The sequence below is a fragment of the Actinoplanes sp. M2I2 genome, from assembly GCF_023544445.1.
Taxonomy (GTDB): domain Bacteria; phylum Actinomycetota; class Actinomycetes; order Mycobacteriales; family Micromonosporaceae; genus Actinoplanes.
Window position 1 is genome coordinate 1 of sequence record NZ_JALPVJ010000001.1, and the last position, 112,518, is coordinate 112,518.

109 protein-coding genes, 2 tRNA genes and 1 pseudogene (1 of these 112 only partly in view) are annotated in these 112,518 nt (G+C 70.6%); 58 read left to right on the forward strand and 54 right to left on the reverse strand.

Annotated elements, in window-relative coordinates:
- Positions 1–303: 303 nt before the first annotated feature.
- Positions 304–756, reverse strand: coding sequence for a hypothetical protein (locus HJC40_RS00005; protein WP_249997410.1), 453 nt, complete (start codon positions 754–756; stop codon positions 304–306).
- Positions 757–759: 3 nt separating this feature from the next.
- On the opposite strand from HJC40_RS00005, the gene dusB reads away from it, so the two are divergent.
- A complete protein-coding gene (gene dusB, locus HJC40_RS00010) occupies positions 760–1,929 on the forward strand; it encodes a tRNA dihydrouridine synthase DusB (RefSeq protein WP_249997411.1) in 1,170 nt (389 codons plus the stop codon).
- A 28-nt stretch (positions 1,930–1,957) separates the two neighbouring features.
- Here dusB and HJC40_RS00015 read toward each other — a convergent pair whose 3' ends face one another.
- The 6 genes from HJC40_RS00015 to HJC40_RS00040 all read right to left on the reverse strand — a co-directional run bounded on the left by HJC40_RS00015 (position 1,958) and on the right by HJC40_RS00040 (position 6,253).
- Complete coding sequence (locus tag HJC40_RS00015) at positions 1,958–3,043, reverse strand: DUF2786 domain-containing protein (RefSeq protein WP_249997413.1); 1,086 nt, start codon at positions 3,041–3,043, stop codon at positions 1,958–1,960.
- A gap of 70 nt (positions 3,044–3,113) precedes the next feature.
- A complete protein-coding gene (locus HJC40_RS00020; protein ID WP_202992741.1) occupies positions 3,114–3,485 on the reverse strand; it encodes a hypothetical protein in 372 nt (123 codons plus the stop codon).
- A 90-nt stretch (positions 3,486–3,575) separates the two neighbouring features.
- Entirely contained in the window at positions 3,576–4,061 is a 486-nt protein-coding gene (locus HJC40_RS00025) for a roadblock/LC7 domain-containing protein (protein ID WP_249997415.1), read from the reverse strand.
- Positions 4,062–4,096: 35 nt separating this feature from the next.
- A complete protein-coding gene (locus tag HJC40_RS00030; protein ID WP_249997417.1) occupies positions 4,097–5,161 on the reverse strand; it encodes a DUF4388 domain-containing protein in 1,065 nt (354 codons plus the stop codon).
- A gap of 36 nt (positions 5,162–5,197) precedes the next feature.
- A complete protein-coding gene (locus HJC40_RS00035; RefSeq protein WP_249997418.1) occupies positions 5,198–5,545 on the reverse strand; it encodes a hypothetical protein in 348 nt (115 codons plus the stop codon).
- 177 nt (positions 5,546–5,722) lie between these two features.
- Positions 5,723–6,253: a DUF4388 domain-containing protein gene (locus HJC40_RS00040; protein ID WP_249997420.1), complete on the reverse strand. Its 531-nt coding sequence runs from the start codon at positions 6,251–6,253 to the stop codon at positions 5,723–5,725.
- A gap of 120 nt (positions 6,254–6,373) precedes the next feature.
- Between HJC40_RS00040 and HJC40_RS00045 the strand changes: the two genes are divergently transcribed.
- From HJC40_RS00045 to HJC40_RS00075, 7 genes are all read left to right on the forward strand, one after another.
- The gene (locus tag HJC40_RS00045) at positions 6,374–6,727 is read left to right on the forward strand and encodes a VOC family protein (RefSeq protein ID WP_249997423.1); all 354 of its coding nucleotides are present in this window, start codon (positions 6,374–6,376) and stop codon (positions 6,725–6,727) included.
- 39 nt (positions 6,728–6,766) lie between these two features.
- Positions 6,767–7,981: a deoxyguanosinetriphosphate triphosphohydrolase gene (locus tag HJC40_RS00050; RefSeq protein ID WP_249997424.1), complete on the forward strand. Its 1,215-nt coding sequence runs from the start codon at positions 6,767–6,769 to the stop codon at positions 7,979–7,981.
- 11 nt (positions 7,982–7,992) lie between these two features.
- Positions 7,993–9,858: a DNA primase gene (gene dnaG / locus HJC40_RS00055; RefSeq protein WP_249997426.1), complete on the forward strand. Its 1,866-nt coding sequence runs from the start codon at positions 7,993–7,995 to the stop codon at positions 9,856–9,858.
- Positions 9,855–10,385 (forward strand): hypothetical protein, encoded by a 531-nt coding sequence (locus HJC40_RS00060; protein ID WP_249997428.1) that lies wholly within the window; start codon positions 9,855–9,857, stop codon positions 10,383–10,385. Before dnaG ends, HJC40_RS00060 begins: the two co-directional genes overlap by 4 nt.
- A gap of 112 nt (positions 10,386–10,497) precedes the next feature.
- Positions 10,498–11,409, forward strand: a complete 912-nt coding sequence (locus HJC40_RS00065; RefSeq protein ID WP_249998188.1) for an ABC transporter ATP-binding protein — start codon at positions 10,498–10,500, stop codon at positions 11,407–11,409.
- A 1-nt stretch (position 11,410) separates the two neighbouring features.
- The gene (locus HJC40_RS00070) at positions 11,411–12,169 is read left to right on the forward strand and encodes an ABC transporter permease (protein ID WP_249997430.1); all 759 of its coding nucleotides are present in this window, start codon (positions 11,411–11,413) and stop codon (positions 12,167–12,169) included.
- A 2-nt stretch (positions 12,170–12,171) separates the two neighbouring features.
- Positions 12,172–12,981 carry an ABC transporter permease gene (locus tag HJC40_RS00075; RefSeq protein ID WP_249997432.1) on the forward strand — a complete coding sequence of 270 codons (810 nt, stop codon included), beginning with the start codon at positions 12,172–12,174 and terminating at the stop codon, positions 12,979–12,981.
- A 64-nt stretch (positions 12,982–13,045) separates the two neighbouring features.
- On the opposite strand, the gene HJC40_RS00080 is transcribed toward HJC40_RS00075, so the two are convergent.
- Positions 13,046–14,323, reverse strand: a complete 1,278-nt coding sequence (locus tag HJC40_RS00080; protein ID WP_249997434.1) for an alkaline phosphatase — start codon at positions 14,321–14,323, stop codon at positions 13,046–13,048.
- Positions 14,324–14,625: 302 nt separating this feature from the next.
- Here HJC40_RS00080 and HJC40_RS00085 point away from each other — a divergent pair, with 302 nt between their 5' ends.
- The 6 genes from HJC40_RS00085 (at position 14,626) to HJC40_RS00110 (ending at position 22,185) form a co-directional block, all read left to right on the forward strand.
- Positions 14,626–15,738, forward strand: a complete 1,113-nt coding sequence (locus HJC40_RS00085; RefSeq protein WP_249997436.1) for a YihY/virulence factor BrkB family protein — start codon at positions 14,626–14,628, stop codon at positions 15,736–15,738.
- A gap of 244 nt (positions 15,739–15,982) precedes the next feature.
- Entirely contained in the window at positions 15,983–17,233 is a 1,251-nt protein-coding gene (locus tag HJC40_RS00090; RefSeq protein ID WP_249997438.1) for an ROK family transcriptional regulator, read from the forward strand.
- Positions 17,233–18,864 (forward strand): sugar ABC transporter ATP-binding protein, encoded by a 1,632-nt coding sequence (locus HJC40_RS00095; protein WP_284042504.1) that lies wholly within the window; start codon positions 17,233–17,235, stop codon positions 18,862–18,864. The genes HJC40_RS00090 and HJC40_RS00095 overlap by 1 nt, the downstream gene beginning before the upstream one ends.
- A complete protein-coding gene (locus tag HJC40_RS00100) occupies positions 18,861–19,877 on the forward strand; it encodes an ABC transporter permease (RefSeq protein WP_249997440.1) in 1,017 nt (338 codons plus the stop codon). Before HJC40_RS00095 ends, HJC40_RS00100 begins: the two co-directional genes overlap by 4 nt.
- A gap of 48 nt (positions 19,878–19,925) precedes the next feature.
- A complete protein-coding gene (locus HJC40_RS00105) occupies positions 19,926–20,972 on the forward strand; it encodes a substrate-binding domain-containing protein (protein WP_249997442.1) in 1,047 nt (348 codons plus the stop codon).
- A gap of 28 nt (positions 20,973–21,000) precedes the next feature.
- Positions 21,001–22,185, forward strand: coding sequence for a Gfo/Idh/MocA family protein (locus HJC40_RS00110; protein ID WP_249997444.1), 1,185 nt, complete (start codon positions 21,001–21,003; stop codon positions 22,183–22,185).
- A gap of 131 nt (positions 22,186–22,316) precedes the next feature.
- Here HJC40_RS00110 and HJC40_RS00115 read toward each other — a convergent pair whose 3' ends face one another.
- From HJC40_RS00115 to HJC40_RS00140, 6 genes are all read right to left on the reverse strand, one after another.
- Entirely contained in the window at positions 22,317–22,628 is a 312-nt protein-coding gene (locus HJC40_RS00115) for a hypothetical protein (RefSeq protein ID WP_249997446.1), read from the reverse strand.
- 64 nt (positions 22,629–22,692) lie between these two features.
- Complete coding sequence (locus HJC40_RS00120) at positions 22,693–23,385, reverse strand: WXG100 family type VII secretion target (protein ID WP_249997448.1); 693 nt, start codon at positions 23,383–23,385, stop codon at positions 22,693–22,695.
- Entirely contained in the window at positions 23,382–23,696 is a 315-nt protein-coding gene (locus HJC40_RS00125; RefSeq protein ID WP_249997450.1) for a type VII secretion target, read from the reverse strand. The genes HJC40_RS00120 and HJC40_RS00125 overlap by 4 nt, the downstream gene beginning before the upstream one ends.
- Positions 23,689–24,075, reverse strand: coding sequence for a YbaB/EbfC family nucleoid-associated protein (locus HJC40_RS00130; RefSeq protein WP_249997452.1), 387 nt, complete (start codon positions 24,073–24,075; stop codon positions 23,689–23,691). Before HJC40_RS00130 ends, HJC40_RS00125 begins: the two co-directional genes overlap by 8 nt.
- A gap of 26 nt (positions 24,076–24,101) precedes the next feature.
- Positions 24,102–24,476 carry a hypothetical protein gene (locus HJC40_RS00135; protein ID WP_249997455.1) on the reverse strand — a complete coding sequence of 125 codons (375 nt, stop codon included), beginning with the start codon at positions 24,474–24,476 and terminating at the stop codon, positions 24,102–24,104.
- 5 nt (positions 24,477–24,481) lie between these two features.
- Positions 24,482–24,979: a hypothetical protein gene (locus tag HJC40_RS00140; protein ID WP_249997456.1), complete on the reverse strand. Its 498-nt coding sequence runs from the start codon at positions 24,977–24,979 to the stop codon at positions 24,482–24,484.
- Positions 24,980–25,567: 588 nt separating this feature from the next.
- On the opposite strand from HJC40_RS00140, the gene HJC40_RS00145 reads away from it, so the two are divergent.
- From HJC40_RS00145 to HJC40_RS00180, 8 genes are all read left to right on the forward strand, one after another.
- Complete coding sequence (locus HJC40_RS00145; RefSeq protein WP_249997458.1) at positions 25,568–26,674, forward strand: endonuclease domain-containing protein; 1,107 nt, start codon at positions 25,568–25,570, stop codon at positions 26,672–26,674.
- Positions 26,661–27,299 carry a hypothetical protein gene (locus HJC40_RS00150; RefSeq protein ID WP_249997460.1) on the forward strand — a complete coding sequence of 213 codons (639 nt, stop codon included), beginning with the start codon at positions 26,661–26,663 and terminating at the stop codon, positions 27,297–27,299. Before HJC40_RS00145 ends, HJC40_RS00150 begins: the two co-directional genes overlap by 14 nt.
- A complete protein-coding gene (locus HJC40_RS00155; protein WP_249997462.1) occupies positions 27,299–30,559 on the forward strand; it encodes a helicase HerA domain-containing protein in 3,261 nt (1,086 codons plus the stop codon). Before HJC40_RS00150 ends, HJC40_RS00155 begins: the two co-directional genes overlap by 1 nt.
- The gene (locus tag HJC40_RS00160; protein ID WP_249997465.1) at positions 30,556–31,146 is read left to right on the forward strand and encodes a bifunctional 2-polyprenyl-6-hydroxyphenol methylase/3-demethylubiquinol 3-O-methyltransferase UbiG; all 591 of its coding nucleotides are present in this window, start codon (positions 30,556–30,558) and stop codon (positions 31,144–31,146) included. The genes HJC40_RS00155 and HJC40_RS00160 overlap by 4 nt, the downstream gene beginning before the upstream one ends.
- A 103-nt stretch (positions 31,147–31,249) precedes the next feature.
- Positions 31,250–32,470, forward strand: coding sequence for a DUF1996 domain-containing protein (locus HJC40_RS45975; RefSeq protein WP_249997467.1), 1,221 nt, complete (start codon positions 31,250–31,252; stop codon positions 32,468–32,470).
- Positions 32,471–32,945: 475 nt separating this feature from the next.
- Positions 32,946–33,284, forward strand: coding sequence for a hypothetical protein (locus tag HJC40_RS00170; protein ID WP_249997469.1), 339 nt, complete (start codon positions 32,946–32,948; stop codon positions 33,282–33,284).
- Positions 33,285–33,764: 480 nt separating this feature from the next.
- Complete coding sequence (locus HJC40_RS00175) at positions 33,765–34,679, forward strand: sugar phosphate isomerase/epimerase (protein WP_249997472.1); 915 nt, start codon at positions 33,765–33,767, stop codon at positions 34,677–34,679.
- A gap of 156 nt (positions 34,680–34,835) precedes the next feature.
- Positions 34,836–35,840 (forward strand): sugar phosphate isomerase/epimerase, encoded by a 1,005-nt coding sequence (locus tag HJC40_RS00180; protein WP_249997474.1) that lies wholly within the window; start codon positions 34,836–34,838, stop codon positions 35,838–35,840.
- 114 nt (positions 35,841–35,954) lie between these two features.
- Here the strand turns inward: HJC40_RS00180 and HJC40_RS00185 are convergent, their stop codons facing one another.
- Positions 35,955–36,266, reverse strand: coding sequence for a hypothetical protein (locus HJC40_RS00185; protein ID WP_249997476.1), 312 nt, complete (start codon positions 36,264–36,266; stop codon positions 35,955–35,957).
- Between the two features lie 186 nt (positions 36,267–36,452).
- On the opposite strand from HJC40_RS00185, the gene HJC40_RS00190 reads away from it, so the two are divergent.
- Positions 36,453–36,525: transfer RNA gene (locus HJC40_RS00190), tRNA-Asn, on the forward strand.
- Between the two features lie 11 nt (positions 36,526–36,536).
- Here the strand turns inward: HJC40_RS00190 and HJC40_RS00195 are convergent.
- Both HJC40_RS00195 and HJC40_RS00200 read right to left on the reverse strand, forming a co-directional pair.
- Positions 36,537–37,010: a MerR family transcriptional regulator gene (locus HJC40_RS00195; RefSeq protein ID WP_249997478.1), complete on the reverse strand. Its 474-nt coding sequence runs from the start codon at positions 37,008–37,010 to the stop codon at positions 36,537–36,539.
- Positions 37,007–37,318: a hypothetical protein gene (locus HJC40_RS00200; RefSeq protein WP_249997480.1), complete on the reverse strand. Its 312-nt coding sequence runs from the start codon at positions 37,316–37,318 to the stop codon at positions 37,007–37,009. The genes HJC40_RS00195 and HJC40_RS00200 overlap by 4 nt, the downstream gene beginning before the upstream one ends.
- 108 nt (positions 37,319–37,426) lie before the next feature.
- Here HJC40_RS00200 and HJC40_RS00205 point away from each other — a divergent pair, with 108 nt between their 5' ends.
- Genes HJC40_RS00205 through HJC40_RS00215 form a run of 3 tightly spaced genes read left to right on the forward strand, consistent with a single transcriptional unit; the run spans position 37,427 to position 38,843 of the window.
- Positions 37,427–37,729, forward strand: coding sequence for a helix-turn-helix transcriptional regulator (locus tag HJC40_RS00205; RefSeq protein WP_249998190.1), 303 nt, complete (start codon positions 37,427–37,429; stop codon positions 37,727–37,729).
- Positions 37,729–38,439, forward strand: coding sequence for a cation transporter (locus tag HJC40_RS00210; protein ID WP_249997482.1), 711 nt, complete (start codon positions 37,729–37,731; stop codon positions 38,437–38,439). The genes HJC40_RS00205 and HJC40_RS00210 overlap by 1 nt, the downstream gene beginning before the upstream one ends.
- 2 nt (positions 38,440–38,441) lie before the next feature.
- Positions 38,442–38,843: a DUF1232 domain-containing protein gene (locus HJC40_RS00215; RefSeq protein ID WP_249997484.1), complete on the forward strand. Its 402-nt coding sequence runs from the start codon at positions 38,442–38,444 to the stop codon at positions 38,841–38,843.
- Positions 38,844–38,856: 13 nt separating this feature from the next.
- On the opposite strand, the gene chrA is transcribed toward HJC40_RS00215, so the two are convergent.
- The 3 genes from chrA to HJC40_RS00230 are packed head-to-tail and all read right to left on the reverse strand — an operon-like array spanning position 38,857 to position 41,201.
- Entirely contained in the window at positions 38,857–40,242 is a 1,386-nt protein-coding gene (gene chrA / locus HJC40_RS00220) for a chromate efflux transporter (RefSeq protein ID WP_249997485.1), read from the reverse strand.
- Positions 40,243–40,263: 21 nt separating this feature from the next.
- Positions 40,264–40,695 carry a chromate resistance protein ChrB domain-containing protein gene (locus HJC40_RS00225; RefSeq protein WP_249997488.1) on the reverse strand — a complete coding sequence of 144 codons (432 nt, stop codon included), beginning with the start codon at positions 40,693–40,695 and terminating at the stop codon, positions 40,264–40,266.
- Positions 40,692–41,201 (reverse strand): Chromate resistance protein ChrB, encoded by a 510-nt coding sequence (locus HJC40_RS00230; protein WP_249997490.1) that lies wholly within the window; start codon positions 41,199–41,201, stop codon positions 40,692–40,694. Before HJC40_RS00230 ends, HJC40_RS00225 begins: the two co-directional genes overlap by 4 nt.
- A gap of 394 nt (positions 41,202–41,595) precedes the next feature.
- On the opposite strand from HJC40_RS00230, the gene HJC40_RS00235 reads away from it, so the two are divergent.
- The 5 genes from HJC40_RS00235 (at position 41,596) to HJC40_RS00255 (ending at position 46,388) form a co-directional block, all read left to right on the forward strand.
- Complete coding sequence (locus HJC40_RS00235) at positions 41,596–42,783, forward strand: beta-1,3-glucanase family protein (protein WP_249997492.1); 1,188 nt, start codon at positions 41,596–41,598, stop codon at positions 42,781–42,783.
- Positions 42,784–42,914: 131 nt separating this feature from the next.
- Positions 42,915–43,625: a chitinase gene (locus tag HJC40_RS00240; protein ID WP_249997493.1), complete on the forward strand. Its 711-nt coding sequence runs from the start codon at positions 42,915–42,917 to the stop codon at positions 43,623–43,625.
- A gap of 120 nt (positions 43,626–43,745) precedes the next feature.
- On the forward strand, positions 43,746–44,906 hold the full coding sequence (locus tag HJC40_RS00245; RefSeq protein WP_249997496.1) for an acetylhydrolase: 1,161 nt from the start codon (positions 43,746–43,748) through the stop codon (positions 44,904–44,906).
- A 90-nt stretch (positions 44,907–44,996) separates the two neighbouring features.
- Positions 44,997–46,259, forward strand: a complete 1,263-nt coding sequence (locus tag HJC40_RS00250) for an NAD(P)/FAD-dependent oxidoreductase (protein ID WP_249997498.1) — start codon at positions 44,997–44,999, stop codon at positions 46,257–46,259.
- 55 nt (positions 46,260–46,314) lie between these two features.
- Positions 46,315–46,388, forward strand: a tRNA-Ile gene (locus HJC40_RS00255).
- A gap of 119 nt (positions 46,389–46,507) precedes the next feature.
- Here the strand turns inward: HJC40_RS00255 and HJC40_RS00260 are convergent.
- Positions 46,508–47,656, reverse strand: coding sequence for a Shedu anti-phage system protein SduA domain-containing protein (locus HJC40_RS00260; RefSeq protein WP_249997500.1), 1,149 nt, complete (start codon positions 47,654–47,656; stop codon positions 46,508–46,510).
- 438 nt (positions 47,657–48,094) lie between these two features.
- On the opposite strand from HJC40_RS00260, the gene HJC40_RS00265 reads away from it, so the two are divergent.
- Positions 48,095–48,610, forward strand: coding sequence for a hypothetical protein (locus HJC40_RS00265; RefSeq protein WP_249997502.1), 516 nt, complete (start codon positions 48,095–48,097; stop codon positions 48,608–48,610).
- A 140-nt stretch (positions 48,611–48,750) separates the two neighbouring features.
- On the forward strand, positions 48,751–49,182 hold the full coding sequence (locus tag HJC40_RS00270) for a Rho termination factor N-terminal domain-containing protein (RefSeq protein ID WP_249997504.1): 432 nt from the start codon (positions 48,751–48,753) through the stop codon (positions 49,180–49,182).
- Here the strand turns inward: HJC40_RS00270 and HJC40_RS00275 are convergent.
- The 3 genes and pseudogenes from HJC40_RS00275 to HJC40_RS00285 form a co-directional block, all read right to left on the reverse strand.
- A pseudogene (locus HJC40_RS00275) lies at positions 49,129–49,413 on the reverse strand (recombinase family protein); the annotation flags it as partial. The gene HJC40_RS00270 and the pseudogene HJC40_RS00275 overlap by 54 nt on opposite strands.
- Before the next feature lie 33 nt (positions 49,414–49,446).
- On the reverse strand, positions 49,447–49,731 hold the full coding sequence (locus HJC40_RS00280; RefSeq protein WP_249997506.1) for a hypothetical protein: 285 nt from the start codon (positions 49,729–49,731) through the stop codon (positions 49,447–49,449).
- A gap of 77 nt (positions 49,732–49,808) precedes the next feature.
- On the reverse strand, positions 49,809–49,985 hold the full coding sequence (locus HJC40_RS00285; protein ID WP_249997508.1) for a hypothetical protein: 177 nt from the start codon (positions 49,983–49,985) through the stop codon (positions 49,809–49,811).
- A gap of 702 nt (positions 49,986–50,687) precedes the next feature.
- Between HJC40_RS00285 and HJC40_RS00290 the strand changes: the two genes are divergently transcribed.
- Positions 50,688–51,254 carry an NUDIX hydrolase gene (locus HJC40_RS00290; protein ID WP_374271051.1) on the forward strand — a complete coding sequence of 189 codons (567 nt, stop codon included), beginning with the start codon at positions 50,688–50,690 and terminating at the stop codon, positions 51,252–51,254.
- On the opposite strand, the gene HJC40_RS00295 is transcribed toward HJC40_RS00290, so the two are convergent.
- The gene (locus HJC40_RS00295) at positions 51,251–52,609 is read right to left on the reverse strand and encodes a helix-turn-helix transcriptional regulator (RefSeq protein WP_249997511.1); all 1,359 of its coding nucleotides are present in this window, start codon (positions 52,607–52,609) and stop codon (positions 51,251–51,253) included. The genes HJC40_RS00290 and HJC40_RS00295 overlap by 4 nt on opposite strands.
- Before the next feature lie 952 nt (positions 52,610–53,561).
- Here HJC40_RS00295 and HJC40_RS00300 point away from each other — a divergent pair.
- Positions 53,562–57,434 (forward strand): ThuA domain-containing protein, encoded by a 3,873-nt coding sequence (locus tag HJC40_RS00300; protein ID WP_249997513.1) that lies wholly within the window; start codon positions 53,562–53,564, stop codon positions 57,432–57,434.
- A gap of 229 nt (positions 57,435–57,663) precedes the next feature.
- Positions 57,664–58,329: a response regulator transcription factor gene (locus HJC40_RS00305; RefSeq protein WP_249997515.1), complete on the forward strand. Its 666-nt coding sequence runs from the start codon at positions 57,664–57,666 to the stop codon at positions 58,327–58,329.
- A 6-nt stretch (positions 58,330–58,335) separates the two neighbouring features.
- Here the strand turns inward: HJC40_RS00305 and HJC40_RS00310 are convergent, their stop codons facing one another.
- On the reverse strand, positions 58,336–59,499 hold the full coding sequence (locus HJC40_RS00310) for a monooxygenase (RefSeq protein ID WP_249997517.1): 1,164 nt from the start codon (positions 59,497–59,499) through the stop codon (positions 58,336–58,338).
- A gap of 258 nt (positions 59,500–59,757) precedes the next feature.
- Here HJC40_RS00310 and HJC40_RS00315 point away from each other — a divergent pair, with 258 nt between their 5' ends.
- Positions 59,758–61,893 (forward strand): MMPL family transporter, encoded by a 2,136-nt coding sequence (locus HJC40_RS00315; RefSeq protein ID WP_249997519.1) that lies wholly within the window; start codon positions 59,758–59,760, stop codon positions 61,891–61,893.
- A 55-nt stretch (positions 61,894–61,948) separates the two neighbouring features.
- Here the strand turns inward: HJC40_RS00315 and HJC40_RS00320 are convergent, their stop codons facing one another.
- The 4 genes from HJC40_RS00320 to HJC40_RS45020 form a co-directional block, all read right to left on the reverse strand.
- Positions 61,949–63,412, reverse strand: coding sequence for an ATP-binding protein (locus HJC40_RS00320; RefSeq protein ID WP_249997521.1), 1,464 nt, complete (start codon positions 63,410–63,412; stop codon positions 61,949–61,951).
- Positions 63,409–64,092, reverse strand: coding sequence for a response regulator transcription factor (locus tag HJC40_RS00325; RefSeq protein WP_249997523.1), 684 nt, complete (start codon positions 64,090–64,092; stop codon positions 63,409–63,411). The genes HJC40_RS00320 and HJC40_RS00325 overlap by 4 nt, the downstream gene beginning before the upstream one ends.
- Before the next feature lie 115 nt (positions 64,093–64,207).
- On the reverse strand, positions 64,208–65,332 hold the full coding sequence (locus tag HJC40_RS00330) for a hypothetical protein (protein ID WP_249997525.1): 1,125 nt from the start codon (positions 65,330–65,332) through the stop codon (positions 64,208–64,210).
- The gene (locus HJC40_RS45020) at positions 65,313–65,447 is read right to left on the reverse strand and encodes a hypothetical protein (protein ID WP_284042506.1); all 135 of its coding nucleotides are present in this window, start codon (positions 65,445–65,447) and stop codon (positions 65,313–65,315) included. The genes HJC40_RS00330 and HJC40_RS45020 overlap by 20 nt, the downstream gene beginning before the upstream one ends.
- 145 nt (positions 65,448–65,592) lie before the next feature.
- Here HJC40_RS45020 and HJC40_RS00335 point away from each other — a divergent pair, with 145 nt between their 5' ends.
- The gene (locus HJC40_RS00335) at positions 65,593–67,371 is read left to right on the forward strand and encodes a hypothetical protein (protein WP_374271052.1); all 1,779 of its coding nucleotides are present in this window, start codon (positions 65,593–65,595) and stop codon (positions 67,369–67,371) included.
- On the opposite strand, the gene HJC40_RS45980 is transcribed toward HJC40_RS00335, so the two are convergent.
- Positions 67,356–70,028, reverse strand: coding sequence for a LuxR C-terminal-related transcriptional regulator (locus tag HJC40_RS45980; protein ID WP_308200811.1), 2,673 nt, complete (start codon positions 70,026–70,028; stop codon positions 67,356–67,358). The genes HJC40_RS00335 and HJC40_RS45980 overlap by 16 nt on opposite strands.
- A gap of 145 nt (positions 70,029–70,173) precedes the next feature.
- Here HJC40_RS45980 and HJC40_RS00345 point away from each other — a divergent pair, with 145 nt between their 5' ends.
- Together HJC40_RS00345 and HJC40_RS00350 are read left to right on the forward strand one after the other, a co-directional pair.
- Entirely contained in the window at positions 70,174–70,821 is a 648-nt protein-coding gene (locus HJC40_RS00345) for a hypothetical protein (RefSeq protein ID WP_249997527.1), read from the forward strand.
- Positions 70,822–70,837: 16 nt separating this feature from the next.
- Complete coding sequence (locus HJC40_RS00350) at positions 70,838–71,740, forward strand: hypothetical protein (protein WP_249997529.1); 903 nt, start codon at positions 70,838–70,840, stop codon at positions 71,738–71,740.
- Here HJC40_RS00350 and HJC40_RS00355 read toward each other — a convergent pair whose 3' ends face one another.
- Positions 71,741–73,669, reverse strand: coding sequence for a glycosyltransferase family 2 protein (locus tag HJC40_RS00355; protein ID WP_249997531.1), 1,929 nt, complete (start codon positions 73,667–73,669; stop codon positions 71,741–71,743).
- A 180-nt stretch (positions 73,670–73,849) separates the two neighbouring features.
- Here HJC40_RS00355 and HJC40_RS00360 point away from each other — a divergent pair, with 180 nt between their 5' ends.
- Positions 73,850–76,228 carry a bifunctional diguanylate cyclase/phosphodiesterase gene (locus tag HJC40_RS00360; protein WP_249997532.1) on the forward strand — a complete coding sequence of 793 codons (2,379 nt, stop codon included), beginning with the start codon at positions 73,850–73,852 and terminating at the stop codon, positions 76,226–76,228.
- 11 nt (positions 76,229–76,239) lie between these two features.
- Here the strand turns inward: HJC40_RS00360 and HJC40_RS00365 are convergent, their stop codons facing one another.
- Positions 76,240–77,301, reverse strand: coding sequence for a DUF2293 domain-containing protein (locus tag HJC40_RS00365; RefSeq protein ID WP_249997534.1), 1,062 nt, complete (start codon positions 77,299–77,301; stop codon positions 76,240–76,242).
- A gap of 89 nt (positions 77,302–77,390) precedes the next feature.
- Here HJC40_RS00365 and HJC40_RS00370 point away from each other — a divergent pair, with 89 nt between their 5' ends.
- Positions 77,391–79,382, forward strand: a complete 1,992-nt coding sequence (locus tag HJC40_RS00370) for a prolyl oligopeptidase family serine peptidase (protein ID WP_249997535.1) — start codon at positions 77,391–77,393, stop codon at positions 79,380–79,382.
- An 8-nt stretch (positions 79,383–79,390) separates the two neighbouring features.
- On the opposite strand, the gene HJC40_RS00375 is transcribed toward HJC40_RS00370, so the two are convergent.
- The gene (locus HJC40_RS00375; protein WP_249997537.1) at positions 79,391–79,984 is read right to left on the reverse strand and encodes a hypothetical protein; all 594 of its coding nucleotides are present in this window, start codon (positions 79,982–79,984) and stop codon (positions 79,391–79,393) included.
- Between the two features lie 226 nt (positions 79,985–80,210).
- Between HJC40_RS00375 and HJC40_RS00380 the strand changes: the two genes are divergently transcribed.
- The gene (locus HJC40_RS00380; protein ID WP_249997539.1) at positions 80,211–80,819 is read left to right on the forward strand and encodes a hypothetical protein; all 609 of its coding nucleotides are present in this window, start codon (positions 80,211–80,213) and stop codon (positions 80,817–80,819) included.
- A gap of 4 nt (positions 80,820–80,823) precedes the next feature.
- Positions 80,824–81,177: a hypothetical protein gene (locus HJC40_RS00385; RefSeq protein ID WP_249997541.1), complete on the forward strand. Its 354-nt coding sequence runs from the start codon at positions 80,824–80,826 to the stop codon at positions 81,175–81,177.
- 296 nt (positions 81,178–81,473) lie between these two features.
- On the opposite strand, the gene HJC40_RS00390 is transcribed toward HJC40_RS00385, so the two are convergent.
- Genes HJC40_RS00390 through urtA form a run of 6 tightly spaced genes read right to left on the reverse strand, consistent with a single transcriptional unit; the run spans position 81,474 to position 86,766 of the window.
- Positions 81,474–82,019: a DinB family protein gene (locus HJC40_RS00390; protein ID WP_249997543.1), complete on the reverse strand. Its 546-nt coding sequence runs from the start codon at positions 82,017–82,019 to the stop codon at positions 81,474–81,476.
- A gap of 40 nt (positions 82,020–82,059) precedes the next feature.
- The gene (gene urtE / locus HJC40_RS00395) at positions 82,060–82,752 is read right to left on the reverse strand and encodes an urea ABC transporter ATP-binding subunit UrtE (RefSeq protein WP_249997545.1); all 693 of its coding nucleotides are present in this window, start codon (positions 82,750–82,752) and stop codon (positions 82,060–82,062) included.
- Complete coding sequence (urtD, locus tag HJC40_RS00400) at positions 82,749–83,480, reverse strand: urea ABC transporter ATP-binding protein UrtD (RefSeq protein WP_249997547.1); 732 nt, start codon at positions 83,478–83,480, stop codon at positions 82,749–82,751. Before urtD ends, urtE begins: the two co-directional genes overlap by 4 nt.
- Entirely contained in the window at positions 83,477–84,565 is a 1,089-nt protein-coding gene (gene urtC / locus HJC40_RS00405) for an urea ABC transporter permease subunit UrtC (protein ID WP_249997549.1), read from the reverse strand. The genes urtD and urtC overlap by 4 nt, the downstream gene beginning before the upstream one ends.
- Positions 84,562–85,449, reverse strand: a complete 888-nt coding sequence (urtB, locus tag HJC40_RS00410) for an urea ABC transporter permease subunit UrtB (protein WP_249997551.1) — start codon at positions 85,447–85,449, stop codon at positions 84,562–84,564. Before urtB ends, urtC begins: the two co-directional genes overlap by 4 nt.
- A 57-nt stretch (positions 85,450–85,506) precedes the next feature.
- The gene (urtA, locus tag HJC40_RS00415) at positions 85,507–86,766 is read right to left on the reverse strand and encodes an urea ABC transporter substrate-binding protein (protein ID WP_249997554.1); all 1,260 of its coding nucleotides are present in this window, start codon (positions 86,764–86,766) and stop codon (positions 85,507–85,509) included.
- A gap of 310 nt (positions 86,767–87,076) precedes the next feature.
- Between urtA and HJC40_RS00420 the strand changes: the two genes are divergently transcribed.
- From HJC40_RS00420 to HJC40_RS00440, 5 genes are all read left to right on the forward strand, one after another.
- The gene (locus HJC40_RS00420) at positions 87,077–88,264 is read left to right on the forward strand and encodes an extracellular solute-binding protein (protein WP_249997556.1); all 1,188 of its coding nucleotides are present in this window, start codon (positions 87,077–87,079) and stop codon (positions 88,262–88,264) included.
- Positions 88,261–88,635, forward strand: coding sequence for a hypothetical protein (locus HJC40_RS00425; RefSeq protein WP_249997558.1), 375 nt, complete (start codon positions 88,261–88,263; stop codon positions 88,633–88,635). Before HJC40_RS00420 ends, HJC40_RS00425 begins: the two co-directional genes overlap by 4 nt.
- A complete protein-coding gene (locus tag HJC40_RS00430; protein WP_249997560.1) occupies positions 88,628–89,182 on the forward strand; it encodes a flavoprotein in 555 nt (184 codons plus the stop codon). Before HJC40_RS00425 ends, HJC40_RS00430 begins: the two co-directional genes overlap by 8 nt.
- A gap of 133 nt (positions 89,183–89,315) precedes the next feature.
- Positions 89,316–91,883 carry an AAA family ATPase gene (locus HJC40_RS00435; RefSeq protein WP_249997562.1) on the forward strand — a complete coding sequence of 856 codons (2,568 nt, stop codon included), beginning with the start codon at positions 89,316–89,318 and terminating at the stop codon, positions 91,881–91,883.
- A 37-nt stretch (positions 91,884–91,920) separates the two neighbouring features.
- Entirely contained in the window at positions 91,921–92,466 is a 546-nt protein-coding gene (locus HJC40_RS00440) for a hypothetical protein (RefSeq protein ID WP_249997563.1), read from the forward strand.
- On the opposite strand, the gene HJC40_RS00445 is transcribed toward HJC40_RS00440, so the two are convergent.
- Positions 92,450–93,064, reverse strand: a complete 615-nt coding sequence (locus tag HJC40_RS00445; RefSeq protein WP_249997565.1) for a TetR/AcrR family transcriptional regulator — start codon at positions 93,062–93,064, stop codon at positions 92,450–92,452. The two genes, HJC40_RS00440 and HJC40_RS00445, sit on opposite strands and share 17 nt — an antisense overlap.
- Positions 93,065–93,128: 64 nt before the next feature.
- On the opposite strand from HJC40_RS00445, the gene HJC40_RS00450 reads away from it, so the two are divergent.
- Both HJC40_RS00450 and HJC40_RS00455 read left to right on the forward strand, forming a co-directional pair.
- Positions 93,129–94,409, forward strand: coding sequence for an NAD(P)/FAD-dependent oxidoreductase (locus tag HJC40_RS00450; protein ID WP_249997567.1), 1,281 nt, complete (start codon positions 93,129–93,131; stop codon positions 94,407–94,409).
- A 217-nt stretch (positions 94,410–94,626) separates the two neighbouring features.
- The gene (locus HJC40_RS00455; RefSeq protein ID WP_249997569.1) at positions 94,627–95,436 is read left to right on the forward strand and encodes a class I SAM-dependent methyltransferase; all 810 of its coding nucleotides are present in this window, start codon (positions 94,627–94,629) and stop codon (positions 95,434–95,436) included.
- Positions 95,437–95,569: 133 nt separating this feature from the next.
- On the opposite strand, the gene HJC40_RS00460 is transcribed toward HJC40_RS00455, so the two are convergent.
- Together HJC40_RS00460 and HJC40_RS00465 are read right to left on the reverse strand one after the other, a co-directional pair.
- Complete coding sequence (locus HJC40_RS00460) at positions 95,570–96,085, reverse strand: SRPBCC family protein (protein WP_249997571.1); 516 nt, start codon at positions 96,083–96,085, stop codon at positions 95,570–95,572.
- 49 nt (positions 96,086–96,134) lie between these two features.
- Positions 96,135–96,572 (reverse strand): protein phosphatase, encoded by a 438-nt coding sequence (locus HJC40_RS00465; RefSeq protein WP_374271053.1) that lies wholly within the window; start codon positions 96,570–96,572, stop codon positions 96,135–96,137.
- A 173-nt stretch (positions 96,573–96,745) separates the two neighbouring features.
- Between HJC40_RS00465 and argS the strand changes: the two genes are divergently transcribed.
- Together argS and HJC40_RS00475 are read left to right on the forward strand one after the other, a co-directional pair.
- Positions 96,746–98,356 carry an arginine--tRNA ligase gene (gene argS, locus HJC40_RS00470; RefSeq protein ID WP_249997573.1) on the forward strand — a complete coding sequence of 537 codons (1,611 nt, stop codon included), beginning with the start codon at positions 96,746–96,748 and terminating at the stop codon, positions 98,354–98,356.
- Positions 98,357–98,509: 153 nt separating this feature from the next.
- Positions 98,510–98,863 (forward strand): hypothetical protein, encoded by a 354-nt coding sequence (locus HJC40_RS00475; RefSeq protein ID WP_249997575.1) that lies wholly within the window; start codon positions 98,510–98,512, stop codon positions 98,861–98,863.
- An 8-nt stretch (positions 98,864–98,871) separates the two neighbouring features.
- On the opposite strand, the gene HJC40_RS00480 is transcribed toward HJC40_RS00475, so the two are convergent.
- The 5 genes from HJC40_RS00480 to HJC40_RS00495 all read right to left on the reverse strand — a co-directional run bounded on the left by HJC40_RS00480 (position 98,872) and on the right by HJC40_RS00495 (position 102,660).
- On the reverse strand, positions 98,872–99,213 hold the full coding sequence (locus tag HJC40_RS00480; RefSeq protein ID WP_249997577.1) for a hypothetical protein: 342 nt from the start codon (positions 99,211–99,213) through the stop codon (positions 98,872–98,874).
- Positions 99,214–99,292: 79 nt separating this feature from the next.
- On the reverse strand, positions 99,293–100,144 hold the full coding sequence (locus tag HJC40_RS00485) for a MerR family transcriptional regulator (protein ID WP_249997579.1): 852 nt from the start codon (positions 100,142–100,144) through the stop codon (positions 99,293–99,295).
- A gap of 90 nt (positions 100,145–100,234) precedes the next feature.
- On the reverse strand, positions 100,235–101,668 hold the full coding sequence (locus HJC40_RS00490) for a serine/threonine-protein kinase (protein WP_249997580.1): 1,434 nt from the start codon (positions 101,666–101,668) through the stop codon (positions 100,235–100,237).
- A gap of 70 nt (positions 101,669–101,738) precedes the next feature.
- Positions 101,739–102,140 carry a YdeI/OmpD-associated family protein gene (locus tag HJC40_RS46515; RefSeq protein WP_374271054.1) on the reverse strand — a complete coding sequence of 134 codons (402 nt, stop codon included), beginning with the start codon at positions 102,138–102,140 and terminating at the stop codon, positions 101,739–101,741.
- Positions 102,141–102,243: 103 nt separating this feature from the next.
- Positions 102,244–102,660: a hypothetical protein gene (locus HJC40_RS00495; protein WP_249997582.1), complete on the reverse strand. Its 417-nt coding sequence runs from the start codon at positions 102,658–102,660 to the stop codon at positions 102,244–102,246.
- 311 nt (positions 102,661–102,971) lie between these two features.
- On the opposite strand from HJC40_RS00495, the gene HJC40_RS00500 reads away from it, so the two are divergent.
- Positions 102,972–103,334 carry an STAS domain-containing protein gene (locus HJC40_RS00500; protein WP_249997584.1) on the forward strand — a complete coding sequence of 121 codons (363 nt, stop codon included), beginning with the start codon at positions 102,972–102,974 and terminating at the stop codon, positions 103,332–103,334.
- A gap of 325 nt (positions 103,335–103,659) precedes the next feature.
- Here HJC40_RS00500 and surE read toward each other — a convergent pair whose 3' ends face one another.
- The 4 genes from surE to HJC40_RS00520 all read right to left on the reverse strand — a co-directional run bounded on the left by surE (position 103,660) and on the right by HJC40_RS00520 (position 106,847).
- The gene (gene surE, locus HJC40_RS00505) at positions 103,660–104,502 is read right to left on the reverse strand and encodes a 5'/3'-nucleotidase SurE (protein ID WP_249997586.1); all 843 of its coding nucleotides are present in this window, start codon (positions 104,500–104,502) and stop codon (positions 103,660–103,662) included.
- The gene (locus HJC40_RS00510) at positions 104,499–105,431 is read right to left on the reverse strand and encodes a 1-phosphofructokinase family hexose kinase (protein ID WP_249997588.1); all 933 of its coding nucleotides are present in this window, start codon (positions 105,429–105,431) and stop codon (positions 104,499–104,501) included. Before HJC40_RS00510 ends, surE begins: the two co-directional genes overlap by 4 nt.
- Before the next feature lie 54 nt (positions 105,432–105,485).
- On the reverse strand, positions 105,486–105,794 hold the full coding sequence (locus tag HJC40_RS00515; protein WP_249997591.1) for a hypothetical protein: 309 nt from the start codon (positions 105,792–105,794) through the stop codon (positions 105,486–105,488).
- Between the two features lie 138 nt (positions 105,795–105,932).
- Positions 105,933–106,847, reverse strand: coding sequence for a cation diffusion facilitator family transporter (locus HJC40_RS00520; protein WP_249997593.1), 915 nt, complete (start codon positions 106,845–106,847; stop codon positions 105,933–105,935).
- Between the two features lie 141 nt (positions 106,848–106,988).
- Between HJC40_RS00520 and HJC40_RS00525 the strand changes: the two genes are divergently transcribed.
- On the forward strand, positions 106,989–107,921 hold the full coding sequence (locus tag HJC40_RS00525; protein ID WP_249997594.1) for a superoxide dismutase: 933 nt from the start codon (positions 106,989–106,991) through the stop codon (positions 107,919–107,921).
- On the opposite strand, the gene HJC40_RS00530 is transcribed toward HJC40_RS00525, so the two are convergent.
- Positions 107,891–110,041, reverse strand: a complete 2,151-nt coding sequence (locus HJC40_RS00530; protein WP_249998194.1) for an AAA family ATPase — start codon at positions 110,039–110,041, stop codon at positions 107,891–107,893. The genes HJC40_RS00525 and HJC40_RS00530 overlap by 31 nt on opposite strands.
- 144 nt (positions 110,042–110,185) lie before the next feature.
- On the opposite strand from HJC40_RS00530, the gene HJC40_RS00535 reads away from it, so the two are divergent.
- Both HJC40_RS00535 and HJC40_RS00540 read left to right on the forward strand, forming a co-directional pair.
- Entirely contained in the window at positions 110,186–110,536 is a 351-nt protein-coding gene (locus tag HJC40_RS00535) for a metalloregulator ArsR/SmtB family transcription factor (protein ID WP_249997596.1), read from the forward strand.
- Positions 110,533–110,997, forward strand: coding sequence for an SRPBCC family protein (locus tag HJC40_RS00540; protein ID WP_249997598.1), 465 nt, complete (start codon positions 110,533–110,535; stop codon positions 110,995–110,997). The genes HJC40_RS00535 and HJC40_RS00540 overlap by 4 nt, the downstream gene beginning before the upstream one ends.
- A 9-nt stretch (positions 110,998–111,006) precedes the next feature.
- On the opposite strand, the gene HJC40_RS00545 is transcribed toward HJC40_RS00540, so the two are convergent.
- Positions 111,007–111,960: an alpha/beta fold hydrolase gene (locus tag HJC40_RS00545; RefSeq protein WP_249997600.1), complete on the reverse strand. Its 954-nt coding sequence runs from the start codon at positions 111,958–111,960 to the stop codon at positions 111,007–111,009.
- Positions 111,961–112,134: 174 nt separating this feature from the next.
- Here HJC40_RS00545 and HJC40_RS00550 point away from each other — a divergent pair, with 174 nt between their 5' ends.
- Positions 112,135–112,518 carry the 5' portion of a carbonic anhydrase gene (locus HJC40_RS00550; RefSeq protein WP_249997602.1) on the forward strand. The gene runs 237 nt beyond the window's last position, so the window shows 384 of its 621 coding nt (coding positions 1–384); its start codon is at positions 112,135–112,137; its stop codon lies off the right edge, out of view.

Below are 112,518 nucleotides of genomic sequence, written 5' to 3' on the forward strand. Positions count from 1 at the left end.
TGACCGGATCAAGAAGATCCAACTGCTGCGACGCTTTACCCAACGTCATCCCAGCAAACTACTAGATATCGGGGTTAACGATGCCTGCCACACCGGCAGCAGTCATCGTTTAACACCAGTCACCTAGGGCGTATCTGATGGATCACGCGGGGCTGCGGCGTGGCCCAGCCCGCGCCTGACGGCGTCCGCAGAACGGCCCAATACAACACCGGTATTGGACCGCCCTGCGGCCGACGCCAGCCACGACCTGGACCGCGCCTCACTCCCACGTGATCCATCAGATACGCCCTAGGGCCACGGCGCTCAGGACGCGGCGGCGGCGGCTTCGGCGTCCCACTTGCTGATGACTACGCCCAGGACGAAGAGCTGCAGGGCCGGGGTCAGGGTGGGCAGCTCGACCTCGATGGTGCCGCCCCAGAAGCTCGCCTTGCGGACCGAACCGACCCGGGTGTCGCCCAGGACCAGTTCCTCCTCGGAGCGCCAGAAGGACGCGCGGCGGAACTCGTAGGTCTGGCCGTCGGCCTCCACGGTCCAGCGTTTGCGGCCCACGCGACCGGCCGAGGCGATGACGGCGCCGGTCTCGTCGGTCATCGTGTACTTGTTGCCCCAGCCGTTGGCCCGGACCTGGAACCGGCGGCCGTCCAGCGTGAGCTCGCCGCCGCTCCTCCAGACCGAGCTGTCCCACGTGGCGACCTCGCGGCCACGGTCGGTGATCAGATACTTGCTCTTCCACGCGCTCTGCTTCCGGGCCTCCATCCGATGAGCGTACGGAAAAGGGGCAACTATCCTCGAGGGGTGACTGCACCGCTCCTGCTCGGCGATCACGCCGTGAAACCGCCCGTTGTGCTCGCTCCGATGGCCGGGATCACCAATGTGGCCTTCCGGCGGCTCTGCCGTGAGCAGGGCGGCGGCGTCTACGTGTGCGAGATGATCACCACGCGGGCGCTGGTCGAGCGGATCCCCAAGACGCTCAAGATGATCGCCTTCGCCGAGGACGAGGACTTCCGCAGCCTGCAGCTCTACGGCGTCGACCCGGACGTGACCGCCGCCGCCGTGCGGATGGTGGGGGAGGACGGGCTGGCCGATCACATCGACCTGAACTTCGGCTGCCCGGTGCCCAAGGTGACCCGGCGCGGCGGCGGGTCGGCCCTGCCGTGGCGGCGCAAGCTCTTCGGGCGGCTCGTGCGGCAGGCGGTCGAGGCGGCGCGGCCCTACGGCATCCCGCTCACGATCAAGATGCGCAAGGGCATCGACGACGACCACCTGACGTACGTCGAAGCGGGCCTGGCCGCGCAGGAGGCCGGCGTGGCTGCCGTGGCGCTGCACGCGCGCACGGCCGAGCAGCGCTACTCGGGCAACGCCGACTGGGACGCGATCGCCACCCTCAAGCAGGCGCTCGACGTGCCCGTGCTGGGCAACGGCGACATCTGGGAGGGCTCCGACGCGCTGCGGATGGTCGAGCACACCGGCGTCGACGGCGTGGTCGTCGGGCGCGGCTGCCTGGGCCGGCCGTGGCTGTTCGCCGACCTCGAGGCCGCGTTCACCGAGGGCGCCGACTACAAGCCGGTGCTGCCGGCGCTGGGTGAGGTCGCCAAGATCATGTCGCGGCACGCGGAGCTGCTGGTCGACGCGCTCGGCGACGAGAAGCACGGCTGCGCCGACTTCCGCAAGCACGTCGCCTGGTATCTGAAGGGCTTCCCGATCGGCGGGGAGCTGCGGCGCCGGCTCGCGATGATCTCGTCGCTGGCCGAGCTGGACGACCTGCTGGAGAAGCTCGACCCGGGCGAGCCCTTCCCGGTCGCCGAGCTGGGCAAGCCGCGCGGGCGGGTGAACGCGCCGGGCAAGGTGTCGCTGCCCTACGGCTGGCTCGACAGCCGCGACGACGACACCGTTCCCGAGGACGCCGAGATGGAGAACAGCGGCGGCTGACCCGTGCGGCGCGAGCCGGGCGCACCTGTCAGCGCAGTTCCGCCTCGTCGGCGGCGGCCCGGCCCGACTCCCAGCCTTCGAGGCTGTCGATGCGGCTGCCGCGCGTGCGTACCGTACGCGGGAAGGACTTCCGCATCGCCTCGCGCACCTGGAGGTCGCGGTCGCGCAGCACCGGGAGCAGATCGGCGGTCTGCTGCGCGATCTCGTGCCGCGTCGCCGAGGAGAGGCGCTGCCCGATGCGTACGGCATAGGCCACCAGGAAGCTGCGCCGGAACGCCTTGATCCGGGCCTTGCCCTTGACCGGCTCGTCGCGCGCCATCGCCCGGTTGGCCTGCACCAGCAGCGAGGTGTAGAGCAGCTCGACCCCGTCGATGTCGGCGTCGAAGCCGAAGACCGTCGAGAAGCCCAGCTCGGGTGACCACACCGTGTGGCAGTGGTTGGCCCGGGCCACCGCGTCGAGCAGGCTGGCCTTCTCGCTCTCGTAGGGGTGATCGACGCCGATCCGTCGCGCGAACGGCACCACCTCGGTGCGGTTCGCGCTGGTCAGCGCCTCGGAGATGCTGTGCCGGGCGATCAGTTCCTGCGCCTTGGCCGAGTACGCCTCCGCCTCGGCCGGGAAGTCGGTCGCCTCGGCCTTGGCCAGCAGGGCGCGGACCCGCTCGAGCATCCGGTCGTCCGTCCGGTCGGTCCGGGTCCAGGCGGGGGTGCCCGGCGGCGGGATCAGCACCTCGACCGCCGGCAGCTGCCGCAACTCCCGGAGCAGCCCGAGCGAGGAGTCCAGCAGGGTGATCCGGTCGGGCCGGCGGGACGGCCCGGGCGGGAGCGACGCGACCTGGTGCTGCCAGCGCGCATCCACGTCGGCGAACGTCGACGCGTACGCCGCCGCGCCGGAGGCGACCAGCCCGGCCTTCACCGGATCGCCGAGCCGGGCCACGACGCGATGCAGCTCGGCCGGCTGCCACCCGCCCCGGAAGAGCCGGTCGAAAGCCTCCCGCAGCGCGGCGCCGAGCGCCGCGTCGACTTCCGCGGCGGGCGCGACGGTCAGGGCGTCCAGCCCGGCCTCGTACCCGATCGCGCCGCTGACGACGTCGCGCACGACTCCAGGCACAGACACATCTCAAGACACTAGATAACGCGGTGGGGAGGGCCGACGTGGCCCTCCCCACCAAGCGACGCGTCGAAGGTCAGACGTCCATGTCGTTCTCGATGCGCTTGAGCTGGTGCCGGGCCATGGCCAGGTTCGACCGGTCGCGGCGCAGCGCCACGTAGAGGAACAGGCCCTTGCCGGCCCGGCTGGTCAGCGGCCGGATCAGGTGATACTGGGTGTCCAGGGTGATGAGGATGTCCTCGATCTTCTCCGTGATGTTGAGCATCTCCATCGCCCGCAGCTTGGCCCGCACCACGTCGGTGTTGCCGGCGGCGGCGACCGTCAGGTCGAGATCCTTGCCGCCGCCGACCGTGCCGAGGGCCATGCCGCTCGTGTGGTCGACCAGCGCGACGCCAACGGCGCCGTCGATCTCCATGATCTCTTTGAGTGCGGTGTCCATGTCGGCCATGGAATTGTCCTCCGTTGCGGTGGGATGGCGGTCCGCCGTCCTCCGGCGGATCCGTTCGAACGCGGCGGGTGCCGCATGGGGGGCGGGCTCTCAGCCCGCTGCCTGCCGCCGGCGGGCGTTGGTCGGCAGGGTGGCCATCGGGGTGCGGCGCGTCAGCGGGGCCGGTCCCGGCTGGTGCGGGATCTCCGGCCGGGCGAGCGGCTTGTTGTCCAATCTCAGGATCCGCACCAGCCGGCGTACGCATCGGCGCGCCTCGAGATGCACCATGGCGAGGTTCGCGTCGCCGGAGGTGACCAAGGTGAGCAGGGCGTTCGGGCCGGCCGTGTACGAGGTGATGTAGCCGCGGTCGCACTCCACCACCGATTCGCGCAGCTCGCCGTGGTTCACGGCGTGCGCGAAGCGGCGAGCGAGCGCCAGGTGCGCGGCGGCCAGCGCGGCGATGCTGTCCGGTTCGATGTCGTGCGCGTCGTGCGCGACCACCAGCCCGTCGGTGGTGGCGAGCACGCTGCCGGCGAGCTCGTGCAGCCGGCCGCGCAGGCGGTCGAGCTCCTCGAGCACTGCCGGATCCACGGTCATCCTCGGTCTCTCCTCTCCGTACGGGGGTGCGCGGGTCACCGCAAGGCCCGCAATGCGGTGCGGATGCGCTTGAGCAGCACTTCGTCGGTGCCCGGATGCTCCGGCGGGGGTTCGCCGGCGACCTCCTTGGGCAGCCTGGCCCCGGGTTTGCGGCGGGCCAGCCGGCCCGGCCGGTAGACCATCTGGTTGGCGCCGCTCTCCTCGGCGAGCGAGTGCCGGGGCGGGTCCGGCGCCGGGGGTGCGTCCGAGGCGGGCGGCGGTGGGGCGACGACGGCCGGCGCGGGGACCGAGGCGGCCGCCCGGGCGCCCGCGACCACCGGCACGGTCGGCGCGTCGTCCGGCCGCACCACGGGGCGCCGGACGTCGACCGCCGGGCCCCGCTCCCGGGGCAACCGCACGAACTCGGGGCCCTCGGTCCGTACCTCGGGCAGCTCGAGCAGGCCCATCGCCGCCATCCGGCGCAGCTCCTGGACCGTGGCGTAGCCGGCCCGGCCCAGCAACAGGGCCAGGTCGGCCGGGGTGCGCTGGCCGTCCGCGTTCACCAGCAGCTCCCACTGCGGCGACGTGAGCGTCACCCGTTCGCGCGGCGGGCGCGGCACGGGGGCCACCGCGGCCGTGTCCACCCGGCCGTCCGGGAAGATCTCGTCGAGCAGGCGCACCCGGCGGCTCACCTCCCGGTCGACCGCGGCCGGATCGACGTGCACGACCGGGCCGAGCCAGTGCGTGGCCCCGGCCAGGAACTCGACCGGCGCGGAGCCGGGGGAGAGCGCGAAGTAGGCCGCGTCGTAGATCGCGCCCAGCACGCACAGTTCCAGCTCGCCCTGGGTGAGATGGCCCTGCTCGACCAGCAGCCGTCCCACCCGGGCGGTCGAGGTGCCCAGGTCGAGCGCGTTCTGCCAGGTCCGCGCGGCCAGCCGGCCCGACGTGGTGAGCAACTCGCCGACGCCGGGCGCGGCCGGCGACTCGGCGTAGATGACCCGCCCCTCGAGGACGTAGACGGCGCCGCCCGGGTTGCCGCCGACCACCAGCACGCCGGTCTGCCGCTCGCCGGCCACCTGCTTGAGCAGGCGCCCCGGCGCGGCGGTCTTCGCGGCTGTCACGGTCAAGCTCCCATCCCCGGCTTTCAGCGAACGTTGTTACGAAGCGACGAGTTCGTCGGCGAGCTTCTGCATGCGGCGGCGGGCCACCGCGAGGTTCCCCAGCCCCCGGTCCAGCCAGACGTAGAGCACCAGCCGGCTGTCGAAGTCGGTTCGCACCATCCGCAGCAGGTGGTAGCCGCCGGAGGTGGTGATGATCAGGTCTTCGAGCAGGTCGTGCGGAACGGCCGAGACGAACAGCGCGCGGCTGTTCGCGGCCTGCACCACGTCGGCCGTGCCGGCCGCCGCGGCCTCGTGGTCGGAATTGGGTGCGGCTCCCGTCGTGGCGACCGGGAAGCCGGTGGTGTAGTCGACGATGCTGGCGCCGACAGCGCCAGGGATCGCCATGGCCTCCTGTAGACAGTGGTCGACGCCGGGCACATCTCTCCTCAGCGCTGCGCTGCTTCCGCCCGGGCCGTGCGTCGTTGCCGCGGCCACCGGCGTGCCTCCGGTCGGTTCGGGCGACGCGACGCTCACCGTCGTACCGCCGTCACCGTGGGCCATCCTCCGTCCGGGGGAAGTCGGTCAGTCGCACCCGCTGTGCGTCATGGTCGGCGGCCGGGGAGCGTGGCCGGGCCGGAAGGGCCCGCCGCCGCGGCCGATCCGCAGGCGGCGGGCGGTGACGTGCCCGAGCGAACCGAGATCGACGCCCCGCACCGGGCCCAGCCAATGCCGTTCGCCGGGCACGAACCGGACCGGCGCCTCGATCGACTGGAGCAGTTCGTGGGTCGCGTCGGCGATGGTCGCCACCACCCGCGAGGCCAGCTCGTTCTGCCCGATCAGGCCGTCGCGCATCAGCAGGCGGCCGACCCGGTGGGCTCCGCGGCCCTCGGCCAGCACCGTGCGCCAGGCCGCGGCGGCGACCCGGCCCGACGCGACCAGGCGTTCGCCCAGGCCGGGGCAGGCGGGCGTCTCGGCGTACGCGATGCGGCCGGCCACCAGATAGAGGACGCCGCCCGGACGTCCGCCGACGTGCAGCGCGCCGGTACGGGCCGACTCGCCCAGTTCGGTCAGCTGGCGCCGCAGGCTCGCGGTGGCCTTGGAACCTGGAATCACGATGACATCCTCGGCGGCATCGAGGAGCATCGCGGCGGACCGTCAGTGCGCCGTTTCGGGCAAGGCACAATCGGCATGGCGGCGTAACATGATCGCCACTTCTCGATGAAGGGACCGTGTATGCCGAGCCAATGGGAGCAGATCGTCGTCGACGCGGAGGACCCCGCGCGGCTGGCCCGCTGGTGGGCCGAGGCGCTCGGCTACGTCATCGTGCACGAGCAGCCCGACGAGGTGGAGATCCGCCGCAGCCGCGACGAGCTGCCCGGCCTGCTCTTCGGTGTGTGCCCGGACACCAAGACGGTGAAGAACCGGCTGCACATCGACCTGCGCCCGGACGACCAGGAGGCCGAGGTCGAGCGGCTGGTCGACATGGGCGCCCGGCACGTCGACGTCGGTCAGGGCGACGTGAGCTGGGTGGTGCTGGCCGACCCCGAGGGCAACGAGTTCTGCGTGCTGTCCTCGAAGCGCGGATAGCCGGTCCGCCCGTCACCGCGCCCGCATAGGGTTGATCCCATGACGGCGTTCGAGGCCCAGCGGTGGATCCCCGAGCCGGCCAAGGACAGCGGCTACGGACGGACGCCCTATCAGCGCGACCGGGCCCGGGTGCTGCACTCCGCCGGGTTCCGCCGGCTCGCCGCCAAGACCCAGGTGCACACCGCGGGCTCGGACGACTTCCTGCGCACCCGCCTGACCCACTCGCTCGAGGTGGCGCAGATCGCCCGCGAGATGGGCGAGCGCCTCGGCTGCGACCCCGACGTGGTCGACGTCGCCGGTCTCGCCCACGACCTGGGTCACCCGCCGTTCGGCCACAACGGCGAGCACGCGCTGCACCAGGTCGCCGAGTCGTGCGGCGGGTTCGAGGGCAACGCCCAGACCCTGCGCGTACTCACCCGGCTCGAGGCCAAGGTGCCCGGGGCCGGGCTCAACCTGACCCGGGCGTCGCTCGACGCGACCTGCAAGTACCCGTGGCCGCTCGAGCCCGGACGGCGCAAGTTCGGGGTGTACGCCGACGACCACCCGGTCTTCGACTGGGTGAGGCCGCCCGGGCTGGGCGAGCGGCGCTGCCTCGAGGCGCAGGTCATGGACTGGGCCGACGACGTGGCCTACTCCGTGCACGACGTCGAGGACGGGGTGCACGGCGGATACCTCAGGCTGCGACCGCTGCTCGACGACCAGGCCGAGCGGGACGCCCTCTGTGCCGACGTCGCCGCCACCTACTCCGACGAGCCGGCCGGCGAGCTGGCCGCCGCCCTCGATCACCTGCTGGCCGACCCGGTGGTGAGCGAGGTCGCCCGATACGACGGCAGCTACCGCACCCAGGTCGCGCTCAAACGGATGACCAGCGTGCTGACCGGCCGTTTCGTCGCCTCGGCGGTGGGCGCGACGCAGAGCCGGTACGGGACCGAGCCGGTGCGCCGCTACGACGCCGACCTGATCGTGCCGCGCACCGTCCGTAATCAATGTGCGCTGCTCAAGGGCATGGCGTTGCGCTACGTGATGCGTACCCGGGCGGCCGAAGGCTGGTACGAACAGCAGCGCGTGATCCTGATCGAGCTGGTGGAGGCGCTGTTGCGGACGCCCTCGGCCCTGGACCCGGTCTTCGGCCCGCTCTTCGAGGCGGCCGGCAGTGATGCCGAGGCGTTGCGCGTGGTGATCGACCAGGTGGCTTCGCTCACCGACACGGCCGCGGTGACCTGGCACGGCACCCTGGTGGCAGCCCGGGCCTGAGGCGAGGCAGGATGTATGCCGTGGCAGGCCGGGTCAAGGACGAAGACATCGCGCTCGTCCGCGACCGCACGTCGATCGCCGACATCATCAGCGAGTCGGTGACGCTGCGTCCCGCGGGCGGCGGCAACCTCAAGGGACTGTGTCCCTTCCACGACGAGAAGACTCCGTCGTTCACCGTCGCGCCGGCCCGCGGCGTCTATTACTGCCACGGGTGCGGGCAGGGCGGCGACGCCATCAAGTTCCTGATGGACGCCGAGCACCTGTCGTTCATCGAGTCGATCGAGCGGCTGGCGTCGCGGTCCGCCATCCAGCTCCGGTACGAGACCGACACCTCGCCCAGCGCCCCCCGGCCCCAGACCGGGCAGCGGCAGCGGCTGCTCGCGGCCAACCTCGCCGCGGCCGACTTCTACCGCGACCAGCTCGGCACCCCGGGCGCCCGCAAGGCCCGCGAGTTCCTGGCCCAGCGTGGCTTCGGGCGCGACGCGGCCGAGCGGTACGGCTGCGGTTTCGCCCCCGACTCGTGGGACGCGCTGGCCAAGCACCTGCGGCAGAAGGGCTTCACCGCCGAGGAGCTCAACAGCGCCGGACTGACCAAGCCGGCCCGCTCGGGCTCGCTGATCGACCGGTTCCGGCGCCGGCTGCTGTGGCCGATCCGCGACCTGTCCGGCGACGTGATCGGTTTCGGCGCGCGCAAGCTGTTCGACGACGACGACGGCCCGAAATACCTGAACACCCCCGAGACGCCGCTCTACAAGAAGTCGCACGTGCTCTACGGCATCGACCACGCCAAGCGCGAGATCGCCAAGCGCGGCCGGGCGGTGATCGTCGAGGGCTACACCGATGTGATGGCCTGCCACGAGGCCGGCGAGCCGACCGCCGTCGCCACCTGCGGCACGGCGTTCGGGGTCGACCACATCGGGGTGCTGCGGCGGCTGCTGATGGACAGCGACAGCTTCACCGGCGAGATCATCTACACCTTCGACGGCGACGCCGCCGGGCAGAAGGCGGCGCTGCGGGCCTTCGAGGAGGACCAGCGCTTCGTCGGGCGCACGTTCATCGCGGTCAGCCCGGGCAACATGGACCCGTGCGAGCTGCGCCTGGCCCGCGGCGACCTGGCCGTGCGCGACATGATCGCCGGGCGGGAGCCCCTGGTCGACTTCGCGCTGCGCCAGACGCTCAAGCGGTTCGACCTCGACACCGTCGAGGGCCGGGTCGAGGCGATGCGCCGCACCGCCCCGCTGGTCGCCAAGATCAAAGACCGGGAGAAGCGCCCCGAGTACGCCCGTAAGCTCGCGGGCGACCTCGGGATGGACCTCGAACCGGTGCAGCGCGCCGTGAACTCGGCCATGCGCGGCGACGCCGCCTCCTCGTCGTCCGGTGCGCCGGTGCGACCGGCCGTCGAGGCCCCGCAGCGGCTCGTCGAACGCGAGGCCCTCAAGCTGGCTCTGCAGGAACCGGTCCTGGCCGGCCCGATGTTCGACGTGGTCGGCGCCGACAACTACGCCGACCCGGTCTATCAGGCCATCCGGGTGGCGGTCGACGGCGCCGGCGGCGCGTCGTCGGTGTCGTCGGGCGGTGTCGTGTGGATCGAAAAGGTGCGCGACACCTGCACCGACCTGGCCGGGCAGGGTCTCATCTCCGAGCTGGCGGTCGAGCCGTTGCGCGTCGACGGCGCGGTCGACCCGATCTACGTCCGCAAGACGCTGGCCCGGCTGCAGTGGGGCGCGGTGACCACCCGGATCCGCGATCTCAAGTCCAAGGTGCAGCGGATGAACCCGGTGGCCAACAAGGACGCTTATCTGGCCCTGGCCGGTGAGCTCTTCTCGCTCGAACAGCAGGCGCGCGCTCTGCGCGAACAAGCGGCAGGTGGACTGTGAACTTCCTTCGGCGACGACCGTCCCTCCCGGCGGCGCTCAAGCCGCGGCTCTCTCCCGACGAGCGCGTGGTGGCGTGGGCGCTGGTCTCCGACGACCAGGCGGTCGTGGCGACCAACCACGGCCTCTGGCTGCCCGGCTCGCCGGCCTTCCTGGGCTGGCACGACATCCACAAGGCGGGTTGGTCGGGCCGCGAGCTGCGGATCACGCCGGCCGAGATCGCCGAGGAGCGCGAGGACTACACCGTCTTCGTCGACGGGCCGGTCCTGACGTTCCTGCTGCTCTCGCCGGGCGACCTGCCCGACCAGGTACGCACCCGGGTGACCAAGTCGGTGGCCTACACGACCCACCACCCGCTGCCGTCCGGCGCGGGCGGGGTGCGGGTCGTCGGGCGCCGGGTCGCCGGCCGCAACGGCCTCACCTGGGCGGTCCGCTACGACTCGGGTACCCCGGTGGAGCTGCCCGCCGTCACCGAGCTGACCGATCAGCTCGTGGCGACGGCGCGGAGCACGATGGCCGCGCCGGACTGAATTCCGGTCGTTTCTGTCGTACCCCGTCTCTAGGGTCGTCAGCGTGGACCCAACCAACCACCCCGCCACCGGATCGACGGGCACCACCCTTCACCCGGCCGAGGGCTCCCTCATCCACGCGCGTGGCCTGATCAAGCGGTTCGGCGACTTCACCGCGGTCGACGGCATCGACGTCGACGTGCGCCGCGGCGAGGCGTTCGGCTTCCTCGGGCCCAACGGCGCGGGTAAGAGCTCGACCATGCGCATGATCGGGTGCGTGTCCCCACCGACCGCCGGCGTCCTCGAGATCCTCGGTCTCGATCCGCGGCGCGACGGCCCGCGCATCCGGGCCAAGCTCGGGGTCTGCCCCCAGCTCGACAACCTCGACCTCGAGCTGACCGTGCGGGAAAACCTCACGACCTACGCGCGCTTCTTCGGCATCGCGCGCAAGGAGGCCCGCCGCCGCGCCGACGAGCTGATCGAGTTCGTCCAGCTGACCGAGCGGGCCGACAGCAAGGTCGAGCCGCTCTCCGGCGGCATGAGACGACGGCTGACCATCGCCCGGGCACTGGTCAACCAGCCCGAGATCGTGCTGCTCGACGAGCCCACCACGGGCCTCGACCCGCAGGCCCGCCACCTGGTGTGGGAGCGGTTGTTCCGGCTCAAGCAGCAGGGCGTCACGCTGGTGCTGACGACGCACTACATGGACGAGGCCGAGCAGCTCTGCGACCGGCTCGTGGTGATGGACGGCGGCCGCATCGTCGCCGAGGGCTCGCCGCGGACGCTGATCGAGCGGTACTCGACCCGCGAGGTGGTCGAGCTCCGCTTCGACACCGCGGGGCAGGAGGCGTACGCCGACAAGCTGGCCGGCATCGGCGAACGGCTCGAGGTGCTGCCCGACCGCATCCTGCTCTACGTGGCCGACGGCGACGCGGCGACGGCCGAGGTGCAGCGGCGCTCGCTGAGCCCGGCCGGGGTGCTCGTGCGGCGGTCCGGTCTCGAGGACGTCTTCCTGCACCTCACCGGCCGGACGCTGGTGGACTGACATGGCCGCCGCGCTCTCCGTCCTCGAGTATCACCTGGTCAACTACCGCCGCACCTGGCAGTCCAGCGCCCTGTCGACGCTGGTCATGCCGCTGCTGACCGTGCTCGGCTTCGGGGTCGGCGTGGGGGCTTACGTCTCGTCCGGGGTCGACGGCGTGCCCTACCTCGACTGGATCGTGCCCGGGCTCATCGCGTCCACGGCGTTGCAGGCGGCGGTCGGCGAGGCCACCTGGCCGGTGCTGAGCTACTTCGAGTGGATCAAGGTCTATTTCGCGCAGGCCGCGGCGCCGTTGCGGGTGGTCGACATCCTCGGCGGCCACCTCGCCTTCATGCTGTTCCGCGTCCTGGTCACGTCGACGGCGTTCCTGGCCGTGGCGGCCGCCTTCGGCACGCTGCACTCCTGGTGGGCCCCGCTCACGCTGGTCGTCTCGCTGGTCGTCGGGCTGGCCGTGGCCGCGCCCACCGTGGCCTACGCGGCCGGCATCACCAGCGACAGCTACCTGATCATCCTGATGCGGTTCGCGGTGCTGCCGATGTCGCTCTTCTCCGGCGTCTTCTTCCCGGTCGAGTCGCTGCCCGAGGTGCTGCGCTGGGTGGCGTACGCCTTTCCGCTGTGGCACGGCGTCGAGCTCAGCCGTGACGCGACCCTCGGCACCGCCCCCGGCTGGATGGGCCTGGTCCACGCGGCCTGTCTGGTGGCCTGGTGTGCCGCCGGCTTCCTCCTCGCCCACTCCCGCTTCCGTCGCAGGCTGGTGATCTGAGCATGGTGACGCTGGTGATGCCCCGGCTGATCTCGTTCGAGGGGACGGGCCGGCGGGCCGCCTCGGTGACCGAACGCAACATCGCGACGCTGCGGTCGGCCTACTGGGTGGTGATGATCTCGGGCTTCCTCGAGCCGGTCCTCTACCTGCTCTCGATCGGCGTCGGGGTGGGCGCGCTGATCGGCGACATCACGCTGCCCGGGGGCGAGGTGGTCGGCTACGCCGAGTTCGTGGCCCCGGCCATGCTCGCGGCCTCGGCGATGACCGGCGCGCTGTCCGAGACGACGTTCAACTTCTTCGGCAAGATGAAGTTCGTCCGGCTCTACGAGGGCATCCTGGCCACGCCGGTGCGGCCGATCGAGATCGCGCTGGGCGAGCTGGCCTGGGCGATGGTCCGCGGCGTGATCTATTCGGCGGCCTTCGTGGTCATCATGACCCTGATGGGCCTGACCACGTGGGCCCGGGCCGTCGTCATGCTGCCCGCGACGTTCCTGGTCGGCCTGGCCTTCGGCGCGCTCGGCATGGCGGTCTCCACGATCATCCGCAGCTGGCAGGACTTCGACCTCATCGCCGGCGGCCAGTTCGCGCTGTTCCTCTTCTCGGGCACGTTCGTCCCGCCGACGGCCTATCCCGACGTGCTGCGCTGGCTGATCGAGGTGACGCCGCTCTATCGCTCGGTCGACCTCGTCCGGGCGCTGAGCACCGGCACGCTCGGCTGGTTGCAGCTGGTCGACGTCCTGTACCTTCTGGCGCTGCTGGCCGCCGGCCTGACCATCGCCGGCCGCCGCATGGCCAAACAACTCTGCAAATGATCAACCGCTCGGGTGAGCCGCGCCGGGGGCCGGCCGTGACCGACGGGACCGGCCCCGGGCGGTGTCACCGACGGGTCAGCGCCGGCTCCAGCACGTCGTGCACATAGGTGTTGGGGAAGGTGCCCGCCAGCCGGTCAGCCCCCGGCCCACTGGCGGTCAGCGGCAGCGGCGTGCCCGTGTGGCTGGTCGTGGTCCAGTCCATGACGAAGGTCTTGTCGCTGCCCTTGACCGTGAAGGGCCCGTCCTCGGCCGATTCGCCGGTGCCCGACTCGTCCTCGTCGTCGACGTCCTCGATGGTCAGGCCGCCGCACTCGTGATCGCCGACCACGATGAGCAGCGTGTCCGGGTGCTTCGCGACGTAGGAGCGGACCAGCGCCACGGTGCGGTCCAGCGCGGCCATGGCCTGCAGCATGCGAGTGCCGTTGTTGTTGTGCGCGAACTCGTCGACGGCCTCCTCCTCGACCAGCAGGAAGAAGCCGTTGCGGCTGTCGTCGAGGTGATCGAGCGCGGTCCGGGTCATCGTGGGCAGGTCCACCACCGGCGCATAGACGTCGCCCTCGCCCTCCGGCCGCTGCTGGAACATCTCCTCGTTGCTGAACAGCCCGAGCAGCCGGTCCCGCTCGGGCGCGGCCGTGAGCTGCTGCCGGTCGGTCACGTAGGTGTAGCCGGCCCGCCGGGCCTGCTGGATCAGGTTCCCCTGGGTGCCCCGGCTGCCCTCGGACGGGTCGGCCGGCGGCTGGTCGGGATGGGCGCCGGGCGTGCCGGCCGGAAGCCACCAGTCCTCGCCGCCGCCGAGGATGACGTCCGGCTTGCTGACCTGCAGGTATTGCCGGGCGATGTCGTCCTGCCGGGCCCGGTCGGGGGTGTTGGCGTAGAAGGCGGCCGGAGTCGCGTCGGTGACCTGCGCCGTGGTCACCAACCCGGTCCGCTTGCCGGCCGCCTTGGCCCGCGCGCCCAGCGTCGGCAGCGGGTTGCCGGCGGGGTCGACGCTGATCGCGCCGTTGAAGGTGCGCCGGCCGGTCGCCCACGCGCTGGCCGCGGCGGCCGAGTCGGTCACGACGGCCTCCGGGTCGTCGGGGGTCGTGGTCATCAGACCGGTCTGGGGCAGGCTGTCCATGGCGAGTTTTCCGGTCAGACCGGTGAGGTGGAGGCGGGCTGCCTCCCGGTGAGCGGCGGCCATCCCGTCGCCGACCATGAAGATGACGTTGCGTGCCGTACCGCGATCCTGACCCGCGCCGCCCGCGACCGCGCTCGGCAAGGGGTTGATCGCCGCGACCACCGCGGTGGCGAGGGCGGCGGCGCTCAGCGGGGTGGCCCAGCGGCCGATTCTGCTTCGAGACATCGATCCTCCTGATCATGATGTCGGCCCCTACCTGGGGAACGACGATCCGGATACCGTCGGCCCCGGCCGGCAAACCCCGGTCATCCGACGGTCACCCGACGGTCATCCGGCGGCCGGCCGACGTTTCGGCGTTTCCCGCACTCGCGAGGCCTTTCCGGTCACGGCGGGTGATTGGGGCAGGGGAAGTTGGTTAAGCCGGCCCGGTGGCGGGCATCACCTCTACGGGTCGTTGATGCACGTGGCGGGGCTGTGGCGGCGGCAGGACGACCCACAACGAGCACGCTGGGCGCCGGAGGAAGACGATGAAGTTGGGTCACAAGCACGACGACGAGAAGGCGACCGCCTCGCCCGACGCTGAGCGAGCCCGGTCGAAGGGTCAGAAGGACTACGACGTGGCTGCCGCATCCAGCACGCGCACGGGCGAGGACAAGGCGAACGACCTGTCCGCGCCGTCGCCCGATGCCGGTCCGGACAGCCCGGCCGAGCTCAAGGGCAAGGGCTTGTTCGCCGCCGTGAAGCGGACGTTCAAGCAGTTCTCCGAGGACAACATCTCCGACTGGGCGGCCGCCCTGACCTACTACGGCGTGCTGTCGATCTTCCCCGGCGCGCTGGTTCTGGTGTCGATCCTCGGTCTGCTCAGCGACAACGGCCAGCAGACGGTGCAGGACACGGTCGGCGAGATCGCCAACAACCAGCAGATCGAAGAGCTGGTCAACACCGTCCTGAGCCAGGTCAAGGACACCGGCACGGCCGGCTTCGCCGCGATCATCGGTCTGGTGCTGGCGTTCTGGTCGGCCTCCGGTTACGTGGCCGCTTTCATGCGCGCCTCGAACGCCGTCTACGACGTGCCGGAGGGTCGCCCGATCTGGAAGACGCTGCCGATCCGGGTCGGCGTGACCGCGGTGATCGGCATCATGCTCATCCTCTCGGCCGTGATCGTCATCTTCACCGGGGACCTCGCCCGGGTCGTCGGTGAGCAGATCGGGCTCGGCGGCGTGGCCGTGACGGTGTGGAGCATCGCCAAGTGGCCCGTGCTGATCCTGCTGGTCAGCCTGATGTTCGCGATCCTCTACTGGGCCTCGCCGAACGCCAAGACCGGCGGCTTCCGCTGGGTCAGCCCGGGCGGCATCTTCGCCGTCCTGCTGTGGCTGGTCGCGTCGGGCGCGTTCGCGATCTACCTGGCCAACTTCGCCAACTACAGCAAGACGTACGGGACCCTGGGTGGCGTCATCGCCTTCCTGGTCTGGCTCTGGATCTCGAACATCGCGATCCTGCTCGGCGCCGAGCTCGACGCCGAGCTGGAGCGGGGGCGCGCCATCGCGGCCGGCCACGACCCGTCGGACGAGCCGTTCCTCGAGCTGCGGGACGACCGCAAGCTCAAAAAAGGCAGCGAACAGGGCCTGAGTACGAACTGACCCGCGACGAAAGACCCCCGGCCGGCACTCTCGGCCGGGGGTCTTCTCGTGTGCCCGCCGGTGGGTCGCGACGGACAAAGCAGAGTGAGGTCAACGACCGGTAACGAACCGAACTTTTGCTCCAATAGACAAAAGTTAGGATTGATCTTCGAGAAGGTATGGACTCCGGAGGCACAACGTGCCTACTGTGACGGGCACAACACCGAGGGGTTACCCCGGTGTTAAGCGTCTCCGGAGGTCTTTCGTGCACGTGGCCGATGCTCCCCACCTGCGGGTCCTGCGCCTGCTGCGCGACGAGGGACCAGTGTCCCGCGCCGAGCTGGGGGACCGTCTCGAGCTGACCCGGCCGCGTTTGCTGGCCGAGGTCGAGCGTCTCGTCGCGGCCGGTCTGATCGCCGAAGCGGGCATGGCGGCGTCGCGTGGCGGGCGCCGTTCGACGCTCGTCGAGCTGCACCCGCGCCTGCGGTTCGCCGCGGTCGATCTGGGCGCCAGCTCGATCGACATCGAGGTGACCAACGGCCGGCTCGAGCCGGTGGCGACCTACCGCGAGCCGGCCGACATCCGGTCCGGCCCGCGTCACATACTGCAACGGGTCAACGAACTTCTGCACAAGGCGCGCACCGACGGCGCCTTCGACCGGCTCGACGCGGTCGGCATCGGCGTTCCCGGTCCGGTCAGCTACCGCGACGGTGTCCCGGTGTCGCCGCCGATCATGCCGGGGTGGGACCGCTATCCCGTCCGCGAGCTTCTCGCCCGGGAACACGGGTGCCCGGCCGTGGTCGACAACGACGTCAACATCATGGCGATCGGCGAACGGCACGGCGGCGTCGCCCACTCGGTCGACGATTTCCTGTTCGTCAAGATCGGCACAGGCATCGGCTGCGGCATCCACCTGGGCGGCGCGGTCTATCGCGGGGTCGACGGCTGCGCGGGCGACATCGGCCACATCCAGGTCGACCCCAACGGGCCGGTCTGCTCGTGCGGCAACGCCGGCTGCCTCGAGGCTTTGTTCAGCGGGTCCGCCCTGGCCCGGGAGGCGCTCGCGGCGGCCCGCTCGGGCGAGTCCCCGGCGCTGGCCGAGCGCCTCGCGGCGTACCAGGCCGCCGCCAATCAGGCCGCCGCCGAGAACTCGGCCGGCGGCGAACCGGACGACGACCGCCCCGAGCCGGTCGTCGCCATCACCGCCCGTGATGTCGCCGACGGCGCCGCCGAGGGCGACGTCACCTGTATCCGCCTGATTCGTGAGGGCGGCCGCCGCGTCGGCGGCGTGCTGGCCACGCTGGTGTCCTTCTCCAACCCTTCGATGATCGTCATCGGCGGCGGTCTGGCGCTGCTGGGCCACGTGCTGCTCGCCGAGATCCGCAGTGTGGTCTACCGCCGGTCGCTGCCCCTGGCCACCGGCAACCTCCCCGTTGTCCTTTCGGAGCTGGGCAGCCGGGCCGGCGTCACAGGCGCCGCCGTGCTGGCCAGCGACACGGCTTTCGAGCAGGCATGATGACCATTCCTTCCCCTCGCGACGGCGCTTCGGCCGACGCGTCCACCGCCCTCAAGATCGATGAGCAGGTGCCGGCCCCGCCGGCCGACAACCAAGGCGACGGCCCCGGTGACGTGGTCCTGCGCCTGACCGATGTGGTCAAGACCTTCCCGGGCGTCCGCGCCCTCGACGGCGTACAGCTGGAAGTGCGTGCCGGTGAGGTGCACTGTCTGCTCGGCCAGAACGGCGCGGGCAAGTCCACGCTGATCAAGGTGCTGGCCGGCGTGCACCACGCCGACGGCGGCGAGATCACCTGGCTGGGCGAGCCCTTCGCACCGGCCACGCCGCAGGCCGCCATGCGGGCCGGCATCGCCACGATCTATCAGGAGCTCGACCTCGTCGACGACCTCTCGGTCGCCGAGAACGCGTTCCTGGGCCACGAGGACACCCGCCTCGGCTTCACCCGGCGGCGGTCCACGGCCCAGCGGACGCGGGAGATCCTGTCCCGTCTCGGCCACGCCGAGATCCCGCCGGGGCAGGCGGTGCGTTCGTTGCCCGCCGCCGGCAAGCAGGTCGTCAGCATGGCCCGTGCGCTTTCGCACGACGCCCGGCTGATCGTCATGGACGAGCCCAGCGCTGTGCTCGCTCATGACGAGGTGGAAAACCTGTTCCGCATCATCCGGGAGCTGACGGCCCAGGGCATCGCCGTCATCTACATCTCCCACCGCCTCGAGGAGATCCGCGAGATCGGCGACCGGGTCACCGTGCTCAAGGACGGCCGCACCACCGCGGCCAACCTGCCGGCCCGCACCACGCCCACCCGCGACCTGGTGAGCCGCATGACCGGGCGGACCATCGAGTACGTCTTCCCGCCGCGCCGTCCGGCCGAGCAGCGTGACCCGCTGCTGGTCGTCGAGGGGCTCAGCCGCACCGGCGAGTTCGCCGACGCCAACCTCACCGTCGCGCCCGGCGAGATCGTCGGCATCGCCGGCCTGGTCGGGTCGGGCCGCTCCGAGCTGCTCGAGACGATCTTCGGCGCCCGCCGCGCGGATGCCGGCACCGTCAAGCTCGACGGCAAGCGGATCACCAGCGTCGGCAGCGCCGTCCGCAAGGGCATGGGCATGGCTCCCGAGGAGCGCAAGAGCCAGGCGCTGCTGCTCGACGAGCCGGTCTACAAGAACATGACGCTCGCGTCGTTCTCCGGCTTCGCCAAGGCCGGTTTCACCGACGTCGGCGGCGAACGCCGGGCCGCCGAGAAGACGGCCGAAGCGCTCGAACTGCGGCCACGGGACGTCAACCGCCCGATCCGCACGCTTTCGGGCGGCAACCAGCAGAAGGTCGTGGTCGGCCGGTGGCTGCTCGAGGACACCCGGCTGCTGCTGCTCGACGAGCCCACCCGCGGCGTCGACGTGGGTGCCCGGGCCGAGCTCTACCAGGTCATCCACGACCTGGCCGCCCGCGGTGTCGGGGTGCTGCTGGTCTCCAGCGAGGTGCCCGAGGTGCTCGGTCTGGCCGACCGGGTGCTGGTGATGCGCGAGGGCCGGATCATCCGAGAGTCCCCGGCCGACGAGATCGACGAGGACACCGTTCTCGACCTCGTCATGGCGGGGTCGCTCACCACTGAGTCCATTCTGGAAGGGGAGCCAGCATGACTACCCAGACGGCGCCCCCTGTGGCGCCCGCCAAGCAGGAACGCCGGAAGATCGACGAGGGGGTCCTGCGTAATCTGGGCCTCGTCGGCGTGCTGGTCCTCCTGATCGTCGTCGGCATCATCACCAAGCCCGACCTCTACAGCGACCCGACCTGGGTCAAGAACAACTTCCTGACGATCCTGCAGCAGGCGTCGGCCATCGGCGTGGTCACGGTCGGCATGACCTTCGTGATCATCGGGGGCGGCATCGACCTGTCCGTCGGCGCGATCATCGCGCTCGCCGGTGTCTGGGCCACGACGCTCGCGACCCAGAGCTACGGCGCCGGCGGCATGATCTTCACGGCGCTGATCGTCGGCATCGCGGTCGGCCTCGTCAACGGAGTGCTGATCTCGTACGGGAAATTGGTGCCCTTCATCGCCACGCTGGCGATGCTGGTCGCCGCCCGGGGCCTGGCCGCCCAGATCTCCGGCAAGCAGACGCAGATCTCGGCCAACACCTTCATCAACGACCTGGCCAGCACGCGGCTGCTCGGCATCCCGCTGCTGGTCTGGATTCTCGGCCTGGTCGTGGCCGCCGGCTGGGTGCTGCTCAACCGCACCACCTTCGGCCGGCGCACGGTCGCGGTCGGCGGCAACCCCGAGGCGGCCCGGCTGGCCGGCATCAACGTCAAGCGGCACACGATGCTGCTCTACGCGCTCTCCGGCCTCTGCTGCGGCATCGGCGCGATCATGCTGACGTCGCAGGCGACCAGTGCCCAGGCCGCCATGGCGAACCTGTACGAACTGGACGCGATCGCCGCCGCGATCATCGGTGGCACGCTGCTCAGCGGTGGCCGCGGCACCATCGTCGGCGCCCTCTTCGGGGTGCTGGTCTTCTCCACCATCACCAACCTGTTCGCCATCAATAACCTCTCCACCGAGGTCCAGAACATGGTGAAGGGCGCGATCATCGTGGCCGCCGTCCTGATCCAGCAGTTCCGCTACAAATCCCTCACGCAACTGTTCAAGCGCTGATCTCTTTCGCCCGGATCCGCTCGACCGGGTACCCCCTTGGGAGGATTCATGTCCGCTTTGTCCCGTAGGCGCATTCTGTTCGGCGGCGCGGCCGTCGGTGCCGGCGCCCTCCTGACCGCCTGCACGAGCAACGAGCCCGACAACAACGCGCAGGTGAACACCAACACCGACGCGAGCGCCAACCCGAACGCGGCGGCCGGTGCGAAGGTCGTCATCGGCTTCTCGGCCCCCGCCGCCGACCACGGCTGGCTCGCCGCCATCACCAACAACGCCAAGGCCCAGGCCGCGGCGTACCAGGACGTGGAGTTCAAGGCCGTCGAGTCGGGCGCCGACGCGGCCGCCCAGCGCGCCGCGATCTCGACGCTCGTCGCGCAGAAGCCGAACGTGATCGTGATGCTGCCGGCCGACGGCAAGGAGCTCGACGCGGCCGGCCTCGAGGCGATGCGGGCCGGCATCCCGGTCATCAACCTCGACCGGGCGTTCCCTTCGCGGGCGGCCTACCGGCTGCAGATCAAGGGCGACAACTACGGCATGGGGCTGGCCGCCGGCCACTACATCGGCGAGCAGCTCAAGGCCAAGAACGCCGCCAACCCGATCATCGGCGAGATCCCCGGCATCGACTCGCTCGAGCTCACCCAGGAGCGCAGCGAGGGCTTCAAGGCCGCCCTGGCCCAGTACGGCTTCAAGGTCGCCAACCGGCGCCCGGCGGAGTTCACCGCCGACTCCGGCCAGGCCGCCGCGACCGCTCTGCTGCAGGCGCTGCCCAAGATGGACGCGCTCTGGAACCACGACGACGACCAGGGCATCGGCGTGCTGGCTGCGATCAAGCAGACCAACCGCAGCGAGTTCTTCATGGTCGGCGGCGCGGGCTCGAAGCAGGCCATCGACGCGATCACCAAGGACGACTCCGTTCTCAAGGCGACCGTGACGTACAGCCCGTCCATGGCCTCCTCGGCCATCTCGCTGGCCCGGCTGATCGGGCAGGGCAAGGGTATGAGTGACCTGGTCGAGCTGCAGGTGCCGACGGACATCACTCTCACCTCCGAGACGATCACCAAGGACAACGCCGCGCAGTACGCCAAGCTCGGCTTCTGAGCTGGGCTTTCCACACAGAGGAGATTCGATGTCGGAGCAGCTGCGGGTCGGCATGGTCGGCTACGCGTTCATGGGCGCCACACACTCGCTGGCGTGGCGCACCGTCAACCACGCTTTCGATCTGCCGCTGTCGGCACGGATGACCGCGGTGAGCGGCCGTTCCCCGGAAGGGGTGGCGGCCGCCGCCGCGAAACTCGGCTGGGCCGAGCACACCACCGACTGGCGCACGCTGATCGATCGGGACGACATCGACCTGATCGACATCTGCACCCCGGGTGACACCCACGCCGAGATCGCGCTGGCTGCCCTGGCCGCGGGCAAGCACGTGATGTGCGAGAAGCCCCTGGCCAACTCGGTGGCTGAGGCGCGGGAGATGGCGGCGGCCGCGGCCAAGGCGGCGGCTTCCGGGGTACGGGCGATGTGCGCCTTCAACTACCGCCGGGTGCCGGCGGTGGCGCTGATGCGCAAGTTCGTCGAGGACGGCCGCATCGGCACGATCCGCCACGTCCGGGCCAGCTACCTCCAGGACTGGATCATCGACCCGGAGTTCCCGCTGGTCTGGCGTCTGCGCAAGGAGCTGGCCGGCTCGGGCGCGCTGGGCGACATCGGCGCCCACATCATCGACCTGACCCAGTTCGTCACCGGGCAGTCGATCAGCTCGGTGTCGGCGCTGACCGAGACGTTCGTCAAGCAGCGGCCGCTGCCCGGCGCCTCGTCCGGCCTCTCGGCCTCGGCCGACGGGAACGGTCTGGGCGACGTGACGGTCGACGACGCGGCCCTGTTCCTGGCCCGCCTCGACGGGGGAGCGATCGGCACGTACGAGGCCACGCGGTTCGCCACCGGCCGCAAGAACGCACTGCGCGTCGAGCTGAACGGCTCACTCGGCTCGCTGGCGTTCGACTTCGAGCGGCTCAACGAACTCGAGTACTACGACGGCACGCGGCCCAGCAGCGAGCAGGGCTTCAGCCGGATCCTGGTCACCGAGGCCGACCACCCGTACATCGCGGCGTGGTGGCCGCCCGGCCACGGCATCGGCTACGAGCACACCTTCACCCACGAGGTCCGCGACCTGATCGAGGCGATCGCCACCGGTCAGCAGCCGACTCCGTCGTTCGCCGACGCGCTGCAGGTGCAGCTCGTCCTGGACGCGGTGAGCCGGTCGGCCGAGTCGGCCCAGTGGACCTCGGTGGAGCCGGCCCTGCAGCCGGTGTGAGAGACGTCCGTCGCGGGCCGGCGAGGGATCGGCGCGGTTGCGCCCCGCGCCGGGCCGGCCCGTGACGGAACTTTCTCACGGCCTTCTTGTGGCCGCTTGTTTCTCACGGTCTATTTGTGGCCGCTTGTTTCTCACGGTCTCTGGTAGCCGCAGACGTCGAACAGCCAGTGGTCGTAATAGAGGCGTACGGCCTCGCGATCGCCGTGGTCGAGGGCCAGCCACTCCCGGGCGGCGTCGGCCGCCCGCTCCGGCTCCCACGCACTCTCGCCCAGGCAGCCCCAGACCAGGTAGAGACTGGTCGCGAACTCCTCGGTCTCCAGATGGTCGTGCAACGCCGCCATGATCGAGGCGGCCGGGATCGAGGCGTCGGCGGCCGACACCACCTGCCCCATCAGCACGCGCATCTCGTCCAGGTAAGCCGGCCCCTGGTGATGATCCTTCACCAGCGAACCATGACACGGTCACCCGGCGAAGTGACGACCGGCCTCACACGGCGGAGTGACGGGATCACCCGTTCACGAGGCGGCTCAGGTTGGTGAGGCTCGTGACCAGCGCCATTGTGTAGCCGAGGATGCGACCGGCCCACTTGACCACCGCCGACGCGATCTGCGCGGCGACGATCGGGATGGTCACGACCAGCAACGCCTCGGCCGCCCACACGATCACCCGGGCCACGAGGTCGGCGATCAGATCCCGTACGAGATCCCGGGTGAACATGACCAGGTTGCCCGCCGCCTGCGTCGCTGACGACATCGTCGTGGCCAGCGACGACAACCCGCCGAGGGCGTCGACGTTGTTGGCCATCAGGCTCTGGTAGGTCAGCGCGGCCGGCCCGGTCCAGTCCGGCACGTCCGCGGCCAGGGCGCCCTGCAGATCACCGGCCATCGCGGCCAGTTCGCGGCCCATGTTCTCCCAGGTCGCGGCGTGCGCGGCCACGCGTGCGGGGATGCCGGCCAGCTTGTCGAGGACCTCACGCAACGGCTCGAAGTACTCCATCGCCCAGCCCAGCCCGTTCGCCAGCAACGTGCCGAACGGGTCGAGCACCGCCGCGCCGGCCTCCAGGGCGAACGCCCCACCGGCCAGCGCCTGATCGACCCAGCCGCCGCCCGCGATCGACTGCTGCAACCCCTGGAAGCTGTCGACCAACGAGGCGCCCGACGTGCCCGGCCCGGTCGAGGCGACGGCGATCAGGTTGGTCATGGCAGCCCACCGGCCTTCCGCAGCCGCTCGGCCGCGGCATCGTCGGCGACCTCGTAATCCTGGCTCGTCCGCAGAAGCGCGTCCGACGCGAGGCGCAAGTTCTCCTCGACGTACGCGTAGAGCTCGTCCTGCTTGGCGTGCCGGGCCTCGAGAATGCCGGCCATCCATCCGCAGAGCATCCCGTACGCGGCGTCGTCCTGAACGATGGCCGTGCTCGCCGCCTTCACCGCCGCGAACCGCTGCTGGATCGCGTCGACCTTGGCGGCGTGCGCCCGGATCTGCCCCGCGTCGACCTGGAACCCGTCACTCATCCGCCGTCCCCCGCAACTGCCGCAGGACCTGTTCCTCGATCACGCGTCCCGCCGTGGACCCCGGCCCCATCGTCTCGTCGATGATCCGCCGGCTGATCTCGGCCGCCTCCCGCCGGGCGATCCCCAGCGCGGTCATCACAGCCCGGGACACGGCCTCGGGCGCAACCCGCTGGATCCGCTCGGTGAACGCCACCGAGACAAGCACCCCACTCGAGTCGATGGTCACCTCGACCAGCCCGTTCCCGTCGGCGGCACTGATCCGCAGCCCCTCGAGGCGCTCGCTCAGGGCCTGAGCGGTGGCCGCGGCCCGATCGACACGCCCCTTCCAGTCCCGCAGGTACTCCCGCGAACTGTCCGGATCCAAGAGAGGCTCGGTCACCACTTCTTTCTACCGCGCCACGTCAATCATCGATCTGTACGTTCTTGTTCGGCCTGGTCGATCGCGGCATGAACCCACCCGGCCAACTCCCCGAGAAACACCGTCGCACCGTCATCAGTCGGATCGTGATCGAGCGGCCAGCCTCCGTCGACGGAGACCAGGAGGAACAGCGTTCCTTGCGGAAGATCGGCGGTGAGGATCTCTTCGAGCGCGGCCACCTCTTGGCGAAGGTAGTAGGTGTTGTAGCGCGCTGTTGCGAGGAGCTGCTCTCGGATCTCATCTGTGCCGTCTGTGTCAACGACGTAGCTTCGCAGGAGCGAGCGCGCCTTCTCCATGGCCGGGCGCGCCTCACGCTCAGCGATTCGCGCCCGCAGCGGCTCCGGAAGCCGGGAGGTGTCCATGGGCCTCACCGTAGTATCCCGGCTGGAAAAGCGCTCACGACAAAGGCCTTCGCCGGATCGGAGTTCGGAACGAGCTCGATCCTGATGAGCATCAGTTTCGTCACCATGTAGTGCGCTTGGCGTGGCCCGGTCCCGTACATGCCGCCGTTGAGAAATCCTTCGCCCACTCGATTGTCGGACGTGAAGTAGTCCTCGTGCCGCCCACCCAGAGCTAGATCACTGCGGATGGCTTCCCAGTTCTGCCGGACGTACCTGTTGATCTCTCGCGTCATGACAGCCGGGCTGTCCCATCGAAACGACTGGTTCTCCGGTCTTCTCCAGCCCGTGTCCTTATAGATGCGTCCCTCGATGGTCTGCACATCGGGATCTCGACGGAGCGGAACATCAGGACCGTGCCGGGCGATCGTGTGTGCCGTGCTGTTGTCGTGATCGTTCTGCGCGAGATTGATCCGCGGAGGTTCCGGGCCAAGCTGATCGTAGGTCCTCAAAGCGGCGCTGAGCATGCGTCTTCCGCAGTTTGGGAGCTAGGCGAATCAGTGGTGCCGCTGCTTGACCCGCCTTGCGCGCTCGGATCCGCTCGTCCGAGTGCGGCTCTTCGATGCACGGCGTTCTGGCCTCCGCCGATACTTCCTTCATCGCCGCCAGGCGGTGGATCACTGCGGTCGGGTGGATCCGGAGGGTCGTTGCGATCGGGTGGATCAGGGCCGTCGCCGTCGCCGTGGTTCCTGGGGCGTGACGTCACGGATCGATACATTTCTCCGACCTGAGGTCAGCGTCGAGGTCATCCACCGGTCAATGCGGAGAATAGCAATCGTCATCAATCAATTCGATGGTGCAATATGGATCTTGCGCAGTGATCGGTTCGATCATGAAATCGGTAGGTCCCGATCGAATGGCAAGGAGAGCGACGCATCGGCGAGGCCAAGGTCGGTGGGCCCGGCCGCGGCAATCGGCCGTTCGGTGGGAAAAGGATCACATCTGCGCTATGGCGCCGGCCGGTGGTGATTCGTAGGCTGTCCGGGGCGTACGGATCCGGGTCGGAAAGGGTTGAGAACACTGATCACCGCGGCTGTGGCTGTTTCGATCGCCGCATGATCGGGGCGGGGATTCCGGTCGACCGGGTCGTCTCGCTTCCCGGGGTCGCGGTCGACGATCTCGCTCGGGCGCTGGCCGAGGCGGGGGAGCTGGCGCCGCTGGTGACTCGCGTGCCTGCTTCCTGTGCCAGCCCGGGAGCGTTCGCCGAGGCTGCGGTCGGGGCGCTCGAGAAGGCGGCCGTCGAACTGCTGCCGGCCTGGCTTCCCGAGGCGGGTGGGAGCCGGGCCGATGTGGGCGGGATCGCCGCCGCGCGTCTGCTGGCCGCTGACCTCGCGCGCAAGAGCCACTACCCGCGGACGTTCCTGACCGATCTTGCCGTTCTGGCACTGACCGGCCACCGGCCGCACCGGCTGCCACCGCTGCGAATCCGGGCGCGGGAGCTGGCCCGGCTGGTCGCCGAGGCGTTCGGCCGACGCCGGACAGTGCTGCTCGTCGATGGCACCGGCGGACTCGATCGAGCCGGTGGGGTTGAGCGGACCGGCGGACTCGATCGAGCCGGTGGAGTCGAGCGGACCGGCGGAGTTGATCGAGCCGGGGAAGTCGATCGCACCGACGAAGTCGATCCCGCCGGGGGAGCCGACCGGGTCGGCGGCGTCGACGCTGTCGTCGCCGGGGCCGAGTGGCTGGTGAGCAACGGCGGCCCCGCAGTCTGGTTGCTCGGCGCCGGCAGTGAGCGCGTCCCCGCAGTACATCTGGGGCTGCCTGCTCGGAAAGCCAGCACCGCGGAGGCGGGCCGCCCACACCCCGCGAGCACGGTCGAGGCCAGGCTCGAGGCGGCGCTGGCCAAGGAGGCGTGGGCGACCGGGCGCCGCTGGAATCAGGATCACCGGTCGAATGCGCTCACCCCGACCGTACGGTTGGATCTCCTGTGGCCGCGGGAGCGGTGTGTCGTCGAGATCGACGGGCCCGAGCACTGCCATCCGCTGCGCTATGAGCAGGACAGGCGGCGTGACGTGCAATTGACTCTCGACGGTTATGCCGTCCTGCGTTTCACCAATGCCCGGATCATTCATGACGTCGGCGCCGTGGTTCACCAGATCGGCACGTATGTGCGGGGACGGCGGCGCGATACAGCGGAAGGACACCACCATGGCCGGCGATGACCTGACCCCCACCGAGGGCGCGATCCTCATGGTCCTGATGGTCGAGGCCCGCGAGGTCCTCAACACCGAGCTCAAGGCCCGGTACGGGCTCGACGTACGCAAGGAGCAGCGGGACAAGCTGGGCCGGCTGCACTACGTGTCGAGCCGCCGGAGCGGGCGCACCGTGGCGATGCAGCTGGACGACAAGGGCTGGGTGCGCATGCAGAGCGACTTCGACTTCAAGGCGCGCGGGGCCACGGCGCTGGGGGCCGCACTGACCGCGCTGCACGCCGACCTGCGTGACCGCCTCCTCGAGCGCAGCGGCGCGGCCAACCTCACCGAGTTGTTCGCGCAGACCGAGATGCGCGCGACGTCGGCCGCTCCCGGTGATCTGGGTCCGCGTCTGGTCAGCGCCTATCACGCGCTCGCGCGGGAGCCCGGCGCGTGGGTGAGCCTGGCCCGGCTGCGCCCGTTCTTCGCCGACGTGCCCCGGGCCGACCTGGACGAGGCCCTGCGGCGGCTCAGCCGGGAGGACGGCGTGAACATCGTTCCGGAGTCCAACCAGAGCTCCCTGACGGCGGCCGACGACGAGGCCGCCCTCCAGCTCGGCGGTCAGCGGAACCACCTGCTGGCGATCGGCGTGTGATGGACGAGGCGCAACGAGCGGCGCTGGCGTCCCTGCGGTTCAACTGGGCGCCGGTTCCCGACGACATCTGGCGTCCGCTGCCGTTCCACGTCGACGGCCTGCATCTGCCGGCGCTGCGTGACATCGCCGACGGCTACGCCGAGGCCGGGGCCAGCCGGGACGCCAGCCCGATCGGGCTGGTGGTGCAGGGGCAGCGCGGGTCGGGCAAGACCCACCTGCTCGGCTGGGTGCGGCAGCAGGTGCAGGGCCAGGGCGGGTACTTCTTCCTGGTCAGCCTGCTCGACGCGGGTGGCTTCTGGGACAGCGTGCTCGCGGCGATGCTGGACGGACTGTCCCGCCCGATCCCGGGCACCGATCAGACCCAGCTGACCGTGCTGCTGCGCCGGCTGTCGGCGATGGTCGGCGCGCCCCGCAAGTCACGGCGTGCGGTCATGGGGGAGACCGAGCTGACCCGGGCCGACCTCGACGCGTTCATCGAGGGGCTGGGCGAGTACGACCGGCAGGTGGCGCGGTCGAGCCAGGAGACCGCCCGGGCGCTCGCGCTCAGTGCCTCCGAGGACGTCGCGCACCGTGACCTCGCCGAGAACTACTTCGTCTCGGGTGAGGAGAACGTGGCGGGCGAGCGCAACGCGTGGGGCATGCGCCGCGCGGCCCGGCCGGCGCAGCTCATCGTCCAGGACCTGTCCTGGCTGCTGGCGCTCACCGGGCCGTCGGTGATCGCGATCGACCAGATCGACACGCTGATCGCGCAGGTGGCGGTCCAGAGCGATCCCACCCTGGCCGCCGCGGCGGTCGTCGACCCGGAACAGGCGCTGATGCTGGCGCGGATGGCCGACGGCCTGATGACCCTGCGGCAGATCACCCGCCGGACGCTCACCGTCCTGGCCTGCATCCCCAACTCGTGGACCATCGTCTCGTCGACGGCGGCGGACACCGTGGCCGACCGGTTCCGGCTGACGCCGCAGCTCAAGCGGATCAACGACGACGACCTCGCCCGCGCCATCATCGAGAAGCGGTTCGGGCTGCGCTATCAGGAGGCGGGTTTCGAGCCGCCGTTCCCGACCTGGCCGATCGCGGCGGGGGCGTTCGCCGAGGCCGGCCAGTTCACGCCGCGCCAGCTGCTGATGGAGATCGACCAGCACGTCCGGGCCTGTCTCGCGGACGGCGAGGTGCGCATCCTCGAGCGCCTCGGCGAGCCGGTCGTTCCCCGGTCGGTGTCGACGGTTCCGGCGGGCGACGGGCTGGAGGCGTACGACGCGAGGTTCGCAGAGCTGCGGAAGGCGGCCGACGTGGTCACGCCGCTGGGGCGTACGACCGAGGATCGGGCCATGCCGGCGCTGCTGGCCGCCGGGCTCACCGCCTGGATCCTCGAGCGGGGCGACGAGGCCTTCAGCGTGGACCCGCCGCCGAGCGCCGATCCGCCGCTGCACGCGCGGCTGCGGCTGACCCTGGACGAGCGTACGGAGGATCAGGCGCACTGGTGCTTCCGGGCGATCAGCGACGAGCACCATCCCAGCGCGGCCCTGGCCCGGATCCGCAAGGCGTCCCGGGCGGCGGCGGTCGACGCGGGCACCCCGAAGAGGCGCCTCTTCCTGTTGCGCAACGGTAAGTGGGGGGCGGGGGAGCGTACGCGGGATGCGGTGTCCGAGTTGGAGCGTCGGGGCGGACGGACGCTCGCGCTGAGCGAGGACGACCTGCGGACGTTGTCGGCGCTGCACGTCATGCTGGCCGAGACGACGATGGACCTGCAGGGCTGGCTGGCCGAGCGCCGTCCGGCCCACGGTCTCACTGTTCTGCAGGAAGCCTTGTCCGATGTGGCAGCTTGGATCGCGCCGGCCGCGGTGAGCTCAGCGCCCGCTGTCGATGCGCCCGCTGTCGATGCCCCCGCTGTCGATGCGCCCGCACAGGCCGCGACCGCCCCTGACAGCTCCGAGCCGGCCTTCACCGTCGGGTACGACTACCAGGACGGGTCGCCGGCCCGCCTGCCCCTCGAGGCGCTGCGGAAGCACGCGACCATCTTCGCCGGCTCGGGCTCGGGCAAGACGGTGCTGATCCGGCGCGTGATCGAGGAGTGCGCGCTGCAAGGCGTCTCGGCCATCGTGCTCGACCCCAACAATGACCTCGCGCGCCTGGGCGAGGCCTGGCCGGAACCGCCCGCCCCATGGCGTCCCGACGATCCGGCCCACGCCGCGGAATACCTGGAGAACACCGACGTGGTGGTCTGGACGCCCCGGCGTGCGTCCGGTCGGCCGCTCAGCTTCCAGCCCCTGCCCGACTTCCGCAGCGTCCGCGACGACGAGGACGAGTTCAACGAGGCGGTCGAGGCCGCCGTCGCGTCGCTCGCGCCCCGCGCCGGTGTCACCGGCCGCACCACCAAGGCCGCACTGGGCCTGGCCGTGCTGCGCAAGGCGGTCGAGCATTACGGCCGCCGGGGCGGCACCCGCCTCAAGGGGCTCATCGACACCCTGGCCGCCCTGCCCGACGGCACGATCGACCTGGACGACGCCGACAAGATCGCGCTGGGTCTGGCCCAGACGCTCACCGCGGCGATGGTCAACGATCCGCTCTTCGGCGGGCACGGCACCCCGATGGACCCGGGCCTGCTGCTCACCCCGGCCCCCGGCAAGCGCGCCCGCGTCTCGGTGATCAGCCTGGTCGGGCTGCCCTCCGACGACGTACGGCAAAGCTTCGTCAACCAGCTGCAGATGGCCCTGTTCGCGTGGATCAAGAAGAACCCGGCCGGCGACCGCCCCCTGCTCGGCCTGCTGGTCATGGACGAGGCCCAGACGTTCGCCCCGTCCGGCGCGATGACCGCCTGCACCCAGAGCACCCTGGCGCTGGCCGCGCAGGCCCGCAAGTACGGCCTCGGCCTGATCTTCGCCACCCAGGCGCCCAAGGGCCTGCACAACCGCATCCCCGGCAACGCCGCGACCCAGATGTACGGCCTGATGAACAGCCCCATCCAGATCGAGGCCGCCCGCGACATGGCCAAGGCCAAGGGCGGCGACGTGCCCGACATCTCCCGCCTCACCGTCGGCGAGTTCTACCTGGCCGCCGAGGGCGCACCCCCACGCAAGATCCGTACGCCGCTCTCGCTCACCCACCACCCGCGCAGCCCGCTGACCGCCGAGGAGGTCCTCGCCCGGGCCCGCCCCGGCGATCAGCCCAGGAACGATCTGCCCGGCGAGGCCCGGACGGTCAGGCTCACGCCCGGTGTGATCCCGGGAGAACGGGAGGGCCGGTTACCATCGGCGCAATGAGTGATCAGAACGGCTGGCTCAAGCTCCTGGGCGAGAACCCCAACCACTCCCAGTGGTACATCGACCGTTTCCGGTCGATGGCCGAGGCCGGCGCCGACCTGGCCGGCGAGGCCCGCCTGGTCGACGCGATGCTGCCCCGCGGGGCGAAGGTGCTCGACGCCGGCTGCGGTACGGGACGCGTCGGCGGCCACCTGGCCGCCGCCGGTCACGAGGTCGTCGGCGTCGACCTCGACCCGGCCCTGATCGCCGAGGCGCGCGCCACCCACCCGGGCGCCCGCTGGCTGACCGGCGACCTGAGCGAGCTCGACCTGCCCGACCGCTTCGACCTGATCGTCAGCGCCGGCAACGTCATGACGTTCGTGGCGCCCAGCACCCGCGCCGAGATCCTCCGCCGGTGCGGGCGCCACCTCGGCGACGGCGGACGCCTGGTCGTCGGCTTCGGCGCCGGCCGCGGTTACGCCTTCGACGACTTCCTGGCCGACGCGGCCACCGCGGGCCTGACCAGCGACCTGCTGCTAGCGACCTGGGACCTGCGCCCGTTCACCCCGGACGCCGACTTCCTCGTCGCAGTGCTCCGCGCCGCCTGATCCGCTCGTTTCTCGGTCGCCTTTTTTGGTTATCGGTCGCGCCACCCCACGTCTCCCTAGCCAGTGATCAACGCCGGGCGGCGTTCTGGTGAGGAGTGACCCTGTGTCGTATGCGACGAACAGCCGGCCCGACGACGGCGTGCCGCAGTCCCGTCATCGGCGCCGGCCCAGGCGGGCAGCGGCAGTGTTCTGCGCCGTCGCCGTGGCCGCTGTCGCTGTGACGGCTGGGGCCGTCGCTCTGGCCGGCACGGGCGGTGACCCCGCGCCCGGCCCGGCTCAGGTGGCCGCCGTCGCTGCGGTGGCGACGTCGGCCCCGGCCGTCGCCCCGCCGGCAGCCCGGCGAGCGACCACGCCTCCCGCGACCGCCGCGACCAAGTCGGCCTCCGCCTCGGCCTCGACCGCCCCCGGCTCCACGCCGACGACGCGTACGGTGGCCAAGCCCGGCTGGATCGCGGTGGATCAGGCCGCGTGGCAGAAGCAGCTGTCGGCGTACAAGGGCAGGAAGATCGATCCCGCGCCCGGCAGCGTCGGCAACCTTCCCGAGTTCCGGGCCGACTGCAAGTACAGCCACCGGCTGGCCGACGACCCGATCGTCCTGCCCGGTCTGCCCGGCGCCTCGCACATGCACTCTTTCGTCGGCAACAAGGCGGTCGATGCCGGCACGACAGCCGCGGATCTGATGAAGTTCACGGCCACCACGTGCAAGCCGGTGCAGGACCACTCGTCCTACTGGGTGCCGACGCTCTACGACAACGCGACCGGCAAGCCCGTCGAGACCACCGGTTTCCGGGTCTACTACCGCTCGCTCCGCAACAAGTCGGCCGACGTGAAGCCGATGCCCAACGGCCTGCGCATGGTCGCCGGAGACGCCAAGAAGAAGGTGCCGACCCCGCGCGGGGCGCAGGGTCAGTTCTACTGCGCTTTCTACGGTCCTGGTGACCTGGACGGCATCGCCCGCAGCGACAACGGCAACTGGCCGATCTGCGGCGAGGGGGCCACGCTGCATTTCATGATGCAGTTCGCGGACTGCTGGGACGGCAAGAACCTGGACAGCCCCACCCACAAGGCACACGTCGCGTTCGGCTCCGACCAGGCCTGCCCGTCCAGCCACCCGGTCCGCATCCCGGCGATCACCTTCGACATCCAGTACGGCGCGAAGGGCACGAAGGCCGGCTACTACCTGTCCTCCGACAAGGTGGGCAAGAGCGCCTCCTCGATGCACGGCGACGCCTTCGTCATGTGGGACCCGGCCTTCATGAACAAGCAGACCAAGAACTGCATCCTCCAGCGCCGCACCTGCGACAACAACGGCTATCTGAGGTAGCGCCCCGCCGCTAAAGTCCGTATCGAGATGTCTCGATACGGGCGGGTGAGGCGAGCGTGGCGAAAAAGCCCCACGGACCTGGGCCCCGGCGGGATCCTGTCGCCAGTGTGGCCGAGGGTCAGGACGCCGTGCTCGCCGAAGCTCGAACAGGGCGCGCCGACGGAAGTGGCTCGGAGACGACCGCGGCTGGACCCGTGACGCCTCAGGTGGGGCGCCAATGGCAGTCCGATTTCGAGGGCTTGCCTGCGGGCCGGCAGAGCCACGTGCGCACAGCCGCGAGCGGTGCGGAACTCCGCGGGCTCTTCGACCGGTGGACCGAGGGTGCGGAGGCTCAGCCGGCACGCGGTCCCAAGATCCACGAGGTCTATAGGCTGGCCGACGGCACGATCATTCAGTGGCGGCTGAGCTCTCGTTCCGGTGGCGAGACGATAGACATCTTCAGGCCCGGCGAGAGAGACCGGAAGGTTCATCTGGAATGAACACCGACTCCATGGCGAATGAGATCCTCATCGAGGGGCTCGACGACTGGGTGCCCGTCGACACGGTGATCGGGGCGGCCCATGAGGCGGCGGACGAGGCCGGGCTCGACTTTCGGGCGCTGACTGTCGCGCTGCTCGAACAGCTCATTCTCGGTGGCCTGATGACCGCCGGCGACATCGGCGACACCGGTTTCCAAAGCTGGCCCGACCCGGAGCCCGCGATGGTGCGCAAGGTTGTCGCCCAGGTCGAGTCGTTCGGGTGGGCTCCCCTGGGCGGGGCGTGCTGGTTGGCCAACACGGCCATCGGGGACGAGCGGGCCCGTGCGGCGCTCTGAAGGCTCGTCGGATGGCGAACGCGAACGTCGTGCGTCCCGTTGCGGACGCTTGTCATGGCGTGATCCACGGACGCACGCGGCAAGATCGAGTGCGGGCGCACGGGTGATCGTTTCGTGCATGCCCGAATATTCAGATCGTGCACAGCGATCGACTCTCGTGGAACCGTTCGGGGGCCACCCTTTCCGGTTCTACTGGCTGGTCACTACGGGCGTGACGATCGACCCCTACCAATTGGGCGAGGTCTCACCGATCATGTTCTTGCCGGTCACGGCGTCGCACGGTTCGTACGCCGCTGATCCTGAGAACGCATGACTCTCGTATCCGTGGGCAGGTGATCCCACGGATGGAGATGACATGACCACGCGCAAGCCCGCCACGCGCGCGTCGAGCACAAGCCCCCACATGGTCCATACTGGACCAGTGAGCACGTGCGAATGCACGTGCAGATGCGCCGGTGCACTCGTCCGGGGAGGACTCTGATGCGGCTGAGACATCCATCCGGCCGCATCGTGCATCTTTCCTGTGAGATCACTCCGGGGACGGCAGGCAATCTACCCGCCGTCGTCGCACAACTCGACACGTACGGCGCGGTCCGCGCCCGGCTCGGCGCCGACTCCCTCGGCGTGAGCCCCTGGCTTCCCCCCTCGCTCGCCGCCGCCCTCGCCGTGGAGAGCCGCGCCCGTACCCGGCTTCGTGCCGAACTCGACGCCCGTCGGCTCGAGGTCGTCGCGATGAGCGGCGCGCCCTTCGACGAGGGCGGCGGCGAGGCTCCCGCCTGGAACGAGCCGGCCCGCCGGGAGTACACCCTCGATCTTGCCCGCATCCTGCTCGACCTGCTCGACGAGGACGCGGTGCGCGGCAGCGTCAGCACCATCGGCCTCGGCCCGCGGGACGGGTGGGGCGAGCCGGAGGAGAAGGCCACCACCGGCATCCTGCGCCGCCTCTCGCACGGCCTGGCCGACCTGGCCTGGCAGAACGGCCGCGCGGTGCGGGTCGGCTTCCGGCCCGCGGCCGGACGGGTGCTCGACAGCCCGGAGCAGACGGTCGCCGCGCTCAGCCGCATCGACAAGGACCGGCTCGGCGTGTGCCTCGACCTCGGCCACGCCGCCGAGTGCTGGCCCGACCCGGCCGCCGGCATCGAGACCCTCACCGACGCCGGTCTGGCCATCGTCGAGGTACGCCTGAGCGCCGTGGCCGGGTCGACGACCGGCGCCTGGCGGGACGGGCTGAGCCGGCTGTTCGGCCGGCAGGGACCGCTCACCGAAAATCTCACCCTGGTCGGCCGCGCGCCCGGTCAGCCGGTCGAGCAGATCGCCGGCGACGTCGCGTACCTGCTGGCCGAGCTGGCCGCCCTCGGCCTCGCGCCGGAAAATGAGCCCTGCCCCGTACGGTGAAATCCGTCTAGAGTCGGTCCTGGCACCACAGTGACGGGCCGGCCGGGTCGTGGGGGGCGCAACCCCCGCCGGTCATGCGGCCCAGCACGGTCGTGCCATCGGGCGGCCTTCCCTCGCCGCCCACCTTTACCTGCTCTTCTGCGAGGGAGAAACACCATGGCGCGACCCATCACGCTGTTCACCGGCCAGTGGGCCGACCTGCCCTTCGACGAGGTCTGCCGGCTGGCCTCCGAGTGGGGCTACGACGGGCTCGAGATCGCCTGCTGGGGTGACCACTTCGAGGTCGACCGGGCTCTCGCCGAGCCCGACTACATCGACCGCAAGCGCGAGCAACTCGCCAAGTACAACCTCAAGGTCTTCGCCATCAGCAACCACCTGGTCGGCCAGGCGGTCTGCGACCACCCGATCGACGAGCGGCACCAGGACATCCTGCCCGCCGACATCTGGGGCGACGGCGACGCCGAGGGTGTACGCCGGCGGGCCGCCGAACGGATCAAGGACACCGCTCGCGCCGCCGCGCGCCTGGGGGTCAAGACCGTCGTCGGCTTCACCGGGTCGTCGATCTGGCACACGGTGGCCATGTTCCCGCCCGTCCCGCCGGCCATGATCGAGCGCGGCTACCAGGACTTCGCCGACCGGTGGAACCCGATCCTGGACGTGTTCGACGAGGTCGGCGTGCGGTTCGCGCACGAGGTCCACCCGAGCGAGATCGCGTACGACTACTGGACGACCCGCCGCACGCTGGAGGCCATCGGCGACCGGCCGGCGTTCGGGCTCAACTGGGACCCGTCGCACTTCGTGTGGCAGGACCTCGACCCGGTCAACTTCATCCTGGAGTTCAAGGACCGGATCTACCACGTCGACTGCAAGGACGCCAAGGTGCGCACCGGCGACGGGCGGCGCGGGCGGCTCAGCTCCCACCTGCCCTGGGCCGACCTGCGGCGCGGCTGGGACTTCGTCTCGACCGGTCACGGCGACGTGCCCTGGGAGGACTGCTTCCGGGCGCTGAACGCGATCGGCTACGACGGCCCGATCTCGATCGAGTGGGAGGACGCCGGCATGGACCGCCTGCTCGGCGCGCCCGAGGCGTTGCAGTTCGTCCGGAAGCTCGCCTTCGACGCTCCCACCTCGGCGTTCGACGCGGCCTTCTCCCGGTCCTAGAGCCGGCCGGACCGGTCGTAGGGCCGGCCGGAGCAGCCGGGACATGGCTGAGGCCGCCCTCGACGTCGAGGGCGGCCTCAGGGCCTCACGCTGTACTCAGGTGACGCAGTTCGCTCAGAGCGCGGGCTTGCTGTTCGACGACGTGGCCAGCGGCTCGGTGAAGGTCGAGTCGGTGGTGCTGGTCGTGCTGGTCGTGTCGCTGGTGTGCAGCTTCTCACCCAGCTTCGACGACTGCAGCTTGTCCTTGCTCTCGCTGTAGAGCTTGTTGGCCTGCGCCTGGGCGACGCCGGCGGCCTCCTGGACCGTCGGGTGCTCCCACACCTTCTTGGCGTTGGCCGTGATCTCTTCGTACTTCTCCCGGCCGGCGCGGCTGCCCAGGACGAAGCCCGCCGCGAGACCGGTGATGAACATCAGCTTTCCGCGCATGATGGCGGCTCCTTCCGTTCGTGACGCGCGTGCGTCGATGCTTTGTGCATACCCATGCTGCCGGTTTCGTACTCCTGCGCGCTGCGTTTCACCCTGCTTCGGCGCGCCCGGGAACCCCTTGGCACCCCGCCCGCCGGGTCATGTACTCTGTTCTCCGGCACCGAGAAAGATGCGGTGCTGCAGCAGTCCCCTGTAGCTCAATTGGCAGAGCAGCCGGCTGTTAACCGGCAGGTTATTGGTTCGAGTCCAATCGGGGGAGCTTTACCCAGGTCAGGGCCACTTCGGTGGCCCTTTTCCCGTTTCTGGCGCCGTCGCGGCCTCCCGGGCACCGGTGGCGATGGTGGCGAACGGGATCGGGCAGCGTGGCTCTTCGGCGCAGCTGAGGAGGTCGTCGCATCCGGCGTCGGCCGCGGCCCGCAGGGTGTCGGCGATGACCGTGAGGTCGGCGATCCTGGTCTCGACCTCGGCGAGTTTGGCCCGGGCGCGGGCCCGCAGCCCGGCGTCGGGGCGCCGATGCCGGTGGCGGCCGGCCTCGAGCAGGCCGGCGACCTCGTCGAGGGTGAAGCCGAGCCGCTGCGCCGCTTTGATGACCCGGAGCATCGTGACCGCCTCGGCCGGGTACAGGCGGTGCCCGCCCAGGCTGCGTCCGGGTTCGGCGAGCAGTCCGCGCCGCTCGTAGTAGCGCAGCGTCTGGAGGTTCACGCCCGCGGCGGCGGCCACCTCGCTGCTGCGCAGGCCGGTCACGTCGTCAGGCGGGCGGTGGCCCGGCCGGCGAGCGCGTCCAGGACGGCGACGTGCGCTTCGGGAACCCGCACGTCGACTTCCAGCCGGTCGCCGTACGGCGTGAAGGTGAACGAGAAGAACGAACAGCAGGAGCTTTCCCGTACGGCGAGGTCACGGGCGATTTTCTCGGCATCCGCGCGGAACTGCCATCTCAGCGTGGTGGGGGAGAGGCGGGTCTGCTCCCGCAGCGAGGTGGTGAACAGGTCGTCGAACTCGGCCAGCCGCAGCGACCGGTCGGCGGTGGGAAGGGTGCACGCTTCGGGCGTCATGCCCTGACGGTAAGCCCGTACCCAGGTACCGGATGCAAGTACAGTCTTCGCTGTATACACGATCTGGTGTACGGTCAGGCCGTGGAAACCCTGGCGCACGGGCAGGTGATGGCCCGTTTCGGTCATGCTCTGTCCGACCCGACGCGGGCCCGGCTGCTGCTCGTCCTGCGCGACGGCCCGGGTTATCCCGCCGAGCTCGCCGATCAGCTCGGCGTGACCCGGCAGAACCTCTCCAACCATCTCGCCTGCCTGCGCGGCTGCGGCCTGGTCGTGGCCGTGCCCGAGGGCCGGCGCACCCGGTACGAGCTCGCCGACGCCCGGCTGACCCATGCGCTCGGTGACCTCCTGGGCCTCGTGCTGGCGGTCGACCCGACGGCGTGCCCGGAGGCCGACGAGAAGGACTGCTGCTGATGAGCCTGCCGTTGATCCCGCCGGCGCCGTCCGGGCCGTCGCCGGACCGCCGGGCGATCCTCACCCGCCGCGTGCGGCTGCTGGTCGCGGCGACCATCACCTACAACGTGATCGAAGCCGTCGTGGCCATCAGCGCGGGCACCGTCGCCTCGTCGACCGCGCTGATCGGCTTCGGCCTCGACTCCGTCATCGAGGTCTCCTCGGCCGCCGCCGTGGCGTGGCAGTTCGCCGGCCGCGACCCGGAAGCCCGCGAGAAGGTCGCGCTGCGCGTCATCGCGATCTCGTTCTTCACCCTGGCCGCCTACGTGTCGTTCGAGTCGGTCCGGGCGCTGATCGGCGGCTCGGAGGCCGAACACTCGAGCGTCGGTCTCGTGCTCGCGGGGCTCTCCTTGCTGATCATGCCGGGACTGTCCTATGGGCAGCGTCGCGCGGGCCGCGAGCTGGGTTCCCGGTCCGCGGTCGCCGACTCCAAGCAGACCCTGCTCTGTACGTACCTGTCCGGTGTCCTGCTCGTCGGTCTGGCCCTCAACAGCCTGTTCGGCTGGTCGTGGGCCGACCCGATCGCCGCCCTGGTCATCGCCGTCGTCGCCGTCCGGGAGGGCCGCGAGGCCTGGCGCGGCGACGCGTGCTGCGCGCTCCCGGTCACCCCGGCCGGCCGGGGTGACGAGCCTTGCTCCTGCTGCTCGACCGACGTGCCGGCCCGGGGCTGACGGTGCGCGACTGGCTCATCGCCCTGGTCGTCGGGATCGTCTGTGTCATCGCGAGCTGGCTCGTGCTCATCGTGCTGGCCCGGCGGCTGCCGCCCGGCCTCCTGCGCGACCTCGCCGCGTTCATCCCCGACTGCGTGACCACCGTGCGCCGGCTCCGGAAGGACCCGAGAGTCCCGCGCCGGGCCCGGATCGCGATCGTCATCGCCGGGCTCTGGGTCGCCAGCCCGATCGACCTGATCCCCGAGTTCCTCCCGGTGATCGGCCCGCTCGACGACATCGTGGTCGTCGCGCTGGCGCTGCGCTACGCCGCCCGGCAGGTCCCGCGGAGCGTCATCCTGGCCGCGTGGCCCGGCGACACCCGGCTGATCCAGCGCCTTCTCGGACCCGGCCGGACTCGCAGCTGAGGCCGGGTGGCCGTCAGACCGGGAGCCCGGCCAGTCCGGCCACCAGACCGAGGGCCGCGCAGACGCCCAGGACCCGCAGGACCGACCACTTGAGCCGGAAGGTCAGCAGGGCGGCGACGATCGCGATGACGACCGGGACCGGCCGGACCGTGGTCACGTCGGGCAGCTGGAGGTGGAGCGGGCCGGCGCCGGCCTCGCGGACCTCGGCGAACAGGGTGTGCAGGGCGAAGTACAGCCCGAGGTTGGCGATGACGCCGACCACGGCCGCCGTGATGCCGGCCAGGGCCGCGGACAGGGCCTGATTGCCGCGCAGCTTCTCGACGTACGGGGCACCGAGCAGGATGAACAGGAAACACGGCACGAAGGTGACCCAGGTGGTGAGCAGCGAAGCCAGGACGCCCGCGGTCCACGGGTCCAGCGGCCCGGGGTTGTGGTAGGCGCCGAGGAACGCGACGAACTGGACGACCATGATGAGCGGACCGGGCGTGCTCTCGGCTAGCGCGAGACCGCGCACCATGTCGCCCGCGGAGAGCCAGCCGTAGTGCTCGACGGCGCGCTGGGCCACGAAGGCCAGCACCGCGTACGCGCCGCCGAAGGTCACCACCGCGGTGCCCGAGAAGAACAGGCCCTGCTGGGTGTAGACGCTGCCGGTCCCGGTGAGCAGGGCGACCGCGGCCACGGGGACCAGCCAGACGAGCAGGCCCACGGTCAGGATGAGCGCGGCCCGGCCGGTGCTGGGCTCGTTGTGGTGCAGGGCGTCGTCGGAGATCAGCGGTTCGGGGCCGTCCTGGGCCGAGCCGTGCCCCCGGCCGCCGGTGACCAGCCGCGGTCGCCACCGGTGCAGGGCCCAGCCGGCCAGCGCGGCCGCCGCGACGACGATCGGGAACGGCACGGCGAACAGCGCCAGGGCGGCGAACGCGACGACGGCGAAGCCGACCAGGACACCGTTGGTCAGCGCGCGGCTGCCGACCCGCCAGACGGCCTGGGCGACGACGGCCACGACAGCGGGCGCCAGGCCGGCGAACAGCGCGGTGACGACGGTGGTGTCGCCGAATCCCACGTAGACGGCCGACAGCGCGAGCAGCGCGACCACGCCGGGCAGCACGAACAGCGTGCCGGCGACCAGACCGCCGCGCAGTCCGTTGAGCAGCCAGCCGACGTAGATGGCGAGTTGCTGGGCCTCCGGGCCGGGCAGCAGCATGCAGTAGTTGAGGGCGTGCAGGAACCGCTTCTGGCCGATCCAGCGCCGTTCGTCGACGAGGTGCCGCTGCATGACGGCGATCTGCCCGGCGGGCCCGCCGAAGGTCTGCAGGGAGATGAGGAACCAGGCCTTCGTCGCCTCGCGGAACGGGACGACGTCCCGGGCCGGCTGCGCGGCGGCGGGGTCGGTGGTGGTCACGAGCTTTCCTCCGGGCGGGGATCAGGCGGGTGGCCGGTCGAGCAGCAGGGCCCGACGGTGGTACTCGTAGAGGCCGTCGAACAGCGGTGCGGTGTGGGCGAGGGTCTGGTCGTCGGTGCACACCAGCGACAGCCCGCGCAGGACGACGTCGAGGCCGGGCGCCTCCGGGGCGTCGTAGCGCTCGTCGTCGAGGTCGGCCTCGTGCACGATCTCGGCGATCTTCCACAGCACCGGATCGGCGAGGTCGTAACGGCGCAGGATGGTCTCGAACGTGCAGTCCCCGCCGTGATGCCCCAGGTCGACCCCGCGCATGTCGAACGGGGTGGCGTCGCCCGGCACGTGGCTCGGGTCGCCGACGAAGACGAACGTCGCCTCCGGATCGACGTGCCGGCGGATCAGCCAGGCGCAGGCGGCCCGGTCGATGTGCACGCCGGCGCGGGTCGCCCACTTCACGACCGCACCCCGTCCCGGGCGGCCTGATCGGCCAGCTCCTGGACGGCGAGCCGGGCGGCGTCGCGTTCGGGTGGCGGGAAGTAGTCGCGCTGGTTGATGCGGCGCAGTTCGCCCCGCAGCCGGCGAGCCGCCCGGGCCTGCTCGCCGGTGTCCCCGTCCCGGGCGGCCTGAGCCTGCTCGGCGACCGCCTGATATTCCGCCGCCCGGGCCAGGCGCAGGGCGGTGGCGATCTGCCGTTCCTGCGCGACCGAGGTGGGCTCGGCCAGCCAGATCGTGGCGGTTCCGCCGTTGTCGGTGACCTCCTCGGCGACCCATTCGAGGCGCTCCCGGGTGCGGGCGTCGGCGGGCAGGCTGACCAGGCCGTCGCCCAGCCGGGCGACGCCCAGGCGCTCCAAGGTGCGCCAGACCGCGATGCGCGGGCGGGACGGCTCGCGGGGTATCCGGTACGCCAGCAGCACCCACCGTCCGGCCCGCGCCCCACCAGGAGACGTGACTTCTTCCGACACCCCTGCATGTAACCACGGTTACTTCGAAGCTGTCCACGGGGGTTGCCCAGCTCAGGGTGATTACGGTGCGACAGGTGCCGCAGTCACCGTGCGGTCCGATCCATGTTGCCCTCGAATCCGGGCCATCCTTGCCCGTCCGTCGCGCAACAAAGTGCTGACCTGCGAAGACGGCCTCCATCGGGGGTGCGCGGTGGCATGTGCTATAGCGTGACGGGCATCGATTGACACGGTGCGGTAGCGGGGTGAGGGTGTGAGAGCGCTCTCGTGCATGACGGAGCGTCACGGCCGGGGCGCAACCCCCTTCCCAGTCCGCCCCCGAAGCGTTCCGGCCGACGCGGGATCCCCTCCGGCACGCCGGGCCCGTGTCACCCGGGGGCCGGACTGTGGAGTGCCTATGCGTACCAAGCGCAAATCCCTGCTCGGAGCGGCCGTCGCCGCTGTCGCCGTCTCCGCGGCCGTGGCGGTCGTTCCCGCCGCCGACGCGGCCGGGCCGGACTTGCTGCCGCTGACCGTCACCAACGACTCCGGTCGTGGCGAGGCCGTGCACCTCTACGTGCTCGGCGAGTCCGGCGGCCGGCTCGGCTATGTGACCGAGGCCGGCACGTTCACCCCGTGGCCGGCCGGGGGCAATCCGCCGGTGGTTGCGCCCGATGTGGCGATCGACGGGCCGGGCAACGGGGCCGCCAAGACGATCCAGGTGCCCAAGGGGCTGTCCGGGCGCATGTACATGGCGTTCGGCGACAAGCTCGACTTCAGGCTGGCCCAGGACGGCGGCCTCGTGCAACCCGCTCCGTGGGCGGCCGGCGATCCCAACAGCGACATCCTGTTCGACTGGAGCGAGTTCACCTACAACGACTCCGGGGTGTTCCTGAACAGCTCCCAGGTGGACATGTTCGCCGTGCCGCACAAGGTCAGTGTGACCGGATCGGACGGCCGGACGCTGGAGACCGGCGAGCTCAAGCCGGGCGGCCACCGGGCCGTGATCGACGGGCTCCGGGCCGACGCCGACTTCGCCAAGCTGGTGCAGACCCGCGACGACGGCACCGTGCTGCGGGTGCTGTCACCCGGCAAGGGCGCCGACGCCGGTGGCTTCGACCCGAACTATCTGGCCGGCTCCATCGACCGGGCCTGGAGCGCGTACGAGAACGCCGACCTGACCGTCAGGCCGTTCCTCGACCAGCCCGACAAGGCCTTCACCGGGCGCACCTCGGGCGACGTCCTGAACTTCACCGACAGCACGGGCGCACGGGTCGCGAGCTTCACCAAGCCGACGACAGCGAACGTGTGGGGCTGCGACGGCAACCTCGGCGCGCCCAACGACCTGGTCGTCGGTCCGATCGCCCGCAGCCTCTGCGCGGCGCTGACCCGCGGCACCCTCGGGACGCTGCCGGTCGAGCCCGGCACCGACCCGGCCACGTTCTACCGCAACGAGCCCACCAACGAGTACGCGAAGCTCATCCACGCCAACATGGTCGACGGCAAGGCCTACGCGTTCGCCTTCGACGACGTGGCCAACCAGGAATCACTCGTGCACAGCGGTGACCCCAGCGCCATCGGCATCACGCTGTCGCCCTTCAACTGAGCGCAGTCGCCCTTCGACTGAGCGCAGTCGCCCCTCAACTGAGCGCTGTCGCCCTTCGACTTGGCGCTGTCGCCCTTCGGATTTTCGGATGGGCGCGCAGTCGCCCTTCACCTGAGCACAAGGAGCTGAGCATGAGCAGAAGAATTCTCGCCGCGGCCGGCGCCGCCGCGGTGGCCGTCGTGGCCGGTCTGGCCGCCCTGCTTCCCGGTACGGGAGCCTCGGCCGCGACCCTGCCGGTGTCCGAGACCCAGTTCCAGCAGATGTTCCCGAACCGGATCCCGTTCTACACGTACACGGGGCTGCTCGACGCGATGCAGAAGTTCCCGGAGTTCACCGGCGGCGGTGAGGACGTGGCCAAGCGTGAGGCCGCCGCGTTCCTGGCCAACGTCGGCCACGAGTCCGGCGGGCTGGTGCACGTCGAGGAGCTCGACCGGAATGTCTGGGAGCACTACTGCGACACCACCCAGCCGTACGGGTGCCCGGCCGGTACGGCCGCCTATCACGGGCGCGGTCCGATCCAGTTGAGCTGGAACTTCAACTACAAGGCGGCCGGCGACGCGCTCGGCGTCGACCTGCTGAACAATCCGGACCTGGTGCTGAACGACGCGTCGGTGGCCTGGCAGACCGCGCTCTGGTACTGGATGACCCAGACCGGGCCGGGCTCGATGACCCCGCACGCCGCGATGGCGGGCGGCGCCGGCTTCGGCGAGACGATCCGCAGCATCAACGGCGCTATCGAGTGCGGCGGCGGCAACCCGGGGCAGGTGCAGAGCCGGGTCGATTCCTATCGGCAGTTCGCGCAGATCCTCGGCGTGGACCCGGGCGGCAACCTCTCCTGCTGACCAGCTGACCCGCTGACGTCCGGCCGGCACCGTGATGAACGGGGCCGGCCGGATTGCTCTGGTGCTCTACTCACTCGGCGTATACGCTGAGAGAATAGTCAGCCGGCACGGGGAGGCAGCATGAAGGTCAGCCGTCGGAGTTTGATCGCCGGAGCGTTGGCGACGGTCGTCGCGGCGCCGGCCGGGCGGGCGGTGGCGGCCCCGGCGGCCGTCGCTCCGGCCCGGCTCCGGCTGCCCGCGCCCACCGGGCCCTACCAGGTGGGCTCGGTGCCGCTGCATCTGCTCGATCCGTCCCGTCCCGATCCCTTCACGGGTACGGAGCATCGGCGCGAGCTGATGGTCGGGGTCTGGTATCCGGCCCGCGACACGGCCCGCTACCCCCGAGTGCCGTGGATGGAGCCGGCCGTGATGCGGCGCTACCTGACCGACGCCGGGTACGCGCCGGACGTCCTGGCGTCGCCGCTCACGGCCGGGCACGAAGGGGCGCCGCTCCGGCGTACGGGAAAGAAGTTGCCGGTCGTCGTCTTCTCCCACGGGGCTGGCGATCACCGCAACGGTGACTCGATCATGATTCAGCAGCTGGCCAGTCACGGGTATGTGGTCGTCACGATCGACCACCTCGGCGACGCCTACAGCCGGCTGCCCGACGGGCGGGTCGTCGTGCCGACCGAGCAGTCGCTGTATCCGGCGGACTTCGAGCGGGACGCCCGCTTCGTCCTCGACAAGATCGGCGACCTGGCCGCCGGACGCAACCCCGACATCGACGGCCGCCGGCTCCCGGACGGCCTGGCCGGTGCTCCGGACCTGGGGCGGATCGGCATGTCCGGGTGGTCGAAGGGCGGAACGGCCACGGCGCGGGTGCTGCTGGCCGACCGGCGGGTGAAGGCCGGTCTGGCCATCGACCCACCGCTGCTGCCGGCCCTGACCGGTCACACCGGACGGCCGTTCCTGCTGATGACGGCCGAGTTCACCCGGGCCGCCGAGCCCGCCGTGGCCGCGTTCTGGACCCAGCTGCGCGGCTGGCGGCTCAACATCGAGGCAGCCGGCGCGACACATACGGCGTACCACGATCTGCAGGCGCTGATGCCCCAGGTGGCGAAGGTGGTCGGGATGAGCGACGAGGAACTGCACGGCTGGATCGGCGACCTGGACCCGGCCCGGGCGGTGCGCATCGACCAGGCGTACCCGGTGGCGTTCTTCGACCAGCACCTGCGAGGCCGGCGTCGGCGGCTGCTCGACGGGCCGAGCCGGGCCTTCCCCGAGGTCGCCTACCTGCCGTGAGCCGCCGCCGGTCTTGGTCTTTCCGCTGCCGCGATCACCGACCACCGTTACTCTTGGGGCCTGCCTGGTTCGTCCCCTTGTGAGGTGCACGTGTCGCAACCTGTTGAGGTGGACGTCGTCATCGTCGGCGGCGGTCTCGCCGGACTCGCCGCTGCCCGGCGGCTGGACCGCGCCGGCGTCGAGTGGCTGCTCGTCGAGGGCTCCGACCGCATCGGTGGCCGCGTCGCCACCGACGTCGTCGACGGCTGGCACTTCGACCGCGGGTTCCAGGTGCTCAACACGGCCTACCCGCGGGTGCCCGCCCTGGTCGACATCGACGCGCTCGACATGCGCTACTTCACCGCGGGCGCCCTGGTGCGCCGCGGCGGGGAGCTGCACCGGCTCGAAAACCCGCTGCGCGAACCGCTGTCCGCCGCGCAGACCCTCAACGCGCACGTCGGCACGCTCAGCGACCGGCTCAAGTTCGCGGCGCTGGCCGCCCGCTGCGCGACACTGCCCGCTTCCCGGCTGCTCGACGCCCGCGAGACGACGGCGCAGGAGATGATGCGCAAGGCCGGCCTGTCCCACCGCATGATCGAAGAAGTGCTGCGGCCGTTCTTCTCCGGCGTCTTTGCCGACCGCTCGCTCGACACGTCCAGCCACGTCTTCGCGATGGTGCTGCGCTCCTTCGCCCGCGGCCGGATCGGCGTCCCGGCCGCCGGGATGCAGGCCCTGCCGGCCGCCATCGCCGGCCCCCTGCCGTACCCCCAGCTGCTGATCGGCGCCCGCACCCTGTCGGTCGCCCCCGGCGTGGTCGTCACCGAGGGCGGCGAGATCCGCTGCCGGGCCGTGATCGTCGCGACCGACCCGTCCTCGGCGTCGGCCCTGCTGCCGCAACTGCCGCACACCGACATGCACGGCCTGACCACGTTCTACTTCGGCGCCGACCGCGCCCCCATCGCCGAGCCCACCCTGCTGCTGGACGGCGACCGCCGCGAGATCATCGCCAACACGGTGGTGATCAGCAACGCCGCACCCGAATACGCGCCGCCCGGCAAATCCCTGATCGCCGCCTCGGTGGTCGGCGTCTCGGCCCCGTCCTCAGCCTCCGAGACAGTGATCAGGGTCGAGCTGTCCCGCTTGTACGGCGTACCGACCGACGACTGGGAGATGCTCGAGATGATCAGCATCCCCGAGGCCCTGCCCGCGGCCCGCGTCCCGCAAGCTCAACTGCGCAAACCCGTCGACCTGGGCGACGGCCTCTTCGTGGCCGGCGACCACCGCGACAGCCCCTCGATCCAGGGCGCGCTGGCCGGCGGCTGGCGGACGGCCGGGGCTGTGCTGTCCCGGCTAGGGGCGCGAGTCGGCGTCTGAGCGGGGAGATCGCTGGCTGTGGGTACGCGGCACGGGTTAGTATCGCCGCCGGTAAGGGGCGGTAGCTCAGTGGGTTAGAGCAGGGGACTCATAATCCCTCGGTCGCGGGTTCGAGTCCCGCCCGCCCCACGGGTAGGACCAGGGCATTCGCCCTGGTTCGCCGAAGGCTCCTCAGTCGCCGGACCCGTTTCAGGTCCGCTCGTGTCGTCCGATGCGGTCCGTCCAGCGGCATCTGAGTCCAAGCCGCCTCAGAACGGCGGATCATCCCAAGGATCGCGGTACGACGCGGGTTCCGGCCACGGGTCCTCTTCTGGCTCCGGCCAGTACTCCTCCACGTCTCGCTCGCCTTCGTCCTCGCCATCCGCATCGGTGAGGGCAAACGAGCCCTCAGCGCCCTCGATCAAGTCTGCGAACGTCATCACCTCGATGCGGGAGAGATGGCTGTTGTAGGTACGGATTGCCTCGTTGATAGCTTCCTGCGGAATTCGGCTCTCAACGAACATCGGATGGCCAATGACCACCGTCGCTGACGCACGACGCGGATCCACCTTGAAGCGGTTGAGGATGAAGTCACGCTGCTCGTCCAAGCTTCGCAGGTAGTTGGCCGCCTGCGAGACCGCCTCGTGCACTTCGTTGCCGACCCGATAGTGGCTCCGGTGCTCCCGAATTAACTTGGGGATATTCGCCTGCTTGATCTCGACTACATGCAGCGATCCATCTGACCGGACCAGCAGGAGATCCATCTCGTCCCCCGGCACGAGTTGCCGGCGAACGTCGGCCTTGATGTAGCGACCTCCGAACACCCACCACTCTTGGTCCAGAACCTTCTGGATGTCTCCTTCCAGGCTGGCGGGATCTTCGACAACCTGGCGCCATCTGCGGAGGCCCTGGAGCTGGCGATTTCGCTCGATGACGTCCGCGAGCACCCCCGCCTCGTCCATCCGTGCGAGGGCCTCCGCTAAATCGGGTGCGTTGCAGATTGCCGTAACCACACGGTGGACAGCTTCCGCATCGACGCGACCCTCATCGATACCTGCAATCAGCTGCTGGACGGCTGAATCGTGCGCGGGAAATTGGTAGACGCCAGCGGTTGGGAAAGCGTTGTTGAGCAGATCCCTGACTGCCTCGATCTCCCGATCCTCGCAATACCACCGATGCTCCGCCCTGTCCTCGAAGCTGAAGCCAGGACCATTGAGGCTCCTGCCGAAGGTTTGCACCTTGAACTCGCGCCGTTTGATTTCGCCGGTTTCCTCATCCGAGATAGTCAGGATGGTGGCCGACTCGAAGACCCGCCTGCCCTGCTTGACGTCAACCGTCGTGAAGTCAAGAACGTTGGGAGGCTGATGCTTTGTAGTTGTACGAACTCGAAACGCCTGGGCCGCCGCATCCTGGCTCATTAGCGCACCGTAGCGACGGACGCACCATACGTCGATGGAACGGGCGTTCGATGGCGATGCGCCGTCGCGCTGACGAGCGGGAACTCAAGACTGTCACTCACAATCAGGCAGCAGTCAGCTGCACCGAGCGCCTAACTCAAGAACGATGCCGGCACACTCCGCCCGGCCGCACGGGGACCACTCCCGGCATGTGACGCAGAAGCCCGTCGAGTCCGGCCGGTGGTCGATGGCCACTTGCCGGGTGAGCGTCCAGACGATCGGATCGGCATCGGCTGGGGGTAATTCCGGAGGCATCATCGCTCGGTCCCTTCGAATGACGAGATGCTAGCTTAAGCCTTTCATTGGTATATACCTACAATAGTTTCCTGGTAGCGGCTCTGCATTCTTGGCCCGATGGTCCATCCTGGACCAAAACCCGGCATGCCGACGGAGGGCAAGTTGATCCTCTTCCTGGTTGGCCTTGCGGCCTCCATCCCGCTTTCAATTCTTGCCAACATCTTGACGCCGAAATGGCAGGTGTTCTGGGCGCGTCGATCAGAGGCTGCGCAGCTAGCGGAAGCTGAAATGTGGAATGAGCACGAAAGAATCATCCAATGGTTCAAAGAAAATCCTGTTTCCTTCAATAGCTATCTCCTGCGCGCAGGCTTCGTCGCATTGCGCCACTTGGTTGCGATACTTTTCGCTGCCGGCCTTTCCATCACGATCTTTGTGGTGAAAGGCGAACTCGACGGCTGGGCGAGGGCATGGCTCTTGGGGTTGGCAGTCGTCTCGATGATTCTTGGCTACGTCTGGTTGATCTGGCTGCTCGGCACTCTAGGTCAAGCTCGCAATATGGTGGCCTGGGTCGGCAACCGAGCGGACTGGCCCGTCAACGCGGCCATGACGCGGTACATGGCGCCGCTCGAAGATGAGCCAGGTGCTGGCGGCCTCGACCCGTCCGCGCCAGTTACGTAACGGCCGGACGCAGGAGTGGCCGACCTGCGTCTTCGTTGACGCGGCAAACTCGTTGTACCTACATTCCAATTACCTGGCGTAGCGTATTTGGTGACGGAGCGTGACTGTTCCGGTTTCGACCCCAACCGAAGGGACCAACCATGACTGCCGCCGCTACGGAGCTGCCGACCACCGTTCCCGCCCTCCGCAGCCTCGCCAAGGACCTGGGTCTCAAGGGAATGTCCGCCGCCAAGAAGGATGCGCTGGTGCCGGCCATCACCGAGGAACTGGAGCGCCGCGCCGTCGCGGAGAGGGCAGCTGCCCAGGCGGGCAAGGCTCCCAAGCTGTGCGTGATCTGCGGGAAGCGCCGCCCCACCTCGAAGAACGGCAAGAGCTTCAACGACCAGTGCGACCCTTGCCACGTCGAGGCGGGCTGGGAGAACACCCACAGCGACGCCAACCACGCGGCGGTCCTGGCGGTTGCGGAGGCCGAGCGCACCGAGCGGAGATCGCCGGGTGCTGGATCTGCTTCCCAGAGCTCAGTCGGGCGCGCCGGGAGCCGACTCCCGGCCAGTCCCGAGCCGGTCAGGTAATCGTCGCTTGATCAGGCCGGTGAGGCGGTAGTCGGATCCGTTCATGGCTCGCTGGCTGTGGGCGTCGGAGCGTGAGTCGGCGATCTCGCGGATGTGGTCCCAGGTGGCGCTGTCGTTGAGCGCGGGGTGGGCGTCAGGGACGTGGGTGTCGCCGTACACGATGTCGCCGGTGTAGGCGGGGTTCTCCAGGAGGCGGCCGATCGTCTTTGCAGGGAAGGCGACCGGACCGGGCGTCTGAAGGCCGAGAACCCGATCGCTGGGCGTTCATGAGGAAGTGCTTTCGCTTCCGACTGCGGGGTGTGGCCTCGGTTCGTCCTCGCCGTGGGTGCCGTAGCAGACGCGACAACGGGCGTGCAGGGCGTCGGCCGGCTGGTCGTCGCTGGCGACGTAGCGATGTGGTCGGTAGTCGAGTCGTTCCACGGTGACCATCGGGACGATGCCGTCACGGATGACATGAGCGGCCGTGACGGTGGCGAGGTGGTAGCCGGCCTCGGCGAAGCAGAAGTGGAATCGGTGGCTGTAGAAGCCGGTTTCCAGGACGGACGCCATGACCGCAGGAAGCGCGGACCCCTCCATGCACTCCGGTACGTGGACGAGCACTGCGGGCGGGTAGTGCCGCATGATCGTCAGGCCGCCCGTCGCGTCGCGCGGTGGACCGGAGCAGGCGGGGACGTGTCGAGCCATCCGAGGACGCGGTCGTAGATCGCGTCGTCACGGCCGCTGACGTGGTGCCCGTCGGCTCGGTCGTCGATCATGTCGATCGCGCAGGACTCGAGGTAGAGCCGCAGCGATCGTCGATTCACCGAGACCTGTTCGGCCAGTTCGACCTTGCCGGGCGCGCACGGCCACGGTTCACCGCAGGCCAAGCAATCCCACGTCGGCCGGTCGGGCTGATGTGGCGTCCTCGGTATCAGCATCAATGGCCACCGTTCGCGCGGCGCCGCTGAGCCGGAGTGAGTGCTCCCGCCCGCCCGACCTGGTTGTAGGACTGCGTCGGCTGCGTCGCCCAACTTGGCGTACTCGGAGGGTGTGGTGGAGTGGTCGCGGCGGGCAGGTCGGCGGTGGTCATCGCGCCGCAGTGCGGGCACCATCGGCTCTTGACCTTGAAGCTGATCAGGCCCGCGAGGAACCCCGCCAGGAGCGCGCTCGTCGCCGCTATCGCCACCACCGGGCTTCACCTCCGCGAACGAGGTCGTTCGTGGTCGTCGCCATGTCCTGCCTTCCGTGATGGGCGAGGGCACATCGATCTGTGACGTACCGTCACGGTGGTCCCGCTGACCCGGGTGTTTCTGTGGTTCGGCGGGGACCGTGTGCCCGGTCTCGATCCAAGGGGTGGCGGCCGTCGTCGTGCGGCGGTCGCCGTGGGCTTAGCTGTGATTTACCAGGTGTTTCGGTCACAGCGTGGCGGTCCGGTGACCCAGATTTGAAGGCGGCAGGCGTCAGCCGCTGTCAGCCGACGCGACAGGTGTCGGAGTACAACCCGGAAGGCGTACGGCTACAGTGCGCTGATGAGCATTGAGCCGAAAAGGGCCAGTGAGTGGACCATCCACGGGGAACGGGTCGTCGACGACACCCGCAAGGCGGTGCTGAGCATCGCGGACGTGGAGCTACCCGACGGCGTCCGCTTCGAGCAGTACGTCCTGCGCATTCCGGCCGCCGCGATGGTCATCGTGCTCGACGACAACGAGCGCGTGCTGATGATGTGGCGGCACCGCTTCATCGTGGACCGCTGGGTCTGGGAACTGCCCGGCGGCTACCTCGACCCGGCCGAGGACTCCATGACCTGCGCTGCTCGCGAGGTCGAGGAAGAGACCGGCTGGCGGCCTCGGAGCATCGAGAAGCTGATCAGTTTCCAGCCGATGGTGGGCACCATCGACCAGGAGAACATCGTCTACCTCGCGCGTGGGGCCGACTTCACCGGCGCGGCCCCGGACATCAACGAAGCAGAGCGCCTCGGCTGGATCCCGCTCGACGAGATCCAGCAGCACATCGACAGCGGCACCATCGTCGGTGCCGGCTCCGTCTCCGGGCTGCTCGCCCTGCTGCTACGCAAGGCGGCCGGCAAACTTTAGGCGCTCGCCAGGACCGGTCGGGCCCGCTCGGCGAAGTCCTGCACCGCGGGTAGCCCGACATGCTTGGAGAGACGATCGGCGAGGTCGGTCAGGTAGTCGCGGGCGCGTGACGAGTGCAGCCCTTCCGTGGCTTCGACCGCGTCGACACCGACACGCGCGGCTTCTTCCGGCTCGTCGTTCTGCGCGTGCGCCACGGCCAGCAGGACGAGGTTGAACTGCCGTCCCCGCGCATACTGCCGACCGTCCATGTCCAGCGACCGAGTGGCGAACCGCGTAGCGATATCGCCCCTGCCCAGAGCGGTGAAGCAATGACCGAACTTCGCTGCCAGGTACGACTCGTCGAAGTAGCCGATCCACTGCGGCTCGCTGGTCCGGTCAGCCTTGTCGAAAATCATCTCTGCCCTGTTCAACGCCGATGCGCAGGCCTTCTCGTTGCCGCCGACGGCATGACCTTGGGCTTCGAGGACCGCTGATTCCGCCTCGATCGCGGCGATACCCGCCTCGGCTGCCGCGCGGCCGGCGGCCTTGGCGAGATCCACCGCTTCGCCGGACGCGCGCAGGAACGCGGCCTGATGGCTCATCGCCGCCAGAATCTCGGCTCCCAGCGCCCGATCACCGGCACCCGCCGCGAGGCGCAGAGCCTGGATCAGGTATCGCTGGGCCATCCCGTGCAGCCCGGCGTCATACGAAGCCCAGCCCGCGAGCTGGGTCGTCTCCGCGACGGCGGACAGCAACTGGCGGCCGGTCGCCGCGTCGTAGCGGCCGCTGATCAGCTCGGTGACATCGGCGTTGAGGAACCGGACCAGGCTGTCGCGGATGTGGCCGCCGCCGAACTGGTTGTCCAGTGATCGGTACGTCGAGGTCATCCGGCGCACGGTCTCGACGTCGGCGGCCCCGATCAGCCGCTCACCGTTGCCGGTCGGGCGCTCGTCGAGCGACGACATCAGCCACCGCATCGCCGCAGGCAGAAAGGCCGTCGCGCTGAAGCCGACCTGTCGAAGAAGGTCCCGCCGCTGCATATCGCCTCGCCAAAGATCAACAGCGACATCTATGCCGTGCCGCCAGTCCGGCGCGAACTCTAGCCCGGACGGCACGGCCACCACCGCCTGTGCGAGCGCGACCGGCCGGGCATCGGTGTCGGCTGACACCTCGGACACCATGGCGGACAACTGCCCACCCGCCTCGAGCGACTGATCCAGCAGAACCGCGACCGACAGACTCGGACGTTTCAGTCCCGACTCGAGATCCCATAGGTGGCCGTGCGAACAATGGATCATCCCGCCGAGTCGGCGCAGCGACAGTCCATGCTGTTCACGCAGCTCCTTGAGCTTGCGACCGAAGTCGGGATGGGCCACAACAGTCCGTCGCGGCATCGGCCACCCCCAACGATTCGATGAACGGCGCCCCCGGAACCGGGTATCTCCGGACACCATAGCTCTCAGTTGGACGTTCGGACCCGACCCGACCTGCGGATCCGGCAAGACGTGCCCAGCGGATGCCACCATCGCCCGGCGCTGCGCATGGGGTGCCGATCGCAGCCAGCGCCATATCTCCGTGGCGGGCCACCGCTGCAGTTACCGGTACTGGCGATGCTGCACTGCCCGCGCCTCCCTCTGCCCCTCAAGACGGCTCCGAGTTCTTGAAGGCGCAGACATTTGTGGCATGACGCAAGGAAGGCTGTCTATGCGCGTCGCGCACGTCTGGGTGTGGACGAGAAGTCGCCAGCGGCACCATCGGCATGTTGATCGCCTTTGTCGGCGTCGAGGTTGCCGGGAGGTCTCGGGAAGCGCTCTCCGCCCAGTGGGACAGTCGGAGGTTGCGTTGCCTTAACGAGCAGGTGTGGCGTGCGCTTGTGTCGCACCTGCTCGGTCGACGTTGAAGCGATGGTAGGCGGGGCCTGGCCAGTTCGTACTCGTCGCAGTGGTTCGTCGATCGGCGTCCTGCGTTCTCGGGCGAGGGGAACTTCGGCTGCCTGGTTTCATGACGGTCGATGAAGGCATTGATGGGCGATGACGAATCTGTTAACTTTTCAGCACCTCTGAGAAAGCGCTCTCCGAGGCTTTGAGCTCCAAGACTTGACGGCACCGCATCCCCGATCAGGTGCCGTCGCAGCCGCCCACGACCACCTCCATCCCCCATCGCGGCGCCGCGCGACGTCCCCCGATGCGCGACGTGCCGACCCTCCACCGCTGGGACCGACGCGGCACTGTCATGCGCGCTCAGGGACCCATCGCGGGGGCGCCTACCGCGGCCACGTTCGAGACGTGATCGGCGCACGTCTCGGCTGCTTCCTCACGAGAGGACCCCATGATTCGCAGAGTGCTACTGATCGTCGCCCTTGTCCTGGCCGGGATGGGTGTCAACGCCGCCCCGGCCTTCGCTGCCGACTTCTCGGTGCTGATCTTCAGCAAGACCGCGGGGTTCCGGCATGACGCCATCCCCGCGGGGATCGCCGCGATCCAGCAACTGGGCGCGCAGAACAACTTCACGGTCGAGGCGACCGAGGACGCCGCACAGTTCACCGACACGAACCTGGCCCGGTTCAAGGCGGTGATCTGGCTGTCCACCACCGGCGACGTGCTCGACGCGACCCAGCAGGCCGCGTTCGAGCGTTATCTTCGCGCTGGCGGCGGCTATGTCGGCGTACACGCGGCTTCCGACACCGAATACGACTGGCCCTGGTACGGCAATCTCGTCGGGGCCTACTTCGCCAGTCACCCCGCGATCCAGCCGGCCACCGTTCGCATCGAGGACACCGCTCACCCGTCCAACGCGGGCATCCCGGTGAACTGGAACCGCACCGACGAGCTGTACAACTACCGCACCAACCCCCGCCCGCAGGTGCACGTCCTCGCGAATCTCAACGAGGCCACGTACACCGGCGGCAGCATGAACGGCGACCACCCGATCTCGTGGTGCCGGCCCTACGACGGCGGCCGATCCTGGTACACCGGCCTCGGCCACACTCAGGAGAGCTACACCGAGGCCCACTTCCGCACCCACCTGCTCGGCGGCATCAAGTACGCCGCGCAGAACCTCGGCAACTGCTCGGTGCAGGGTCCCGCCGGCACGTTCAGCCAGGTCAATCTGGCCAAGGGCGCGGCGGAGACCGGTGAGCCGATGGGCCTCACCGTGCTGCCCAACCGGGGTGTGCTGCACACCTCGCGGAACGGCGTCATCCGGTACACCGATGTCAACGGCAACACCAAGGTCGCGCTGACGCTGCCGGTCTACAGCCACGACGAGGAGGGTCTGCAGAGCATCAAGGCCGACCCCAACTTCGCCACCAACCGCTGGGTGTACGTCTATTACGCGCCACCGTTGAGCACGCCCGGCGGCGACGCTCCGTCCACGGGTACGGCGGCGCAGTTCGCTCCGTTCAACGGCTCCAACAAGCTGGGCCGGTTCACCGTGCGGGACGACAACACGATCGACCCGGCCTCGCTGGTGACGATCCTCGACGTGCCGACCAGTCGTGGGCTGTGCTGCCACGTCGGTGGCGACATCGACTTCGACGCCGCCGGCAACCTGTACCTGTCCACCGGTGACGACACCAACCCGTTCGAGTCGGCCGGGTTCGCGCCGCTCGACGAGCGGGCCGACCGCAATCCCGCCTACGACGCGCAGCGCACCTCGGGCAACAGCAACGATCTGCGTGGCAAGGTGCTGCGGATCAAGCCCGGCGCGACCGGCGGCTACACCATCCCGGGCGGCAACATGTTCGCCCCGGGCACGCCGAACACCAGGCCCGAGGTGTATGCCATGGGCTTCCGCAACCCGTTCAAGATGAGCGTGGACAAGGCCACCGGCGTCGTCTACCTCGGTGACTACGGCCCCGACGCCGGCGCTGCCGACCCGCAGCGCGGGCCCGCGGGCACCGTCTCGTTCGAGCGGATCACCCGGCCGGGCTTCTTCGGCTGGCCCTACTGCTCCAACTACAACACCCCCTACCAGGAGTACGCGTTCCCCACCGGGCCGTCGTCCGGTGCGTACAACTGTGCTGGTGGGCCGACGAACAACTCGCGGAACAACACCGGTGTCACGGCGCTGCCGGCGTCGCAGGCGGCCTGGCTGCCCTACGGTGGGCAGGGTCCCTGGCGGCCCGAGCTGGGTGGGGGCGGACCCATGGGCGGCCCCGTCTACAACTACAACCCCGCACTGGCGTCCGATGTGAAGTTCCCGGCGTCGTACGACAAAAAGGTCTTGCTCGGGGAATTCACGAGTCGCTGGATCAAGGCGGTCACCCTGAACGGCGACGGCACGGCCGGCGCGATCGAGCCGATCCCGTGGACCGGAACGGCGATCATGGACATGGAGTTCGGCCCGGACGGCGCCCTGTACGTTCTCGACTACGGCACGACCTGGTTCGGCGGAGATGAGAATTCGGCTCTCTACCGGATCGAGTACAACAGTGGCGGCAATCGGGCTCCGATCGCCCAGGCCGGCGCCACCCCGTCCTCCGGTGCGGCCCCGCTGACCGTGCAGTTCAGCTCGGCGGGCAGCAACGACCCGGACGGCGACCCGATCACGTACGCCTGGGACTTCACCAGCAACGGCAGCACCGACTCCACGGCGGCCAACCCGACGTTCACCTACCCGGCGAACGGCGAATACACCGCGACGCTGACGGTACGGGATTCCGGCGGCAAGACCTCGACGGCCAGTACGGTCGTCGGAGTCGGCCGGCCGTCCATCCAGTTGATCGCACCGCCCGACGGATCGGTGTTCCAGTTCGGCGACCTGGTGCCGTACGAGATCAGGGTCACCGACCCGAATGCCGGCACCATCGACTGCAACCGGGTCGTGCTCAACTACGTGCTCGGCCACGACAGCCACGGTCACCCGATCACCAGCAAGAACGGTTGCAGCGGCGCGATCCAGACCACTGTGGATGGTGAGCACGACGCGAGCGCGAACATCTTCGGGGTGCTCGCCGCGGAGTACACCCCCGTCACCGGGGTCGCGGTCTCGGCTCAGCACCTGCTGCAACCGCGGACCCGGCAGGCCGAACACTTCAGCACCATGAACGGCGTCCAGGTCGCCGCGAAGGCCAACGCGCACGGCGGCAATGCCATCGGTTACATCGAGAACGGCGACTGGATCTCCTTCGCCCGGTACAACCTGGCCGGCGTGACCGGCATCAAAGCGCGAGTCGCCTCGGCCGGCGTCGGTGGCACGCTGACCGTGCGGACCGGCTCACCGACCGGCCCGGTGGCCGGCACGGTGCAGGTCGCCCCGACCGGCGGCTGGGAGACGTGGGCCGACGTCACCGGGACGGTCAGCCCACCGGCCGGCACGCAGCAGTTGTACCTGGTGTTCACCGGCGGCGCGGGATCGCTGTTCGACCTCGACGACTTCACGTTCACCTCTGGCGGCACCACCCCGCCGCAGACGGGCAACCTGGCCTTGAACAAGCCGGTGACGGCGTCGAGCACGGAGTCCGTCGCCTACCCGGCGTCGGCCGCGGTGGACGGTTCGCCGAGCACCCGATGGGCGAGCACGGCCGGCGATCCGCAGTGGATCCAGGTGGACCTCGGCCAGTCGACCGCCATCGACCGGGTCAAGCTGACCTGGGAGGCGGCCTACGGCTCCGGCTACCAGATCCAGACGTCGGCCAACGGGACGACCTGGACCACGGTACGGACGGTCGCCGGCGGCGACGGTGGGGTGGACGACAACACAGCGCTGGGCGCCACCGGTCGCTACGTGCGGATCAACGGCACCGCCCGCGGCACCGCCTGGGGCTATTCGCTGTTCGAGTTCGAGGTGTACGGCGGCGGCGTCGTGCAGCCCTCGGGCAACCTGGCGGTGAACAAGCCGGCGACGGCGTCGAGCACCGAGGCGGTCGCCTACCCGGCCTCCGCGGCGGTGGACGGTTCGCTGACCAGCCGGTGGGCGAGCGCCTTCGCCGACCCGCAGTGGATCCAGGTGGACCTCGGTCAGTCCTACCCCGTCAATCGGGTCAAACTGACCTGGGAGGGGGCGTACGGGTCCGCGTACCAGATCCAGACGTCGGCCAACGGGACGACCTGGACCACAGCCCGGACGATCACCGGCGGTGACGGTGCGGTCGACGACCACACCGCGCTGGCCACCACCGGCCGGTATGTGCGGATCAACGGCACGGCCCGGGCCACCGCCTGGGGCTACTCGCTGTTCGAGTTCGAGGTCTACAGCTGATCGGACAGACCGCGTACGACGGGGTGCGGGGACCTTCGGGGGTCCCCGCACCCTGGCCTGTCAGGACCGCTCTAACAGTTGTCTCAGGATCGCTCGGTATGAACTAGGCATCGCCGGGCGACGCGGGTCTCGGCCTCGTCGGCATGGCCGGACGCGCCGCGCTTCACGGCAGCACGGGTTCAGCGTCGGCCCCTTACCGGACGGCCGCGATCCTGGAAGGCAGCCATTCATGATCTCTGTGTTCGTGGCGGACGCCCAGCCGTTGCAGCGGTTCGGCTTTCGCATGCTGCTGGAGAGCACCGCCGACACCGAGATCGTCGGCGAGGCCGGGAACGGTGGCGAGGCGGTTCGCCGGATCACCGAGCTGCGTCCCGACGTGGTGCTGATGGACATCCGCCTGCCGGGCGTCGACGGGATCGAGGCGACCCGGCGCATCGTCGCCACCGGTGGGCGTTCGCGGGTCCTGGTGCTGACGACGCTCGACTCGGACCGGTCCGCGTTCGCCGCGCTGCGGGCCGGGGCGAGCGGCTTTCTGCTCAGGGACATCCGCCCCGAGGAACTGCTCGCCGGCATCCGGGCCGTCGCCGCCGGGGACTCGGTGATCGCGCCGGCGTTGACCCGGCGGCTGCTCGACGCGTTCGCCGACCAGCTCGACGATGACCTCTGCGGGCCTGTGCGGGCGGATCCCCGGCTGGACTTTCTGACCGATCGCGAACGCGAGGTGCTCGTCGCCATCGGCCACGGCCTCACCAACGGCGAGATCGCGCAACGGTTCACGCTGTCGGAGTCGACGGTGAAGACCCACGTCGGGCGGGTCCTCGCCAAGATCGGGGCACGGGACCGGATCCAGGCCGTCATCCTCGCCTACAACCTGAGACTCACCCGGCCGGTTTAGCACCCGTCAGGACTTGCGGGGGGAGACCGTCATGATGCCGATGCACATCTCGTCGCTGGTGCCGTCGCCCCACACGACGTAGCGGGGCGGCAGCTTCCTCAGCTGCGGCAGCAGTTTGCGCAGCCCCGCGTCGTGCGTACACGTCACCCGCAGCGTGTCCCCGGGACCGATCTCCACCGGCGACGGCAGCTTCATCAGCCGCTGATTGTCGAAGTCGAACTGCGGCACGTCCAGCACGACCTCGGCGTTCGGCGTGCCCGGGTTGAGTTCGACCTTCATCGCCCGCCCGAGCATGTGCATGTGACCGAAACCGGCGAACAGCGTCGCCGGCGCCTCCACCTCGTGGTCGCAGGTCTGGGTGTCACCGGGCTTCGGCGCGCCGCCCGGGTTGCATTCCTCCACCTGATCGTCCGCCATGTCGCCGACCTCCGGCCCGAACCGCTTCGTCACGTCCGTGATCGATGCCGCCCGGTCACAGAGCGGACCCGATTCACCGGCGGCGCAGGGCAGGTCGGTCGGCGCGTCGAGCGACCATGTTTCGAGTTCCCGGGTCCGGGGCGTGCCGTCCGTCAGCCGCAGCCGCACCGCCGAGCGGTCCGATCCGGTCGGCTTGCCGTCGGTCGCGAGCAGGTTGTAGTGGATCTGGAGGACGACCAGGCTGCCCGGCTCCAGCTTGTGGCCGGCGTCCTGGTCGAGCAGCGTCTCCGTGGCACCCGGCGCCCAGGTGTCCACCCACGCCGCGTCCCCCTCTTCGACCTGGGCGCCGGCCACGCCGGTTCCGCCGAAACACTGCCAGCCGATACCGGGGGTCTTCGCGTCCTGCTCACGCACCGCGGGAGCGCCGCCCGGCGGCACCGCGTAAACGATGGCGTGGTGCGCGATGGCGACGTTCTCCGGTGCGAACTGGGTCCCGGTCAGGAACGCGGTCCTGGTCAGGCCCGGATCGATCAGCTGGCACCGGTACTCGTCCGAGCCGCCGCCCTCCGGCGGCGTGGGCGTGTAGGCCTCGGCCATCTTCAGGTCCAGGAACCGCTCGCCGGCGCGCACCGGCTGCGGTGGAGCCGACGACCCGCCCGCGTGCGCGCCGTGCGGGCCGGTCGCTGAGGGCGCCGCACTGTCGGCGTCCGATCCGCAGGCTCCGACAGCAGCGAACGCTGTCACCAGTGTCATGGCGCCCGCCACGAACTTCCACCGTGGACTGTCAGATTTCCTCATAGCCCGAACGCTAGGACCGATTCCGTCAGTTCTCGTCGTACCGCGGTCGTCATCGTCGGGAGCGAGGCGGTACCGCGGTACTACTCCCGGTCCGGCGGCTGTGTTGCCTGGGCCTCGCCGGCCGGCCTGATCACCGGATTAACGGTCGTCTCAGATTCGCTCGGTACGAATTCGGCCTCAGACAAAGTGATGCGACCCGTCAGGAGGCTATTGATGTCAGTCAACGGAGCGCCAGCCAGGGAAGCGCCACCCGGCCGGTGGGTGCCGTGGCTCGTGATCGGCTTGTGGCTGGTGCTGGCCGCGGTCATGGTGCCGTTGAGCGGAAAGTTGAGCTCGGTCACCACCGACAGAGCCGTGGACACCCTGCCCGCCGGCGCCGAGTCCACCAAGGTGGCGGTGCTGGAGGACAGTCTCCCCGGCGGTGAGGACAACACGTTCGTCTTCGTGTACCACCGCGCCGGCGGCTTGACCGGCGCCGACCGCGCGACGGTCGAGCGCCACTACGACGCCTTTGCCAAGCAGTACCCGCCGAAGGTGCCGGCCCCGGCCGGTGAGGACGACGAGGGACCACCGACGAGACCCTCCACCGACGGCCAGGCGATGATGTTCACCCTCGATGTGAGTACGACCTACGGCGCACCGGAGACCATCGTCGGTCCGTTGCGGGACGCCGCGAAGGACCGCCCCGCCGGTTTGGAACTCGAGGTGACCGGCCCCGCCGCGATCGACGGCGACCTGGACGCCGTCTTCGACGGCATCGACCTGCAGGTCTTCCTCACCACCGTCATCGTCGTCACGCTCCTGCTCATCCTCACCTACCGCAGCCCGGTGTTGTGGTTCATCCCGCTCGTGGCCGTGGGCGCGGCCGCGCTGACCGCGATGGCGACCGTCTACCTGCTCGTCAAGGGCTTCGGCATCGTGGTCAACGACCAGAACTCGGCGCTGCTGACGATCCTCGTCTTCGGCGTCGGCACGGACTACGCGCTGTTGCTCATCGCCCGATATCGGGAGGCACTGCACCACCACGAGAACGTCCGGGTCGCCATGGTCCACGCTCTACGCGGCGCGGCGCCGGCCATCGTCGCGTCCGCGGCGACCGTGGTCGCCGGCCTGCTCTGCCTGCTCGTCGCGGACCTGAACAGCACCAGCGGGCTGGGCCCGATCGGGGCGGCCGGCATCCTGTGCGCGCTGGTGGCCATGCTGACGCTGTTCCCGGCGATGCTCGTGGTGCTCGGCCGGCGGGTCTTCTGGCCGGCCATCCCGCGGTTCAGCACGGCCGTACAGGAGAAGCCGGGGCTGTGGGGACGGCTCGGCACTGCCATCAGCCGCCGCCGGTGGGTGGCGACGCTTGGCTCGCTCGGTGTCCTCGGCGTGCTGGCCATCGGGCTGACGGGCAACACCGGCGCCCTGCGGGAGCAGGACCAGTTCCTGAACGCGCCGGAGTCGGTCACCGGCTTCACCGTTCTCCGCCAGCACTTCCCGGAGCTGGGCGGCCAGCCGATGACGATCTTCACGCGGCCGGCGTACCAGGAACGGGTCCTCGACATCGTCAAGGGGACTCCCGGTGTGGCAGTGGCCGTGCCGGGAGGGACCAGCGGTGGCTGGGCCGACATCTCCGTGTTCCCGACGGACGCGCCGGACACCGTCGCCGAGTACGACACCATCAAACGGATGCGCACCGCCGTGCACGCGGTGAACGGGGCGGAGGCGATCGTCGGCGGGCCGAGCGCGGAGAACCTCGACACCGAGGTGACCACCAGCCGCGACGAGAAGCTGGTGATCCCGCTCGTGCTCGCCGTCGTCCTGATCATCCTCGGGCTGCTGCTGCGCGCGATCGTGGCCCCGCTGATCCTGATGGCCACGGTGATCGTCTCGTTCGCCGCGGCCTTCGGCGGCAGCGTGTTCGTCTTCGACACGATCCTCGGGTTCAAGGGCGTCGACTATTCGGTGCCGCTGCTGGCCTTCCTGTTCCTGGTGGCACTCGGCGTCGACTACAACATCTTCCTGGCCAGCCGGGCCCGTGAGGAAACCGTGCGTCTCGGCACCAGAGACGGCATGCTCAAGGCCCTCTCCGCCACCGGTGGTGTCATCACCTCGGCCGGCCTGGTCCTGGCAGCCACGTTCGCGGTCCTGGCCACCCTTCCGCTGGTGATGCTGATCGAGGTCGGGTTCCTGGTCGCCTTCGGCGTGCTGCTCGACGCCCTGCTGGTGCGGTCGGTCCTGGTGCCCGCCCTCACCCTGCTGATCGGCCGGCGGATGTGGTGGCCGAGCCGGCTGTCCCGACCGGTGGAACCGCCGGACCGTCGACGGCCGCTCGTGGAGGATGAGGAGCCCGCGCTGCAACGGTGAGCGCGGCGGCACGTACGAGATCCGGGACGGGAACCAGACCCGTCCCGGACCTTTTTCATCGGCCCGACGGCCGCCGCCCTTCGGTCCCGGTGGTGAGCCGCGCGCCCGGGTCGGGCGGGGCCGCGGCCGGAAGGTCGACCCGGAGCAGCGCGCCACCGCGTGCGGAGCGAGCGACGGTGACCCGGCCTCCGTGGGCGTCGACGACCCGCCGCACGATCGACAGCCCCAGACCGGATCCCGGCAACGCCCGGGCGCTGTCGGCACGGTAGAACCGGTCGAACACCCGCGGTACGTCGGCGGCGTCGATGCCCGGCCCGGCGTCGTCGACCTCGAGCACCGCCGACGCGCCCTCGGCACGAAGCCGGACCTGGACCGGCTGGTCCGCGGGGGACCACTTGCCGGCGTTGTCGACGAGGTTGAGCACCGCCCGTTGGAGCGCGGCGGGACGCCCGCTCACCCACACGGAGGTCACGTCGAGCGCGACCTCGATGTCGGGTACGCGGGAACGCGCCTGAATCGCGGCGGTCGCCACCACGTCGGCGAGGTCGAGCACATCGGTGCTCTCGTCGCTGACGTCACCGCGCGCCAGGTCGGTCAGCTCGGCGGCGAGGGTGCTCAACTCGGCCACCTGAGCGCCGAGATCGTTGAGCAGCCGGGTCCGGCTCTCCGCCGGCAGCGCGCTGTCCAGGGTGCCGCGCCGATCGAGCCGGATCAGCAGCTCGACGTTGAGGCGCAGGCTGGTGAGAGGGGTCTTGAGCTCGTGGGCGGCGTCCTCGGCGAGCAGCCGCTGCGCCCGCCGGGAGTCGCGGAGCGCGGCCAGCATGTCGTTGATCGCCTGGATCAGCCGCCGGATCTCCCCACCGCCCTCATCCGGGATGTCGGCGTCGAGATCCCGGGTGTGCGCGACCCGGACCGCGGCCGCGGTCAGCCGGTCGATCGGCGCCAGCCCGGTCCGCGCCACGGTCCGTCCGACGAGGGCGCCGCCGACCACGCAGAGCAGCCCGATCAGCAGCATGCCGAACCCGAACTGGTTGATCGGGCTGTCGTCGGCGACGCGGGCCACCTGGACCGCGCCGCCGCCCGCCCGCAGCGTGTAGATGATGTGGCCGTCCTCGTCCCGGTCGCCCGACTCCATCAGGTCGGCCGGCCCGCCCTGCGCCACGCGCCCGGCGGGCCCGCTGACCGGAGGCAGCGCGGGTTGGCCGTACGGCGTCCGGGTCGAGCCGTCGGGCAGGATGACCCGTACCAGCTGACCGGATCCGGGATATGGCGGTAGCTCCACCTGCGCCGGACCGGCCCGCTCGGCGTTCGCCGCCAGAGCGCGGGAGTCGGCGCGCAGCTGATCCTCGGTGGCGTCCTGCAGTTCCCCGTCCAGCAGCTCGCTGGCCACCTGGAAGGACACGAACACGCTGACCGCGATGGCCGTCGCCGCGATCACCGTCAGCCTGGTCCGCAGGGACCGCCGGCGCCACCAACGGGTCAGCCGGCGCGAGGCCCGGCCGGCGGCCCTCCAGCTCATGGAGGAGTCTCCCGCAAGGTGTATCCCAGGCCCCGCAGGGTGTAGATCAATCGCGGCTCACCCTCGGCCTCCATCTTGCGGCGCAGGTAGCTCACGTACACCTGGAGGTTGTTGGCGGTGGCGCTCATGTCGAATCCCCAGATCGCCTCGAACAGCGCGTCGCGGGTCAGCACCCGGGTCGCGTTGCGCACGAGGACCTGCAGCAGGGAGAACTCGGTCCGGGTCAGGCGCAGCGGCCGCCCGCCCCGCCACGCCTCGAACCTGTCGGGATCGAGCCGGACATCGGCGTACGACAGAATTTGCGACTCCCCGTCGCCCGGCGTGCGCCGGCGCAGCAGGGCCCGCACCCGGGCCAGCAGCTCCTCGGTGGCGAACGGCTTGGGCAGGTAGTCGTCGGCGCCCGCGTCCAGCCCCGCGACCCGGTCGGAGACCTGGTCACGGGCGGTCAGCATCAGCACCGGCAGATCCCGGCCCGCGGCCCGCAACCGCCGGCAGGTCTCCAGGCCGCCGAGGCGGGGCATCATCACGTCGAGGATGAGCAGATCCAGCGCGTCACCGCCGGCCCCACCGACCCCGTCGAGCACATCGAGACCGTTGGCGACGCTGCTGGTGTCATAGCCCTCGACCTGCAGCACCCGCTCCAGCGACTCACGGATGGCCGCCTCGTCATCCGCGATCATGATCCGCACGCCGGCCCGCCCCCTTTCAGTCGGTATTTTGCCGCTTACTCTTCCCGAGCAACCTGAGGCCAGGATTAGAGCGGGGCCGCTTGGTTCGCGCGGAGTACGCCATCGATCAGAACGAGCCGGGCGTCTCGGCCCGGGCGTCGGCAGCAGGGTCGTCGCGGAAAGCGAGCCCGGCCGCCGCCATCGCCGTTCCCAGTCGGCTGAGGGCGTACGGCCCCACTCCGTGCAGCGCCTGGACCTGATCCTCACTGAAAGCGGCCACCTGTTCGAGCCGGACCACGCCGAGCGCGTTGAGTGCCCGTGTCGCGGGTGCGCCGATGTGGGGCAGAGGGGTGCCGGGCTCCAGTTCCGGTCGATCCTGGGCCGCCCGGGGATGACCCTCGTGGTCCAGGACGGCGGCGCCGCGCGCCGAGAGCCGGTACCCGATGTCGAGTGACTCGGTCAGGCCGCGTTCCTTCAGCTTGCGCACGTTCTGTTTGAAGGACGGGGTGTCCCGCCCCATCCGTTGGGCGAGGTCGGGTGCCCGGGTGGCCGGCAGTTCGTCGATCAGCAGGAGCGTCGCCCGGGTCCACGGCCCGGTCGGCGAGGCGCGGTCCAGCCGGTCGAGCCACGCGACGATCACGTCGATCTCCGCGGCCTCGGGCACCGTCTGCCGCAGCGTTTGCCGCGGGTCGACACCGGCGTACCGTAGCCCGACCCGATAGACCGGCCGGTCGGGGTTCAGGCGGTCCAATCCCTGGCGGAGCGCGGCCAGCGACGCCGCGCCGGCCCGGTGGGCGTCCGCGGAAGTCAGCGACCCCACTGCCACCGGATCGACGGACGTGACCTCGACCAGCCCGACCGCGGTACGCATCCGGGTACCGACCTTGACCAGAGGCCGTTCCCACCGCCGGAACGCCACATCGACATCGCCGGCACGGATGGCCGCCAGTTCCGCTGGACGTATCTGCACGCCACCCAGTCCACCACACGCCACGATCCCTGTGGCGTTCCCAGCGCGGCAGCCCAGCTCCCTGGTTCCCTCCGGACGCTCGACGCGATTCAGGTAGCCAGTGCTCAAGTCCTTGGTGATTCGCTGGACACGCTGGTTACCTACGACAAACGGATGCTCGATGTCGCGCGAACAGAAGGGCTGCCGACTGAGGCTCCTGGTCTTCTCTGACTTGTCAGTCAGGATGGTCGGCAGTCCGCCTCCGTTCGTCTGCCGCGCGGCGTCACGCTTGGCCGCCGACACGCGGCGGCTGGTTGATGACCTCGATCAGGTTGTTCAAGTTGTTGCGCCAAGCGAGCAGCTCGTCGACCGGCGGATCGCCGAGCCTGCCTTCTCGGTCAGCGGGCTTGTCGACCACGGAGTGACATTGATGTGTGACAATGTGCTCCGCTTGGTGACGCGTCGGGGGTGGTACGACCGACCCGGGGAATGCGGGGGCTTGGGTGAGCGCAATCGGAGGTTCGTCGGGCGGCGCTGTTGCTGCGGCCGTGCCCGGTGAGCAGGTGGCCGGCGGGAGCGATCAAGGGCCCGTGGCGGCGCCGAGCGTGTTGAGGCGGCTGTGGGCTCGCCGTGAATGGATCCTGGTGATCCTCGGCAGTCTCGCGCTCGCCGTGCTGCTCACCTGGCCGACGATGCGCGACCCCCGCCACACCGTGCCCGGCGACATCGGCGACCCGGCCATGTTCGCCTGGCAGATCGCCTGGGGCGGGCACGCGCTGCTGCACAATCCGCTGCACCTGTGGGACTCGAACACGTTCTATCCCGACCCGTACTCCTTGGCCTTCACCGACACCGTCCTCGGCTACATGCCGCTCGGCATGATCGGGTCGGGGATGGAGGCGGCCGTCCTCCGCTACAACATTCTGTACGTCTTGCTGCACGCGCTCGCCTTCGTCGGGGCGTACGCCCTGACCCGCCAGCTGGGCGCCCATCCGCTCGGGGCGACGGTGGCCGGCGTCGCATGGGCGTTCGCACCGTGGCGGCTCGCGCATGTCGGGCACCTGAACGTCATCTCCACCGGTGGCATCGCGCTGAGCCTGGCCATGATCGCTCGCGGCCACGGCTGGTCGTTGCGCCGGGGCCACCGCCCGGAACGGCACAGCCCGGGGTGGGCGCTGGCCGGTTGGCTGGTCGGCGCCTGGCAGATCAGCCTCGGGCTCGCCATCGGGCTCGTCTTCGCGTACGTGATGATCTTCATCTGTCTGGTGGCCGCGGCGTGTTTCGGCTGGGTCTGGTGGCGGCGCGGCCGGCCGGCCTTCGGGCGTCGTCTGCTGGTGGCCGATCTGGTCGGCGGGGTGTGTTTCGGCGCCGCCACCTTGTACATGGGGCTTGCCTTCTCCCGGGTCGTGCAGCTCAACCCGCAGGCCGACCGTTCGCTGGCCTGGACCGAGACGTACTCGCCGGCCTGGCGGGGTCTTTTCATCGCGCCCGAGTCGTCCTGGCTGTGGGGTGCCCGGCACGCCGCGGCGCGCTCCGAACTGCCGTGGCCGCCCGAGATGGCGCTGCTGTGCGGCGTGGTCCTGCTCGTCCTGGCCACGACGGGGATGTTCTTCTCGGTCTTCCGGACCCGCCACCGGGTCCTGCTGAGCATCGGCGTTGCCGTGGCGGTGGTGCTGGCGCTCGGCGCGACTCTGCCCTGGAACGGCGACCCGGGCTACCTGACCCTCTCCAAACACCTGCCGGGCTGGTCGGCGCTGCGCACCCCAGGCCGGATGACGTTGTGGACCACTTTGCTCATGGCCATCCTGGCCGCCGGTGCGGTCAGTGCCTTCGTGACCCACGTACGGGACGTCGCGCCCTGGCCCAAGGCCGGCGCCGGGCGGCCCGAGCACCTGGCCCGCGGGAAGTTCGTCGCGCTCCGCCTCGCCCTGCTGATCCCGCTCGGGCTGGTCGTCGTCGAGGGCATCAACAAGACCCCCCACCCCGAGCTGCTGCGCTATCCGGCCGCGATGGGCGCCGCGGCGGAACCCACCCTGGTGCTGCCCAGCGGCGGCAGTCTCGAGATGTCCATCATGCTGTGGTCCACGAACGGCTTCCCGCGCATCCCCAACGGCATCGTCACCTTCGTCCCGGCCGGCCAGGAGCGGATCCGCTCGGGCAGCATGACCTTCCCGGACGCGGCAAGCATCGCGGCGCTGCGGGCGGACGGCATCAGGTCGGTCGTCGTCCTGCCCGAGTGGCTGAGCGGCACCCCGTGGGAGGGCGTGCCCGGCCGCCCGATCGACGGCCTCGGCATCACCCGCGAGGACATCGACGGCGCCATCCTCTACCGGCTCGGGTGACGGGATCGGCGTCTGGCGTGATCGACGAGGTCGGCGCGGCTGCGCGTTCCGGTCTTGCGGAGCATGTTGGAGACGTGGACGCTGATGGTCTTCTCGCTGAGCACCAACGTGTGGGCGATCTCCCGGTACGTCTTCCCGGAGGCGAGATGGGTGAGCACCTCCAGTTCCCGGGCGGTCAGACCGGGTACGGATAGGGTCGTGGCCGGCTCCCCAGTGGCACCGAGGGTGACGTGTACGTTCGCGGCGAGCATTTCGATGTCGGCGAGGAGCGGGTTCGCCCGCAGGTCGACGGCCAGCTCATGTGCCCGGCGCAGTGCGGCCGTGGCCTGGACGCGATCGCTCCTGGGGCGCAGCCCGGACTGCGCCGCGCGCCACCGGCAATACGCCTCGTCCCAGGGAATGCCGGCGGTGAAGCACGCCTCGGCCGCCTCGTGCCATTGGTCCGCCTCGTTCTCGTCCCGCCTTGCCCGCGCCGTCTCGGCGTCGGCGATACATTGCAGGGCCGCCCGCCACCGCAACTCGAACTCGGCGGGGGCGATGTCGTCGCCCACCACCGTGGGATAACACTCCCGCAGCGCACGGAGGCGGCCGAGCTCGGCGATGTGGTCCGGGCTGCCTTCGCGGCAGACCAGAATGCGGTCCGCGAGAGCCCGTACCGCGATGGGCAGAAGGACCTCCGAGCAGAGCGGCAGAGGCACCATGGCCAAGCCGTGCGCGGCGATGTCGAACGCCTGCTGCGTGTCGCCGCGGGTCACGGCCAGCTCCGCCTGCACCGCGTCGAAATTGAAGGCGTGGAATTCGGCCGGCCTCATGATCAACTCAGCCGCCCGCGCCGCGTGCGCCTCCGCCTCGGCCGTGCGACCCTGGCGGCCGGCCAGCAGAGCCGCCGTGTTGCGGGCCCGGGCGTCGGCGAGGACGCTGGGCCGGGCGCCCAGGGTCACTCGCAGACGATCGAGGCAGGCCGTCCAATCGCCGGCGGTGAGCAGGGTCTCGGCCTCGAGCGAGCAGATCTCCGACACGTGACCGTGCGGCGCGCCGGAGCGCTCGGCCTCCTCGCGGCAGAGCCGGGCTTCGTCGGCCAGTGCCGTCCACGTCGACACCGTTGACGTGTTCATGATCATGTAAATGGCCTCGACGGCAAGGTCGAAGTCGCGGGCCCTCAACGCCATCGTCCAAGCTCGGCGGGCCGCCTCGGCGCCGCGTGCCAGGTCGCTGTTCTGGTGATACGCCAGCGATTGCGCGATCAGGGCGGATCCGGTGGCGTCCGGCCAACCGCCGGCGCGGGCCAGCCGTACCGCCTCGGCGGCGCGCGCGGCCCCCTCCGGGACACCGTGCCACAACATGGCGTAGGCGGCCGCGGCCACCGCCAGCGCATGCTCCCGGCTGTGCGGATGAGCCGCGGACAACTGCTCGGCCAGCGTCGCGTCGGGAAGACCGGCAAGCTCGATGCCCAGGCCGTAGCGAAGGTTGACCCGCCGCGCCAGCAACTCGGCCGCGGTCAGGGGCTGCGTCGCATGGTCGACGACGGCCAGCAACTCGTCGAGAGCCGCCAATTCCTCGGCGTGCCGACCGGCTTGCCTCGCCGCCCGCAGAATGCGACGCAGGAGCGGCACGGTGGATTCCTTCTCGGGACGCAGCTTCAAGGCCCGGGTCAGCAGACGGACGGACTCCGCGCTGCCGCCGGACGCTTCGGCGTGATCTGCCGCGAGGAGTGCCGATTCGTAGGCCGCCGACCGCATCCCGGCGTGGAAGTAGTGATCGGCGCGGCTGATCGGATCGTCGACCCGCTCGGCCAGCTCGGCGTGCATGGCCCGCCGCTGGTCTGGGAGCAGTTGGTCGACCAGGACTTCGGCCAGCAGGGGATGGGTGAACCAGTAGAGCCCGTCGTCGGTGGCGGCCAGGATGCCGGCGTCGACCGGCTCCGGGCTCGACACCGGCGAGGGCCGCCCGGCGACGGCGATCTCGGTGGTCAGCCGGCGAGCGGCGGGCGAGAGATCGTGCCAGCTGCGGGCGAGCGCGTCACGCAGGCCCGTGGGCAGGTGTGGCGGCAGGTGCCGGGCGTCCGGGTCGAGGCCTTGGACGAGGAGCTTCGTCAGGTACGGGTTTCCGTCGCTGCGCTCCTGGACGTCGTCCACCAGCGACTCGTACGGTGGCCGGCCGAGCAGGACGGTGATCTGCTCGCGCGTCGACACCCGGTCCAGCCGGTCGAGCGTGATCTCTCGTACCCCCGGGAGCCGGCGCACGTCGGCGAGCCAGCGGCGTAACCTCTGGTCCTCCCCGGAACGGATCGTGGTGAGCACCGCCAGCCGCCGTTCGGCTCGTCCGGCGATCACGTACATCAGCACGTCGAGCGAGCTCTGGTCCGCCCACTGGAGATCGTCGACGACCAGCAGGACCGGTCGTTCGGCCGCGAGTTGCTCCAGGTGGTCGTCGAACTCCAGCACGGTGCTGAACGCGGGCATGGCGCTGCGCAGGGGCAAGAGCGGCGCCGCGAGCGAGGCAAGGGGCAGGCAAGGCACCCAGAGCGTACGAGCCGGAGCGCCCTCGCACGCCGCCCGGACCATCGTGGTCTTGCCGATCCCGGCCTCACCGGAGACGAGCAGTGTCCCGGACCGTCCACCGACGGCCGCCGCCACGACCTCATCAGCCGGCCCCACTCTTCTGAGGATGCCCGCCCCAGGTCGGTCGCGGAATACCTGAGGAGGTCGGCGTTCACATCTAAGGGTCAGTTCCCGATGTGCCGCCTATCCGGCCCGGGCGACGCTTCCTGGCATCAGCACCCGATCCAGGAGGAGCGACGACATGTCCACCGCTGCAACGATCAACATCCAGAACATCGCCACCGAGCTCAAGCAGTGGCGCTTCGGTCAGGGCCGGCCGCAGCCGGAGCTCATCTACCCGAAGTCGGTCTTCGAAAGCCGGCCGGACCGCAACCTCAGCCTGAAGAGCCTCAAGCTGCGCAAGCTCCTGCAGTACGGCGAGCAGAACTTCGGGATCAACCTGATCTACAGCCGCGACACCGAACCGGCGACCGAGCGGGCGGTCCGCCGCTGGTTCCTGGCCCGTCCGGGTGACCAGGCCCGCCCGGTGGCGTTCGGCGAGAAGGTGGCGCTCGCCAACGGGCGTGGCGACTCTTTCCTCCGGTACAGCCGCCGCGAGTTCGGGATCAACCTGGCCTGGTCGAAGGAGCCGGTCTACGAATGGAAGATCCTGGGCGGCGCGACCGGACAGCCGGTCCGCACCGGTAAGGACGTCGCGATCTTCAATATGAACGTGGACGGCACCGGAGGACCCGACGGCGACTTCCTCATCCACCTGGACCGCAGCGTGGGGTGCGACATCGGATGGACGACCAGCCCGTCCTGGCTCGACACGCTGACCCGGCTGGCCGGTGTCGTCATCCGCGACAACAGCTGGCGGGCGGCGGTTCTCGCGGCGCTCAGCGTCTGACGATCGAGGACGAGTGATGGCTGCATACACAAGTGTCGCGGCCGCCGGACCGGCGCGCGGACATGCGCCGGTCCCGTCGTCCGACAACGCCGCACGCGGACGGTGGGGGACGGTGGTGGGTCACCTGATCGCCGCCGTCGGCTCGGCCGCGACCGCCGCCGGAGTGGTTCTGGCCGTCGTCGATCGGCCCGCCCACATGGGTTCGTTCCGGACCGTGGTCGTGACGAGTGGCGTCTCGTACGAGGAGTACCAGCAGCGACTCGTACCTCCGCACCCGTTCGGTCACGGGCTGGCGCTCGCCGCGGCCACGCCGTCGCCGGCCGGTCCGGCGGACGCCGGCCAGCCCGCCTCCGGGGAGCCGTTCCTGAAGCAGGAGCAGCCGGCCGGGGATTCGGTGCGACTCGTGGTCCCGGACACCGAACCGGAGGCCACCTCGGAGGCGAAGGTGACCGCCGCCCGGGCCTGCGCCGGTCAGCGCCTGAACCGCTGCGGCGAGGTGGCCGAATCCCTGGCGAGGGTTCGACAAGCCGCCGCCGACGGCCGCCCGCAGTCGTCGGCGCAGTCCCGGGCGACGGTCAAGCGGATCATCAAGGGAAGCCGGACCAGGCTGACGAACAGCGGCAAGAAGCAGATGGTGGGCGCGGTCGTCGACGTCAACCTCGACATCGAGGGGCTACGGGGGAAGACGGTCGCCCTGTCGTGGTCGTTGTGGCAGGGACCCGGAACCGAGACCCGGATCTATGGTTCCTGGCTCAACGAGAACCTTGCGTACGAGCTGACCGCGACGTCTGATCACGACACCGCGAGCGTGAGCTTCTGGATTCCGCTGCCCAAGGCCGACGGCCCGTATTTCCTCCGGTCGAAGCTCACCCGGGCGGGCGAGGCGATGGCCACGAGCGACAGCCAGCCGTTCGACTGATCATGAGCGTGGTCCAGCGCCGCCGGCGGCCCCGATTACGACGTCGGGCCGCCGCGCGACGCCGGTCGCCTCGGCCAGTTCGGTGGCTGTCACGTAGCCCTCCTCGACGGCCAGGTCACCGAGACGGCGCCACGGGCCGTCGGTGGTGATCTGGCGGTCCAGCAGTTCGCCCAGCTGGGCCTCGGTCAGCAGGCCGGCGGCCATGAGCAGGTGGCCGACCCGGCGCCGGGCGATCACCGGCTGGGCGGGTGACCAGCGGCTCAGCGTGAGGTGGGCGACCGGGATCAGGCAGGTGGCGATGGTCAGGCCGGCCCAGATGTAGAGGGACACGAAGGCGTGGTGCATCGCCACCCCGGCGACGATGAAGGCTGCGCTCAGGGCCGTCCAGGCCAGGTGCGGGCGGAACGTGCGCCACGAGTCGCCGGTCGCGGCGGAGCCCTTGGCCGTGACGACGTACGCGAGGGGGCGCCCGGCCAGCTGGGCGGCGGCAGCGGCGAGGTATACCGGCGCGGTGGCCAGTTCCAGCACCATCCCGCTCAAGCCCCAGGAGCGGCGCTCATGGGTGACCAGGTTGAACCGGCGGGTGAACTGCACGAAGGCCAGGCCGGCGACCAGGTTCACCAGGAACAGCGCCGCCCACACGAGGCTGGGCAGCCGGGTGATCGTGACGCCCCCGACCAGATAGAGCCCGGTGAGGAAGATGCCGCCCAGCCAGGAGATCGCCGTGGTCGGGTAGTGCGTCTGCAGCGCGGCGAAGGACAGTCGCTGGCTCATCAGAGGCAGCCGGCGCAGGACCGCGGGCGAGTGGCCGCGGGCGATCTGCCAGATGCCGTACGCCCAGCGCTTCTGCTGGCTGAAGAAGTCGGAGTACGTTGCCGGGCCCTCGCCCACCGCGACCACATCGGGGGTGTAGACGCCGCGCCACGCGTTGCCGGTGACGGGGTTGACCGCCCCGAAGATCACCATCGAGGTGAGGTGGTCCTCGATGATGGAGTCCTGGTAGCCGTCGATCTGCCGGAACGCCGCGGGCCGGTAAAGATGGTTGGTGCCGATGAGCAGCGGGGCGCCGCGCCCGTTTCCACCCCGCTGGATCACGCCGTGGAAGAGGTAGGCGAGTTCCGCCGCGCCCCGGGCCACGAACGACTCGGTCAGGTTCGCGTACACCTGCGGGGCCACCAAGAAGGCGGTGTCCGGGTCGGCGAAGTAACCCAGGGTGCGTTCCAGGAAGTTCGGGTACGGCACGTGGTCGGGGTCCATCTGGGCGACCACGTCGTATTCGGTCTCGTGCACCGACCGCCAGGCATTGTGGTTGCCGTGCTTGGTGCGGGCCCGGAACTGACCGGTGGCCTGGTTCCACTCCGGCCGGCCCTTGCGGCTGAAGTGGCGTACGCCGAGCCGCTCGCACCGGCGCCGCACCTCCGGGTCGTCGCCCTCGTCCAGCAGCCAGACGTCGAGGACGCCGTCGTGCCGGATCCGCAGCATCGCGCGCAGCGTGGCCATCACGAGCTCGACCGGTTCCTTGCCGGGAACGATCGTGGTGAGGACAGCCACGCGCAGGCCCGGGGGCGGCACCATCGGGATCGGATCGCGGGCCCGGGCGGCGAAGAACGTCAGCACCAGGGTGCGCAGGGCGACGATGATCTGCATGCCGACCATGACGGCGAGGCCGGCCACGGTCAGGACCGCAGCCACGGGGCCGAGGGTGTGCAGGGCTGGAAGGTTGCCGGGCAGCAGGAGGTAGACCGCGAGCGCCACGGCGGCGATCACATGCAGGACGCCGAGCGAGCGCAGAATCCCTTCGTCCCGGCGGGTGTACGCGTGGCGGTACGCGACACGGGTCCCGGTGGGCTGCAGAGCACCCGTGAGATCCGTCGCCGTACGTCCGTACAGGGCGCCGGGCACCCGTCGTTCGGCACCGTCGTTCGTCACGTGACCGCCTCTGCTGTCGTGCCCGTCGTCCTCCTATCGACCGCACGTCCGGAAAGCTGATCGAAGACCGGCGCCGGTGCCGGGCGCGCAGGATCTCCGGAACGTGATGGCCGGCTCGTTGAAGGTCGAACGTTCGGGGGAGATCCGGTCCACACCGGGACCGTTAGTGTCGGGCGCGTGATGCGGACAGCGGTTCAGCCGACGGCTCGCCGCAGCACCGAGGCGGCCGGGGCGCCGACGACCTCTCGGCGGTACGTGCAAGCCACCGCCGCCGTCGTCGTGGTCGGCACCGTCTGGTGCCTGGCCTATCTCACGGTCGGCGCCGGGCTCGAGGCTTTCGCGTACGTCTTCGTCCCGATCGGTGGCGCGCTGGCGACCGCGTCCGTCTACGACCTGGTGCGCAGGCAGTCAGGGCTCGACCCGGTGGCCGTACGGTTCTGGCGCGCTGTCCTCGTCGCGGTCGGCACCATCACGTTCGGGTACGCGTGGTTCGCGGTGGACATGTTCGCGCACGTCGACCAGGTCCGTACCCGCAGCATGCCCACGCCGGCGGCGGCCTTCGCGGTCCTCGGGTTCGTGATCGCCATCTGGGCACTGGCCCGGGTGCCGGTCGTCGCGGCCGGCGGCGTCGAGCGGTGGCGCCTCGTGCTCGATCGGACGATCGCGTTCCTGGGCTGCTCGGCGGTGTTGTGGTATCTCGGGCTGGCCCCGATGCTGTCGGCCCGGGAGCCGTGGAGCCGGCAGGCGATGGTGCTGGTCGGGCTCGGCTTCGTGGTCGCGGTGGGGGCCGCGACGAAGGCCTCGTACATCGCCGGCGGGCCGGTCGACCGGGTGGCGATCCGTTTCATCGCGGGCGCCGGTGGTGTTCCGGCCGCGGTCGTCTCCGTGCTCGCCGTGCAGTTCGGTTACATCGCGACTGTTCCGGCCCAGGCGATCGTCATGCCGCTGGCCCCGATGCTGATCACGCTGGGGGTCGTCGCTCAGGGGCGCGCGGACCGCGGGTTGCGGCGGGACACCGCTCGCGTCGGCGTGCTGCTGCCGTACCTGGCCATGGCGCTGGTCGACGTGCCGCTGGTCGCCGTCGCGTTCGGCGCGCCGTTGCGCTGGCCGGTGCGGGTGGTCCTGATCGCCGCGGTCGTGGTGACGGCTCTGGTCATGGCCCGGCAGTATCTCGCGTACCAGGAGAATGCCCGCCTGCTGCGGAACGCGCGTTTCCAGGAGCAACGGCTGCAGTACGAGGTCAGCCACGACGGTCTGACCGGGCTGGCCAACCGGGCGCTGTTCCGGGACAGGCTCACGACCGCGCTGGGCGCCGCGGATCCGGTCGCGGTGCTGCTCATCGACCTGGACGACTTCAAGGCCGTGAACGACCTGCTCGGGCATGGGGTCGGCGACCGGCTGCTCATCTCGGTGGCGCGGCTGCTGCAGGCCGAAGCGGGCGGCAGCGGTCTGCCGGTACGGGTGGGCGGCGACGAGTTCGCGGTGGTGCTGACCGGGGACGGCGCCGATCCCGAGGGCCTGGCCGGTCGGCTGCTGGCCGCTCTCTCGCAGCCGATCAGCGAGCACCGGCTGCTGGTGCAGGCCAGCATCGGCATAGCCGTCGCGGCGCCCGGGGCCACCGTCGACTCGATCCTGCGGAACGCCGACGTCGCGATGTACATGGCCAAACAGCAGGGCAAGGCCGGCTTCGTCCGGTACGCCGACGGCATGGGGGAGCCGGTGCTGGCCCACATGCAACTCGGCGGGGAGCTGCGGCGAGCCCTCGACAACGACGAGTTCCGGGTCGTCTATCAGCCCATCATGCGTCTGGACGGTCACCGGATCATCGGGGTCGAGGCGCTCGTCCGGTGGCATCACCCGACCCGGGGCGTGGTCGGCCCGGCCGAGTTCATCCCGGCCGCCGAACGGACCGGTCTGATCGTGCCGCTGGGCCGGTTCGTGTTGCGGGAGACCTGTCGTCAGGCCGCGGCGTGGCTGGCCGAGTTCGGGCCGGACGCGCTCAAGGAGGCCGGGCTGAACGTTTCCGCGCGGCAACTGCACGACCCCGACTTCGTCTCGGACGTGGCTGCCGCGCTGGCCGACAGCGGGCTTCCGTGCGAGCGGCTGGTCCTCGAGGTCACCGAATCGGCGGTCCTGCGCGGTCAGCAGGTCTCCCGGGCCCTGTACGAGCTCGACCGCATGGGCATCCGTCTCGCGTTGGACGACTTCGGCACGGGAGAGTCGTCGCTCAGCCTGTTGCGGGCGTTCCCGGCCGCGATCGTCAAGCTCGACAAGTCGTTCGTGGACGGCATCGAGATCGACGACGGCCATCCGGCCGCCGCGGATGCCCGTCGGGCGGTGGCCCGGGCGGTCATCCAGCTCGCTCACGCGCTCGGCCTGGACACCGTGGCCGAGGGCATCGAGAGCCCCGAGCAGGTGACCGCGCTCCGCGAGCTCGGCTACACCCTGGGCCAGGGCTTCCACCTGGCCGTGCCGATGACCGCCGACGGTGTGTCGCGCCTGCTGGAACGTCAGCGGACGACGGCGACGCGGCTTCGGATCGGCAGCCGGCCGGCCTGAGCCGGCCACCGCTACGGGCCCGGGCGCTGCCACTGCTGGAGGACGCGGTCGATGTCCTCGCGGATCCGCTCGCGGGCCTCGCCGCGGGGCACGCCGGCCATGAGCAGGTCGTCGTACGGGGTGTCCTCGTGGCGCACCGAGGCGACCACCGCGCGCCTCACCGCGTCCGGGTCGAGGGCCCGGCCGGCGGCGCTGCGGCCCACCCGGCCGCTGCCCCGGGTGCCGGTGTGTTCGCTGATCGCCGCCGCACGGGCCGGTGGGCAGGCGGGGAACAGGAGGCCGATCTGCTCGGCCAGCCGGTGCTGGAAGGTCTCGTCGGCGGCCTCCCGGCGCTCCCGGTCGCGCTCGCGACGCCGGGCCCGGGCCTCCTCGTCGGACAGGCACTGCAGCTCGGCCTGCTCGATGGCGGCCGGCTCGACCAGCAGGCCCTGCCGCTCGTGGCGCTTGCGGGAGCGGTTGAACCGCATCACCACGGCCGAGAGCCGGCTGGCCTGCTTGGCCCGCCGGGTCAGCGCGGCGTCGCCGGCCGGCAGGAACACGAGGTGGTCGAGGTCGGCGCAGACGAGGCAGAGAGGGCCGTCGTTCTCCATCGTCAGCAGGTCGGCGTCGGTCTGCCCGCAGCCGGTGCACGTGAACGACTTGACGGGCTGGATCACGACGAGATCCGGCGGCTTGCTGTGCTTGGTGGTCAGCCGCTCCCGCTGCTGCTCGGTCAGGTCGGCCGGCATCCAGTGCGTGCGGTACGCGCGTTCCCGCTCCGGATCGCCCGCGGCGGTGAAACGCAACGGGTGCCGGTCGCGGGTGGCCGCCACGTACTCGATCTCGCTCGGCCGCAGACCCTGACCGGCCACCCAGCGATGGAAGATCTCCAGCGCGTCGGTGAGCCGGTCGGCCGACACCGCCGCGACCGCCTCGAGGTGGGATGCCCGGCCCTGCCGCCAGTCGGTCACCACCCCGGGCGGCACCCAGCCGATCGCGGTCAGCACGTCCAGCGGGCTCACCTGACGCTGCTGCGTGAGCGCCCGCTCGGCCGCGGTCACCACCCGGCGTTCCAGCTTCGAGGTGGGCTGCATGGACGCAGAGATTACCCGCCGTACGAGGGGGTGGGTTGGCAAGGAGGGCGCGGTGGTGCGATCGTCGAGCCAGTGAATCGAGGGTGGGGGTGGCAACGCTGGACGCCGACGATCCGTACCTCTGGCTCGAGGCTGTCGACGACGCCGACGCGATGCGGTGGGTCACCGAGCGCAACGCCGAGACCCTGGCGGCGCTGAGTGGTGAAAGCTTCGACCGGACGCGGGACGCGCTTCGGGAGGTCCTCGACAGCAAGGAGCGGATCCCGTATCCGGCCTGGCGGGGCGACGGCTTCTACTACAGCTTCTGGCAGGACGCCGACCATCCGCGGGGGCTGTGGCGGCGTACGACCCTGGAGCAGTTCCGCGGTGACGAGCCCGACTGGGATGTCCTGCTGGACGTCGACGCGCTGAACCGGGCCGAGGGGGAGAACTGGACCTGGGCCGGCGTGACGGTGCTCCGGCCGGGCTACGACCGTTGCCTGATCGAACTGTCCCGCGGCGGCGCCGACGCCGTGGTGGTGCGTGAGTTCGACCTCGTCCGCCGGATGTTCGTCGAGGACGGTTTCTCGGTGCCGGAGGCCAAGACCGACGTCGGCTGGATCGACGCCGATCACATCTTCGTCGGCACCGACTTCGGGCCGGGCTCGCTGACGTCCTCGGGATATCCGCGGGTCGTCAAGCGGTGGCGGCGCGGCACCCCGCTGTCCGAGGCCGAGCTGATCTTCGAAGGGGAGCCCGACGACGTCTCGGTCCGGGCCCGGCACGATGCGACACCCGGTTTCGAGCGCGACTTCGTCGGCCGCAGTGTGGACTTCTACCACAGCGAGCACTTCCTGCGGAGGCCGAGCGGAGAGCTCGTACGGATAGAGGTTCCGGACGACGCGAGGGCCGACGTGCACCGCGATTGGCTGCTCGTCCGGCTCCGGTCACCGTGGCTCGGCTTTCCGTCCGGTGCGCTGCTCGCCGCCGACTTCGACCGTTTCCTGAGCGGCGACCGTGATCTGACGGTCCTGTTCCAGCCGGACGACCACACCTCGCTGAGGTCGTATTCGTGGACCCGGAACCATCTGATCCTGGTCACGATGACCGACGTCCGGACCGAGGCGTACGTGTTGACGCCGGACACCCCGGACTGGCGCCGCGAGTCGATGGCCGGCACCGCGGAATTCGACCACACCTGGATCGTCGACACCGACCCCGACAACAACGACTCGTACCTGATCGCGTCCGAAGGTTTCCTGCGGCCGGCGACTCTGAGCCTGGGCACCGAGGTCCTCAAACGCCAGCCCGCGTTCTTCGACACGGACGGGATGACGGTCCGGCAGTTCTTCGCCGTCTCCGCGGACGGCACGCGCGTTCCCTATTTCGTCGTCGGCGGCCCGTCCGAGGGGCCGACCCTCCTTTACGGGTACGGCGGATTCGAGATCCCGCTGCTGCCGAGCTACAGCGGCGTCCTCGGACGGGGCTGGCTCGCGCACGGCGGCACCTACGTGGTCGCGAACATTCGCGGTGGCGGCGAATACGGTCCCGAATGGCACCGGGCCGCGCTGCGTGGCAACCGCATGCGGGCGTTCGAGGATTTCGCCGCGGTCGCCACCGACCTGGTGCGACGCGGCATCACGACGCCGTCCCGGCTGGGCATCATGGGCGGCAGCAACGGCGGTGTGCTGATGGGCGTCATGCTGACCCGCTACCCGGAACTGTTCGGCGCGGTCGTGGCCCGGGTGCCCATTCTCGACATGCGCCGCTACACCAAGCTGCTGGCCGGGAAGTCGTGGACAGCCGAATACGGCGATCCCGACGACGAGGCGGACTGGGCCTATCTGCGCGAATACTCGCCGTACCAGAACGTCCGGCCCGGCTCGTACCCGCCCGCCCTGCTGATGACCTCGACCCGGGACGACCGGGTCCATCCCGGTCACGCCCGCAAGATGATGGCGGCGTTACGCGAAAAGGGCCACCAGGCCACCTATTACGAGAACGTGGAGGGTGGCCACGGCGGCGCGGCCGACAACGACCAGGCGGCCACGATGTGGGCCCTGATCCTCGAATTCCTGCGCCGCGAGCTCCACCCGGGATAGCGCCGGCCCTACTGTTGCCCCAGGTCGAGCAATTCCAGGTAGCCGTCGACGGCGTCCCACAGGTGGTTCTCGGGATAGACGCCGTGACCGCGGTGATCGCTGCGCCAATCCCGGTCCGCATAGCGGTCTCGCACCTGTCGCAGGTGGCGCAGACTGATGGCCAAGTCCTCGGCGAGACGCTGACGCTGCTCGTCGTCGGTGAGCGGCAGCAGGCGCAGGTGCTCCGCGTCCCGCCGCGCGAGCGCGTCCAGGGCGGCCGAGTCGGGGCCGTCCAGCGACCAGATGCGCAAAGGCCGGTCCACCATGCTGTCGGCCACCGGCCGGCGTGCGGAACGCCAGCACCGGAGCGCGGGCGCCTTGTCGAGACCCAGCAGGGCAACCAGACCGACGGACACCGGCGGCGTCGTACCCCACGGAACCTCCTCCGCCGGAAGGTCCAAGGCGAAGGCCACCCGGACGACGTCGACCTCGTCGGGCCCGTCGAAGATCGGCCCGAAGGTGTAGGCCGCCACCAGGACGGGCTCCTGGCCCGGGTACGCGACAGCCCGCTGACAACTGTCAGCAATGGTCCGCAGCCGCCGCACGGCCTTCTCATACCGCATCCGGACATTGTGGCAAGCCCTCGCGGCCCGCGTCAGCGTGTCAGTCAGGAAGATCAACGCATAGATGCTGCTTGATACCGTGCTGCAGCATGAGAAGAAACTGCGACCGGGCTGAACCGCAGCAGGCATAGTCGTGACTGCGCGACCCAGAAACCACGGCGACGGGGAGGACGACGGTCAAGAGTCGTCGCCGGATCGCCCGGAGTCAGGTGCCGACCCAGGCCCCGTGAGCAGTGTGGCCGCCGCCCAGAGGAAGGCGGAGCAGGTCGCCGAGCGTGGTCATCCCGGGGCCGGCCGTGATCGCGTTGCGCCCGGCTCCACGTCCGGTGACATCGAGCTTCAGGCCGTTCAGCGGCGATACGACCAGCTCGGCGACGATCCTCCTCGGTTCGACATCGCCGCGCATGACCGGACGTATGAGGACGACGGTGCGCACACGGTTCTCAAGCACGGGCCTCAGCTGCCTTTGCCGAGGCAGCCAGGTGTGCGGACGGTCGAGGGCCGGATCTACAGCGAGACGGGATGGGACAAGGCGGCCAGCAAGTCCTACAAGTGGACCGACGTCGGAACCATGAATCGGGAAGTGAACCGATACGTCCGGGAGAATTGGCAGGCGATCCGCGACGATCTTGCGATCGACCAATTTCATGAAGGCCTGTCCGACGCCGGGCACCGTGTCGGGCAGGGCTATTACAACAAGGGCATGTACGGCGCCGGTCCGCGGCAGGCGGAGTACGGCGAGACCAGTCTTTTCCGGGTGCGTATCCGCGTTGTGGAAGGCTCGGATCCGGCGGTGCCGTTCATCGTCAGCGCGTTCCCCGCGGGGCTAGGGTAAGCCGATGGACACGTCGGGGCTTCCCGAGTCGGTTCGCCGGCGGATCGCTCAGCGCTCCGCGCTCGCGCCGATGGACAAGGTGCGGGCGCTGCTCCACGGCTATGTCGCGGATGCGGAGAACTTCGACGAGATCCGAGCGGAACTGCTGCGGACGGCGCGGACCAACGACCTCTTTCTGCGGCAGTATCTCGAAGCGTTGGACGTCATCCTGGTCGAGCCGCAGCCCCCGGGCACGTTGTTGCGACTCGTGGAGGACGACGCCAACTGGGGAATCGACCACGACCAGAGCGACGACGGCGCAGCCGCGTTCCTGCGCGAGGTGGCCGAGACGTTGCGATCGATCATCTCCAGGATCTGACGCGGTGAGCCCGCTATGCGGTCAGCCGCCGACCAGGGGGATCAGGCGGATTAAGGAGACCTCGTTGTCGGGTGGCAATTGGGCGGCGATGACCGCGGACAACCGATAGGGCTGCGCGTTGTGGTGCGGCCCGTACTTACGGGTTGCGTTCAGCGCCCAGTCGAGGTCGCCGCGGCGCCACGGCAGAGTTCATGCCGAAGAGGTACGACAGAAATGTCGAGGGCCGGCAGGAAAGCGGGGAGGATCGGCGTGCGACAAGATGCCGCGCGGCCCGGGACGAGAACCGCAGACCGGCCTCACTGACCTGTGCGGCCGTCGATGCACTCGCGCAGCAGGTCGGCGTGGCCGCAGTGGCGCGCGTACTCCTCCACCATGTGGATCAGGATGTCGCGCACGCTCGCCTCGCCGTCGCCGCCCGCGACCTTGGCCATCGCCCCCAGATCGGTCACGTCGTCCAGCCAGCGGTCGGCTGCGGCGATCTGCGCCCGCCAGCTCGTGAACGCCTCCTCGATTACGGCCGGGTCGGCCGTAGCACCGTGGAATTCCTCATCGCCGTCGGGCGACGAGTAGAGGCGCGGGACGTCGGGGTTGCCCTGCAACGTTCGGTAGAACCAGCCGTGCTCGACCCGGGCCATGTGCCGGATCAGGCCCAGCAGGCTCATGATGGACGGCGGCACCGAGCGGGTGGCCAGTTGCTCCGGGGTCAGGCCGTCGCATTTCAGGCCCAGGGTCAGGCGATAGTTCGTGAGGTACTCCCGGATAGTGGCCAGCTCGCCGACCGGTTGGCCGTACGTCCGCGGGTCGTCGCCGGGCGCTGCCCACATTCCGTCGAAGTTCGTCATGATCCCTACCCTGGCCGACGGGCCGCACTCCCGCCAGCCATTAAACCGTCAGGGCCTGCCGGACGGCCGGCTCGGCGCCCGTGCCGCCGTCGCCCGACGACGTCACCCGGCCGGCCTCGAGCACGTAGTAGCGCTGAGCCGCCTCGAGGGCGAAACCCACGTGCTGTTCCACCAGCAGGACCGACATGCCGCCCCGGCCGGCGACGGCCAGGATGGTCTGCTCGATCTCGGTCACCACCGAGGGCTGGATGCCCTCGGTGGGCTCGTCGAGCAGCAGCAGGCGAGGACGGGTGATCAGGGCGCGGGCGATCGCGAGCTGCTGGCGCTGACCGCCGGAGAGCAGCCCGGCCCGCCGGCCCAGCAGCGGGCGCAGGGCCGGGAACAGGTCCAGCGCCTCGGCCGTCGCCTCCCTGCCGTCCTTGCGACCATCGGCCACCAGCTGCAGGTTCTCGGCCGTGGTCAGGTGCTGGAAGCTCTGCTGACCCTGCGGGACGTAGGCCATCCCGCGGGCCACCCGCTGGTGCGGCGCCAGCCGGGTGATGTCCTCGCCGTCCAGGAAGACGGCGCCCCGGCGCGGCTTGAGCAGGCCGACGGCGGCCCGCAACAGAGTGCTCTTGCCGGCGCCGTTGTGGCCGAGCACGGCGGCCACCCCGTTCTCCGGGACGGCCAGCGACACCCCGTGCAGCACGACGCTGCGGCCATAGCCGACGTGGACTTCCTCGAACGCGATCACGACGCCCCCCGTCCCAGATAGACCTCCTGCACCCGCGGATCGGCCTGGACCTCCGTCACCGAGCCCTCCGAGAGCACCTTGCCGGCGTGCATGACGGTGACCGTCCGCGCGTATCGGCGCAGGAAGTCCATGTCGTGCTCGATCACCAGGACGGTGCGGTCCCGGCTCAGCTCGCCGAGCAGGTCGCCGGTGGCGTCGCGCTCGCTCTGGCTCATGCCGGCCACCGGCTCGTCGAGCAGCAGCAGCCGGGCGTCCTGCACGAGCAGCATCCCGATCTCGAGCCACTGCTTCTGGCCGTGGGCCAGGGTGCCCGCGAGCTGGTCGCGCACCGCGCTCAGGCGTACGGTCTCCATCGCCTTCTCGACCTCGGCCGGGATCGACCGGCGGGTCCGCAGCAGGCTCCACGGTTTGCGGCTCCAGCCGGCCGCGATGTCGAGGTTCTGCAGCACGGTGAGCTCTTCGAAAACCGCGGCCGTCTGGAACGTACGCCCGATGCCCAGCCGGGCGATCCGGTGGACCTTGCGGCCGAGCAGGTCCTGGCCGTCGAAGGCGACGTGCCCGGTGGCGCGGACCAGACCGGTGATCGCGTCGACCAGGGTCGTCTTGCCGGCGCCGTTGGGGCCGATGACGAAGCGGACGTCCCCTTCCGGCACTTCCAGGTCGACCCCGCCGACGGCGACGAAGCCGTCGAAGACCACGCGCAGATCGCGGACGCTCAGGCCGGTCATGCGGCCCCCTCCCGGACGAGCGGTGGCCGCTGATCGACCGCCGGCGGGGGAGCGGCCGCGCGCCGGCGGCGGACGAGCGACACGAGCGAGGCGATGCCGCCCGGCAGGAAGACGATCGGCAGCACGAACAGCAGGCCTTCGAAGTACGTCCACGCGGACGGGACCCGCTCCGACAGCGCCGTCTTGGCCCAGGCCACCGCGATCGCGCCCAGTGCCGGCCCGGCCAGGCTGGCCCGCCCGCCGACCGCGACCCCGATGACGAACTCGATGGACGGCACCACGCCGATCAGCGCGGGCGAGATGATGCCGACGGCCGGCACGAACAGCGCGCCGGCCAGCCCGGCCATGCCCGCGGCGACGACGTACGCGACGAGTTTGACGTTGGCCGGGTCGTAGCCGAGGAACCGCACCCGCTCCTCGCCGTCGCGGACCGCCACGAGCAGTTCGCCGTAGCGGCTGCGCATGAGCTGCCACGTGATGCCCAGCATGGCCAGCAGGGCCACCGCGACGATGAAGTAGATCATCCGGCGGTTGACCGGGTCGTTCAGGTCGTAGCCGAAGAAGCCGCGAATGTCGGTGAGGCCGTTGGTGCCGCCGGTCGTGCCCTGCTGGCCGATCAGCAGGATCGCGAAGGCGGCGGCGAGGGCCTGCGACAGGATCGCGAAGTAGGCGCCGCGGACCCGCCGCCGGAAGATCAGCAGACCGAGCAGGAGGGCCACGGTCATCGGCAGCAGGACCGTCGCCAGCAGCGCGAAGATCGGATTCTGGAACGGCACCCACCACCACGGCAGCGCGTCGAGCTGACCGTAGAGGGTCATGAAGTCGGGCAGGTTGCCCGGCCCGGCGTCGGCCAGCTTGAGATGCATCGCCATGGCGTAGCCGCCGAGGCCGAAGAACACGCCCTGGCCGAGCGCCAGCATGCCGCCGCGGCCCCACGCCAGCCCGATGCCGACGGCCACGATCGCGAAGCACAGATACTTGGCCAGCAGGCCGAGCCGGAAGTCGCCCAGCAGCAGCGGGGCGACCGCGAAGAGCAGCACCGCGGTGATCCCGAAGCCGGCCAGGGCCCGCACCCGGGGGCTCATGCCAGGCTCCTGGTCCGCAGGGTGAACAGGCCTTGGGGACGCCATTGCAGGAAGGCCACGATCGCCACGAAGACGATCACGCTGGCGACGCTGACGGTGGTCGTGTACTCCACCATGGACTGCAGGATGCCGAGGACGAAAGCCACGATCACCGTTCCCTTCAGCTGGCCGATGCCGCCGACGACGACGACCAGGAACGCGTTGACGATGATGTTGGTGCCCATGGCCGGGCCGATCGGGCCGATCAGGGTGAGCGCCACCCCGGCGATGCCGGCCAGGCCCGAGCCGATGAAGAAGGTGAGCCGGTCGACCCGGCCGGTGGCCAGTCCCGACACGGCGGCGAGGTCGCGGTTCTGCACGACCGCGCGGATCCGGCGGCCGAGCGACGTCGTCTTGAGGACGATCGTCAGCGCGGCCACCGCGGCGAGGGCCAGCCCGAGGATGAAGAGCCGGCTGCTGGCGATCACGATGTCCTCGGTGATCCGGACGCTGCCGGTCAGCAGCTCGGGCGCCCGGGTCTGCACGTTGGGCGCGCCGAAGATGTCGCGGGCGGCCTGCTGCAAAATCAGCGAGACACCCCAGGTGACCAGCAGCGTGTCGAGCGGGCGGGCGTACAGGCGGCGGATCAGCAGCACTTCGAGCAGGATGCCCATGAGGCCGGCCACCGCGAACGAGACCGGCAGGGCGATCAGCAGCGACGCCCCGGCGCTGGAGATGCTCTGCTGCAGGACATAGACGGTGTAGGCGCCGGCCATGATGAACTCGCCGTGGGCCATGTTGATCACGTTCATCTGGCCGAAGGTCAGGGCCAGGCCGAGCGCGATGAGCAGCAGCACCGCGCCGATGCTCACCCCGCTGAAGAGTTGACTGACGATCAGCGACACGGGCAAACCCCTTCTTGGGTACGGGGGTGGGGCCGCGCCCCACCCCCGCCGGGATCGTCAGGAGAGGCCGGTCGCCCAGCTGTAGCTCTTCAGGTACGGGTCCGGCTTCACGGGTTCACCGGAGTTCCAGACCTCCTCGATCAGCCCGTCCGAACCGATCTTGCCGATTCGGGCCGTCTTGAAGACGTGCTGCGTGGCGCCGTCCACCGTGACCAGACCCTCGGGCGCCTCGTAGGTGATGCCGCCGGCGCTGGCCGCCGCCTTCACCTTCTCGATCTCGAAGGAGCCGGCCTTCTCGGCCATCGCCTTCCACAGGTAGACCGAGGTGTAGGCCGCCTCCATCGGGTCGCTCGTGGGCTTGTCGGCCCCGTACTTCGCCTTGTACGCCTTCACGAACTTGTCGTTGGCCGCGCCCTCGGTGGTCTGGTAGTAGTTCCACGCCGTCAGCTGCCCGGCCAGGTACTGCGTGCCGATGCTCTTGACCTCCTCCTCGGCGATCGAGACGGAGACCACCGGCATCGACTCCGCGGTCAGGCCGGACGACTTGTACTCCTTGAAGAAGGCCACGTTGCTGTCGCCGTTCAGGGTGTTGAACACCGCGCTCGCGCCGGACGCCTTCACCTTGTTGACGATCGTCGAGAATTCGGTCGACCCGAGCGGCGCATAGTCCTCGCCCAGCACCTTCATCCCGTTCGCGGCGGCGTACGCCTTAATGATCTTGTTGGCGGTGCGGGGGAACACGTAATCGCTGCCGACCAGGTAGACCGACGTCTTTCCGGCCGATTTGAGGTAATCGAGCGCGGGCACGATCTGCTGATTGGTCGTGGCGCCGGTGTAGAAGATGTAAGGCGACTGCTCGAGCCCCTCGTATTGCACGGGGTAGAACAACAGCGCCTTGTTCTTCTCGAAGACCGGCTTGACCGCCTTGCGGCTCGACGACGTCCAGCAGCCGAAGACCGCGGCGACCTTGTCCTGGCTGATCAGTTTCTGGGCCTTCTCGGCGAAGGTCGGCCAGTCCGAGGCGCCGTCCTCGCTGACCGGGGTGAGCTGCTTGCCGAGCACGCCGCCGGCCGCGTTGATCTCCTCGACGGCGAGCTGGATCGCGTCGCGGACGGTGACCTCGCTGATCGCCATGGTGCCCGAGAGCGAGTTGAGCAGGCCGATCTTGACGCTGGCGCCGGAGGTGTCGACGACCGCGCCGCCGCCGGCCGGGGCGGCGGCCGAGTCGGCGGTCTTGGCGCCACAGGCGGTCAGCGCCGCGACTGTGCCGAGAGAGACGATGACGGTCGCCAGCCGGCGTCCGCGATTTCTGAACATGGAGCCTCCTTGCCCCTCGAGGGGCACGAGTCAGTGAGAATTCGTCATTCCGCGGCATGATCAGAAGACCCGTTCCGGCTGTTCACCCGGGGTCTGTTCAGCGGATCGGCGACCGTGCCGATCGATGAGTACGGCCAGTCTCGGGACGGCAGATTTCCGGCCCGTTTCCCGTCCCTTAATAGGTCGTTGCCGGAAATTCATATTGGCTGGAATGAATACCGTGACGCTCGCGGCGGTCGTTTCCGACGAGTGACGGGGATCACCTGATGGCGATCTACCGGGTAGGTTGGGAGGCACGAACGGAGGGTGCATGACGGAGCTCTACTCACGACGGTCGTTCCTCGCCGGCGTCCTCACCGCGGGCACGCTCTCCGCCGCGGCGGGCTACGTGCTGACGCGCCGCGAACCCGTACAGCTCAAGCTCGCGTCCGGTGTGGACAGCACCGGCGGCCGCCGGCTCCTCGTGACGATGTGGAACGAGCTGAACCCCGGCGCCCGCATCGAGCTCAAGGAGGTCAACAGCTCGACCCGCGACCAGTACGACACGTTTCTGGGCACCCAGGCCGACATCTTCAACCTGGACGTCATCCACATCCCGCGCTTCGCCGAGGACGGCCGCATCGTCCCGATCACCCCGCGCGGTGAGCTCTCGCTGCTGCCGATGGTGCGCCGGCTCAGCGAGCGGGGCGACACCGGCGACTTCTGGGCCCTGCCGTTCAACACCGACGTGGGCATGCTCTACCGGCGGGTCGCCGACAAGTCCGTGGCCGACGTCCAGCCCGAGCTCGGCGACGTCCTCGCGTCCTCGCCGGCCCGCTTCGTCGGGCAGCTCAAGACGGTCAGCCCGCAGACCGACGAGGCGTTCGTGGTCAACGTCCTGGAACACGCGCTGGCCCAGGACGAGGCGATCCTGACCGACGACGGCACACTCTCGTTCAGCCTGGGCCAGTGGCGTGCGGCGGTCGCCCCGCTGGCCGAGGCGATCAAGGCTCGCAAGGTCCGCATCGAGGCCGGCGAGGACGACACGCTCCGCACGTTCCAGCGGTCCAACCTGCGCTTCATGCGCAACTGGCCGGTCTCGTACCCCGCGATCGACCGGGCCGAGCGCACCAAGAAGGACACTGCCGAGATCCGGCTCAGCAGCCTGCCGATCGGCATCATCGGCGGGCAGAGCCTGGCCGTCTCGGCGGCCAGCGAGCACCGGGAGGCGGCCGAGCTGGCGATCCACTTCCTGACCAGCGCGACCTCGCAACTGCACCTGGCCAAGTACGGCTTCGCGCCCACCGGCCTCAACGCCTACATCGACGCCGGGCTGCGCGAGGCGCTGCCCCACCTCAACGGCATCCGGTACGCGGTCGAGTCGGCCCGGCCCCGGCCGATGCACCGCCGGTACACCGAGTTCGCCCAGCTCTTCGCCGACCACCTGCGCCGCTACCTGTACGAGGACGAGCAGCTCACCCAGCGTTTCATCCAGGACATCCAGGGGGTGCTGCGGTGAACGACGTGGAGGTCGACGCCTGGCAGGTCCCGATCCTGGTCACCGCCGCGATCGTGCTCGTCGAGGCCGGCTTCAACCTGATCCTGCGCCACCGGGGTCTCGGCCCGCCGTCGCAGCGGCTGCGCACCGCCGGGTTCGGCGTCCTGGTGCTGCTGACGGTGACCGTCTTCGTGGCCGCGCTCGGACCGACCCGGGCCGACCAGCTGTCCAGTGTGGCCGCGGCGGTCGCCGCAGTGGTCGCGCTGTGGCTCACCTATCGCTCCTACAACACGGCAATCAAGCGGCCACCCGAGTCCCCGTCCCCGGGCGAGGAACTCGCCGGTAAGTCAGCGGTGGCGCCCGACGATCCAGGAGAATCCAGCCATGGGTGATTTGCGAGTGGTGGTCTGCGGCGGGTCGGCCGCGGGCGGAGTGCTCGGCCTGATCCGGGCGGCGTGCCAGCGCGGCTGGACGGTCGACGTCACGGCCACGAAGAGCGCGCTGGAGTTCCTCGACCCGTCCGAGGTCGCGCGGGCCAGCGGCCGCCCGATCCGCACCACGTACCGCTTCGCGGCCGACGGCACCCGCATCTCGCCACCGGCCGACGCGATGATCGTGGCGCCCGCGACGTTCAACACGATCAACAAACTGGCCAACGGCATCGCCGACACCTACCCGCTGAGCTCGATGGCCGACGTGATCGGCCGGGGCGTGCCCACGGTGCTGGTGCCCGCGGTCAACGAGCCGCTCGCCGCCCGCCGTCCCTTCCGCCGGTCCCTCGACGAGCTGCGCGCCGAGGGTGTCCGCGTCCTGTTCGGCCCGGTCGACGGCTGGGTCCCCGGCAGTGCCGCCCCCTTCCCCTGGATGAAGGCGCTCGACCTGGTCGAGGACGTCTTCGGATTGGCCCGGATGGACAGCCGCGCTTCGATGGGGGCATGACCCGTCGCTCCCGGTGAGAGCGCGGCCTGACGGCCGTTCCCGCGGATGACCTGACCCGGCGGAGGGACGGTCGGAGGTGACCGCTGTCCGATAGTTGCTTGGCTGCGCTGACCTGCGTGTCTAGCCTGAGCGCGTGACGGTGCTGCTGGAGCGCTCGGCCGAGCTCGCCGCTCTGGACGGCCTGCTCGCCGGCAGCGCGGCCGGCGGGCGCGTCGCCGTGATCAGCGGGGAGGCCGGCGCCGGCAAGTCCACGTTGGCCGCGGCGTTCGCCGAGGCGGCCGGCGCGCGAGCCCAGATGCTCTGGGGCGCCTGCGATCCGCTGCTCACCCCGCGCGCCCTCGGGCCGCTGCACGACATCGCCCGGCGGCTCGGCGGGCGGCTTCGCGACCGGATCGGCGACGGCCCGCGGGGCGAGATCTTCGACCTGTTGCTCGAGGCGCTCGACCGGCCGCCGCAGGCCGCCCGGCCGGTCGTCGTGCTCGAAGACCTGCACTGGGCCGACGAGGCGACGCTGGACATGGTGGCGTTCCTCGGCCGGCGGCTCGCGCTCTGCCGGGCGCTGCTGCTGATCACCTATCGGGAGGACGAGGTCGGGCCCGACCACCGGCTGCGCACCGTCCTGGCCGGACTCCCGCCGGGACTGATCCGCCGGGTGGGGCTGCCGCCGCTCAGCCCGGCCGCGGTGGCCGAGCTGGCCCGTCGCGCCGGCCGGGCCGACCCCGGCGTGCACGCGGTCACCGGCGGCAACCCGCTGCTGGTCACCGAGGTGCTGGCCGCCCCGGCCGCGGGCGTGCCGCCGACCGTACGGGACCTGGTGCTCAGCCGCCTGGCCACGCTCACGCAGCCGGCCCGCGAGGTCGCCCACCTGGTGTCGGTGGTGCCGTCGCTGGCCGGCCTGGAGCTGCTCGGTGACCGGCTCGGCGAGGTCGACGAGTGCCTGGCCCGCGGGGTGCTCACCGCGCGCGGCGAGGGGGTCGCCTTCCGCCATGAACTGCTGCGCCGCGCCGTCGAGGAAAGTCTCTCCCCCGTACGCCGGCAGGCCCTGCACGCCGAGATCCTGGCCGTCCTCGAACGGGCCCGGGCCGACCCGGCCCGGCTCGTGCACCACGCCCACCACGCCGGGGACAGCGGGGCCGTGCTGCGCTGGACGCCCGTGGCGGCCCGGCTGGCCGCTTCGCTGGGCGCCCACCGGCAGGCCGCCGCCCACTACGCGCGGGCCCTGCCGCTGGCCGCCGACCGGCCGGCCACCGAGCGCGCCGAGCTGCTCGAGGAATACTCGCTGGCCGGCTATCACGGCGGGCTCGCCGAGGCGCTGGAGGCCCGCCGGTCGGCGCTCGCCCTGCGCCGGGAACTGGGCGAGCCGGTGGCGATCGGCGTCGGTCTGCGCTGGATGTCCCGGCTGAGCTGGTGGAACGGCCGGCCCGACGAGGCCCGCGACTTCGGGTTCCGGGCCGTCGAGGTGCTCGAGACGCAGCCGCCCGGGCGTGAGCTCGCCGCGGCGTACAGCAATCTGTCCCAGCTCTTCATGCTCGGCGACGAGGAGGAACGGTCGATCGCCTGGGGCCTGCGGGCCACCGAGCTGGCCCGAGCCCTCGGCGACCTCGACACCGAGGTCCACGCGCTGATCAACATCGGCTCGTCGCGGCTGCACATCGGCGATCCCACCGGGGTGACCGAGCTGCGCCGGGCCCACGATCTGGCCGTGGCGGCCGGCGGGCTCGACGATCACGCCGGCCGGGCCCTGGTCAACCTGGCCAGCAGCGCCGTCGACCGGTACGACCTGGACGTCGCCGAGACGACCTTCGACCGGATCATCCCGTTCCTGGTCGCCCGCGACCTCGACGGCTACCACCGCCACCTGCTCGGCCACCGCGCCCGGCTGTTGCTGGCCCGCGGCGACTGGGCGGCGGCCGGGGACGACGTCACCCAGGCGCTGGCCGGCCCGGCCATGCGCGGCGGCGGGCTGGTGCCGGCCGTGGCGGCCCGGGCCATGCTGCGGGCCCGGCGGGGCGAGCCCGGGGCGCTGGACGACGCGCATGAGGCGGCCGAGCGCGGCTACCCCACGGACGAGGCCCAGTTCTTCTGCCTCGCGGCGGTCGCGCTGGCCGAGGCGTACTGGCTGGCCGGTGACCTTCCGCGGGCCGCCCACGAGGCCGGCCGCGGCCTGAAGGTGGCGTTGCGGGCCGCCCACCCCTGGTTCGCCGGGGAGCTCGCGTTCTGGAAGTGGCGCTGCGGCGACGACTCCCCGGCGCCACCGGTCGCGGCGGCGCCGTTCCGCCTGCTGATCGACGGCGACTGGCGGGCCGCCGCGGCGGCGTGGGCCGCGATGGGCTGCACCTATCTGTCGGCCTGCTGCCTGACCCACGGCGACGCCGGGGCGGCGGCCGAAGCGCTGCACGTCTTCGACCGGCTCGGCGCGGTGGCGCCCGCCCGCCGTCTGCGGGCCGACCTGCGCGAGCGCGGCTGGCGGGTGCCTCGCGGCCCGCGCCGGTCGACCGCCACCGACCCGACCGGTCTCACCGGCCGCCAGCGCGAGGTGCTGGTGCTGATGGCCGACGGCCTGAGCAACGCGGGCATCGCGGCCCAGCTCAGCCTCTCGGCCAAGACCGTCGACCACCACGTCTCGGCCGTGCTGAGCAAGCTCGGTGTCTCGTCGCGGGGCCGCGCCGCCGCCGAGGCCCGGGAGCGCGGCCTGATCTGACCACCCGCGGGTTGACCCCGCGCGGGAACATGTCGGTGTGCTGGCGATTCGGATGAACGATGCGGCCGCGGCCGGTCTGGGCGTGTCGGCCGGGCTGGGCCTGACGATGCCGCCTGAAGGGCTCTCCGAGGGGCTGCGGGCGATGGCCGCCCGCGGCGTCGAGCTGCGGGGCGAGGCCGTGGTGTGGAAGGACGAGCCGATGTGGCCGGAATCAGCCTTCACAAGCGCGGTCGAGCTGACCCGCTGGGAGCGGTCGGCCAGCAGCTTTCACCTGGAGGACGTGGTGCCGGTCGAGGTCCGGCTGTCCGCCGACGGGGAGCCGTCGATCTCCGACGTGGACCAGCTGGTGCTGCTGCGTCAGGGCGTGGGGTTCGCGCTGGAGGTCTGTCGCCTCGTGGCCGAGGGCCTGAGTGCGGTCGCGGTGCGGTGCGTCGTGTCGGCCAACTCGACGAACGGGACATTCCGGTTCCACCGGCTGCGGCCGGGGGAGGACTGGATGTCGGCCGATCTGGACTCGTTCGCGGTGGAGAAGATCGTCCTGGTGGAACGAGAACCAGCGCCGGAGCCTAACGCTCGCCGCTGAGGTGGCCGATCACTCGCTTGAGCTGCTCGCGATAGGTGTCGCGGAACTCGGGGGAGTCGGCCGGCAGCCCGGTGAAGTCCTCGGCGAAGCCCGCCAGCAGCGTCGGCGCGAGCGCCGCGCCGAACAGCACGAGCTGTAGATAGGCCGGGTCCAGATCACCGGCGACCTCGCCGTTCTCCTGACGCCGCCGCAGGTCGTCCACCATCGCCCGCCGGTAGTCGGTGTCGCCCTCCTCCCGCTCACCCGAGAGGGCCTGCCAGATCAGCAGGCGGACCCAGTGCCGCTGCGACTCGCCGACGTCGGTGAACGCGGCGACCACCTCGTCGAGCGGCGCCTCGGGCCGGCTGAGCCCCGCGCTGACGTGCCGCCACCGCTCGAGCAGAGCCCGGTGCAGACCGGCCTTGCCGTCGAAGTAGTACGAGATCAGCTGCTGGTTGGCGCCGGCCCGCCGGGCGATCGCGCTGATCCGGGCCCCCGCGAAGCCGTGCTCACCGAACTCGACCAGCGCCGCGTCCAGGATCCGCTCCTTGGTGCGGTCGGGGTCGCGCCGGCGTTCGACGCCGGCGGGTGATCGGCGGGGCCGGGCCTGGTCGGACATGCTGCCGAGCTTATCAATCAAACGGTTGGTTGACAGTTTCATGCGAACGTTTGACACTGGCGGCATGGACATCTCCGTGATGGTGATCGGCGGCGGCATCGGCGGCCTGGCTCTGGCCCACGGCTTGCGCCGGGCCGGCATCCCGGTCCGGGTCTTCGAGCGGACCCACGAGCGCGCCGACTGGCTCCAGGGCTACCGCATCCACATCAACCCGGCCGGCGCCCGGGCCCTGCACGACCTGCTGCCCCCGGGCGGGTGGTCGGCCTTCACCCGGGAGGTCTCGCCCGGCGGCGGCTTCGGCTTCCTCACCGACCGCGGCGCCGACCTGCTCGGGCTGGCCGACGACGAGATCAACGCGCCCGCCGCCGGGCCGGCCGGGCGGCACTACGGGATCGGCCGCGTCCAGCTGCGCCGGGTCCTGCTCGACGGCCTCCTCGACGGCCCCGACGAGGTGCTCGTGCCGGGCCGGGAGTTCGTGTCCTACGAGCTCGACGGCGAGCAGGTGATTGCCCGCTTCGCCGACGGCACCTCCGCGCGGGGCGACGTTCTGGTCGGAGCCGACGGCGCCAACTCGCGCGTGCGGGCCCAGCTGCTGCCGTCGGCCGCGGGCCGGGTGGACACGGGAGTCCTCACGATCGCCGGCCGTTGCCGGTCGACCGGCGGCCTGCCGCCGACGCTGACCACCCGGGCGAACGTCGTGGTGCCCCGCGGCCGGGGCTCGCTGTTCACGGCCGCGTGGACGGGCGACGCCGAGGAGCAGGTGCTGTGGGGATTCTCCGACGCCACCGAGCGGTTCCCGGCCGACGTGGAGGGGTTGGGGCCCGAGGCGCTGACCGATCTCGTCGAGGATCGGCTGCGCGGCTGGGCGCCCGAGTTCCGCAGTCTGGTGCGACGCAGCGACCCGGCCACCGTCAACGCTTTTCGCGTCAAGAGCGCGATCACCGTACGCGCGCCGGCCCACCCGACCGGGAGGGGCGCCACCGTACGCTCCACGACCGACAAGACCGTCGAGTTGTCCACAGGTCGCGTGACCCTGCTCGGCGACGCCGTCCACAGCATGACGCCCATGGCCGGGGTCGGAGCGAACACGGCCCTGCGCGACGCTGCCCTGCTCAGTCGTGAACTGATCGGTGTCTCCGCAGGTCAACCGTTGCTCGGGGCGATCGAGCAGTACGAGCGGGAGATGCTCACGTACGGCTTCGCCGCCGTACGGCAGTCGCTGCGCAACGCCCGGCAGGCCGCCCACTCCACCGCCGTGGGCCGGGCCTCCTTCCGTACGGTCCTCCGGCTGACCGCCGCGGTGCCGCCGCTACGCCGACGGTTCGCCCGCAGCCTGGGCACCTGAACTCCCACCGCGACCCCACAGCCTGGGCACCTGAACCCACCGCGACCCCGCAGCCTGGGCACCTGAACCCCACCGCGACCCGCAGCGCGGAAGCCGGCGGAGCCCCCGGATGTCGCCGGGCAAGCGCCGGCCGGGGCTGAAAGCCCGGGGAACCGCACGGCCAACATAGGGAGCTCTCCCCATGTGCCGGGGCCCGCGGTTTCCTAGCGTCGAAGACATGAGCGAACTGGTACTGGAAGGCCTGAAGGCCAAGCAGCAGAAGACCTGGGCGAGCGGCGACTACGGCGCCGTGGCCGCCCTGATTCATCCGATGGCCGAGGACACCGTCCAGGCGGCCGACCTGTCGGCGGGGGCCGAGGTGCTCGACGTCGCGGCCGGCACCGGCAACGCCTCGATCGCCGCCGCGCGGTGCGGTTGCCGGGTCATCGCCAGTGACTACGTGGACGGCCTGCTGGCGCGGGCCCGGGAGCGGGCCGCCGCCGAGCACCTGCCGCTCACCACCGAGATCGCCGACGCCGAGAACCTGCCGTACGCGGACGGCCGTTTCGACGCGGTCGTCTCGGTGGTCGGTGCGATGTTCGCTCCCGACCAGGACCGGACTGCGGCCGAGCTGACCCGGGTGTGCCGGGGCGGCGGCACGATCGCCATGGCCAACTGGACGCCGGACGGCTTCATCGGCGAGATGTTCCGGACCGTCGGCCGGCGGGTTCCGCCGCCGCCCGGCATCCGGGGCCCGGTCGAGTGGGGGAGCGAAGAACGCGTTCGCGAGCTGTTCGGCGACCGGGTCCGCGATCTGCGGACCGAGCGGCGCGAGTTCGTCTTCCGGTTCGCCACGCCGGAGAACTTCGCCGACTACTTCCGCGAGCACTACGGCCCGACCCTCAAAGCCTTCGAGGCGCTCGGACCCGACGGTGGCAAGCCTCTCTACGACGACCTGGTCGCGCTGGTCGGCCGCCACAACACCGCCACGGACGGCACGGCCCGCATCCCGTCCGCCTACTTGCAGGTCATCGCCACCCGCGCGTGAGCCCGGTTGCCGCCGCCGGCGCTTGAAGCCCGGCGGCTGTCGCCCGCGCGCGGCAAGGAGTCAGGTCGTTGTGCGCGGCATGGCGCCGGAACCCCGCCGCCCGCGGGAATCAGCCGGCTGGGAGGCCGGGCCATCAGGCCTGGGCCTCCTGCCCGCGGGGCGGGAGTGTCGGGTGTGGAGCGGCCGGGAAGCGCAGCTCGGCGGCGCGGGCGCCGGGGGCGAGCTCGTCGAGCGCCTCGGTGAGAGCGGTCGCGCCCGCCGTGCCCAGCTTCTCGAACTCCATCTTGAGCACCGGCGTGGCCAGTTTGACCAGGCCGTGCACCTCGAGCTCGACCCGGTAGGTCACCTCGCTGCCCGTCCCCGCCGGCCGCACCGCCACCGTGTCGACACACGTGGCGCCCTCGTTGCGCCCGTGGAAGACCAGCCGCCCGGGGGCGGCCTCGACCAGCGTGTAGGTCATCTCGGTGGTGACGCCGAGGAGCCGGCAGGTCTGCTGCCACCGGGCCCCCGGCGCGATCGGCCCGGTGTCGTCGCGGGTCGTCCGCCGCACGGCTGGATCCCACACCGCGGTGTTGCCGAAGTCGCTCAGGTAGCCGAGCGCCACACCGGCATCGACCCGCACGGCGAGCGTGCGCTCCACGACGATCATGAGTCCCCCAGGCGTCGGCGTGCTGCTCCAGCGTAGTGGCCGGTTCTGATCACTGCCTCGTTTTCTCGGGCGGGGGAAAGTCGCGCACGAAACGACGCTGCCACGGCGTCTCGACGGCCCGCGGGTGATAGTGCTCGCGCACGAACGCCACCGCCTCGGCCGCGGGCACCCCGTCGAGGACGGCCAGGCAGGCCAGCGCCGTCCCGGTCCGCCCGCGCCCGCCGCCGCAGGCGATCTCCACCCGCTCCGATCCGGCGCGCCGCCAGGCCTCCTCGAAGACCCTTCCCGCGTACGCCGGGTCGCCCGGCAACCGGAAGTCGGGCCACCGGATCCACCGGCTCACCCAGCCGAACTCGGGCGGCGCCGCGCCGAGCAGATAGACGCCGAAGGTCGGTGGGTGCCCCGACGGCATCGGATCGCGCAGCCCCCGTCCGCGCACGAGCCGCCCCGACGGCAGTCGCAGCACCCCAGTCCCGGCTTCCCACAGCGGCGTCACGATGTCATCTTGCCGCGTGCGTTATTGTCGTGCCCATGCACACCTTCAGCGAGCGACGCCGGCGTTCCGTCCGCCGCTGAGTGCTGTCCTCCGGCGGGTCGATCCCGCCGGTTCCTTCCGCAGACCCGGTCGACCCGTCCCCGCGTACGTCGATGGGTTTGATCATGAATCTCGAAGCTCTCCTGGCCGCCCGGCTGGCGGTGGCCCTCGAGGCCGTCGCCGGTGAGCCGGTCGACCCGGTCGTCCGGGCGTCGCAGCACGCCGACTTCCAGTCCGGGGCCGCGCTCGCCCTGGCCCGCCGGCTGGGCCGCCCGCCGCGGGAGATCGCCGCCGAGGTGGCCGCCCGGGCCGACCTCGAGGGTCTGGCCGAGGTCGCGATCTCGGGCCCCGGCTTTCTCAACCTGACCGTCGCCGACGAGGTTCTCGTTTCGCTGCTGGCCGAGCCGGACTCCCCGCCACCGGTCGGGCCGGCCCGGGTCGTCATCGACTACTCCGGGCCCAACGTGGCCAAGGAACTGCACGTGGGCCATCTGCGGTCGACCATCATCGGTGACGCGCTGGCCCGGCTGCTCAGCTGGGCCGGCCACGACGTGGTGCGGGTCAACCACCTGGGTGACTGGGGCACCCAGTTCGGCATGCTGATCGAGCAGATGGCCGATCTGGGCGGGCCCGCCGGCGAGCTCAGCCTGGGCGATCTCACCGGCTTCTACCAGCAGGCCCGGCTGAAGTTCGACACCGACGACGACTTCCGGACGCGGGCGCGGCTGCGAGTGGTGGCGCTGCAGAGCGGCGACGAGCCCAGCCGGGCGATGTGGCAGCGGCTGGTCGACCAGTCCGAGCGGCACTTCGTCGCCGACTACGAGCGGCTCGGCATCACGCTCGGCCGGGGGGACTTCGCCGGCGAGAGCTCCTATCAGGATCAGCTGGCCTCGATCGTCGACGAGCTGAGCGGGAAGGGTCTGATCGTCGAGAGCGAGGGCGCCCTCTGCGTGTTCCCGGCCGGCTTCACCGGCCGCGACGGCGAGCCGCTTCCGCTCATCGTGCGCAAGAGCGACGGCGGTTTCGGGTACGCGGCGACCGACCTGGCGGCCCTGCGGCATCGGGCCCTCGATCTGAAGGCCGACCAGCTGCTGTACGTCGTCGGCGCCCCGCAGAGTACGCATTTCCGGATGCTCTTCGCCGTCGGGCGGGACGCCGGCTGGCTCACCCGAGCGATGCCCGAGCACATCGGTTTCGGCTCGGTCCTCGGGCCGGACGGCAAGATGCTCAGGACGCGGTCGGGCGGCACGGTCAAACTGGCCGACCTGCTCGACGAGGCGGATGCCCGGGCGACGTCACCCGCCGTCGGCATCGGCGCGATCAAATACGCCGACCTGTCGTCCGACCGGCGCAGCGACTACGTCTTCGACTGGGACCGCATGCTGGCCGCCACCGGCAACACCGGCCCGTACCTCCAATACGCCGTGGCCCGGATCCGTTCCGTTCTGGCCCGGGCCGCCCACGCGCCCGGCCCGGTGGTCCTGGACGATCCGGCCGAGCGGCGGCTGGCGCTGACCCTGCTCGGTTTCCAGCCGGCCGCGGCGGCCGCGATCGAGCACCGGGAGCCGCACCGGCTGGCCGTTCACCTGCACGAGGTGGCGGTGGCGTTCTCGGCCTTCTACGAGAAGTGCCCGATCCTGTCCTCGCCCAGCCGGCTCGGACTGACCGCGCGCACCGGCCGGACCCTGCGGCTCGGCCTCGACCTGCTGGGCATCCCGGTGCCCGAACGGATGTGAGTCAGGAGCCCCGGCGCAGGCCGACGTCGTGCTCATCTCGGTGCCCGGTGGCGACAGCGGCACGTCCACTTACGGGCCCGAGTTGCCGGTCGAGAACCCGTTGTCGACGCCATCCTGTTCGGGCACGCGCACAACGAGGTGCCCCAGCGGTTCGTGACCGACGCGCGCACCGGGGCGCAGGTGTTGCTGTGCGAGCCGTCGAAGTGGGGTCGGCGACTCACCAAGATGGACTTCGACCTGGTCCGGCGCAACGGGCGGTGGACGGTCGTCACCAAGTCGGGGACCACGCTCAACGCCACCGTCGAAGCCGGCCCCCGGGTCCTCGCGGCGGTCCGCGCCCAGCACGACAAGACCGTCGCGGAGCTGAAGACGCAGGTCTGCAACGCCCAGCCGGAGATCCGCCAGCTGTTGATCGAATGGGCCCGGACCGAGGGCGCCACCGACCCGGCTGATTTCTTCGTCAAGAACGGGCAACTGGTCCGGGACGGCGTGCCCGTCGCGTTCTGACGCCGCCGTCACCTCGTCGTGAGGGTGAGAAAGGCGACGACGGCGGCGGCCAGGACGGCGCCGAAGGCGATCCAGTACGGGTAACGCTCGTTGCCGCCGCGGCGCGCTTCCGCGCCGCGGCGGGCCGCCGAGACCACTCCGGGCACGACGAGCAGCAGAGTCCAGAACATCACCGGCGCCCAGGACGGCGCCTGCGGCCGGGCGGCCCGCGCCATCTCCTCGGGGAAGCGCACGAGCAGCCGGCCGTGGTGCGTCTGCGGGCCGGGAGCCGGGGCCGGTGCCGGTGCCGAGGACGGCGTCACCCAGGGCGGGGCGGTCGGGTACTGCGCGTACGGGATCGGAGCTGTCATCTCGCGGGCCTCTCGGTAGCGGCTCGGTTGCAATTCCGTGCCGCCCGAGTCCATCGGCCGCGCTCGGGTCGACCTGAGGTCAGTCGGTTGCTGTTTTCACGGGCACCTGCATCTCGGTGACCCACTTGTCGAAGTCGCCGGGCGGGCAGTCCAGGTAGACCTCGACGGCGAACCCCGGCCCGTCCGCGCGGTAGCCGTTGTCGTCGATCCAGTTGGCCAGTCTCTGACCGGTGCGGAAGGCCTCGGACATCGAGCCGTGGTGCACCGCGGTGGCGGCCTGGTCGACCGGCGGCAGCACGACCACGTCGAAGCCGGCGTCGTCCGGCACCGGGCCGTCGCCGATCGGGAACGCGGCGTGCACCGCGACCGTCTCGTCGCCCGGCCCGGTCGGCGCCGGCACGTAATAGGCGATCGGCGCCCCGGTCATCGGGACGCCGTGCTTCTCCATGAGCTCCATCAGCCGCGGGTAGAGCGGGCTGAGGTTCTCGGTGATCGATGTCGGGTCGTCGTAGCTCGTGGCGGTGGCGCCGAGCGTCGCCACCCGCAGGGCCGGAACGGTCTTGAGGATGACATCTCCGGTGTCCATGTGTCCCTCGCTCTCGATCATGCGGAGGCGCGCGTCGACCTGGGCCAGGCGGGCGGTGTCCTGTTCCATCCGCGCCGCCAGCTCGGCCCGCCGCAGCCGCAGCATGCCGCGCAGCTCCTGCGTGTCGACCTTCTCGTCGATCAGCGTCTGCACCTGCTGCAGGCTGAAGCCGAGATCCTTGAGGGCGGTCACCCGGTTGAGCAGGCGCAGCTGGGCCGCGGTGTAGAACCGGTAGCCGCTGTGCGGATCGACCTGGGCGGGCCGCAACAGCCCGATGGCGTCGTAGTGGCGCAGCATGCGCACCGACACCCGGCCCAGTCCCGCGAACTCTCCGATGCTGAACATAGTTTCCTCAGCTTCCGGCCTGACACAGTGTGAGAGTCAACGACCGTGCCGGACCGCGCGACGGTGGTCTTGCCGCCGCCGCTGCCGGCCTCAGGGGTTCGGGTCGTTGCCGCCGCCGGCGCCGCCCTCCGGCGGGTCCACCGGCGGCGTGGTGTCGGGCGGGGTCGTCGGCGGGGTGGTGGTCGGCGGGGTGGTGGTCGGCCGAGTCGTCGGCGGGGTGGTGGTCGGCCGAGTCGTCGGCGTCGGCGCTGTCGTGGGCGCCGACGTGGGGACCGAGGTGCTCGCCGAGGCGCTCGGGGTGCGGGTCCTGTTCGGTACGTTGCCTCGGGTGACCGAGCGGCTGCTGGGGACCTGGCTCGTCGGCGTCGACACCGTGGGGGTCACCGCGTCGGTGGTCGGCTCGACCGACGCCACGGGCCCGGGGTTGTTGACCGTGCGGGGGTCGTCGTCGTCGTTGTTGAACAGCGTGATCGCGAACGTCAGGCCGCCGGCCAGCACCAACAGGGCGATCACGGCGACCAGCAGCGCGGTCTGATTGCGCGGTGGACGCTTGGCCTCCGGCGCGGTCGATGTGAGGGACATCGGCGAGGCGGGCGGCACCCGCGGCGGCAGATCGCGGGGGAGCGGCACGGCCCGGGTGGGCGCGGCCGGGCTCAGCGGCGCGGCCATCGTGGTGCCGGTCATCCGCTTCCAGTCGAGCGGCCCGGCCGCCGCGAAGGCCGCCTCGGCGAACTCCTCGCCCGTCTGGAACCGGTCGGCCGGCTGCTTGGCCATGGCCCGCTGGATCAGCTCACGCACCTCGAGGGGCACGTGATCGGGCAGCGGCTCGGGCTCGTCCTCGAGGTGGCGCAGAGCGACCTGCAGCGCGTTGTCGCCGTCGAACGGAGGGTGGCCGGCGATGCAGTGGTAGGCCACCGCGCCGAGCGCGTAGATGTCGGTGGCGGCGGTGACGTTGCCCTTGGCGACCTGCTCGGGCGCCATGTAGAGCGCGGTGCCGACGATCGCGTTGACGGCCGTCACACTGGTCACCGCCAACGAACGGGCCACCCCGAAGTCGACCAGCACGACCGTGCCGTTGGGCTTGACGATCAGGTTGCCCGGTTTGACGTCGCGGTGCACCGTGCCGGCCTGGTGGGCGGCGTGCAGCGCGTCGGCCGCCTGCCCCACGATCGACATGACCTCGTTGACCGGCATCGGGCCCTGCTTGACGCGGGTCGACAGCGGCTCGCCCTCGACGTAGGCCATCACCAGGTAGGCCACGTCGTCGCTGCCCGACTCGGCGGCGCTCGCGTAGTCGTAGACCTCGACGACGCCGGGGTGGCGGAAGGCCGCCATCATGCGCGCCTCGCCGTAGAAGCGCGCGGCGAACTCGGGGTCGGACATCATGTTGGAGCGCAGCACCTTGACGGCGATGACCCGGCCCAGCACGACGTCGGTGCCGCGCCAGACGTCACCCATCCCGCCTGTGGCGATGCGCTCGTCCAACCGATAACGGTTGCCCAGGAGGTGACCGGCAGCAAGCACCAACGGACCTTATCTAATCGGGTGGCGAACCACAGCGGAGCGACGGCGAAACTGTAACCGGCCCACCGGCTCAGCGGGGGGCGAGAGGAGGCACCTTACGGCCCGCGGCCGAGTCGGCGATGAGCTGGGTCAAGCGGCGTTCCCGGGTGTCGGCCCGCTTGGCGCTGACCACCCAGTGCGCGGCCGCCCGGCGGTAGGACGGGCTCTGGGCCGAGAACCACTGCCAGGCGCTCTCTTCGGACGAGAACCACTGCCAGGCGCTCTCTTCGGACTGGAAAAGGGTGGTTTGTGCCTCGTCGAGAACCGCACCTGGTAGCGGTCCTTGTCGATGCTGCGGCCGACGCTGTCGATCCAGCCGAAGCAGAGCGCCTGCTCGATCGCTTGAGGGTGGGTGAGGCCGGCGCGGCCGGATGCCTTCTTCCAGTAACCCACGACCAGCTCGGGCGCCGTCTCGTGCCGGCGCCCGAACCAGGCGCGGAGCTCGGCCGGGCTGTCGAAGAACGTTGCCTCCATGCCCGGGAGCCTAGAAGTGGGGTACGACACTTCCCGGGCGGCAGGTGCCGCCCGGGGATGTGTCAGTTGTCGTACGTCGGCGTGACCACGACCGCGGTCTCGGCCAGTTCCAGTTCCTCCTGCTCGGCCTGGCGCTCGAGCGCGGCCCGGGCCGACGTGGCCACGGCCCATCCGACCGCGACGCCGAGCAGTCCGACGCCCGCGATCAGGCCCCACGGCCGCGACGGCTTGCGCCCGGCGAGGGCGGCCGCGGCGGCGTTGGCCCGGCCCCAGGCCACATCGGCCTTGCCGCTCGCCCGGCCGGCCAGCTTCTGGCTCCGACCGGCCAGCTTGTGACTCTGGCCACTGGCCTTTTCTGCCAGTTTGGTGGCTTTGTCACCGGTGTCCTCGGCGGTCTCGCCCGCCGCCGCCATGGCGGCCGTCAGATAGTCCCAGGCCTGCGTGGCCGTCCGTTCCGCCTTGCTCCTGCTGGAGAACATCCCCTTTTACCTCCCGGCTCGCTCATGATTAACCCTGCCCTCGTGCGTCGTTCAGCAAACGTGTCCGCTGTGGACGCCATCACGTTTCGGAAACAAGTTGCCACCCACCGGTACTCTTGACCCGGTTCACACAAGGCACTCAGGTGCCTGACAGGTTCGGGTCCTAACCTTTCGGTCAGTTTCACCGAACCTTCCGGGGGTAGTCCTGACCGCCCCCGAGTGCGGGTGGCGTCCAGCGAGATCGGCTCGTCCGGAGTGCCCGCACACGAGGAATGACGCCCGGAGATTCCGGGCGGGTGGAGGGAATTGGCGTGACGCTGTCGATAAAGACGTCGACGCTTGCCGACGACGTGGTGGAGGTCTCGCCGAGCGGTGAGATCGACGTCGAGAACGCGTACGAGATCCGCGAGGCTGTAGGGACACAGCTGGCCGCGGGCGGTTTCGTACGCATTGAGCTCAACTTGCAGAACGTGACCTTCATCGACTCGGTGGGCATCAGCGCGCTCGTTGCCGCGTTCCAGCTCGCCCAGGTCAGCGAGGTAAAGCTGATCGTGACCCGGCCCAGCCGTTTCGCGCACCGGCAGCTCTGGGTGACCGGGCTGCTCGGTCTCTTCGGTAACCCGCAGCCGTTCGGCGAGGCCGACAAGGCTCAGCCCGCCGTCTCCGGCACCTGATCTGATCACCGAAAGCGGGCCGGGTCGTTGACCCGGCCCGCTTTCGTGTGCCCGGAAGGCCCCGGCGTCGTCAGGTCAAGGCCTCAGCCCGGCCCAGGGCTTTCTCTCACACGCCGAGACAGCTCCCACGAGCCTGAGGGTTCGGCGCGGGCCTGGAGGGCTCGCACGGGTCTGAAGGCTCGGAACGGGCCGGGAGGGCTCGCACGGGCCGGGAGGGCTCGCACGGGCCTGGAGGGCTCGCACGGGCCTGGAGGGCTCGCACGGGCCTGGAGGGCTCGCACGGGCCTGCAGGGCCCACGGCCCGGAGGCTCAGCGGGCGGGGGCCCTATTGCAGGGCCGGCGTGTGCACCGGGATCGTCTCGAGGTTGATTTTGAGCTCGGTGATCTCGTGCGGCGGCCGGATGGGCGTGACCACGGCGAAGTGCTCGGCCAGGGCGGCCAGATCCGTGTCCGGCTGCAACGTGTCGTCCACGGCCTGCACAGCGGTGCGCACGAAGCCCTCCCCGGCCTCGGCGATGCTCACCTGAACCTGCCCGAACTGGGCCAGCGACGCCCGCCGCAGCCCGCGGATTCCGTCCAGGTGCAGGTCGGGCACGTTGAGGTTGAAGATCGTGCCGGCCGGCGTGTGGGTCAGCGTCGGCACCAGGCGCACGGCCAGCTCGGCCGCGCTGCCCCAGTGCCGCTTCTCGTCCTCCTCGTGGTCGAGCGCGGCCAGCGCGGCGCCCCCGGTGCGGGTCGAGGAGACGCGGGGCGAGATGACGTCCAGCGAGACGGCCAGCCCGTGCAGGCCGGCGTAGGAGCCGGTGAGCGTGGCTCCGACCGTGCCGGAGTGCACCACGGCGGCCCCGGCGTTGGCGCCCCGGTTGATCCCCGAGAAGATCATCTCCGGCGGTTCGCCGAACGCCTCCCGCAGGGCCAGCAGGACGATGTACGCCGGCGAGGCGGCCACCGCGTAGGCCGGGATGTGCCGGGCGTGGGGCAGCTCACGCTTGTGCAGGATGATCTTGCCGTGTTCCTCGACGGCGGTCATCGCGGCGCTGCTGCCACTGGCCTCGGTGACCGGCGCGGCGACCACGACGTCGTGCCCCTCCCGGGCCGCGGCCCGGGCCAGCCAGCGCAGGCCCGGCGCGTCGATGCCGTCGTCGTTGGTGACCAGGATTCTTGTCATCGCGCCTTCTTGATCGGGGTGAGCTTGACCCGCTCGGTGAGCACCTGGACCGCGTCCAGGTGCCCGGTGCCGAGCCCGTGCCGGGTGACGTTGAGCGCTCCGGCGGCCGCCCCGGTCCGGACCGCCTGCGCCATCTCGCCCCCCTTGGCCAGCACCGCGGCGACCCCGGCGGTCATCGAGTCGCCGGCGCCGCGGTGGTCGGCGATGGTCAGCTTCGGGATGCCGACCCGGTAGATCTGCTCGTTGAACAGCGCCAGCGCGCCCGCGTCGGCCCGCGAGAGCAGCGCCATCTCGGCGCCGCTCTCGTGCAACTTGATCAGGGCGTCGGTGAGCGATTTCTCCGAGTCGTCCTTGATCACGCCGTCCCGGAGCAGTTCCTCGTGGCTGACCTTGACCACGTCGAGGCCGGCGTCGAGCACCGCGTTGAGGTGGTCGCCGGACAGGTCGGCGATCACCCGGCAGCCGTGCGCGCGCAGGTCGTGGGCCAGCCGGCGATAGACGTCGGCGCGGATCACCGAGGGGTGCGCCGGGCCGCTCAGGATGGCGTTGCCGCAGCGCAGGCCCTCGGCGAGCGCGAGGTTGTAGAGCTCGTCGAGCTCGTGCCGGGTGAACGGGGCGCCGGGTTGCTCGGCGAGCTCCTGGCGCGCGCCGCCGCGGCGATCGTGCACATACCAGCCGCTGCCGCTCTCACGCGGGATGGTGCGCAGCTGGACACCCTTGAAGTCGAGCAGCGGCTTGAGGACCCGCCCCACCTCGCCGCCGACCGCGGTGCAGAGGGTCACGTCGGCGCCGAGGGAGGTGATCATGCGAGCCTGCCAGATGCCCTGACCGCCCGGATGGACGTGCAGTTCCGGCTGGTTGTGTTGCTGTTCGATGGTCACCGTGAGTTGTGGTGCCGGCGCGAAGACCATTACCCGAGCGTCGCCCATATAGGGCATTGTTGCCGCTGGACGCCCGTTAGGTGCGGATTACCGCAAAAGCCGTCAGACCTCGAATCCCTCGCCGGTCAGCTCGATCACTGCCCCGGTCAGTTCGGGGCGGCTCCGGAGCAGGTCCTCCAGGCGGACGCGCCACTTGCCGGCCTCGAGATCGGACGCGTACCGGTCACCGCCGGTCTCGACGAAAGCGGTGAGCAGCCGCTGACGGGTGTCGGCGAAGTGGCCGTACATCTCGCTGCCGAGCCGGCTCAGGACACGAGCGGCGAAACCCTCGGAGTGAGCACTACCCGCGGCGCGGACGAAGGCGCGGGCGGCGTCCCACGCGACCCTCGGCTGGTGGATGACGGTGGTCATGCTGGTGTCCTCCCGTGATGGCATGGTCACCAAGCGTAGAGAGGAAGCCGAAATCTTGATGAGAGTCGGCACACGTGGTGACCGGTGTGATCAGCGTGCACCCTGAAGTGTGATGATCGCCATACGTGAGCCGCGGGCTCACCACCCGGCGGGAGAACACCCGCCCGCCGCGGCCACCGGCTCCACCTGAAGCGTGGCGTGCTCGATGTGGAAGTCGTCGTGCAGGGCCTCGCGGGCAGTGGACAGGACGGCGCCGAGCTCGGCCTGAGGCTCGAGGCTGAGGTGGGCCGACGCGACGTCCATGCCCGAGGTCAGCGTCCACACGTGCAGGTCGTGCACGTCGCAGACGCCCGGCACGGCGGCCAGGCGGGCGCGCACCCGGGTGATGTCGAGGTGCTCGGGAGCGGCCTGCACGAGGATGCGCACGGCCGAGCGGCCGAGCGCGAAGGTCCGCGGCAGGATCATGAGCGCGACCACCACGGCCACGATCGGGTCGGCGTACGCCCACCCGGTGAGCCCGATGATCGCGGCGGCCACGATGACGCCGACCGAGCCGAGCAGGTCGCCCACCACCTCGAGGTAGGCGCCGCGCACGTTGATGCTCTCCTGGGCGCCGCCCCGCAGCAGGCCGAACGCGATGAGGTTGATCACCAGGCCGCCCACCGCGACGATCAGCATCGAGCCGGCCGGCACCTCGGGCGGGTCGGTGAAGCGGCGGAGGGCCTGCACCACGACGACGCCGGCGACCCCGGTGAGCAGGGCCGCGTTGGCCAGCGCGGCGAGCACCTCGAGGCGGTAGAGGCCGAAGGTGCGCTGCGAGTCGGTTGCGGCGCGGCCGGCCGCGGTGATGGCGGCCAGGGCCATCGCGATGCCCAGCACGTCGGTGAACATGTGGCCGGCGTCGGAGAGCAGGGCCAGCGAGCCGGTGGCGAGCGCGGCCACCGCCTCGACGACCATGAAGCCGGCCAGCAGCCCGGCCGCCCACCAGAGCCGCGTGCGGTGTCTCGCCCCCGCTCGCAGCGCCTGGCCCCCGTGATCGTGCCCGGCTCCCATGCCTCAACCCTCCGTCGGCGCCCCGCGCTTCGACCAATGTATGCGTACATCGCTATGTGTGCAAGAAGAAGATCGTCGAACCGATTGCCGGAAACGGGGTAAGCAAGGGGTGACAGCAAGCTCCGCCTGGAAAGGAAATCCGTGTCCAGACGTACTCTCGCGATTGTCATCTCCACGGTGCTCGCCGTGCTCGCCGGCGCAGCTCCGGCCGCGGCTCACTCCTCCCAACGGTGGCCGTCCGAGCTCGCGCTGCCGGCCGGCTTCCAGCCCGAAGGCATCGCCATCGGGAACAAGCCGTACGCCTATTTCGGCTCCCGCGTCGACGGCGACATCTACCGGGTCAGCCTGCGCACCGGCAAGGGTTCGGTGTTCAGCGAGGGCCCGGGCGCCGGCAACCCGTCGCTCGGCCTCAAGGTCGACGACCACAGGCTGTTCGTGGCCGGCGGCACCGCGGGCAGCGCCCGGGTCGTCGACCTGCGCAGCGGCAAGGTGCTGAAGTCGTACTCGCTCAAGGCCCCCGGCACCTCCACCTGGTTCATCAACGACGTCGTGCTCACCCGGGACGCCGCCTGGTTCACCGACTCGGCCAACCCGGTGCTCTGGAAGCTGCCGCTCGGCAAGAAGGGCAGCCTCCCGGCCGAGGCGGTCGCCGTGCCGCTGAGCGGCGACATCGAGTATGCCGCGGGCAACAACGCCAACGGCATCTCCCGTACGCCGGACGGCCGTGGGCTGATCATCGTGCAGTCCAACCTCGGCAAGCTCTTCCGCGTCGGCTACGACGGCGCGAGCAAGGAGATCTCGCTCGGGTCCGAGACCGTCGTCAACGGCGACGGCCTGTGGCTGCGCGGCCGCACGCTCTACGTGGTGCAGAACCGGCTCAACGTGATCGCCAAGGTCGAACTGGACCGCCGGGCCACCGAGGGCACGGTCGTCTCGCGGACGGGCAGCCCGTCCTTCGACGTGCCGACCACGATCGCCGAGTTCGGCAAGCGGTTCTACCTGCCGAACGCCCGCTTCACGACCACCCCGACGCCGACCACGACCTACAACGCCGTGGCCGTGCCGATCCCCTGAGGTCGCCAGTCCGGATCGGTTCCGACGGTGGTCAGGCGCTGGGTGGCCCGGGACAACGCGACGTAGAGGGTGCGAATGCCGGCCGGATCCCGGGTGAGGGAGTTCGGCTCGACCAGCACCACCGCGTCGTACTCCATGCCCTTGGCCTCCAGCGCCGTGACCACCTGGACCCGTTCCGGCAGGCCGGCGACCCAGCCGGCCATCTCGTCGCGGCGGGTCACCGGGGTGATCACCCCGATCGTGCCGTCGACCTCGGCGAGCTGCTTCTCGGCCACGTCCCGGACCGTCGCGGGCAGCTTGGCCGGGTCGGACACCGAATCCACCGGGTCCACCCCGGTGCTGCGCACGGCGGTCGGCAGCGGCAGATCCGGCATGATCGCCTTGATCACCGAGGCCGCGACCGCGAAGATCTCCGACGAGTTGCGGTAGTTGGTGGTCAACGCGAAGCTGTTGCGCTTGCGGGAGCCGAGCGCGCGGTCGCGGGCCCGGTCGAGCTCGACCGGGTCGCCGACCCAGGCCGTCTGCGCCGGGTCGCCGACGATCGTCCAGGACGCGTACGTGCCGCGGCGCCCGATCATCCGCCACTGCATCGGCGAGACGTCCTGCGACTCGTCGACCACCACGTGCGCGTACTCCCGGTAGTCCTCCTCGCGCTGCACCTGCTGGGCGCGCTGCGCCGCCTGGCGGTCGGCGAACGTGCTGACCTCCTGGACGCCGTCGCGCACGTGGAACGGGTTCGACGACCTGCGCTGCGGCCGCCGGGGGCGACCCATCAGCTCGTCGAGCTCGTCGAGCAGCGCCACGTCGGCGATGGTCGGGCCCTCGGCGTCGAGCGCCTGGAACGACCTTTGCAGGCGGGTGATCTCCTCGTTGGAGAGCAGGCCATGGGCGTACGACCGGAGCCGTTCCGGAACCGCGAGCCAGCGCAGCACCCGCATCGGCGTGAACCGCGGCCACCAGGCCTTGAGGAACTCGCGCAACTCGGAGCGGTCGGCCAGCTCGGCCTCGAAATCCGGCTTCTCGGGCAGGCCGGAGACCTTGTGCTGACGGACCTGCGACCAGAGCGCGTCGAACAGGCGGTCGAAGCCGGCGCCGCGTACCTCGTTGCGCCGGGCGCCGCGGGGCAGCGCCGCCCGGCGGATCCGATCGAGGTCGCCGGCGCCGAGCCGCAGCAGCGTGCCTCGGTAGAGAAGGCGCAACTCGGTCGGGCCGTCGGGCACGGCGTCGTGCGAGGCCCGCTCGAGCACCCGTCGCATCCGCAGCGAGCCCTTGATCGCCGCGACGTCGCTCGAGTCGACCCGCGTCGCGTTGTAGCCGGGAACCAGCGTGCCCAGCGAGCGCAGAGTCGCCGTGTCCTCGCCCAGGGAGGGCAGGACGGTGGCGATGTAGTCGACGAAGACGCCGGACGGGCCGATCACCAGGATGCCGCCGCCGGCGAACCGGTTGCGGTCGGAATAGAGGAGGTAGGCCGCCCGGTGCAGGGCCACCGCGGTCTTGCCCGTGCCCGGTCCGCCCGTCACGATCGTCACGCCCGAGGCAGTGGAGCGGATCGCCTCGTCCTGTTCGCGCTGGATCGTCGCGACGATGTCACGCATCCCGCGGCCGGTCGCCTTGGACAGGCTGGCCAGCAACGCGCCGTCGCCGACCACGCGCATGTCGGCCGGCGCCGCCTCGGGATCGAGCAGGTCGTCCTCGATGCCGGTGACGCGCTCGCGGCTCGACTGGATCATCCGCCGGCGCACCACGCCGAGCGGCTCGGCCGGGGTGGCGCGATAGAAGGCGGCGGCGGCCGGGGCGCGCCAGTCGACGACCAGAGGCTGGGAGTTGTCGTCCCGGATGCCCATGCGGCCGACGTAGTGGGTGGCGCCGGTGAGCAGATCGAGACGGCCGAAGACCAGGCCTTCGTACTCGGTATCGAGCGCGTGCCGGCGGCGGGCGGCGTGGAAGACCATTGCGTCGCGTTCGACCAGGGCGCCGAAGGTGCCCACGCCGGCCAGTTGGTAGCCCTCTTTCTCGGCGCGGGAGGCGTCCCGGCGGAGCACGGCGAGCCGGGCATAGACGAGGTCGACATGCTGCTGCTCGACCGCGATCTCCTGCTGCAGAACGGTGGCGTCGCTCAACTCGGTGAATCTCACTTTCCGGCCCCATGTGCACGCGTTCGGGCAGCGTGCTCGCACAAAGGGAGCACTCGAACCTACTCCTCCGGAGGGGCTCGCGTCTCACCCGGTCTTGACATCGGCGCGGCAAGCCCAATACTTAAGCAGGTGCTTAACCATTCGCCCTCGCTCGACCTGATGTTCGCGGCGCTCGCCGACGGCAGCCGCCGCAGCATGGTCGACCGGCTCAGCCGGGGCCCGGCCACCGTGAAACAGCTGGCTGAGCCCCTGGTGATGTCGCTTCCGGCCGTGCTGCAACACCTCCGGGTGCTGGAGGAGAGCGGCCTGGTGCGCTCGGCCAAGAGCGGCCGGGTGCGCACGTGCCACCTCGAGCCGGCCGCGCTGAACGCCGCCGAGCAGTGGATCGCCGACCGCCGGGCCGAGTGGCTGAGCCGCCTCGACCGCCTCGGGGACTACCTCGAAACCCCTGAGCTCGACTCTGAAGGAGACCAGTCATGACGCCGCGTTCCGCCCAGCACGACACGTTCCGGATCGAGCGCCACTACGCCGCCGCGCCCGAGCGGGTCTTCCGCGCGTTCGCCGACCCCGAGGCCAAGGCCAAGTGGTTCGGCTCGCCCGACCCCGCGACGGTCCAGGAGGGGGTCTCCTTCGACTTCCGCGAGGGTGGGCGGGAGACGGCCACGACCGTGTTCGCCGACGGCAACCGGTACGGCTTCGCCGCCACGTACACCGACATCGTGCCGGCCGAGCGGCTCGTCTACACGTACGAGATGTCCCTGAACGACGACCGCATCTCGGTCTCGGTCGTCACGGTGGAGTTCCGCCCGGCGCCGTCCGGCGGCACCGACTTCGCCATCACCGAGCAGGGCGTCTATCTGGACGGCCTGGACGACCCGGGCAAGCGCCGCGCGGGCACCGAATACCTGATGGACGCCCTGGGCAAGTCGCTGACCGACTGAGATCCGGCCTCAGGCCGCCTTCTTGAGCTGGGTGGCCGGGCGGGTCCGGGCCCGGCGGCTCCGCTTGGCCGGGGTGACCCGCTCGACGATCGCGGTCAGGGCGGCCGAGACCTCCTGCGGGCGCTCCAGCGGCAACATGTGACCGGCGCCGGCCAGCACGCTCAGGTCGGCACCGGGCAACGCCTGGGCGATCGACTCGGAGCAGGCCGGCGGGGTGAGCCGGTCACGCTGGCCGACCAGCACGGCGGCCGGCATGTCGCCCAGCTCGGCCAGCGTGTCCAGGCGCTGCTGGGCGCCGATCGACGGGCGGAAACCGCCGATCGACCGCAGCGACGCGCGCCCGAACGATCGCATGGCCAGCTCGAGGGCGGCCTCGTCGCACTCGTCGCCGAACAGCAACCAGCGCACCGCCGGGCGCAGGACCGGGGCCAGCGCCCGGTGCGGGCACCACGGGCCCGACCGGGCCAGCAGGCCGGCGCCGACGGTCTCGCCGGCCCGCAGCAACGCCGCCAGCCGGGACGGCAGACCGTACTGGGTGTGCGTGTGGCCCTCGGCGGTCGTGGAGACGAGGAGCAGCCCGGCCACCCGCTCGGCGAAGGTCCTGGAGTGGGCGTGGGCGTATTCCATGATCGTCATGCCGCCCATGGAGTGCCCGCCCAGGACGACCGGGCCGGTAGGGGCGTACCGCCGCAGCACCTCGGCGAGGTCGTCGCCGAGCTGGCCCAGGGTGGCCCGGGCGAGGTGGGTGGCGCCGGATCGACCGTGCCCCCGGCTGTCGTACGTGATGACGCGGGGACGGCGGGCGCCGAGCACGCGCAGGGCGGCCACCTGGTGCTGCCACGTCCGCCTGTCCTGGCACCAGCCGTGCGTGAGCACCACGGTGACCGGGGCGTTCGCGGGGCCATGGACTTCGACGTGCAACGTGACCCCGTCGGGAAGGGTCAACTCCGATCGCTCCGACATGGGCACCTCCGAGATCCGCACAACCCCGTTGTACCCACGGGTAATAAGCATCACTCGTGATCACTCGAAAAGCCATCGGCAGAATCGACGCGACCGGGCCGAAAATTTCCGTGCGGAACGTGAGTTGGCTCGCACTCACTGTCCGAGAGCGCGAATTGGGTGAGAATCACTCGTATGACGACCGATCCGTCGGCGGGGCCCGCCGTTCCGATCACGAACGCCGACGAAGCCCTGGCCGAGCTGCTCGCCGGCAACAAGCGGTTCGTCAGCGCCCGCCCCGAGCACGGCCATCAGGTCTCGGCGGCCGCCGCGGCGTCGGGCCGCCAGCAGCCGCACGCCGTCGTCCTCGGTTGCATCGATTCCCGGGTGCCGCTTGAGGCGATCTTCGACCAGACGTTCGGCTCGATCTGCGTGGTGCGCTCGGGTGCGCACGTGCTCGACCGGGCCGTGCTGGGCTCGGTCAGCTTCGCGGTCGCCGAGCTGGGCGTCCCGCTGATCATGGTGCTGGGCCACAAGCGCTGCGGGGCCGTGAGCGCCACCGTCGCGGCGCTACGGGCC

What these genes read in the sequence shown, in the direction of transcription:
- HJC40_RS00005 (WP_249997410.1), bottom strand. Translation starts at nt 756, where the DNA reads ATGGAGGCCCGGAAGCAGAGCGCGTGGAAGAGCAAGTATCTGATCACC.
- dusB (WP_249997411.1), top strand. Translation starts at nt 760, where the DNA reads ATGAGCGTACGGAAAAGGGGCAACTATCCTCGAGGGGTGACTGCACCG.
- HJC40_RS00020 (WP_202992741.1), bottom strand. Translation starts at nt 3,485, where the DNA reads ATGGCCGACATGGACACCGCACTCAAAGAGATCATGGAGATCGACGGC.
- HJC40_RS00025 (WP_249997415.1), bottom strand. Translation starts at nt 4,061, where the DNA reads ATGACCGTGGATCCGGCAGTGCTCGAGGAGCTCGACCGCCTGCGCGGC.
- HJC40_RS00035 (WP_249997418.1), bottom strand. Translation starts at nt 5,545, where the DNA reads ATGGCGATCCCTGGCGCTGTCGGCGCCAGCATCGTCGACTACACCACC.
- HJC40_RS00045 (WP_249997423.1), top strand. Translation starts at nt 6,374, where the DNA reads ATGCCGAGCCAATGGGAGCAGATCGTCGTCGACGCGGAGGACCCCGCG.
- HJC40_RS00050 (WP_249997424.1), top strand. Translation starts at nt 6,767, where the DNA reads ATGACGGCGTTCGAGGCCCAGCGGTGGATCCCCGAGCCGGCCAAGGAC.
- dnaG (WP_249997426.1), top strand. Translation starts at nt 7,993, where the DNA reads ATGTATGCCGTGGCAGGCCGGGTCAAGGACGAAGACATCGCGCTCGTC.
- HJC40_RS00070 (WP_249997430.1), top strand. Translation starts at nt 11,411, where the DNA reads ATGGCCGCCGCGCTCTCCGTCCTCGAGTATCACCTGGTCAACTACCGC.
- HJC40_RS00075 (WP_249997432.1), top strand. Translation starts at nt 12,172, where the DNA reads ATGGTGACGCTGGTGATGCCCCGGCTGATCTCGTTCGAGGGGACGGGC.
- HJC40_RS00080 (WP_249997434.1), bottom strand. Translation starts at nt 14,323, where the DNA reads ATGTCTCGAAGCAGAATCGGCCGCTGGGCCACCCCGCTGAGCGCCGCC.
- HJC40_RS00085 (WP_249997436.1), top strand. Translation starts at nt 14,626, where the DNA reads ATGAAGTTGGGTCACAAGCACGACGACGAGAAGGCGACCGCCTCGCCC.
- HJC40_RS00095 (WP_284042504.1), top strand. Translation starts at nt 17,233, where the DNA reads ATGACCATTCCTTCCCCTCGCGACGGCGCTTCGGCCGACGCGTCCACC.
- HJC40_RS00100 (WP_249997440.1), top strand. Translation starts at nt 18,861, where the DNA reads ATGACTACCCAGACGGCGCCCCCTGTGGCGCCCGCCAAGCAGGAACGC.
- HJC40_RS00105 (WP_249997442.1), top strand. Translation starts at nt 19,926, where the DNA reads ATGTCCGCTTTGTCCCGTAGGCGCATTCTGTTCGGCGGCGCGGCCGTC.
- HJC40_RS00110 (WP_249997444.1), top strand. Translation starts at nt 21,001, where the DNA reads ATGTCGGAGCAGCTGCGGGTCGGCATGGTCGGCTACGCGTTCATGGGC.
- HJC40_RS00120 (WP_249997448.1), bottom strand. Translation starts at nt 23,385, where the DNA reads ATGACCAACCTGATCGCCGTCGCCTCGACCGGGCCGGGCACGTCGGGC.
- HJC40_RS00125 (WP_249997450.1), bottom strand. Translation starts at nt 23,696, where the DNA reads ATGAGTGACGGGTTCCAGGTCGACGCGGGGCAGATCCGGGCGCACGCC.
- HJC40_RS00135 (WP_249997455.1), bottom strand. Translation starts at nt 24,476, where the DNA reads ATGGACACCTCCCGGCTTCCGGAGCCGCTGCGGGCGCGAATCGCTGAG.
- HJC40_RS00140 (WP_249997456.1), bottom strand. Translation starts at nt 24,979, where the DNA reads ATGCTCAGCGCCGCTTTGAGGACCTACGATCAGCTTGGCCCGGAACCT.
- HJC40_RS00145 (WP_249997458.1), top strand. Translation starts at nt 25,568, where the DNA reads ATGATCGGGGCGGGGATTCCGGTCGACCGGGTCGTCTCGCTTCCCGGG.
- HJC40_RS00150 (WP_249997460.1), top strand. Translation starts at nt 26,661, where the DNA reads ATGGCCGGCGATGACCTGACCCCCACCGAGGGCGCGATCCTCATGGTC.
- HJC40_RS00155 (WP_249997462.1), top strand. Translation starts at nt 27,299, where the DNA reads ATGGACGAGGCGCAACGAGCGGCGCTGGCGTCCCTGCGGTTCAACTGG.
- HJC40_RS00160 (WP_249997465.1), top strand. Translation starts at nt 30,556, where the DNA reads ATGAGTGATCAGAACGGCTGGCTCAAGCTCCTGGGCGAGAACCCCAAC.
- HJC40_RS00170 (WP_249997469.1), top strand. Translation starts at nt 32,946, where the DNA reads ATGAACACCGACTCCATGGCGAATGAGATCCTCATCGAGGGGCTCGAC.
- HJC40_RS00175 (WP_249997472.1), top strand. Translation starts at nt 33,765, where the DNA reads ATGCGGCTGAGACATCCATCCGGCCGCATCGTGCATCTTTCCTGTGAG.
- HJC40_RS00180 (WP_249997474.1), top strand. Translation starts at nt 34,836, where the DNA reads ATGGCGCGACCCATCACGCTGTTCACCGGCCAGTGGGCCGACCTGCCC.
- HJC40_RS00185 (WP_249997476.1), bottom strand. Translation starts at nt 36,266, where the DNA reads ATGCGCGGAAAGCTGATGTTCATCACCGGTCTCGCGGCGGGCTTCGTC.
- HJC40_RS00200 (WP_249997480.1), bottom strand. Translation starts at nt 37,318, where the DNA reads ATGACGCCCGAAGCGTGCACCCTTCCCACCGCCGACCGGTCGCTGCGG.
- HJC40_RS00205 (WP_249998190.1), top strand. Translation starts at nt 37,427, where the DNA reads ATGGCCCGTTTCGGTCATGCTCTGTCCGACCCGACGCGGGCCCGGCTG.
- HJC40_RS00210 (WP_249997482.1), top strand. Translation starts at nt 37,729, where the DNA reads ATGAGCCTGCCGTTGATCCCGCCGGCGCCGTCCGGGCCGTCGCCGGAC.
- HJC40_RS00235 (WP_249997492.1), top strand. Translation starts at nt 41,596, where the DNA reads ATGCGTACCAAGCGCAAATCCCTGCTCGGAGCGGCCGTCGCCGCTGTC.
- HJC40_RS00240 (WP_249997493.1), top strand. Translation starts at nt 42,915, where the DNA reads ATGAGCAGAAGAATTCTCGCCGCGGCCGGCGCCGCCGCGGTGGCCGTC.
- HJC40_RS00245 (WP_249997496.1), top strand. Translation starts at nt 43,746, where the DNA reads ATGAAGGTCAGCCGTCGGAGTTTGATCGCCGGAGCGTTGGCGACGGTC.
- HJC40_RS00260 (WP_249997500.1), bottom strand. Translation starts at nt 47,656, where the DNA reads ATGAGCCAGGATGCGGCGGCCCAGGCGTTTCGAGTTCGTACAACTACA.
- HJC40_RS00270 (WP_249997504.1), top strand. Translation starts at nt 48,751, where the DNA reads ATGACTGCCGCCGCTACGGAGCTGCCGACCACCGTTCCCGCCCTCCGC.
- HJC40_RS00280 (WP_249997506.1), bottom strand. Translation starts at nt 49,731, where the DNA reads ATGGCGTCCGTCCTGGAAACCGGCTTCTACAGCCACCGATTCCACTTC.
- HJC40_RS00300 (WP_249997513.1), top strand. Translation starts at nt 53,562, where the DNA reads ATGATTCGCAGAGTGCTACTGATCGTCGCCCTTGTCCTGGCCGGGATG.
- HJC40_RS00305 (WP_249997515.1), top strand. Translation starts at nt 57,664, where the DNA reads ATGATCTCTGTGTTCGTGGCGGACGCCCAGCCGTTGCAGCGGTTCGGC.
- HJC40_RS00310 (WP_249997517.1), bottom strand. Translation starts at nt 59,499, where the DNA reads ATGACACTGGTGACAGCGTTCGCTGCTGTCGGAGCCTGCGGATCGGAC.
- HJC40_RS00315 (WP_249997519.1), top strand. Translation starts at nt 59,758, where the DNA reads ATGTCAGTCAACGGAGCGCCAGCCAGGGAAGCGCCACCCGGCCGGTGG.
- HJC40_RS00320 (WP_249997521.1), bottom strand. Translation starts at nt 63,412, where the DNA reads ATGAGCTGGAGGGCCGCCGGCCGGGCCTCGCGCCGGCTGACCCGTTGG.
- HJC40_RS00325 (WP_249997523.1), bottom strand. Translation starts at nt 64,092, where the DNA reads ATGATCGCGGATGACGAGGCGGCCATCCGTGAGTCGCTGGAGCGGGTG.
- HJC40_RS00345 (WP_249997527.1), top strand. Translation starts at nt 70,174, where the DNA reads ATGTCCACCGCTGCAACGATCAACATCCAGAACATCGCCACCGAGCTC.
- HJC40_RS00350 (WP_249997529.1), top strand. Translation starts at nt 70,838, where the DNA reads ATGGCTGCATACACAAGTGTCGCGGCCGCCGGACCGGCGCGCGGACAT.
- HJC40_RS00360 (WP_249997532.1), top strand. Translation starts at nt 73,850, where the DNA reads ATGCGGACAGCGGTTCAGCCGACGGCTCGCCGCAGCACCGAGGCGGCC.
- HJC40_RS00365 (WP_249997534.1), bottom strand. Translation starts at nt 77,301, where the DNA reads ATGCAGCCCACCTCGAAGCTGGAACGCCGGGTGGTGACCGCGGCCGAG.
- HJC40_RS00375 (WP_249997537.1), bottom strand. Translation starts at nt 79,984, where the DNA reads ATGCGGTATGAGAAGGCCGTGCGGCGGCTGCGGACCATTGCTGACAGT.
- HJC40_RS00385 (WP_249997541.1), top strand. Translation starts at nt 80,824, where the DNA reads ATGGACACGTCGGGGCTTCCCGAGTCGGTTCGCCGGCGGATCGCTCAG.
- HJC40_RS00390 (WP_249997543.1), bottom strand. Translation starts at nt 82,019, where the DNA reads ATGACGAACTTCGACGGAATGTGGGCAGCGCCCGGCGACGACCCGCGG.
- urtD (WP_249997547.1), bottom strand. Translation starts at nt 83,480, where the DNA reads ATGACCGGCCTGAGCGTCCGCGATCTGCGCGTGGTCTTCGACGGCTTC.
- urtC (WP_249997549.1), bottom strand. Translation starts at nt 84,565, where the DNA reads ATGAGCCCCCGGGTGCGGGCCCTGGCCGGCTTCGGGATCACCGCGGTG.
- urtA (WP_249997554.1), bottom strand. Translation starts at nt 86,766, where the DNA reads ATGTTCAGAAATCGCGGACGCCGGCTGGCGACCGTCATCGTCTCTCTC.
- HJC40_RS00420 (WP_249997556.1), top strand. Translation starts at nt 87,077, where the DNA reads ATGACGGAGCTCTACTCACGACGGTCGTTCCTCGCCGGCGTCCTCACC.
- HJC40_RS00430 (WP_249997560.1), top strand. Translation starts at nt 88,628, where the DNA reads ATGGGTGATTTGCGAGTGGTGGTCTGCGGCGGGTCGGCCGCGGGCGGA.
- HJC40_RS00445 (WP_249997565.1), bottom strand. Translation starts at nt 93,064, where the DNA reads ATGTCCGACCAGGCCCGGCCCCGCCGATCACCCGCCGGCGTCGAACGC.
- HJC40_RS00450 (WP_249997567.1), top strand. Translation starts at nt 93,129, where the DNA reads ATGGACATCTCCGTGATGGTGATCGGCGGCGGCATCGGCGGCCTGGCT.
- HJC40_RS00455 (WP_249997569.1), top strand. Translation starts at nt 94,627, where the DNA reads ATGAGCGAACTGGTACTGGAAGGCCTGAAGGCCAAGCAGCAGAAGACC.
- HJC40_RS00460 (WP_249997571.1), bottom strand. Translation starts at nt 96,085, where the DNA reads ATGATCGTCGTGGAGCGCACGCTCGCCGTGCGGGTCGATGCCGGTGTG.
- argS (WP_249997573.1), top strand. Translation starts at nt 96,746, where the DNA reads ATGAATCTCGAAGCTCTCCTGGCCGCCCGGCTGGCGGTGGCCCTCGAG.
- HJC40_RS00480 (WP_249997577.1), bottom strand. Translation starts at nt 99,213, where the DNA reads ATGACAGCTCCGATCCCGTACGCGCAGTACCCGACCGCCCCGCCCTGG.
- HJC40_RS00485 (WP_249997579.1), bottom strand. Translation starts at nt 100,144, where the DNA reads ATGTTCAGCATCGGAGAGTTCGCGGGACTGGGCCGGGTGTCGGTGCGC.
- HJC40_RS00495 (WP_249997582.1), bottom strand. Translation starts at nt 102,660, where the DNA reads ATGTTCTCCAGCAGGAGCAAGGCGGAACGGACGGCCACGCAGGCCTGG.
- surE (WP_249997586.1), bottom strand. Translation starts at nt 104,502, where the DNA reads ATGACAAGAATCCTGGTCACCAACGACGACGGCATCGACGCGCCGGGC.
- HJC40_RS00510 (WP_249997588.1), bottom strand. Translation starts at nt 105,431, where the DNA reads ATGGGCGACGCTCGGGTAATGGTCTTCGCGCCGGCACCACAACTCACG.
- HJC40_RS00515 (WP_249997591.1), bottom strand. Translation starts at nt 105,794, where the DNA reads ATGACCACCGTCATCCACCAGCCGAGGGTCGCGTGGGACGCCGCCCGC.
- HJC40_RS00520 (WP_249997593.1), bottom strand. Translation starts at nt 106,847, where the DNA reads ATGGGAGCCGGGCACGATCACGGGGGCCAGGCGCTGCGAGCGGGGGCG.
- HJC40_RS00540 (WP_249997598.1), top strand. Translation starts at nt 110,533, where the DNA reads ATGACGCCGCGTTCCGCCCAGCACGACACGTTCCGGATCGAGCGCCAC.
- HJC40_RS00545 (WP_249997600.1), bottom strand. Translation starts at nt 111,960, where the DNA reads ATGTCGGAGCGATCGGAGTTGACCCTTCCCGACGGGGTCACGTTGCAC.